This window comes from Streptosporangium sp. G12 (assembly GCF_052983175.1).
Window position 1 is genome coordinate 1 of record NZ_JBRIQO010000017.1, and the last position, 113,774, is coordinate 113,774.

The window sequence follows — 113,774 nt, forward strand, 5'->3', positions numbered from 1 at the left end:
AGGAGACAAGCGGCCACTGAAGACCACCGACCCACCACCGGCGACCTCCGTCACCGCACTCAACAACGGATGATCGACCGCACCCAGACCCGCGGCACTCATCTCCCCGACCCCACCACGCACCGGAATCCAGAACCGCTCCCGCTGGAACGCGTACGTCGGCAGGTCGATCTGCGCTCTCGGGGTGAGGATCGCTCGCCAGTCGACGGTCACGCCGTGGGTGTGCAGGCGGCCCAGTGCCTCGACCAGTGCCCGGACCTCGTCCCGGTCCTTGCGAGCGGCCGGAACGAAGGCTCCGTTCTCGACGCTCTGCTGGGCCAGCGCGGTCAGGGTGGCGTCCGGTCCTACCTCCACGAACACACTCGCCTGGCAGGCGGCCACCCCATCGGCGAAGCGCACCGCCTCCCGCACATGCCGCACCCAGTACGCCGGATCGGTCAACAGCCCCGGCTCGGCGGGCCGGCCCGTCACGTTGGAGACGACAGGAATGGCCGGCTCGCTGAAAGTCAAAGCGGAGACGATCTGCTCGAATTCGGCGAGCATCGGCTCCATCAACGGCGAGTGGAAGGCATGCGACACGCGCAGGCGTCGGGTGCGGGCACTCACCAGAGCGGCGATCTCCTCCACCGCGGCCTCACTACCGGAGATCACCACGGCCTCCGGGCCGTTCACCGCCGCGATGCTCACATCCTCGCGGCCCTCCAGCAGGGGAAGGACCTCCGCCTCAGGGGCGGCGACGGCCAGCATCGCCCCACCCTGCGGCAGCCCCTGCATCAACCGCGCCCGCGCGGAAACCAGAGCACACGCATCGGGCAGCGACAGCACCCCCGCCACATGAGCGGCGGCGATCTCCCCCACCGAGTGACCCACCAGCACGTCCGGGGTCACCCCCAGCGAGGTGAGCAGGCGATACAGGGCGACCTCGAAGGCGAACAGCGCCGGCTGGGTCATCCCCGTCTCGTTCAACACGCCGTCGGAGTCGGAGAACATCGCCTCACGCACCGACCCCGGCAACAACGCACAAACCTCGTCCAGGGCGTCGGCGAACACCGGGAACGCGGCGGCCAGCTCACGGCCCATGCCCACCCGCTGGCTGCCCTGACCGGCGAACAACATCGCCAACCCGCCACCGGCCACCTCCGGCGTCGCCGTGCCCTCGGCCAGGGCACGCAGCCCGGTCAGTAGCTCGACCCGGTCGGCGCCCACCACCACCGCACGCTGCTCCAGCACCGAACGACCGCTCGCCAACGTCCAAGCGGCATCGGCCACGTCCAGCTCCGGCCGCTCCTCCACCCAGGAGGCGAGCCGGGAAGCCTGCCCCCGCAGCGCCTCCGGAGTCTTGGCCGAGATCAGCCACGGCGTCACCGGCAGCTCGACAACACCGGCCTCGACCTCGGCCTCCACCGAACCCTGCTCGATGATCACATGCGCGTTCGTCCCGCTCACCCCGAAGGACGAGACACCGGCCCGGCGCGGACGGTCATCCACATCCCACGACCGAGGCTCGGTCAGCAGCTCCACCGCGCCCGCCGACCAGTCCACGTACGGCGACGGCGCGTCGACGTGCAGCGTCTGCGGCAGCGTCCCGTGCCGCATCGCCATCACCATCTTGATCACACCGCCGACACCGGCGGCGGCCTGGGTGTGACCGATGTTCGACTTCAGCGACCCCAGCCAGAGCGGCCGATCCTCAGGACGGTCCTGGCCGTACGTGGCCAGGATGGCCTGCGCCTCGATCGGGTCACCCAGCCTGGTACCCGTACCGTGCGCCTCCACGGCGTCGACATCCGCCGTCGACAGACCGGCGTTCGCCAGCGCCTGACGGATCACCCGCTGCTGCGAGGGACCGTTCGGCGCCGTCAGCCCGTTGCTCGCACCGTCCTGGTTGACTGCGCTGCCCCGCACCACGGCCAGCACCCGGTGGCCGTTGCGGCGAGCGTCCGACAGCCGCTCGACCAGCAGCATGCCCACGCCCTCGGCCCAGCCGGTGCCGTCGGCCTCCGCGGAGAACGCCTTGCACCGACCGTCCACCGACAGGCCACGCTGGCGGGAGAACTCCACAAAAGTCGCCGGAGTCGCCATCACGGTCGCCCCGCCGGCCAGCGCCAGGTCGCACTCGCCCGACCTCAACGCCTGGACGGCCAGGTGCAGCGCCACCAGCGACGACGAGCACGCGGTGTCGACCGTGACCGCAGGGCCCTCGAACCCGAACGTGTACGACACCCGGCCGGAGGCGATGCTGCCCGAGTTGCCGGTGCCCATCAGGCCTTCCAGCTCACTCGGCACGTCCGAGAGCTGGGGCGCGTAGTCGTGGTACATCACACCCGCGAAGACACCGGTCCGGCTGCCGCGCAGCCCCACCGGATCCAGGCCCGCCCGCTCGACCGCCTCCCACGAGGTCTCCAGCAGCAACCGCTGCTGCGGATCCATCGCGAGCGCCTCACGCGGGCTGATCCCGAAGAAGCCCGCGTCGAACTCGCCGGCGTCGTGCAGGAACCCGCCGGACCGCGAGTACGAGGTGCCCCGGTTGTCGGGGTCGGTGTCGTAGAGCCGCTCCAGATCCCAGCCGCGGTCGCCGGGGAACTCGCCGATCGCGTCGGCACCGGCGTCCACCAGATCCCACAGACCCTCGGGCGAGGACACCCCACCGGGGAACCGGCAGGCCATCCCGACGATCGCGATCGGCTCGCGCGCCGCGTCGGTGAGAGAACGATTCTGCGCGCGCAGCCGTTCTGTCTCCTTCAGCGAGGAACGCAGGGCCTCGATGAGCTTGGTGTCGTTCGCAGTCATGCTCGCCTCGTACTCTTCGCGCTATCGAAAGTGGGACTACGCGCTCGGGATGCTTTCGGTGATCGTCCGCATCACCGCTGGGGCGTGGGAGTTCAGGTAGAAGTGGCCGCCGCGGAAGACCTGCATGTCGAAGGCGCCGCTGGTGTGTTCCTTCCAGCGGATCGCCTCGTCCAGCGAGACATGGGGGTCGTTGTCACCGACCAACGCGATGACGGGCGCGTCGATCTTGATTCCGGGCTGGCATCGGTAGGTCATGATCGCCTTGTAGTCGCCGCGCAGCGAGGGCAGGATCATGCTCACGACCTCGGGGTCGTTCAGCATGCGCAGGTCGGTCCCGCCGAGTCGCCGCACCTCGGCCAGGAGCGCCTGGTCGCCCTCCTTGTGCACCGTCTCGTTGCGCGTGCAGGAGGGCGCGCGCCGGCCCGAGGCGAACAGCACCAGCGGTGAGATGCCATGTGTCAGCAGCCTCCTGGACACCTCGAACGCGACCACGGCGCCCATGCTGTGGCCGAAGAAGGCCATCGGCCGGTCGGCCAGTGGGATGATCTCCTCGACGAGCCGGTCCGCGAGCGTCGCGATGTCGTCGATGCACGGCTCGTGGCGGCGTTCCTGCCTGCCCGGGTACTGGACGGCCAGCACGTCCAGCGAGGAGAGCTGTTTGGCGACGGGGTGGAAATACGAGGCCGAGCCGCCCGCGTGCGGGAAACAGATCAGGCGGGTGGCGAACGGCGGCGCGGCCTGGAACGACCGCAGCCACGTTCCGGTTTCGGTGATCATTTGTACTCCTTCTCCTGGTTCACCGGGAGGACCATGAATTCGGCGCCTCGAAGACTTCCGGCTCATTCCAGGAAGGGAGATGAGCGGAGGCGTCGCCGTCCTGGGGCCGGCTCGCGAAGGTGCGCGACAGGGCCGCCATCACCGCGGCCACCTCTTCCTGGTCGGGCTCACCGCGTACGAACCGGAACATGACGTCGTCGCCGGCCATCACATCGGCAGGTTTCCGTGCTTGCGGTACGGGACCTTCGCGTTCTTCGCGCGGAGCATCGCGAGCGACCGGGCCAGGACCGCCCTGGTCTCGGCCGGGTCGATCACGTCGTCCACCAGGCCGCGCTCCGCGGCGTAGTAGGCGTGCATGAGCTCCTGCCGGTACTCCTTGATCATCTCGGCGCGCATCATCTCGGGGTCGTCGGCCGCGGCGATCTCCTTGCGGAACACGACGTTCGCCGCGCCCTCGGCGCCCATGACGGCGATCTCGTTCGTCGGCCAGGCGAAGGACAGGTCCGCACCGATGGAACGGGAGTCCATCACGATGTAGGCCCCGCCGTACGCCTTGCGCAGGATGACCTGGATACGGGGAACGGTGGCGTTGCAGTACGCGTACAGCAGCTTCGCCCCGTGCCTGATGATGCCGGCGTGCTCCTGGTCCTTGCCCGGCAGGAAGCCGGGCACGTCGACCAGGGTGACCAGCGGGATGCTGAACGCGTCGCAGAACTGGACGAATCTCGCCGCCTTCTCCGAGGCGTCGATGTCCAGCGCGCCGGCCAGCGAGGAGGGCTGGTTCGCCACGATTCCCACCACGTGGCCGTCGATCCTGGCCAGGGCGCAGATGACGTTGGTCGCCCACAGGGTGTGCACCTCGAAGAAGTCACCGAGATCGACGATCTCCCTGATGACCTCGCGGATGTCGTACGACCTGCTGAGCTCGACGGGCACGATGTCGAGGAGGGCGTCGCAGCGCCGGTCGGCCGGGTCGTCCGTCGGCAGGTCGGGCGGCGCCTCGCGGTTGTTGGCCGGCAGGAGGGACAGCAGGTAGCGGACCTCCTCGAGGCAGTCCACCTCGTTGTCGTAGACGAATCCGGCGGCCCCGGAGAGCGTTCCGTGCACCTGGGCGCCGCCGAGCCCGTCGTGGCTGATCTTCTCGCCGGTCACGGCCTCGACCACGCTCGGGCCGGTGATGTACATCTGCGAGATGCCGTCGACCATGAAGGTGAAGTCGGTGAGCGCCGGCGAGTAGGTGGCGCCACCGGCGCACGGGCCGAGCATCACGCTGATCTGCGGGATGACCCCGGAGGCCCGTACGTTGCGCTGGAAGATCCCGCCGTAGCCGGCCAGAGCGGTCACGCCCTCCTGGATCCTGGCGCCGGCCCCGTCGCTGAGGCTGACGAGCGGCGCGCCCGTCGCCGCCGCGAGGTCCATCAGCTTGTGGATCTTCTGGGCGTGCGCCTCACCGAGCGAGCCGCCGAAGATCCGGAAGTCGTGGGCGTAGGCGAAAACGGTGCGTCCGTGTACGGTGCCCCACCCGGTCACGACGCCATCGGTGTACGGTCGCCTGTTCTCCATGCCGAAGCCGCTCGCCCGGTGCCTGCGCAGCTGCTCGATCTCGGTGAAGCTACCGGGATCGAAGAGCAGTTCCAGCCGTTCGTCGACGGTGAGCTTGCCCTTGGCTCGCTGCTGCTCCGTGGCCGACTGAACATCACCGCCGCGTGCCTGATCCTTGAGCATCCCGAGTTCGGCGACCCTCTCCCGCAGCGAGAGAGGTGTTTCCAGGCCGCGTTCTGTGGTAAGAGTCACGTTGCGTATATCCTCTCGGCCAATAAGCAGGGATATTCGACAATGCGCCATTCATTTCGTGAACGGATGCCCCGCCTCATTCACGCCTCATTCCAGCCCATGAGACAGCGGCGTAGCTACCGGGGCTCGCCCCTAAAGATCGGGCCGGTATTCCCCTACGAAGTCCCCTACACCGGCCGGTGGGGTAAGGGGCCGGTGCCCGGCGGCGGGCGGCACGGGGTGCCGTGAGCGGGGTGAACCCCTGCCGCCGATCCGGTGCGACCGCGCGGCCGAACTCGTCGTCGGCCGCGACCCGGGTGCGGCGCCACAGCCGTGATGCGGTCACCTGGGTGTTTCGCGCGGCACCGTCCGCGACGACGCGTGCTCGGAAGAGGTCCGCGCCGGCTGCCCGCGCGGATGGGGGCGGATGGAAACCGGAGGCCACCGGGCTCGCGCCGCGCACGGCCCCGCCCGTTTAGTGGATCCTAGGGGTTACTCGGCTTCTCCGATCCGGCAAATAATGGTGCCGCTTGGCCGTATACGAGCGTGTGCTCCATGCGAGCCCTACAGCACGTTGGGAGAAACCGTTGGACTTTGGCCTTTTCTATTTCGCTGACGAGGCAAGGGCAGGAACCGATCAGTACCGGCTGTTGCTGGAAGGGGCCCGATTCGCCGACACCCACGGTTTCTCCGCGGTGTGGACGCCGGAACGGCACTTCCATGAGTTCGGTGGCCGCTACCCCAACCCCGCCGTCACCGGCGCGGCCATCGCGGCCGTGACGGAGCACGTCGCGATCCGCGCCGGAAGCGTCGTGGCCCCGCTGCACCATCCGGCACGCATCGCCGAGGAATGGGCGGTCGTGGACAACCTGTCCGGCGGCCGCGCCGGCATCGCCTTCGCGACCGGCTGGCACCTGGACGACTTCGCGCTCCGGCCGGAGAACTACGGCAACCGCAGGCAGGTGACGACCGAGACGGTCGACACCGTGCGGCGCCTGTGGCGCCAGGAGTCGGTGGAGGTGAACGACGGCGCCGGCGAGCCGGTCAAGCTCCGGACCCATCCGGCTCCGATCCAGCCGGAACTGCCGACATGGCTCACCAGCTCGGGCAACCCCCAGACGTTCCGCCAGGCGGGCGAGCTCGGCGTCGGCATCCTCACGCACCTGCTCGGCCAGAGCCTGGACGAGCTGGCGCACAAGGTCGCCGACTACCGCGAGCACTTCGCCAGGAACCACGGCGGCACCGGCCATGTCGTGCTGATGCTGCACACCTTCCTCGGCGAGGACCGGGCCCGCGTGCGCGAGGTGGTCCACCAGCCGTTCACCGACTACCTGCGCAGCTCGATCGGGCTGGTCATGAAGGCGGCCGAGGAGCTGATTCCCGGTCTGGACCCGGAATCGATGGACTCCGAGGACATCGAGTTCCTCCTCGAGATCTCCTTCGACCGCTACTTCGACACCGGTGGCCTCTTCGGCACCGTCGACGACGGCATGACCCTGCTGCACTCCCTCGAGAAGATCGGCGTCGACGAGATCGGCTGTCTCGTCGACTTCGTCCCCGACACGGACACCGTGCTCGACAGCCTCAACCATCTCGACCGGCTCAAGCGGACGTGGGAAGCGCGGTGAGTGATGATCGATAGCCTGAGAATGCGGCGCGTGCTCGGCCAGTACCCGACCGGGGTGGTGGTGATCGCCGCGATGTCGGACGGCGAGCCGTGCGGTTTCACGGTCAACTCCTTCACCTCGGTCTCCCTCGACCCGCCGATCGTGGCCTTCTGCGCCGCTCACACCTCGACCACGTGGCCGCGGATCAGGGCCGTGGGCGCCTTCACCATCAGCCTGTTGAGCGTCGAGCAGGCGGGGGTGTGCCGATCGTTCGCGACCAGGGGCGCCGACCGGTTCGCCGGCATCGGCTGGTCCACGAAGGAGAGCGGCCATCTGGCGATCGACGGCGCGCTGGCGTGGATCGACTGCGTCCTGGAGACGAGCCACCTGGTGGGAGACCACGAGTTGATCCTCGCCAGGGTGACCTCACTGGCCACGAACGACGGCGACGGGGAGCCGCTGGTCTTCCATCAGGGACAGCTGCACCGGGTGTGCGCCGACGCCCTGACCACGCCCTGCCGGACCCTCCAGACGGTCTCGTGACCCCTACCCCGCACAAAGCCCAGGCCCATATCCGGACCTGGGCTTTTGCCGTGCGGCCCGCCCCCTGCCCGCATCCTTGACACGATGAGCACCCCGCAGGCGCCGGGGGCTCAGGCAGGGCGGCGTCGGATACGACGCGCGCTTCCTCTGCGGCGCGAGCGGCGGCGCGACCGCCTTCCCCGCGCGATGCTCCGGTCCCTCCCGGACGTCGGCGCGATCGCCTCGGCCACATCGATCCTGTACGGTCGCGACCGGGGTCGGGCGACATTCTGAGAGGAACACGGAGGGCGGCCCATGGGCTGGGAACTACCCCTGGACGACATCGCGAACTACTTACCGAACCTGTACACACCAGAAGATCTCCACGAGTTCTGGCAGAAGACTCTGGACGAGGCCGCCGGCCACCCGTTGAACGTGACGGCGGAGCCGGTCGAGGACACCCCCCTGCGGTCCGTGGCCGTCTACGACGTCACCTTCGCGGGGTTCGGCGGCCAGCCGATCCGCGCGTGGTATCTCGTGCCGAAGGACGCCGACGGCACCCGGGCGACCGTCATCGAGTACATCGGCTACGGAGGCGGCCGCGGCCTCCCCCACGAGTGGCTCTACTGGTCCGCGGTCGGCCATCCGCACCTGGTCATGGACACCCGCGGTCAGGGCAGCGCCTGGCGTACGGGAGACACCCCCGACACGGGCACCTCGGGGAGTCCGCGCGTCCCGGGGTTCCTGACCGACGGGCTGCCGGACCGCGACTCCTACTACTACCGCCGTCTCTTCACCGACGCGGTCCGCGCGGTGGACGCGGCCGCGCTGCTTCCCTTCGCCGATCGGGAGCGGCTCGTGACGACCGGAACCAGCCAGGGTGGCGCGCTGGCACTCGCCGCCGCGGCCCTGCACCCGACGGTCGCGGGCACGATGCCCAACGTCCCCTTTCTCTGCGACATCCGACGTTCGGCTCATCTCGCCACGCAGGGCCCCTACGCCGAGCTGGTGAAGTGGTGCCGCACCCATCGCGCCGAGGCCGACGCGGCCCTGACCATGACCGCGTACTTCGACCTCGCGGTCCTCGCGCCCCGTGCGAGCTGCCCGGCACTGTTCAGCGTGGCGTTGCGTGACGAGACCTGTCCGCCTTCGGGGGGCTACGCGGCCTTCAACCGTTACGGCGGCCGGAAAAAGATGATCGCCTACGAGTGGAACGACCACGAGGGAGGCGAGGCCTTCCTGCAGCGCGAACAGGCCGAGTGGCTCTCACGGCTCTTCTGACCCCGAGCCCCGCCGGGGAAGGCGTGCGGGCGTTCCGTGGTCCGGACCCGTGCGGGAACGGGAAGATCGTCGGTCGACGAGGAGATCTTGAAGTACCGCGCCTGCCGGTACCGGCTTTCGACGGCCGGTTGCGGGGAGGGAACGCGTTTTCGAGCCGGCCGCGACGTACGATCGGTCAATGACCGAAATGACCGAAACCACGCCCGGCTGGCTCGCTCCCGAGGAACTGGAGTCGGCCCGCGCGCGGATGCCGATTCTCTACATCGACGCCGTACCGGTGCGGGTCGACGAGACGGGAGTGGTCACGCGTGTCGGCCTGCTGCTGCGCATCGGGGCGGACGGAGCGGTCAGCCGCGCCCTCGTCTCCGGCCGCGTGCTTCACCATGAGCGCGTCCGTGACGCGCTCATGCGCCACCTGGAGAAGGATCTCGGCTCGACGGCGTTGCCCCGCGTCCCGGCCTCCCCGCAGCCGTTCACCATCGCCGAGTACTTCCCGACCCAGGGCGTCACCCCCTACCACGATCCCCGGCAGCACGCGGTCTCCCTCGCCTACGTCGTCCCGGTCGCGGGTGACTGCCGCCCCCGGCAGGACGCCCTCGACCTTGTCTGGTTCACCCCAGAGGAGGCCTCGTCCCCGCTGGTGCAGCAGGAGATGCTCGGCGGGCAGGGCGTCCTGCTGAAGCAGGCCCTCGCCCACGTCGGCTGCCTTTCCTGACCGCTCGCTCCCGTCCCTGCGCGGCCGCCCTCCCGCGCGGGCGCCCCTCGAGTGGTCGGTGCCGTCCGACCCGACCTCGGGGCGGAACGCCCTCGGGACCGGTGAACGGCCTGACGATCACGACGGTTCGCCCAGCCGGTCGGTGACGATCAGCTCCACGACCCGGTGGGGCTGCTCCCGCCTGACGGCGTGGAGGTTGGGGCCGTCACGGACGGACACCAGGTAGCAGCCGGAGCGTGGACCTATGGTCACCGTGGCGGCGCGCCGCCCCTGAGCGATCACGGCCAGTTCGGGCGGACGCCGGTCCGTCCGCGAGCGCAGGCCGGCCCGTCCGGGCCAGGCGGGAGCCCCCGGGCGGGCGGCGAAGAACCCCAGGCTCATCGTGTGGTGGCGGTGGGCGCGGATTCCCCGCTCGATCAGCAGTCGCTGCACGACCGCCAGCGCCCTGTCGTGGCGTTCCGCCGTCGCCTCGTCGACCATCCCCCGGGACTCAGCCCGCACCACACGCCGTGTCACCCATCCTCCAAGGTCGGACTCACCGGATCCGGACGGCGAGGGTCGCGGTTCTCACCATCGCGACGACCTTATGAAGAATCGCCACCACCAGTGTTCACGATTTCCCGTGAACAAAACGCCGGATAAGACTAGAAGGCCATTCGACTTTCCAGGCCGCGCAGCTGTTCGGGAACGGTCCGGTAATAGGTTCCCAACTGCCTGACGGCCTCTCTGGCCGTGGGGTGGAATCGCGCCATCTGTGGGGCGATTCGCTCGGCGTTGAGCACTCGTCTGAGCGCTTTGTCGTGTTCTTTGAGTAACAGGTGCGTCCTGGACATGTCGATTTCGTGATGCGCCCTGCGTTCGGCGTAGAGCCTGGAGGACGGCGTGAACCCCGAGTCGAGGCGAATCGCCGTGTCGTGGTCACCGAGTTCGGTCGCCACCGCGCATCCGTGGATCACCGCGTTGACGGGATTCACCTGCAGCCCGTACGGGTCGCGTCTCGGCCGCGCGTCGAGCCGCGCCGCCGCCTCCGCCGCGAGGCCGTGGTGCTCCCAGGCGTCCGCTCCGTGCCCCATCCGCGCGGCGGAGACGGCGGCGCGCAGGTGGAGGGAGCCGTAGACCTGCAGCCCCGCCGTCTCCGACCGGTCCACCTCACCCGCCGCCCGCTTCACCATGGTCAACGCGATGTCACCGGACCCCAGTGTGAGCAGCAACAACGCGCGCGACAGGGAGACCAAATGCCGCAGGTGCGGGTCGTCGGCGCGCGGCGCGGCGATCGCGGCCCGCTCGATGGCGACCTGCGCCAGGTCGCTGTAGCCCAGACGCCGGGTCAGGGACACCGCTATGGCGTACGCGTGGTTCAGCAGGCGCCACGCCCTCGGAGCGTCCGACTCGACCGCGTGGACCGTCAGCTCCTCGATGCTCGCGGGCAGGCGGGCACCGAGGCGGACGTGCGCGGCGGCCCCCTGTAGTTTCTGGAGTTTGACCAGCTCCGCGGCGAGCTCGTCGAGCGACCTGGGAGGAACCTCCAGCTCGGGGGAGACGTCGGCGTAGGCCAGGGCCCGCCTGATGGGGGGCATCGCCGCGTGCATCGCCTCGGTGCGCCTGTCCACCCCCCTGTCCGGCCCTCCGGGGGGCCGGCCGACGATCTCGGCGGCGTCGACCGTGCAGGCTCTCGCCACGGCCGCGACAAGCGATGGGGTGGCCCGCTTGTGACCCGCCTCCACCTGCGCGATCAAGCTACGAGAAACATTCGCTTTCGCCGCGAGACCGATTTGGGTGAGCCCTCTGCGTTTACGCGCCCTGGCGATTCGACGACCGGTGGATTCGCTCTCACCATCCGGATCGGGATCCCATTCCTGCCCTGTCATCCCGGCACCTCCCCGCGCTCGCGCGACATCTCCACGATAACGGCCCACCGGTTCCGCCGAGATGAACATTCCCGCTGAGCGGTTCCCTTTCCGGTGTGAAATCACCCGCCGGTCTTTTTCACAGGAAAACGATCATCGGATTGTCCGGGTTCCGCCGGATCGATCTTCCGGGGGGGCGCCGAGCGCGCGGGACCCGGGCCGGTGGGGACGGCCGCTGCGGTGACGGCCCCGCTTCCACGGCCCTCCCGAGGTTTCGCGCCACAGCTCGTGAAATCCGGGGAGCGCGGCGGACCCGTGGTGCGCGGCGGGTCCGTGCGGTGCGGAGTGGGGAGACCGTCACCGATCTGAGCTGGTTCGGCTGCTCACTGAGCTCCATATATGGCCTGTGGCAGAATGTGATGAATGCGGTTTCATGCTGACCTGCACATTCACTCGAAATACGCCCGGGCCTGCAGCAGAGACAGTGATCTGGAACATCTGACATGGTGGGCGCGGCGCAAGGGCGTCGCGCTGATGGGCACCGGTGATTTCACACATCCGGTGTGGTTCGAGCAGCTGCGCGAGAACCTCGTACCGGCGGAGCCGGGGTTGTTCCGATTGCGCGAGGAACGCGCTCCGGACGTCCTCGGTCCGCCGCCCGCCGGGGTGGCCTCCGACCAGGTGCGGTTCATGCTGTCCACCGAGGTCTCCACGGTCTACCGGCGCGGCGAGCGCACCCGCAAGATCCACCACCTGGTCTACATGCCGGGCTTCGACGAGGCCGCGGCGTTCAACGCGAGGCTCGAACGGATCGGCAACCTGAGCGCGGACGGGCGGCCCGTCCTCGGCATGGACTCCCGCGCCCTGCTGGAGATCACCCTGAGCAGCGGCGACGGCGCCTACCTGGTGCCCGCCCACGTCTGGACGCCGTGGTTCGGCGTCTTCGGCTCGAAGTCCGGGTTCGACACGATCGAGGAGTGCTACGGCGAGCTCTCCGAACACATCTTCGCGCTGGAGACCGGGCTGTCCAGCGACCCGGCCATGAACTGGCGGGTCTCCGCCCTCGACCGCTACCGGCTGGTCAGCCACTCCGACGCCCACTCGCCGCCCATGCTCGGCCGCGAGACCACGGTGTTCGAGACCGACCTCGACTACTTCGCCGTCCTGCGAGCGCTCCAGACCGGGGCCGGGTACGCGGGAACGACCGAGTTCTTCCCCGAGGAGGGCAAGTACCACGTCGACGGGCACCGCAAGTGCGACATCCGGATGGAGCCCGAGGAGACGCGCGGGCGCGACGGGATCTGCCCCGTGTGCGGGAAGCCGCTCACGGTGGGCGTGCTGAACCGGGTCCAGGAACTGGCCGACCGGCCCGACGGTTTCCGGCCGGAGGGCGTCGCGGGCTTCCGCAACCTCGTACCGCTGCCGGAGATCGTGGGCGAGATCCTCGACGTGGGGTCGAAGAGCAAGAAGGTCCTCAAGGAGGTCGACAGGCTCACCGCCGCCCTGGGGCCCGAGCTGGGCATTCTGGAGGACGTACCGGTCGACGACATCGCGGCCCACTCACCGCCGCTCGCGGAGGCCGTCGGGCGGCTGCGCCGCGGCGAGGTGATCCGGGAACCCGGGTACGACGGCACGTACGGCGTGATCAGGCTCTTCGAGCCGGGCGAGCTGGAGCGGGCGGACGAGGCCGCCGCCCCAACGCTTTTCTAGGCTTCCGTACCGCCTCCCGGCGCCCCGCTCACCGGAGCGCGCTCATCCTGGCGAGAGTGGCGGCGAAAAAGGACCGCGGGGCCTGCGCGGCCACCACGAACGCGTCCGCCGCGGTGTCCACGTCGGTGAGACGGGGCATCAGGGCGACGCTCAACCCGGCCTCCCCCAGCCTCCGCAGCTGGATCTCGCCGGCGGTCGGTTCCGACATCGGGACGCCGAGCAGGAGAGCGGGGTCGAGGGCGCGCAGCCCGAGCAGCCAGAACCCGCCGTCCGTCGCCGGGCCGAACACCGCGTCGTAGGCACTGAGCAGGGACAGCGCATAGACCAGCATGTCCGGGGTGACCTGCGGGGTGTCCATGCCGATGAGCACGACCGGCCCGCACAGGAGCCGGTGGGCGTCGTCGAGGGCCGCGGCGAGCCGCTCGTCCGGCCCGTTCCCGCGCTGCGGCAGCACCGTGAACCCGTGCGGGAGCCAGGGTCCCGGGGCGCCGTCGAGCGCGAGCACGCGCCGGGCGACCGGGACGCGGGCGACCGCGCGCAGCGTGTCCTCGAGGGCGGCGGCGGCCAGTGCCGCGGCCTCATGCGCGGTGAAGGGCGGGATCAGCCCGATCTTGGCCTTCCCGGCCACCGGCTCTCCGGCGATCACCACGACCTGCCCTCTGGGCAGCCCGCCCTGGGACGGTACGCGCCGCGATGGCTCACCCCAGGCTCTCTGGTTCCGGGACGCCTCGCCACGGAGTGTTTCGTCCCGGGAACCATGGAGTATTTCGTCCCGGGAGAGTTCGGCCCGGGTGTACGGAAACGGGCCGGTGCCGTACCGCCCGTTCCCCGCGCCGCTCATGCGTCCGCTCGATCGGCCATGACCCGGCGCGTCAGAGCCGCCCGCTCGTCCGGGCGGGGCGACACCACGTCGATCTCCATTGTTCGACGCTAAGACCGCCGGACGAGCTCACCCTTGAGGGACGGCGGCGCGCTGCCAAGAAATGACCAGTTCAGACCCATGGTCAGAGAATGATCGGAAATTCGGGCGGCCGGGTGCCGACGGCCCCCCGGCCGGCCCTCCCTCACATGGCCTGCGTGAACTCCTACATGGTCTGCGTGAACGTCCGGGAACTGCTCTCACTGCTGAGGTAGCTCTGGTGGCCCGGCCCCCACGTCCAGGTCTCCGTACGATCGCCCTTCCTGACGGTCACCGCCCCGAAGAGCGAGCACTCGCCCGGCACGGCGGGCCGGGGCGGGATGAGGGCGGCGGACGCGATCGGCGCGGTGAGCGCCACCGTGAGGGCGGCGAGGGCGGCGGTGGTGATACAGCGGGCAACGGACATGGGTTCTCCCATGACGTGCGGATGTTTCCACGGAGATATCGCCTTATTTCCGGAAAGACGAACCACATCGACCATCAAAACTCACACCGAGCCACATTCGGCACGACTATCCCTTTTATTCACTTATGTCCTCGCCGACACTCGGCGGCGAGAAGCCCTCCGGCTCACCCGGCGTCACGTCTGATCCCCGCGAAGAGCCGCTCGGCGGCGGCCCCGTCCCACGCGAGACGGTTCGGATCCTCGGGGTGCGGACGGGTGGGAACCGTGGAGAACGTCACCGAGCCGGGCTCGAACTTCGCCATGCCCCGCGCGATGGCGTACATCGTCCCCAGGTCGAGCCCGGCGTCGGTCCTGATCGACTTCTTCACCTCGGCGAGGAGGGCGGAGAGCGTCGTGGGCTCGTCCAGCAGACCGCTCGCCTTCATGACCAGCGCGTTCATGAACCGGTGCTGGCGCTTGATCCGCTCCAGGTCGGTCCCGTCGCCGAAGTTGCGGAGCCGCACGTAACCCAGCGCCTGCTCGCCGTTGAGCATGTGCCTTCCCGCGGGCAGCCGCAGCTTCGCCTTGCGATCGTCCACCGGCCGCGGCAGCGTGACCTCCACCCCGCCGAGCGCGTCGACCATGCCCTTGAACCCGGAGAAATGGATCTCCACCGCGTGGTCGACGTGGATTCCCGTGGTCGACTCGACCGTCTTCCACGCGCAGGACAGCCCGCCCGCGTGGAACGCCGAGTTGATCATGTCGGTTCTGGCCGGAAGCGCCGACCCGCCCGGGGACTCGCAGGCGGGGATGCGGACGATCGAGTCCCTGGGGATGTTGACGACCCGGGTCTTCCGCCGGAGCCACGGCCGGGCGTCGGCGTAGGCCAGGTCGTAGTGGCTCCGGCGGGCGAAGGCGACCAGGAACGTCTCGCCGACGAGATCTTCGGCGATCTCCGGGCCCAGCCGCCGGGAGACGTACCGGTAGAGCATCCCGGAGTAGCGGTCGAACAGCGCCGCGAACGCCTCCGGGTGGGTCCGCGACTCGTCGATGAGGTCGCAGTCGCGAGTCTGGGCGGTGAGTGGCGCGGTCATCGCGGGCACCATGGCATGAAGGCCGGCCTTCCCGTCGGAAAAGTGATCAGCGATGTATCGCCACGACCCCCCGACCGGGTTCACGGTCCGCGAGACGACCTGCCCGCGGACCGCGCCGGCTTCACCGGACCCGGCCTCGCCGGGCCGACCGGTCTCCGTCAACCGGCCTGCCTCAACCGGTCCGCGTCAGCCGGACCCCGTCTCGCCGTCGCCGATCGAGCGCAGGACGGCGTCGGGGACGACGAGGTCGGCGCGGGAGCGGGTGGTGGCGATGAGGTCGGCGTTGCGCTGGTCGGTTCCCAGCGCCCAGGCCACCGCCGCGTCGGGGTCCTTGCCGAAGCGCTCGTGCCGGGAGACGAGACGGCGCACGCGCTCGTCCGGGTCGAGGTCGCAGTACCAGACCTCGTGCAGCCAGGACCGCACGCGCACCCAGTCGCCCTGGTCGAGCAGCAGGTAGTTTCCCTCGGTGACGACGAGCCGGGCGGCCCGCGGGACCGGGATGCTGCCGGCGATCGGCTGCTCCAGGTCGCGCTCGAAGGCCGGCGCGTAGACCGGATCGTCCTCGTCCTCGCGCAGGCGGCGCAGGAGGGCCGCGTATCCGGCGGCGTCGAAGGTGTCCGGGGCCCCCTTGCGGTCGCGGCGCCCGAGCCGGTCGAGCTCGACGTCGGCGAGATGGAAGCCGTCCATCGGCACGTACGCCACCCACTCCCGCTCCGGCAGCCCGTCGGGAGGCGCCGGCCGCAGCAGGCGGACCAGGTGTTCGGCGAGGGTGGTCTTGCCCGCCCCCGGACCTCCGGTGACGCCGAGCAGCGCGCGGTGCCCCTCCCGTACGAGGGAACGCGCCCGGACCACCAGGTCGTCGAGGGATGTCATCGGGGCAGACCGCCCCGAACCGGGACAGCCGAGGTGGTCGTCATCTGAAAGAACGTAGCCGAGCCACCCGCCGACATCCAGCGCGGCCTGTACGCATCGACGGCGTGGTGCAACATTTCCGGGTTCTTCGGCGTCTAGGCCATGACGAGGAAGAAGGGACGGCATGTGGACGAAGAACCCGGTTTCGACGACTTCGTGGCCGAGCGGGGTGAGGCGCTGCTCCGCTACGCGTACGTTCTGACCGGTAACCCCCACGACGCCGCCGATCTCGCGCAGGAGGCGCTGACCCGGTTGCGCGGCGCCTGGCCGAGGGTGCGGCGCAAGAGCGACGCGCACGGTTACGCCCGGACGACGATGGCGCGGCTGCACGTCAGCATCTGGCGGCGACGCAGGCGCGAGCATCTCACCGGGGAGCCGCCCGAGCGGGCCTGGGAGGCGGTCTTCCCCTCCGAGGAGGACCAGGGGCTATGGCAGGAGCTGGCCGCGCTGCCCCGCAGACAGCGCGCCGTGCTGGTGCTCCGCTACTACGAGCAGCTGACCGACGCCGAGATCGCCGAGGTGCTCCGCATCTCGCAGGGGACCGTGCGCAGCCAGGCCTCCCGCGGCCTGGACAAGCTGCGGTCCTCCCTCTCCACCTCACCTGTGGCCCACGGGAGCACGCGATGACCGACATCGAAGACAAGCTCACCCGCGTTCTGACCGGGGCGGCGGACCAGGTGCCCGAGCGGGCGCGGGTCACGTTGTCCGCGGCGGTCAGGGCACGCCGCCGCCCCCGGCGGGCGCCCGCCGCGCTGCTCGCGGCGGCGGCCGTGGTCGTGGTGGCCGGTGGGGCGGGTACGGCGGTGCGGACTCTGGGCCCGTCGGCCGTGAAGCAGCCCGCGGTGAACTCCACCGACGCGCAGGGGCCGACGCCACAGCCGACTCCGGCACCCGAGGAGAAGCTGCCGCCGCCCATCGAGCGGGTATGGCCACGGGCCCTGCACAAGATCCCCGCCAAGCTGCCCGACGGCCGCGTTCACCACCCGCAGTCGCTTCTCGACGACCGCACGATGCTCGTCATGACGGGGAGGAGCGACGGGACGAGGCAGTTCCTGTGGACCTACGGCCTGGAGGGCGGCGGCCCCCGGCGGATCGCCGAGATCCCGACCAGGAACTCGACGCTCTACGCCGAAGACGTCACCGCGGGCGGCGGGGACGTCGTCTGGTGGGCGTCGTACAAGGATCCGGGCAGGCAGCGGGTCGCCCGGATCTGGACGGTGCCCGTCGGCGGCGGCACCCCTCGGAAGGTGGCCGACGTCCCGCTGGAGAACATCATGAAGAAGGGCCACATCGGGAAGCTGGAGGTGGTGGGCCGGGACGTGGTCTTCTCCCGCGAGAGCGGCGGGGTGTACCGGGTGCCGCTGCGCGGCGGCGAGCCGCGGGCGGTGCCGGGGACCGAGGGGCGGTACCTCCTGCGGTGGCCCTGGGTGGGCCGCCACACCGATCGTGACAATCTGCTCAAGCAGGGCGATCTGGCCAAGCTGATCGTCTTCGCCGAGCTGTTCAACGTCGAGACGGGGGAGCGGCGTGACGCCGTGGTCAAGCCCGACGAGAAACTCGTCAGGTGCGGGGTCAACCGGTGTTACGGCCAGAGTCTGCCCACGGGGGCCGGCCCACGCAACTTCGTCCGCGACCGCGACGGCTCCCGGGAGCGGACGCTGCCTCCCGATGTCCAGCTGGACGACCAGCCCGGCCTGGAGCGGTTCTACAAGAGAATGCCCATGGACGGCGGCGTCTTCCTCTACGACCTGGTCACCGGCACGTCCGCCGATCTGGGCGTACGCCAGGACAAGAGGGGAGGCATGCTCATCCCCGACGGCGGCTTCGACCGGCTGATGACATACCGGGTCGGGAAGAGGATGTACGTCGTGGACCTGGCCGCCATCAGGTGAGGGAGGGAAGGGCCGGGGCTCGTGCCCGGCCCCGTCTCTCGGGGAGCATCCGGGGATCAGCCGGAGTCGGCGTTGAAGGACAGCTCGGAGGTCACCCGGTAGCGGTCGCCGCGGTAGATCGAGCGGGTGAACTCGACGATCCGGCCGCCGACGTCGCGGGTGGTGCGCTCGAAGAGCAGGGCCGGGGCGTGCTGGGGGACGTGGAGGAGCTCGGCCTCGGTCTCGTCGGTGACGGTGGGCTCTATCGTCTGCACGGCGCTGCGGACGTCGACGTTGAAACGTTCCCGTAGCAGCCGGTAGAACGAGCCCGACTCCATGTCGGCCGGGACCAGGCCGTCGACCAGGGCGTACGGCAGGTGGATGCGCTCGATCGCCATGGGCTCGTCGTCGACGACGCGCAGCCGCACGACTCTCAGGACGGGGTCGGCGGGAGAGAGCTGGAGGCGGGTGGCGAGCCTGGCGCCCGCGGGGGTGGAGCCGAACTCCAGGATCCGGCTGAGCCAGTTGCCCTCGGCGGGCGGCGCGTAGAACGAGTTGCCCGTGGTCGAGGCCAGCGCCTGGGTGACCCGGTGCGGTCCGGTGAACGTGCCGCGCCCGTGCTCGCGGACGAGCAGCCCCGACATGACCAGATCGTCGATCGCCGCGCGCACCGTGGGCCGGGAGACCCCGAGCTCCTTGCAGAGATCCCGCTCGGAGGGGATCGCCTCGCCCGGCTTCATGTCGGCGATGAAGTCGAGCAGGACGTCGCGCACCCGGTCGCGCTTGAGCCCGGACCTCATGTTTAGAGTCACCGCCCCAGCTTACCAAGACCTTACCTATTTGTTACCTGTCGTCCTCGAAAAAACAGGCCTTGACGGCAGAAGTGGTAAGAGCCACCCTATGCGAAGCAGGCCAATTACTTACCAATATCTGACCTCTGGGAGTACCGATGGGGTACCGCCTCCGCGCCACCGCGGCAGTGTTGACACTCGCCGCAGGCCTCACCGCATGCGGCTCCTCCGAGCCGTCCCCCTCCACGGACTCGCCCGGCTCGGCCGGCACCGGGCAGGGCACCACGAACCTGACCGTGTGGGTCATGCGCGACAGCTTCTCCGACGCCCTGCTCGACCGCTTCCGCGCCGACTACCGGGCGGCCCACCCCGGCGTCGCCCTCGACATCCAGATCCAGGAGTGGGACGGCATCGGCCAGCGGGTCACCAGCGCCCTGGCCAGCAACGACGCCCCGGACGTCATCGAGGTCGGAAACACCCAGGTCGCCGAGTACGCCGCCAGCGGCGGGGTGAAGGACCTCACCGGCAAGATCACCGACCTGGGCGGCGCCGACTGGCTGCCCGGCCTGGCGGAACCCGGCAAGATCGACGGACGCCAGTACGGCATCCCGTGGTACGCCGCGAACCGGGTGGTCATCTACAACAAGGACCTGTTCTCCAAGGCCTCGATCACCTCGCCGCCCAAGACCAGGGACGAGTGGCTGGAGGTCACGGCCAAGCTCAACAAGGGCGGTGACCAGGGCATCTATCTGCCCGGCCAGAACTGGTACACCCTCGCGGGATTCATCTGGGACGAGGGCGGCGACCTCGCCGTCAACGAGGGCGGCACCTGGAAGGGCGGCCTCGGCACCCCCCAGGCGCAGGCCGGGGTCGAGTTCTACCGGAAGCTCCAGGCGCTGGGCAAGGGCCCCAAGGACTCCGACGAGGCCAAGCCGCCGCAGGCCGACGTCTTCGCCAAGGGCGACGTCGCCCAGCTCATCTCCGCCCCGGGCGGCGCGGTGGCGATCGAGAAGGCCAACCCGGACCTCAAGGGCAAGCTCGGGTTCTTCCCCATCCCCGGCAAGACCGCCGACAAGCCGGGCGCGGTGTTCACCGGCGGCTCCGACCTGGTCATCCCCGAGGCGTCGAAAAACCCCGAGGCGGCGTACGAGGTGGTCAAGGCGCTCGCGGGCGAGAAGTTCCAGACCGACATGGCCAAGGAGATGAGCTATGTACCCAACCGCGTCTCCCTCGCCGGCGTGCTGAGCGACAACGAGGCGACGGCCGCGATGGCCGCGGGCGCCGCCAACGGGCACGCCACCCCCAACTCCCCCAACTGGGCGGCGGTCGAGGCCAAGAACCTGATCAAGGAGTATCTGACCAGGGTGCTCACCGGAGGCGACCCCGCCACCGAGGCCGCCGCGGTGGACCAGGGCATCGCCGAGATCCTCAACACCAAGTCCTGACACCCGTCCACCGCACACCGGCCCGCGGGAAACCGCACCGAACCCCCACCCGTCCGTACCGCTCGCCCGCTCCGAGGAGTGCCATGCCCGCTGCCCCCCAGGCCCCGGCGGGGCGCCCGACACGGCGGCGCGCCCGCGACAGGGACGCCTCCGCTCCCGAGCAGCCCGAACAGTCCGGGCAGTCCGGACGACCGGGACCGCCCGGGCGGCCGGGACCGTCCTCGGCGCGATCCGGGGCGCGGCCGTCCCGGATCGCCGGTCTCTGGCCCTACCTGCTGATCGCGCCCACCCTGGCGGGTACCGCCTACCTGCTGCTCTACCCGCTGATCCGCAGCGTCGTCATCTCCTTCCAGCACTTCAGGACCGGTGAACTCATCCGGGGCGGCGCGGAGTTCGTCGGCCTGGGCAACTACGCGGAGGTGCTCGGCGGGGCGGAGTTCTGGGCCGTGGTGCGCAGGACCCTGGTCTGGACGGCCGTCAACGTCGTCCTGATCATGGTCATCTCCACCGCGGTGGCCCTGATGATCGCCCGCCTGGGCCGGGGGATGCGCCTGGCCGTGCTGGGCGGCCTGGTGCTCACCTGGGCCACCCCCGTCCTCGCCGCCACCACGATCTTCCAGTGGCTGTTCCAGTCGCGGCTGGGGGTGGTCAACTGGCTGCTGGTCACGCTGGGGTTCGAGTCCTTCAGGGACTACACCTGGTTCGCCGACGGCACGTCCACCTTCGCCATCCTGGTCGCCCTGGTCGTCTGGCAGTCCGTGCCGTTCGCCGCCCTCACCCTCTACGCGGGGCTGACCACCATCCCCTCCGAGTTGTACGAGGCCGCGCGGATCGACGGCGCGAGCGGGCGGCAGGTCTTCACCGCCGTCACCTTCCCCATCCTGCGACCGCTCTTCGGGCTGATCGCCTCGCTGGAGGTGATCTGGGTGTTCAAGTGCTTCGCCCAGATCTGGGCGATCAGCAAGGGCGGCCCGGGAGAGGCCACCACCACGCTGCCCGTCTACGCGTTCCAGGTCGCGCAGTCGCTCCACAAGTACGACCTCGGCTCGGCGATCTCCACCCTCACCGTGCTGATCCTGATCGCCCTGCTGATCACCCACCTCCGGCGGATGCTCAAGCACGAAGGGGAGGAACCGTGACAGTCCTGACGCCCGGCCGCCTGACACCGGGCCGCACACCGCCCGGCCGCCTGACACCGGGCCGCCTGCTGCGCCGCGCGCCGCTGAACCTGACGGCCCTGGCCGTGCTGGCCGTCTCGGTCTTCCCCGTCTACTGGATGGTGCTGACCGCGTTCAAGCCCACCAGGGACATCCAGTCGCAGACCCCGACCTTCTGGCCCGCCAACCCCACCCTGGATCACTTCGCCACCGCGGTGAGCGCGGACGGTTTCTGGACGTTCTGGCGTAACAGCCTCACCGTCACCGCGAGCGCGGTGCTTCTCGCCCTGGTGGTCGCGCTGCTCGCCGCGTTCGCGGTGGCCCGGATGCGCTGGCGCGGGCGCAAGGCGTTCATCCTGATGGTCTTCATCGCCCAGATGGCCCCCTGGGAGGCGCTGCTGGTGTCGATGTTCATCATCGCCCGCGACACCAACATGCTCGACAAACTGTCGATGCTCACCCTGATCTACTTCATGACGACACTGCCGTTCACCATCGTGACCCTGCGCGGGTTCCTCGCCGCCATCCCCCCCGAACTGGAGGAGGCGGCGCTGATGGACGGGTGCGACCGGGCGGCCGCCTTCCGCCGGGTGGTCCTGCCGCTGCTCGCCCCCGGCCTGATGTCCACCTGCCTGTTCGGCTTCATCACCGCGTGGAACGAGTTCGCCTTCGCCAACGCACTGATCATCAAGAACCAGGACGATCGGACCCTGCCGGTCTGGCTCTCCTCCTTCAGCAACGTCTTCGGCACCGACTGGGGAGCCACCATGGCCGCCTCGACCCTCTTCATGCTTCCGGTGCTGCTGATCTTCCTCGTCCTGCAGCGCAGGGTCACCTCGGGAATGATCGCCGGCGCCGTCAAGGGGTGAGCGGCCCTCCCCCGGCCCTCTCCCCGCCACGCCCTGCTCCTCGCCCCGCTTTCCCACCGCCGCGCCTTCTTGCCGCCATGCCCTCTCACAGCCATGCCCTCCCTCCCACCGTCCACAGGCGTGCCCTCCCGGGACGCCGCGAAGGGAAGACCAACGTGATCATTCCGAGGCCACGGGAAGTGGCCGTCGACGGAGGCTCCGTCGCGTTCCGGCGGGACCTCCTGCGGCTGATGCCCGACGACCCGTCCCTCGACGAGGAGGGCTACCGCCTCGACGTCTCCCCCTCCGGCGTCGAGCTCACCGCCGGCGGCCCGGCCGGCCGCTTCTACGGCACGCGGACCCTCTCCCAGCTGGGGCCGCTGATCCCGTACGGGACGATCGAGGACCGGCCGAGGTTCGCCTGGCGCGGGGTGATGCTGGACGTCGCCCGGCACTTCATGCCCAAGGCGTTCATCCTGCGCCTCGTCGACCTGCTCGCCGAGCACAAGCTCAACGTGCTGCACCTGCACCTCACCGACGACCAGGGATGGCGCCTGGAGATCGAGCGCTACCCCCTGCTCACCGAGGTCGGCGCGCGGCGCGGCGGCTTCTACACGCGGGACGACGTACGGGAGATCGTCGCGTATGCGGCGGAGCGCTTCGTCACCGTGGTGCCCGAGATCGAGATGCCCGGCCACGCCCAGGCCGCCATCGCCGCCTACCCGCACCTGGGCAACGACCCGTCCCGCGCGGTGGAGGTCTGGTCGGAGTGGGGGATCAGCGAGCACGTCCTCAACCTCGAGGAGTCCACCGTCCGCTTCTGCCAGGACGTGCTCGACGAGGTCTGCGAGCTCTTCCCGAGCCCGTACGTGCACGTCGGAGGGGACGAGTGCCCCACCACCGAGTGGGAGCGCAGCCCCCGGGCGCGGCAGCGGCTGGCGGAGCTGGGGCTGGCGGGCCCCCGGGACGCGTGCGCCTGGTTCATCGGCCGGATGGCCGCGCACCTGGAGAAGCACTCGCGCAAGCTGGTCTGCTGGGACGAGCCCGAGCGCGAACCGACTCCCGGCACGACCGTCATGGTCTGGCGCGACGAGCAGGCCGAGCGCGGCGGCAACGACATCATCCTGGCGCCGCACACGCGGACCTACTTCGACTACCGCCCCTCGGCCGCGCCCTTCGACGACCAGCCGGCCGATCCGGACCGGCCGACCGTCCAGGAGAGCGTCCTCACCCTGGCCGACACCTACGCGTTCGCACCCGACCCGGCCGCGCGGGGCGTGCAGTGCCAGCTGTGGACCGAGTACATGCCCACACCGGAACGGGTCGAGTTCATGGCCCTGCCCAGGATGTGCGCCTTCGCCGAGGTCGCCTGGGGCTCGCCCGGCGACTATCCCGACTTCCTCCGGCGGCTCGGCCCGCACCTCGCCCGGCTCAGCGCCCAGGGCGTCCGCGGCGGCCCGCTCATCCCCTAGATCCGGCACCTCCCGGGAAGCACCCAGGAAAGGAAAGAAAGTGCGCAGAAAGCTGTTACTCGGCGGACTCGTGTCCGCCATGCTGCTCGCGATGGTGGGCGTCGCGGCCAACCCGGCCAGCGCCCAGCAGTCCCTCAGGCTCCAGTACAAGACGAGCGCCACCGGAGCGACCGCCGACCAGGTCGAGCCGTGGTTCAACCTGGTCAACGGCGGCACCTCGGCCGTGTCGCTGAGCGGCGTGAAGATCCGCTACTACTTCAAGGCGGACGCCGGATCGCCGCAGTACCGTTTCGCGTGCTCGTGGGCGGTGGTCTCCTGCTCCACGGTCACCGGGACCTTCGGCACGCTCTCCCCCGGTACGGCCACCGCCGACCGCTACCTGGAGGTGGGCTTCACCTCCGGGAACCTCGCGGTCGGGGCGCAGACCGGTGACCTGCAGCTGCGCTTCCACCGCTCCGACTGGCAGCGGCTGACCCAGAGCGACGACTACTCCTTCGGCCCGGCGCGCACGACATACGCCGACTGGACCAAGGTGACCGTCCACCAGAACGGCGCCCTGGTCTGGGGCACCTCCCCCTCGGGCGGTGGCGGCGACCCGACCCCGACGCCCACCCCGACGATCACGAACCCTCCCGGAGGGAGCGGGGTGGTGTTCGACGACTTCACGTACAACAACGCCGACGACCCCAACATCTCCGCGCACAACTGGACCGTGCGCACCAACACCGGCGGCCCCGGCGTGCCCGGCGCCGGCTGGCCCAAGCAGAACGTGACCTTCCCCACGGTCTCCGGGACGAACAAGGCGCTGCAGCTCAAGGCCGTCACCGACGGCACCGCCTCGGGCACCCAGCAGTCGGAGGTGCTGCACCAGCGCAAGTTCCTGGAGGGCACCTACGCGGCCCGGGTGAAGTTCTCCGACACCCCGGTCAGCGGCCCCGACGGGGACCACATCGTGCAGACCTTCTTCACGATCACTCCGCTCGCCGCCGACATGGATCCCGACTACAGCGAGCAGGACTTCGAGTATCTGCCCAACGGCGGCTGGGGCGAGCCCGCCAACATCATGTACGCCACGTCGTGGGAGACCTACCGCAACGAGCCCTGGCAGGCGGTGAACGTGCACACCGAGGTCAGGCAGAGCTACGCGGGCTGGCACGACCTGGTCCTCCAGGTCTCCGGCGGCCAGATCAGGTACTACATCGACGGCGCCCTCTTCGCCGAGCACGGCGGCGACTACTACCCGGAGACGGTCCAGTCGGTGAACTTCAACCTCTGGTTCATCAGCGGCGGCCTGGTCGGCAGCTCGACCTCGCGTGACTACATCCAGCAGGTCGACTGGTTCTACCACTCCAAGAACGAGGTCGTCGCCCCGGCCACCGTCCTGAGCCGCGTCAACAACTACCGCTCCGCCTCGACCACCTGGGTCGACACCGTCCCCAACCCCTAACCGCCCTCCCGAGTGCGAGTACGGCCCGCGGTCTCCCCAGACGCGGGCCGTACGGCTTCCTCGGTGACCGGCGCCCGGAGAGTCCGGACCTGGGGGGAGAGCAGCGCCGCGAACGTGGCGACCACGACGAGACCGGAGCAGCCGAGAAGGGCGGTGCCGGGACCGATCGCGGCGGCGACGGGACCGGCGACGAGGATGCCGAGGGGCGCCAGGGCCAGGGACCCGAACCAGTCGTAGGAGCTGACGCGGGAGAGCGCGTCGGGAGGCACCTCGCGCTGCATGGTGGTGGTCCACAGCACGCCGAACACGTCCCCGGCCACCCCGGCGGCGAACATCGCGACCACGATCGTCCACAGCGGCGCCCCGGCCCCGAGGAGCACCATCGGCAGCGCCGTGGGAAAGGTGGCCAGCACCGCGAGGAGCATGGGGCGCCGGGGCCGCAGGCGCGCGGCGAGGCCCGCGCCCGCGACGGTTCCCAGCGCCTGGGCCGTGACGATCAGCGCCCAGGAGCCCGCTCCTTCCAGGTCCCGCTCGGCGATCAGGGGACCGAGCACGCCGACGTTGGCCCCGACGGCGGCGACGACGAAGGCGTACTGGAGCACCACGACCCACAGCCACTGGCGTGAGACGAACTCCCGCCAGCCGTGCCGCAGGTCGGACCAGCCGGATCCCACGGACACCCGGAGGCGTCGGGGCAGGCGCATGGCGCGGATCAGCACGGCGCTGACGAGGAACGAGACGGCGTTGAGCGCCAGGGCCCACCCGGCGCCGACCAGGGCGACGGCGACACCGGACAGCGCCAGCCCCAGCACCATGGCGCCGTTCCTCGCGACCCCGAGCAGGGCGTTGGCCTCCTGCAGCCTCTCCCGGGGCACGACCTCCGGCACCACGCCCGTCATCGCCGGTACGAACAGGGCGGTGGCCACCCCCGCCAGGGTCGCCAGCAGCGCCACCGCCGGGATCGGCGCGTCGCCGGTCAGGAGCATCACCGCCAGCCCGCCGTACGCGGCGGTGCCCAGAACGTCGGCGATCACCATCAGGCCTGACCGGGAGAACCGGTCGGCCAGCACGCCGCCGACGAGGATGAGCAGCAGCTGCGGCACGGCCTGGCAGGCGAGCACCAGCGACAGCTGCGCGGGGGTGCTCCCGGGGATCGCGAGCACGCCGAACGCCAGGGCCACCCGGGCGAAACCGTCCCCCAGCACGGAGATCGTCCGAGCCGAGGCGAGCAGGACGAAGCGCCTCTCTCCCAGCAGGGCCGCGGTGGGAGAGAGCGTCGCCATGTCACGTCAGCGTAGACGCGAAAGCGTCACCGGCGGCATACCAGGGAGACCTGCCGGTCCGAGGTATGGAGCGGCGTGGCCGTACGCGACGCGGGGAGAAGGGCGAGGCCGAGACGGCGAAGGGGGACGGCGCGGAAGGCCTGCGGAGCGAGCTCGGGACACACCCGCGAGGCGGCGCGGAAGACCGACAGAGCGAGGTCAGGACACTCGCGAGGCGGCGCGAAGGGCCGACAGGGCGTACTCGATGGCCCGGCGACCGGACTCCAGCATCTCCTCCGGTGAGGCGCCGTTGCTCATGCTGACGAAGGCGGCGAGCTTGCCCCCGCCGACCACCGCGCCGACGAGCGCCGACGCCTCGACGAGGCTCAGCTCCTCCGGGAACGCCCGCTGCAGGGCCTCGGCCAGCTCCCGCTGGCTCTCGAACAGGAGCAGCAGGCCGCGCGCCCGCAGCGAGGGGACGGTCATGACGAGGTAGTTGGCCGGGCCTATCTCGCTCTGGAGCTGCTCGTCGAGGGCGAGCGTGGCGAAGCCGGAGGCGACGGCGCGGGTCAGCAGGTCGATCGCCCGGTCTCCCGGACGGGGCTCCGCGATCACCTTCAGCACGCGATCGAGGCCGTCGCGCGTGTTGGAGAAGATCACGTCTTCCTTGCTCGCGAAGTAGCTGAAGAAGGTGCGCGTCGAGACGTCGGCGGCCGCGGCGATCTCCGAGACGGTGGTCTGCTCGTAGCCCTTCTCCATGAAGAGCTCCAGCGCGGCGGCGACGAGCGCGTGCCGGGTGCGGAGCTTCTTGCGTTCGCGCAGTCCCGGGACCTCACTCATGCGGGCAGCTTAATACATCTGAGCATACTTTGCATGTATTGTAATTTTGCACTTGATGTAGTTTTCTGGACGGGACGAAGCGCATCACCGCAGAGGAGCGCGAGATGACACAGTCCCACCCCGCCCACCCGGAAGCGGTCACCTTCCCCTTCGGACGCCCCAGCCCCTTCGAACCGCCCGAGCGCCTGGCCTCGCTGCGCGAGGAGCGGCCCGTCGCCCCGATGGCCTACCCGGACGGCACGACGGGCTGGCTGGTGACCGGCTACTCCGCCGTACGGGCGATCCTCGCCGACCCCCGGTTCAGCTCCCGGCGCGAGCTGCTGAACGTCCCGGTGCCCTTTCCGCTGATGCAGGAGATGCGCCGCCCGGCCGACCCCGGCCTGTTCATCCGGATGGACCCGCCCGACCACACCCGCTACCGCAAACCGCTCACCGCGCAGTTCACGGTGCGGCGGATGAAGCAGCTGGAGCCCAGGATCCAGGAGATCACCGAGGAGCGGCTCGCCGCGATGGAGAAGGCCGGACCTCCCCAGGACCTGGTGCGGGAGTTCGCGCTGCCCATCCCCTCGCTGGTGATCTGCGAACTGCTCGGCGTCCCGTACGCCGACCGCGACGAGTTCCAGCGGTCCACCGCGGTGCTGCTGAACCTGGAGTCCTCCGTCGAGGACATCCGCGCGACGATCGTCCGTTTCGGCGCGTTCTTCCTCCGGCTCATCGAGGCCAAGCGGGCCGACCCGGCCGACGACCTGCTCAGCGGGCTGATCACGAGCGGCGAGCTGACCGACGAGGAGCTGAGCAACATCGGGTTCCTGCTGCTCGCCGCCGGGCACGAGACGACGGCGAACATGCTCGGCCTCGGCACGTTCGCCCTGCTCCAGCACCCCGACCAGCTCGCCGCGCTGCGCGCCGACCCCTCGCTGATCGACAACACGGTCGAGGAGCTGCTGCGCTACCTCGGGATCATCCACGTCGGCCCGCTCCGCGCGGCCCTGGAGGACGTCGAGGTGGAGGGGCAGCTCATCAGGGCCGGAGACCCGGTGACCCTCTCGCTCCTGGCCGCCAACCGCGATCCCGCGCGTTTCTCCGACCCCGACCACCTGGACATCACCAACCCCGCGACCGGGCACCTGACGTTCGGGCACGGGCTGCACCAGTGCCTCGGCCAGCAGCTCGCCCGCGTGGAGATGCGCACCGCGTTCCCGATGCTGTTCGACCGTTTCCCCGGCCTGCGCCTCGCCGTGCCGGCGGATGAGGTCCCGATGCGGGACACGATGTCCATCTACGGTGTACGGGAGCTGCCGGTCAGATGGTAGGAGGGGACATGAAGGTCACCACGGACGTGGCGCGGTGCATCGGAGCGGGCATGTGCGTGCTCACCGCGCCGGAGGTCTTCGACCAGAGCGAGGACGAGGGCACCGTCGTGCTCCTCGACGAGACGCCCCCGCCCGAGCTGCACGCCGCCGCCCGCCGGGCCCGGCAGCTGTGCCCCTCGGGCGCCATCTCGGTGAGCGATCCGGACGCCTCCCCGGCCCGGTAGTGCTTTGCCCGGTCAGCCCGTCGTGGCCGGCCGGGCCGGCTTCGGCACCCCGCATCCGGCCTTGATCGGTACCGCCAGGACGGCTAGCCTGATCGCCGTGCTGCCGGAGGGCGGGGCCGAGGCGATCGCGTCACGTGGGAAGGGTCCCGGCCACGACGAGCCGCTCGACCAGGCCGCCACGGAGTTGGGGACCGACTGACGATGAGCGCGGAAGAGGATTTCAGGCAGGTCGGCGCCGAGCTGGCCGACCTGGGTGTGGGGATCTCCAAGATGATGGGGAGTCCCGCGCTGAAAGATCAGGCGGGGAAGGTGTTCGCGAGCCTGCAGCGCGACGGCGCGATGGTGTTCCGGCTGGTCAGGGACACCCCCGAACACACAGCCGCGCTCCAGCTGGCCGGGGCGTCCCTGTTCGACCCCTCGGGGCGGGGCAGGGCGATGAAGGACTGGGTGGTCGTGCCCCACTCCTCGGCCGAGAAATGGACGGATCTGGCCGAGGCCGCCCTCAGCCGTCCACGCTGATCGGCAGGCCACGTCGGCTTCGGCAGACCTGCCATATCGACTTCGGCAGATCTGCCACTCAGGGCATCCATACGCTGATGACAGGTGATCGCCCAGGTTGACGCGTCGGAGAATACCCATGGAGGCAGTGGGCAGCTCCTGGACGTGACCCGACTGGCGCGACGCCCCACAGCGCCGCGCGACGCCGGTCAACGGCGGCTCCGCCGTTTCCCGACCCCGAGACAAAGCTATGCCGACCTGCGGCGGCCGGACGAGACCTGGCTGAGCTGAAGGACGCTCATGCCGAACATCAGCACGCCCAAGGGGACGTGCAGGGCCTTCATGTGCGCGATGCCCAGCGCCACCTGCGCCAGCGTGAGCCCCAGGAACCCGGCCGCGTACAGGATGGGCCTGGGCGAGCCGCCGCCCGGCCGCCACACCAGGATCGCGGCGACCAGGTGCAACACCGCCACGGTGAACACCCCGTACGCCGCGGCACTGTGCAACGCCTGTCCGCCGGGTGAGGACAGCAACAGTCCGGCGGTGACCGGCGCGGCGAAGAGGGCCAGGGTCTGCAGGGTGATCGCGACACGCAACAGCACGGGTGACTCCTTGACGGCTGCGGGACGGGGTGAGACGGCGACGATCCGCGTGCTGGAGGGCGTCCCGGCAGTCCGGCGACACGACCGCCGGGAACGTGAGGCGCCGCGCCGGCCTCACACGACACGGCCTCCCTCGTCGTGCTCGGGTCGACGACCCCGGCCGGGCGCGTCGCGGACCTGACGCCGATGCTGTGGCCCCGCTGTCCAGGGCCGGAGCTTGTCGGGATTGCGCACCGCCCAGATGTGCTTGATCCGGTCGCCCGCGATGTCGAACGCCATCACCATCACGACGACGCCGTCCTGCTGGGCCACCAGACCGGGCTGACCGTTGACCGTACGCTCCAGGAACGTCAGGTCGGGCGCCCTGCCGGCGAGGTCGACGGCGTAGCGCACGACCTGCTCACCGCCTTCGAGAGGGTGGAGCACGGCGCTGACCAGGCCGCCGCCGTCGGCGATCACCGTGACGTCGGGGTCGAGGAGACCGACGAGGGCGTCGATGTCCTTGGCCTCCCACGCCTGCTTGAAGGCCCTGACGATGTCGGCGCGCCGGGCCGCCGGGGTCGCGGGAGCGTGCGAGGCGCGAACGCGACGGCGGGCCGAGGAGGCCAGCCGGCGGCAGGCCGCCGGGGTACGGCCGACGATCTCGGCCACTTCGGCGAAGGGGTAGCGGAAGACGTCGTGCAGGATGAACGCGACGCGCTCGGCCGGGGTCATCGATTCGAGCACGACGAGGAAGGCCATGTTGATCGACTCGTCCAGGGTGACCCGGTCGGCCGGGTCGGCCGGGTCGGCCGTGGTGCCGCCCGGCCGCCCGCCGGTCCACTCCCCTCGGTCGGGCAGCGGCTCGGGGATCCACTCACCCACGTAGCTCTCGCGCCGGGCCCGTGCCGAGCCGAGCAGGTCGAGGCAGACGCGGCCGGCGACCCTCGTCAGCCAGCCGCCGGGCGATTCGATGGCCTCCCGCTGCTGCGGGGACATGGCGTACCAGCGGGCGTAGGTCTCCTGTACGACGTCCTCGGCGTCGGCCAGGGAGCCGAGGAGCCGGTAGGAGAGATTGATCAGCTGACGCCGCTCGCTCATGATCGCGCTCAGGTTCGGATCGAGCCGGTCGTCTTCCGGCTCGGATGGGGTGGTCACGGTGTCGCCGGCTCCCTCGGTCATGTCTGTTCTCACCGGAACGACGAGACAGCCCCCCGGAATGTGAGGCCGGCGGCCTCGCTCGACGGCATCCATCGGGCCGCCAAGCTCGCCGACATGATGTCCGTCACCCAGCTCGACCAGTGGGACGCGCACGTTGCCTCTATCGCTGACGTGGCGGTCTGCCCGATTCTCACGCTCGACGCCGCCAAGTGGGTGCAGCCGTCCAGCGCCCTGGACAACCCGCTGCACATCATCGAGATCGCCGCCCCTGACCGGTAAAAACGGTTACACCCGGTCGTACTCGCGGGCGTATCGGGCCGCTTCGTGCCGGGTGCGGGTCTGGGTCTTGGGCCGGGTGGCCACCCGCCCGCCCGCCTCAGGCGCGCGGGCCCGGAACGCGGCGGAAGGTGAAGGGCTCGCTCTCGCGGCCCGGGATCACGAACCAGCACTCGCCGGTGCCGTCGCTGTCGAGCAGCCGGACGAACGTGTCGACGACGGACGAGACGTCCAGGATCGGGAAGCCGAGTTGCTCCAGCACCGCCTTTCCCCCGCCGAGGATCGCGGTGTCGGCGAACGACGGGCAGAGGCCCTGTACCTTGATCCCCTGCGGCCGGAGGTCCTCGCCGAGCGAGCGGACGAGGCCGACGACGGCGTGCTTGTTGGCGGCGTAGACGGGGTCGGACGGGATGCCGACGATGCCCGCCATGCTCGCGGTCGCCACGATCGTGCCGCCGCCCGCCGCGCGCAGGGCCGGGATCGCGGCGTGCACCCCGAAGACGACGCCGTCGAGGTTGACGCCCATCGCCTGGCGGTAGCGCCGGACGTCGAAGTCCTCTCCCAGCCCGAAGCCCGTGGCGATGCCCGCGTTGAGGAAGGCGAGGTCGAGCCTGCCGTACCGCTCGACCGCGGTCGCCACCGCCGCCTCGTTGTCCTCCAGCCGCGACACGTCGCAGTGGACGTACGTCGCGCCCAGCTCGTCCGCGAGCTTCCCGCCCGCGACGTCGTCGATGTCGGCGAGCACGAGGCGGGCCCCGCCCTCGGCCAGCCGCCGGGCCACGCCCGCGCCGATGCCGTTGCCGCCGCCGGTGACGAGGGCGACCCTGCCCTCCAGATCGTCGCCGCGGACCACGTTGAACGCCTCCGCCGAGATCTCCGGCCCCTTCGCGCCCAGCCCGCTGAGCAGTCCGCCACCGCCGCCGCCCGCGGTGAACCCGCCCGTCTTCTCCGTACTCACAGCGGCAACCCTCCGGTGGCGGCGTTGGTCGAGCCCGTACTCCGGTACGCCGCGATCGTACGCTCGGCGATGCGCATCTGGTGGATCTCGTCGGCCCCGTCCGCGAAGCGGGCCCAGCGGGCGTGCTGGAGCATCTTGGCCAGCGGGGTGTCGGTCGAGTAGCCGAGCGCGCCGTGCACCTGGATCGCCCGGTCGACGATCCGGTTGAGGCTGTTGGCCACGAAGTGCTTCGACATCGAGACCTCGGTCCGGAAGTCCTCACCCTTGTCGATCTTCGAGGCGGCGTGCAGGACCATCAGCTTGCACTGGTACAGCTCCATGGCCGAGTCGGCGATCAGCCACTGGATGCCCTGTTTCTCGGCGAGCAGCGACCCGTGGCTGTAGCGGTTGAGCGCGCGGTCGACCATCATGTCGAGCGCCGTCTCGGCCTGGGAGATCCAGCGCATGCAGTGCGCCAACCGTGCCGGGCCCAGCCGGTACTGGCCGAGCCGGTGGCCGTTGCCGCGCCCGCCGAGGATCTGGCTGTCGTGCACCCGCAGGTCGGTGATGACGATCTCGCTGTGGCCGGTGGAGCCGTGCATCGTCTCGACCTCTCGGACGTCGTTCCACCCCTCCTGCGGGAGGTCGACGAGGAAGGCCGTGTTGCCGCCGCGCGAGCCCTCGGGCACGTCGAGTTCGGTCTTGGCGATGAGGATGGCGAAGCTCGACCGGCGGGCGTTGGAGATGAACCACTTGTGGCCGTTGATGACCCACTCCTCGCCGTCCTTGACGGCGTGGGTGCGGATGAGCGTGGGGTCGGAACCGGCCACCTCCGGCTCGGTCATCGCGAAGCACGACATCTTGTGGCCCTTGAGCAGCGGCTTGAGATACCTCTCCCGCTGCTCGTCGGTCCCCCAGTGCAGCAACGTGTGCATGTTGCCCTCGTCGGGCGCCGAGCAGTTGAGGACCCACGGCCCGAGCCGGGTCTTGGCCGCCTCGGACTGCACCATGGCCAGCTCGACGTGGCCGAGGCCCATGCCGCCCCACTCCTTGGGCATGTGCGGCAGCCACAGTCCCTCGGCCTGCGCCTTCGCCCGCAGGTCGAAGATGACGCGGATGTACTCGTCGCGCGCGGTGACCTTCCCTGTGTCGTCGAGGTCGTCGAAGCCGCTGACGGCCGGGATGATGGTCCCCTGCACGAAGGCCCGCACGCGGCGGCGGATCTCCTCGTGCTCGGGGGCGAGGGTGAAGTCGATGGCCATGGGGTCCTCCCCTTGCGGCGGCTGACAGGTCCGAAGGGCCGCCGGGCGGGGACTCCCCGCTGTGTGCCGCGACCTTGATGCGACTGCTTCATGATTTGATACACATGCATTATTACCCTAGCGACCGGTGCGTTCACCGGCAAGGCAGGAGCACGGCATGCCCCCTAACCCGGAAGCGACCGGCAGGCGCCTGGTCGCGGCGGCCGAGCGGCTGTTCGCCGAGCGCGGGATCGACGGCGTGTCACTCCGCGAGATCAACGGCGCCGCCGGGCAGCGCAACTCGACGGCGCTGCAGTACCACTTCGGGGACCGCGCGGGCCTGCTGGGCGCGGTGCTCACCAAGCACCACCCCGAGATCGAGGCGCGCCGCCACCAGCTGCTCGACGAGTACGAGTCCCGGGGCGACCTGCCGGAGGCCGAGGCCCGCCGCACCCTCGCCGCCGCACTGGTCCGGCCGATGGCCGCCAAGCTGGCCGACCCCGACGGCGGCCGGTACTACCTGCGGATCATGGAGCAGCTCGTCCAGCGCACGCCCCTCCCCGCCACGCGGAGCACGGACCCGGGGCAGAGCATCGACCGCTGGCGCGAGCTCGTGGCCCCGCTGCTGTCCGAGGTCGCCCTGCGCCGGCTGCACCAGCGCTTCATGGCGATCCGGGTCACGTACGTGGAGCTGGCCCGCCGCGCCGCCGGGCCCGAGGGAAAGGACGACCGGCTCTTCACCAGCCACCTGATCGACGTCGTGTCGGCCGTGCTGGCCACCGAGGTCTCCGAGGAGACCGCGCGGCTCCTGGGAGAGCGCGACAGGAGGCGCGGCGAGCGGGACAGGGAACGCGACGGCAGGGCCGGGGAGGTCTCGGAGAACCCCGAGAACACGGCCCACGGCACCGCCGGGCTCGGCGAGGAGAACGGGCTCGGCGGGGAGGGCGGAGGGCTCGGGCGTCAGGCGCCCGCGTGAGCCGCCTGGAAGGCACCTCCCGCCGAGTAGGTGACCAGCGTGGTCAGCACTTCCTTGACCGAATCGCGCCTGCGCACGTCGCAGAGGACGATCGGGGCCACGCCGTCCAGGCCCAGCGCCCGCCGTACCTTGATCGGGTCGTGCCGCCGCGCGCCGTCGAAGCAGTTGACCGCCACGACGAACGGGAGCCCGCGCTGCTCGAAGTAGTCCACGGCGGGGAAGCAGTCCTGCAGGCGGCGGGTGTCGGCGAGCACGACCGCGCCGAGGGCGCCGACGGACAGCTCGTCCCACATGAACCAGAACCTGTCCTGGCCCGGGGTGCCGAACAGGTAGAGCCAGAGCCCGTCGCGGATGGTGATCCGGCCGAAGTCCAGCGCGACGGTCGTGGTGATCTTGGACTCCACGCCCGCGGTGTCGTCCACGTAGATGCCGCGCTCGCTCAGCAGTTCCTCGGTGTGCAAGGGCCTGATCTCGCTGATCGTGCCGACCATGGTCGTCTTGCCGACCCCGAAACCGCCGGCGACGAGGATCTTGATGGCCATGGCCGGGCTGTCCACCGGGGCCATCTCCGGCTCAGAGGCCGCGTATTCCATGCAGCACTTCCCTGTAGATGCGTTCGTCGATCGTCTTCCCCATCGGCCGGGGCCTGTCGATGGTGACCAGGCCCTCACGGCGCAGTTCGCTGAGGAGTACGCGGGTGATGTTGAGCGGCAGTTTGAGGTGCGCGGCGACGTCCGCCACGGGGGTGGGCCGGCGGCACGTGGACAGCACGTCGAGATGCTCGGGCACCAGCCCGACCGGCTCGACGGGCATCTCGACGGTCGTGACGATGGCCACCAGATCGAAGCTCTCCCCGACCGGGCGCGCCCTGCCGCCGGTCACCCCGAAGAGCCTGATCAAAGGCCCGGGATCCTCTCCCGTCACGTCCTCGCACCGTTCCAGGCGGGCGCCGGGGCAGCTCCCCTCGGCTGCGCGGACAGGTGCTCGCCGACGCGCTTGACCAGCAGCGCCATCTCGTAGGTCACCATGCCCAGTTCGGCGTCGCCCGCGGCCAGCACGGCCAGCCTGGCCCCCTGCCCCGCCGCGGTGACGAACAGGAAACCGCCCTCCATCTCGATGATGGTCTGCCGCACGCCGCCGAGGCCGAAGTGCCGCCCCGCGCCCAGCGCGAGGCTGTGGCTTCCCGCCGAGATGGCGGACAGATGCTCGGCGTCCTCCCGGGTCAGCTCCCGGGAGCCGCCCATCGCCAGGCCGTCGGCGGACAGCACGATGGCGTGCCGGATACCGGTGACCCGCTGGGTCAGGTCGTCGAGCAGCCAGCTCAGTTCAGATCTGGGGTCGGGCATCGGAGTGGCCATCCTTTCGCTTCCACACGTCCAGTTCCTGCTCGGCCTGGCTGCGGCCCTGCTGCCAGCCTTGTTGCATGGACGACATGAGGTTTGAGAGCTCCTCGGGAGTGCGCGCGCTGACGTCGCGCTTCTCGGGGGAACGCGTCTGGCGGAGCTGGGGGGCCAGATTAGCCTGCCGTACCCGCATCGGCAGCCCGTCCAGGTCGTCGTCGGTGTCCGGTACGAACACGGCCCGCCGCACGGGCGTCGGGGGGGTGGGGTCGGGGGGCACCTCGCGCCGCTCCTGGGCGGGGAACCAGTTCTGCGTGGTCTCGGAGGCGTTGGCCGTCACCTCGTCCTGCGCGCCGGAGAGAACCTTGGGCCACTCCTCCGGTGTCGCGCTCAGCGCCCGGACGGACCCGCCCGCGTGCGCGCCTCCCTGCCGCGCCCGGTGCGGCGTGGCCTCCGCGGCCAGCGACGCGCAGGTGGCGAGCAGGTTCTGCGGCAGCAACACGATCGCGGTGGTGCCGTCGTACGGCGAGGGGCGCAACACGACCTTGATCCCGTGCCGGGCGGCGAGCCTGGCCACGACGAACAGGCCGAGCCGGTCGCTGTCGGCCAGGTCGAACTCCGGCGGATCGGCGAGCTTGGCGTTGAGCTCGTCGAGGTTGGCCTGGCTCAGTCCCAGTCCCCGGTCCTCGACCTCCAGCGCGAAGCCGTTGGCCGCGATCATGCTCCGTACGTGCACCACGGTGTTCGGCGGCGAGAAGATGGTGGCGTTCTCCACCAGCTCGGCGATCAGGTGGATCACGTCGGTGACCGCGGCGCCGACCAGCAGCGGCGCCTGCGGCATGGGGAGCACTGTGACGCGGGTGTAGTCCTCGACCTCCAGCACGGCGCTGCGCACCACGTCGAAGATCGGCACCGGGTCGCGCCACCTGCGGGCCGGGGCCGCGTCGGACAGGATGATCAGGTTCTCCGCGTGCCGCCGCATGCGGGTGGTCAGGTGGTCGATCTTGAAGAGACCCTCCAGGGTCTCCGGCTCCTCGACGCGGCGCTCCATCGTGTCGAGGAGCGTGAGCTGGCGGTGGAGCAGCGCCTGGTTGCGCCAGGCGAGGTTCAGGAAGACCTGGCCGACGCCCTTGCGGAGCGTCGCCTGGCCGACCGCGGCCTCCACCGCGGTACGCCGCACGGCGGAGAAGGCGTTCACGACGCGGTCGACCTCGGCGGTCTTCGCCGGGGCCAGTTCGGGGGCCTCGGTCGCCGGGTCCACGTCCTCGCCCCTGCGCAGCCGCTCGACCAGCCGGGGCAACCGCTCCTCGGCCAGTTCCACGGCCGACGCCTGGAGCCGCTTCAGCTCGGAGATCAGGGAGCGGCCGAACCGGTAGGAGGCCATGATCGAGATGATGATCGCGAGCAGGCCCAGTCCCAGGATCAGCGCGACCCGCAGGTAGGCGTCGTTCCTGAGCGTTTCGCCCTTGGCCGCGGCGCGGGCCAGCTCCTGCACGCTCTGCTTGGCGACGGCGCCGATGACGGCCTCGGCGTCGCGCTTCCACTCGCCGGCGTCCAGCGGAGGCTTGCCGATGAGGTTCCAGGAGAAGATCCTGTCCTCGTTGGCCTTGAATCGCAGGTAGGCCGGACTCTCGACGAACGTCTCGTACCCCGCCCGCAGCTCGGGCCCCATGTCCCGTTCCGCGTAGGCCAGGTGGTTTCTCCGGCTGGCCATCGCCGAGACGAAGGCCGCGTGCTCGGCGGGCGTCATCTCGCCACGCTTCATCGCGGCGGTGAGCACGGCGTGCTCCCTGCTCGCGTACTCGCCGGCGGTGCTGTAGGCGCCCATGCCGCGGACGACGCGGAAGGACGACACCTCGGCGATCGCGTCGGAGTCGCCGAACTGCCGGTTGGCGACGCTGACGAACTCGTTGTAGCCGTCGGTGACCTGGACGGGCTTGATCGCACCGCTGTCGGCGAAGGTGCGTATCTGGATGAGCCCGTCCATGGCCGCCAGCAGCGCCCGCACGTCCGTCGGGGCGTTGTCGGGCTCGTAGGCCTCGGCGGACGTGATCGCCTGGCGCACCAGGTCCAGCTTGGTGTTCGTGGCCCGCCGCTGCTCGGTGAGCGCCCTGCTGTGGGCGGTGGCGCCGGCCGCGTCGGCGGAGAACTGGCGCTCCCGCTGGATCTCGACGATCAGCTGCCGGATCGGCGCCCCGATCACCTGCCAGCGGTTCTGGGTCTGGGCGATGCCGGCGACCTGCGCGATGGTCGAGTAGGCGATGAACACCCACAGGACGATCAGCGAGAGCACGGGAAGCAGGAGGATCCGGAGGATCTTCCAGCGAATCGGAGGGGGGGAACTCATTCGACGTGTCCAATCCGCGGTTCCTGTGCGTGGCCGACAGCCGCGGGCGAGAAGTGCCCCGCGGTCGCACGCCGCGACTGGTGCGTGTGTGATTCGACACACTATGCCCATGGGACATATCGAGCTTCAAGCCACCAGAGCGAATATTGGGTATCAATGTTCGCGGTGAGCCGGGTGACCGCTTTATCGTGCAAACCAGGATTTTCGGCAATCACCCAGCTCACACCGGGTGCCGTCGAGAGCGGGCACCCCTCGCCCCTCGCCACGGATTGACATCATTCCGTCACCATTCGCCGCCGGCCGGCGGTCGCCCATCCGGCGATGGGCGACCGGGCCGGCGGGCCTGGATCAGCGGCGGGCGTCTTCGAGAACCCGCCGCGCGTCGCTCTCGAAGAAGCCGCGCGCGGACAGGGTGAGCAGGCCGCCGATCACCATGGGCACGATGAGGACGTACATGGCGGAGATGAGCGAGCCGGTGCCGTCGGAGGCGATGCCGACGACCAGCGGTCCGAACGCCGCGCCGGCGGTGATGAGGACCTGCAGGACGGCGAAGCCGAGGCCGCGGGAGGCCGCGCCGATCACGTCGGCGAGCGAGGCGGTCATGTTGGGGATGGCCATCGACGTCAGCACGCTGGAGGCCGTGACCACGACGCAGAAGGCCGCCAGGGAGTCCATCGTGAGCGCGACGGCCAGGACGAGCGACCCGGCCGTGATGCCCCCGCCGCCCGCCAGGAGCCTGCCGCCCTTGCGGGTGCCGTGCCAGCGCCGGCCGAGCCACGAGCCGATCAGGGTGCCCGAGACCACGCCGACGATGGTCATGAGACCGCCCAGCGAACCCGCGGCGGCGGGGCCGATGCCGAAGTTGCGCACCAGCAGCGAGGGCAGCCAGTAGAAGATTCCGGCCAGGCCCAGGCTGAGCAGCATCAGGCCGATGGAGACCGCGAGCAGGGTGCGGATGGTGAGGACCTCGCGCAACTGGCGGGCGAACGGCGGCTTGGGAGCGGGCGCCTCGGCGGTGGCGAGGCCGGAACCGGCGTCGAGGACGGTGCCGGGACCGGCGGGGGCCGCGTTGGCGACGAGCCGGTCGAGGTTGCCTCTGACGGGCTCGTGGAGCCGCCACGCGAGGAGTGCGGTGAGCACGCCCGGCACGACCATGATCAGAAACGCGCTGCGCCAGCCGAACGCCTCCGCGAGCACGCCGCCGAGCAGCGTGCCGACGCCCCCCAGGTAGGCGGTCACCCGGGTCCAGCCGTAGGCCTGGGCCCGGGTGACCGGGGGGTAGTAGTCGGCCAGGAGGCTGCCGGCGGCCGGATTGTCGATGCTCTCGGCGGCGGCGAGGAAGACGCGCATCGCGTAGAACATCGCGAACCCGGTGGCCAGCCCCGAGCCGAGCGTGGCCAGGGCCCAGCAGAAGACGACGACGGCGATGATCCGGGTGCGGCTGCGCCGGTCGGCGAAGTACCCGGCGGGCAGCGCGACGAGCGCGGCCGCCAGGGCGGAGGCGGTCGGTATGGAACCGGCGACGGTGTCGCTGAAGCCCCACTCGGCCTGGATGAGCGGCAGCACTCCGGACAGCAGGTTGAACTCGATGCGGTCGACCAGCCCGACGATGAAGAGCACGACCAGGGGGGCCCAGCCGTAGGGGGCACGAGACCCGGCGTCGACCTCTCCGTTGCGAGGCGCTCCGAGTTTCAGTCGTGGGGTGGTGGGCGTGTCGACCATGCGCCGGCCTTCCTGTAGCCAAAATCTAGAATCCGCTTCTAGAGCTTTGTTATGGAGGGTGGCACAGATCACAGCGCCGGTAAATGGCCGAAATACGAGATGTGAGATTCGGCGCGTCGCGGAGCCCGGTTCTCCTACGGACCGTCGCGAGGGGCGGACAGGGAGGACGGGGAAGGACCGCCCGCCGGACCCCGCGAGCCGTCCGGAACGGGACCCTCGGGCCTGTCCCGGGAACCCACACCGGCGGACCGGAAGCCGTCATTCGCGACCCGGTAGTCCTCCCGCGCGGCCTCGGGCTCGCGCACGGCCTCGGACTCGCGCACGGCATCGGACTCGCGGGCGGCCTCGGAACGGGCACGGCGGGCGGCCAGGTCGATCACGGTGCCCTCGCCGGTGGCGGTGAGCGCCGCCGCGAAGAGGATCAGCTGGTTGAGGATCTTGAGGAAGACGAGCATCCCCACGGCACCGGCGACGACGTGGTAGGCGGGATTGCCCACGGTCATCTCCAGGTAGACCTGGCCCAGGGACTTGAGCACCTCCAGCCCCGCGGTGATGAGCAGGGCGGGCCAGATGACCCGGCGCGACGACAGCCGCAGGCGCGGCGGAGCGCAGAGCAGGGCGATCGCCAGCATGGTGTTGACGGCCAGTCCGATCACGAACGCGGCGGCCGACAGCAGCCACCGCGACAACGCGTCGTCGACGCCCACCGTGTGCAGGAACAACCAGTTCAGCGCCGTCTCCGCGACGAAGGCCACCGCGAGCGAGGCGGACAGCAGCAGTCCCAGACCGGCCATCACCCCCAGGTCGACGACCTGGCGCATCACGAAGCGGCCCGGATACTCCTCGATCCGCCAGATGGCCCTGATCGCCGAGCGCAGGGCGTCCATCCAGAACAGGCCGGTGAGCGGCAGGCCGACGAAGGCGATCGCCCCCGCCGTGGCCCTGGCGCTCTGCAGCGCCCGTACGTCCAGGCGGGGGAAGTTCTCCGAGAGGTAGCCCTCGACGGCGCGCACCACCTGCGGGTCGTCGAGGACCTGCCCGATGACGGCGAAGCCGAGCAGCCCCAGCGCGAACACGGCGAAGAAGGAATAGTAGGTGAGCGCCGCCGAGAGCCGTCCGGCGTCCACCTCGTCGTAGCGCACTCCGGCGCGCACCAGGTGGTCCAGCCAGCCGTGACGATGACGAGCACGCGTCCACGCCCCGGCGATACGCGCGGTGAGACCCGTGACCGTCATACCAGGGTCTCTACCCCCGGCCCTCCCACCTACCACAACCGGCGCACCTCGCCCGCGCCCCGCCTCCTGCCGTCACGTGTCCCGCGTGACACCCGGCCGCCACACCGCCCGCGGAACGCCGGGCCGCCACAGGCTCACGCGACGTTCGGCAGCGACGGGACTCACGGGACGCCCGGCCGTCGCGCGTCCCGCGAGACACTCAGTCGTCGCCCGCCCTGCGGCCGAGGATCGAGTGGATCTCGAAGGAGGGGGCGCTGAAATCGGGAGCCGACATGATCTCCCGGACCTCCCGGAGCTGCCCGAGGGTCATCCCCGCCTCCACCAGACGGTCCTCCAGGTGGTGGCTGTTGCTGATCAGGAGGCCGAGTCCGGCGGAACCGCGCTCCCACACCTCGGTCCAGCTGGTCTGGTCGACGTCGACCAGACCCGCCGCCGCCATGTCCCGCGCGGCGGAGCCCCCCCAGGTCGGATCGCTGCCGGCCGCGCTCAGCACCCGGGCCATCGCCGTGACGTAGGCCCCGTACACCTCCCCCGCCCGCCCGCCGGAGGTGGGCGGCGCCACCCAGCGGGTGATGTCGATCTCGTCGAGCTGCAGCCAGCCACCGGGCCGCAGCGCGGCCCACAGGCGTCGCAGGACCTGGCGGCGCCGCGGCAGGTGGCTGAGCACGAGCCTGGCGTGGATCAGGTCGAACGCGGCCTCCGGCAGCGGGTCGGTGACGATGTCGTGGCGGGCCACGGTCAGCCCCGGCCTGGACGGGATCAGGCCCGGCTTGATGTCGGTCGCCAGCACGCGCCCGCCCGGCGCCACCCGATCGGCCAGCCAGAGGGCCACGCTGCCCCCGCCGGCCCCGACCTCCAGGCAGTTCCAGCCGGCGCCGACGCCGGTCAGGGCGAGGCGCTCGAAGGTCAGCGGATCCAGCAGCCGAGCGAGATAGTGGTGCTGGTCGGACGAGTGGTCCCCGTCGTTGTCGAACACGTAGTCGGACGCGGTCGCTGAGTTCTGCCCGGTCATCTGGACCCTTCCATGAGCGGTTACCTCGCCGCATGGTAGGTAGGGCGCCACGGGAAGTGACAGACCTCCGGCCGGACCTGGCCATCTTCTCTGGAGAACATATCCTCGCGGCTACAGTATGTCCGAATAAAGAACATATGTGCGATAGGTGAACAGTGCTGTATCACGAGATCGAAGGACCCGCCGACGGGCGGCCGGTCGTGCTGGCCGGCTCGCTGGGCACCACGCTGGAGATGTGGGATCCGCAGATGGAGGCGCTGACCGGGCACTTCAGGGTCGTCCGCTTCGACCACCGGGGCCACGGACGGTCCCCCGCGACCGGGAGGTGCTCGATCGCCGACCTGGCCGGTGACGTGCTGGACCTCCTCGACCTGCTGGAACTGCCGAAGGTGTCCCTCGCGGGGCTCTCGCTCGGCGGCATGGTCGGCATGTGGCTGGCCGCGCACGCGCCCGAGCGGATCGACCGGCTCGCGCTGCTGTGCACGTCGGCGAAGCTGGGCACCCCCGAGTCCTGGGCCGAGCGGGCGAGCGCGGTCCGCGAGGCGGGCACCGCGTCGATCGCCGAGACGGCCATGGCCCGGTGGTTCACCCCCGCCTTCACCGGGCGGGAACCCTACGCGACGATGCTCGGCGGCGTCTCCGCCGAGGGGTACGCCGCCTGCTGCGAGGCCGTCGGGGCCATGGACCTCCGCGCCGAACTGCCCCTGATCTCGGCGCCCACGCTCGTGCTCGCCGGGGCCGACGACCCCGCCACGCCGCCCGAGCACGCGGAACGGATCTCCGAGGGGATCGCCGGCTCCCGGCTGGTCGTCCTGCCCGGAGCGGCCCACCTGGCGAACGTCGAGCGCCCGGAAGCGGTCTCCGAGCACCTCGTCGGGCACTTCCTCCACGAGTGATCCGGAGTGATCCGGCGAAATACGGTGAGGTACCCCCGTGACGCCGGAAACAGGGGGGCACCATGGCGACCGTTGCCGAGCAGTTCATCGAGGTTCTCCGCCAGGCCGGGGTGGAACGGATCTACGGGGTGGTGGGTGACAGCCTGAACCCGGTGGTCGACGCCGTCAGGAAGGCCGGCGGCATCGAGTGGATCCACGTGCGCAACGAGGAGGCCGGGGCGTTCGCCGCCGCGGCCGAGGCACAGGTCACCGGGCGGCTGGCGGTCTGCGCGGGCAGCTGCGGGCCCGGCAACACCCACCTGCTCCAGGGTCTCTACGACGCCCACCGCAGCGGCGCACCGGTGCTCGCGCTGGCCTCGCACATCCCCTCCTCGGAGATCGGCACGGGCTTCTTCCAGGAGACCCACCCCGAGCGCCTGTTCGTGGAGTGCAGCCACTTCTGCGACATGATCGGCACTCCCGAGCAGATGCCCCGGGTGCTCCGTATCGCCGTCCAGCAGGCGATCGGCCTCGGCGGCGTCTCGGTCGTGGTGCTTCCCGGCGACGTGGCGCACCTGCCCGCCGCCCGCCCCACCGGCGAGCACGACGTCCTGACCAGGACCGGCACGGTCGTCCCCCACCCCGACCAGGTGGCCGAGCTGGCGGCGGCGCTGAACCGCGCCGAGAAGGTGATGCTGTTCTGCGGCGCCGGGACGCGCCACGCCCGCGACGAGGTCATGGCGCTGGCCGGACGCGTCCTGGCCCCGGTCGGGCACGCGCTGCGCGGCAAGGAGTGGATCCAGTACGACAACCCGTACGACGTGGGGATGAGCGGGCTGCTCGGGTACGGCGCCTGCTACGAGGCGATGCACGAGGCCGACCTGGTGGTGCTGGCCGGGACCGACTTCCCCTACGACGACTTCCTGCCGGGCGCGCGTACGGTCCAGATCGACCACGACGCGGCGCGGCTGGGCCGCAGGACCCCGCTGGAGCTGGCCGTGCACGGCGACGTCGGCGCGACGATCCGCGCGGTGCTGCCCCATGTCGCCCAAAAGACGGACCGCCGCCATCTCGACAGGATGCTGGGCAAACACCTCAAGGCGCTGGAGAACGTCGTGGAGGCGTACACCCACGACATCGAGCACCACCTCCCGATCCACCCCGAGTACGTCGCGAACCTGGTGGACGAGCTGGCCGCCGACGACGCGGTGTTCACCGTGGACACCGGGATGTGCAGCGTCTGGGCCGCCCGTTACATCAGTCCCGGCGAGCGCCGCCGCGTGATCGGCTCGTTCGTGCACGGGAGCATGGCCAACGCCCTCCCGCACGCCATCGGCGCCCAGTTCACGGACCGGCGCCGGCAGGTCGTCTCGCTCTCCGGGGACGGCGGGCTCGGCATGCTCCTCGGGGAGCTTCTCACCGTCCGGCTGCACGACCTGCCGGTGAAGACGGTGGTGTTCAACAACTCCTCGCTCGGCATGGTGAAGCTGGAGATGATGGTGGACGGGATGCCCGACTTCGGCACCGACCACGCTCCCGTCGACTACGCGGCGATCGCCGCCGCGGCCGGGATCGGGTCGCTGCGGGTGGAGGATCCCGCGGACGTACGGGAGGCCCTGGCCACGGCCTTCGCGACCCCCGGGCCCTTCCTCCTGGACGTGGTCACCGACCCGGACGTGCTGGCCATGCCGCCGAACATCAGCCGGGCGCAGGTGAAGGGGTTCGCCCTGGCCGCGGGCAAGATCGTGCTAAACGGCGGGGTCGGGCGCATGATCGAGATGGCGAAGGCGAACCTGCGGAGCATCCCGCGCCCCTGAACCGCACGGTCCCGGGCACCCGGGCCGACCCGTGCCGGATCCGGCCGGAATCGTCGGTGCCGAGGTTCACAATGGGCGCCATGGACAACTGGCGTGAGATCCGCGAGACGCTGCGCGAGTTCGCGCTGCGCCTGCCGGAAGCCTACGAGGACCACCCCTGGGGCGACACGGTCGTCAAGGTCAGCAAGAAGATCTTCCTCTTCCTCGGCGTCGACGAGCCGACCGAGAAGTGGAGCCCGAGCATCGGGGTGAAGTTACCCGAGTCGAACGGTCACGCGCTGGCGGTCGAGGGCGCCAGGCCGTCCGGCTACGGGCTGGGCAGAGCGGGGTGGGTGTCGATTCCCCTGACGGGTTCCGGCGCGCTCCCGGAGACCGAGATGCTCCTCGACTGGGTCGAGGAGAGCTACCGCGCCGTCGCTCCCAAGAGGCTCGTCGCCAGGCTCGACGCGCCCTCGCAGCCCGGCGACGAGTCGGCGCGCACCGGCGGGCAATCACTCTAGCCCCCTTCCCCCCACCTTTCCCTATTCAGTGGACGGGGTCTCGGCGTGTCACCACATGACCCTCAATCGCGACTGTAAGCATCATCACTGTCACGCTGAGTGGCTCGGTGTACCGACAAAAGCCGTATTTTCGGTCAGCGGATTGGTCGCGGCCGCGGACCACGCCTTGAAGGGAATGGTGTCTCCATGCTCACTCCCACCCCTGAAACAAGTGCCGCGACCAAGCGTGAACGGCACAAGGGGCGCCGGCCGACGAAAGGGCCGACGATGCTGGCCCTGGCCGGATCCCTCTCCGTGGCCCTCATCGCCCCCGTTTCCCCCGCGTCCCCCGCCCTCCCCTCACCCGCCACCGCGTCCGCGCTCAGCGACCCGCCACCCGACTCGGACTCGAACTCGGACTCGGACTCGTCCGTCAGGTCGACCAGCACCTCCACCAGCACCTCCACCAGCAATTCCGCCCCTGACGACACCGACTCCGAGACCGACACCGGTCCCAACAGCGAGACCACCACCGGCACCGGCACCGACTTCGGCACCGACGATGACGATGACGATGACGACGGCCCCCGCCACACGCTTCTGGAGCAGGCGCGCAAGAAATGCAAGCCGAGGTCCTTCTTCAGGTTCCACTCCTTCAGGCCGAGGAATTTCTTCGTTCCCCGTACGCGCTTCATCGACGGCCCCGGCGGCACGATGACGGTTTCGGTCACCCGGCAGCACCGCGTGTACGCCGAGATGGAAATCGAGCGGGAAAGAATCGGCGAGATCGACAGGGACGAGCTGATCCGCCAGTTGCGAAACATGGTGAACCCGTTGCTCGCCGAGGAGTACATCGTCGAGACCGGGCACGAATACGTGCAGGAGATCACCGACGGCAAGTACGGAAACATGTGGTACCGCGTTTTCGGTTACCGGGTGGGCTTCTCGGCGTGGCGGCAGATCTACAGCTGCCGGGTGCGCAAGATCGCCGCCGGAGTGGCCAACGTCCCCGCGCGGGTGGAGGGCTGGAGATACTGGGAGACCGACCACCCGATGTACAAGGGACGCCGCCTGAGCAGGCGCTGAGGCCCGCTTCCCTCAGCCGTCGCCCGCCTTCTCCCGGCCGGGACGCCTTTCCCTCAGCGGGATCCCCTTCTCCCGGGTGACGGTGATCTCAGGTGACGGTGATCTCAGGTGACGGTGAGGCGGTGGTTGTAGCGGTCGTCGCGCCAGTGCTCCTTCTCCAGCACCTCGGTCAGGATCACGGCAGCGTCGTGGACGTCCGCGAAACGGATGTAGAGCGGCGCGAACCCGAACCTGAGGACGTCGGGAGCCCGGAAGTCGCCGTGGACGCCCCGGTCGATCAGGGCGCGCATGACCGGGTAGCCGTCGGGGTGGCCGAAGCTGACCTGGCTGCCCCTGCGCTCCGGGTCGCGGGGCGAGACCAGCTCCAGCCCGTACGGCGCGCAGAGCTCCTCGACGAGCTCGATGAAGATCGATCCCAGCGCCACGCTCTTGGCCCGTACGGCGGCCAGGTCGACGCGCTCCCAGATGTCGAGCGAGGCGTTGAGCGAGGCGAAGGACATCACGTGCGGGGTGCTCACGGTGAAGCGCCGGATGCCGTCGGCGGGGCGGAAGCCGGGCTCGAACGCGAACGGCGCCGCGTGGCCGTGCCAGCCGGTCAGCATGGGCCGCGCCTCGGCCTGGTGGCGCGGGTGGACGTAGACGAAGGCCGGGGATCCCGGGCCGCCGTTCAGATACTTGTAGGTGCAGCCGACCGCGAAGTCGGCCGCCGAGACGTCCACCTGGTAGGCGCCGGCGCTGTGGCACAGGTCCCAGATCATCAGCGCGCCCGCCGCCTGGACCAGCGCGGTGACCGAGGCCGTGTCGTGGCGGGCCCCGGTCCGGTAGTCCACCTCCGACAGCAGCACGCACGCGACCTCGTCGGAGAGGGCGCCGGCGAGGTTGTCGACGCCGGTGACGTCGCGGATCTCGTAGCCGCCCAGCGCCTCGGCCAGTCCCTCGACCACGTAGCGGTCGGTGGGGAAGTTGGCCAGGTCCGAGATGACGACCCGGCGCCCGGGGCGCAGCCCCAGGGCGGCGGACACGGCCTTGACGATGGAGATCGAGGTGCTGTCGCCCACCGCCACCTGGCCGGGGCCCGCGCCGATCAGCGGGGCGAGCCGGTCGCCCGTGGTCAGCGGCAGGTCGAACCAGCCGGAGGTGTTCCAGGCGCCGACCAGGCGGCCTCCCCACTCCTGTTCCACGGTCCGCGTCACCGCCGCGGCCGCGGTCTTCGGCGGGGCGCCGAGGGAGTTGCCGACCAGGTAGATCGTCCCGTCGGGCAGGACGAACTCGTCCCTGATGTGCTTGAGGGGGTCGGCGGCGTCGAGCGCGACGCACTCCGCACGGCTGATGGCCACGAATCGTCTCCCGGTTAGGCGCCTGGCAACCCTCCCATAATGCCGTCAATGTCAGATTTCATAGCATTCCGCCCCGGCTGGCGGCCGAGGAAACGAGTGGCGTTGCCGCCGAGCAGCTTGGCGCGGGCGGTGTCGGAGAGGAACCCCGCCCGGCGGATCAGCGAGCCCACCGGCGACTCGCCCAGCGGGTAGGGGAAGTCGGAGCCGAGCATCACCCCGTCCTCTCCCATCGTGTCGACCAGCAGCCGCAGCGCCCGCTCGTCGAACACGACCGAGTCCACGCTGAACCGGTCGAGATAGTGCGACGGGGGGAACTCCGAGACCCCGACCAGGTCGTTGCGGCGGTGCCAGGCGTTCTCGAACCGGCCGAGCCAGAAGGCGAACGAGCCGCCGCCGTGCGCGAAGCACAGGCGCAGCGTCTCCGGCACCCGGTCGAGGACTCCGCCCAGGATCAGGGCCAGCACCGACAGGTGCGTCTCGGCCGGCATGCCGACCAGCCACCGCGCCATCCAGCGCTCCAGCCGGGGGCCGCCCGCCATGTCCCAGGGATGGACGAAGACGGGCGCGCCCACCGAGGCGCAGTGCTGGAGGAACTGGACGACCCCCTCGTCGTCGAGGTCGCGGTCGCCGACGTGGTTGCCGATCTCGACGCCCGCGTGGCCGGAGGCCAGGCACCGGTCCAGCTCGGCGCAGGCCAGGTCGGGGTCCTGGAGCGGCACCTGGCAGAACGGCACCAGCCGCTCGGAGGCGCAGATCTCCAGCGCCAGGTCGTTGAACACCCTCGCGACCCGTACGGCCTCGGCCGCCGGGCGCTCGTAGGAGAAGAAGACCGGCGTCGGCGAGACGACCTGGACGTCCACCCCGTCGGCGTCCATCCGCTCCAGGCGGACCGAGGGACTCCAGCAGTCGTCGGCGATCCGGCGGAACTCCCGGTCCCCGAGCAGGATCACGGCCTCCCGCTCGGAGTCGATCCTGAGCCGGGGCGCCCCCGGCCAGCCGAGCTCCGGCCAGCCCTTGGGGACGTGGTGCGTGTGGACGTCGATGATCAACGACTATCCCCTGCCGGGGTGGACGGTGCCGCAGTTCTCGCAGGTGCGCGCCTTCTCGTCGTCGTAGAACGCCTGGAAGATCGGCGGCAGGTCGGTCACGATGTCGCGGACCTGCAGCTCGACCTCGTGGACCACGCCACTGCACCGAGGGCAGTACCAGAGGAACCGCTCCAGCACGCCCTCCGGCCTGATCCGCTCCACCACCAGGCCGACCGACCCCTCCTCGGGGCGCTGCGGCGAGTGCGGCGTGTTCGCCGGGAGCAGCCACATCTGGCCCTCGCGCACGTGCACGGTCTCCGGCCCCTCGGGGGTCATCACGTTGACGTGCATGTTGCCGCGGATCTGGTAGAAGAGCTCCTCGTACGGGTCGATGTGGAAGTCGGTCCGCGCGTTCGGGCCGCCGACGACCATGACGATGAAGTCGCCGGCGTCCTCGAAGACCATCTTGTTGCCCACCGGTGGCTTGAGCAGGTGGGCGTGCTCGTCGATCCACGTGGTGAGGTCGATGGGCGGGATCACGGGCGCTCCTCCGGCCGGTGTGCCACGGCCTGAATCTCGATGAGCAGGTGCGGGTGGGGCAGTTGGTGGACGGCCACGGTGGTGCGCGCCGGGCCGGTCTCGTCGAAGTACTCCGCGTAGACCGCGTTGTACCCGCCGAAGTCGTTGATGTTCACCAGGTAGGTGGTGATCTGCACGAGATCGCTCAGGTCGGCCCCGGCCGCCCGGAGGATGTCGCCGATGTTCTCTATCACGGCCCTGGTCTGCTCGGCGATGTCGAGCGCCACCGTGCCGAACTCGTCGGCCTCGGCTCCGGCGATCGTGTTGTCGGGCCGGCGCGAGCTGGTCCCGGACACGTACAGGAAGTCTCCCGCCCGTTTGACGTGCGGGAACCTGCCCCGCGGCGCGGCCTTCCCCGCGACGACGAGCCCGTCGCTCATGATCCCTCCCCCGAAGTCCCTGGAGCCCTCGAATCCCTCGAAGCCCCTGGAACCTCCGGAGCGGGTTCCGGTGCGGAGGCGGTGAACGAGACCGAGCCCAGGTGCTGGATCTCGGCCCGTACCCGCGCGCCGGGCACGAGCGGCTCGGCGGGCGTGGCGGCACCGGCGAGGAGGACCCAGCCCGGCTCCAGGACCGTCCCCGCCTGGAGGGCCAGGCGCGCGGCCTCCGCGAGGGCCCGGCGCGGGTCGCCCAGGATCGCGCCGGTCGACCCGGCGTGGACCACGCGCCCGTCGATCTCCAGGACGACGCCCAGGTTCCAGCGCGACGGGTCGTACGGCTGCCAGGGGCCGACGGCGTACCCGGCGGCCGAGGTGTTGTCGGCGATCACGTCGGGCAGCGAGAACCTGAAGTCCTCGTAGCGCGAGTCGATGACCTCGACGCCGGTCGCGACGGCCGCGATGGCGCCCGGCGCGAGCGCGTCGCCCGGCGACGCGATGCGCCGCCCGACGAGGTAGACGACCTCCGGCTCCACTCTCGGATGGATATATATCGACATATCGGCATACGAACCGTCGAGGATGGCCGACGACTCCGGAATCCGGCCGAAGATGACGTCGCGCACGCCCATCTGGCGGCGCTTGCCCTCGCTGGTGAAGCCCAGCTTCACCCCGGCGAGCCGGTCCCCCCGCTCCAGGCGGAGCCGGATCAGCTCCTCCTGCACCCGATAGGCGTCGGCCACCCCGTAGTCCTGCTCGGGCCTCGGCACCGCGTGACCGGTGCGGGCGGCCTCGTCCAGGACGGCGGCGAGCTTGTGGAGGTCGGTCATGACCGCCTCCCCTCTCGCGCCGGGTCCGGCTGCTCCCCCGCCAGGTCCGGTCGCGCCTCCGCCCGCGCCGGGTCCGGCTGCTCTCCCGCCCCCGCCAGGTCCAGCGCGATGTCCACGATCATGTCCTCCTGGCCGCCCACCATCCGGCGGCGGCCCGCCTCGGTCAGGATGGTCCGGGTGTCGACCCCGTACCGCGCCGAGGCCGCCTCGGCGTGCCGCAGGAAGCTGGAGTAGACCCCCGCGTAGCCGAGCGTCAGCGTCTCCCTGTCCACCCGGACCGGCCGGTCCTGCAGCGGCCTGACCAGGTCGTCGGCCGCGTCCATCAGGGCGTGCAGGTCGCAGCCGTGCTCCCAGCCCATCAGGTCGGCCACCGCGGCGAACACCTCGATCGGGCAGTTGCCCGCGCCCGCGCCCATCCCGGCGAGGGAGGCGTCCACCCGGTAGGTGCCGTTCTCCACCGCGACGACCGAGTTGGCCACGCCCAGACCCAGGTTGTGGTGGGCGTGGATGCCGATCTCCGTGCCCTCGCCGAGCACCGAGCGGTAGGCCCTGACCCGCTCCCTGACCCCGTCCATGGTCAACCGGCCGCCGGAGTCGGTCACGTAGACGCAGTGGGCGCCGTACGACTCCATGAGCGCGGCCTGCCGGGCCAGCTCCTCGGCCGGAGCCATGTGGGACATCATCAGGAACCCGGCCACGTCCATCCCGAGCTCGCGCGCGGTGGAGATGTGCTGGGCGGAGATGTCGGCCTCGGTGCAGTGGGTGGCGACCCTGACCGAGGTGACGCCGAGGGCGTGGGCACGCCGGAGGTCGTGGATGGTGCCGATGCCGGGCAGCAGCAGGGTGGTCAGCTTCGCCCGCCGCACGACCCCGGCGACCGCCTCGATCCACTCGTCGTCGGTGTGCGCGCCCGCGCCGTAGTTGAAGCTGCCCCCGGCGAGACCGTCGCCGTGCGCGATCTCGATGGCCGCCACCCCGGCGGCGTCGAGGGCCGCGGCGATCTCGGCGGCCTGGGCGGCGGTGTAGCGGTGCCGGACGGCGTGCATGCCGTCCCGCAGTGTCACGTCCTGCATGTACAGCTTCACGCGCCCACCTCCGCGTCCGTACGGGCGGCCCGGCCCGAACGGCTCGCGTTCTCCGCACGGCCCTCGTCCACGGCCCGGTCCGGCGGCTCGGCCAGGCGCTCGGCCGTGCGCAGCGCGGCGGAGGTCATGATGTCGAGGTTGCCCGCGTAGGCGGGCAGGTAGTGGGCGGCGCCCTCCACCTCCAGGAAGACGGTCACCTTGACGCCGCCGTCGCGGGTGCCGTCGGGCAGCGGCTCCCCGGCCGGGATCGTCTCGAACTGCACCTCCTGCTTGAGCCGGTAGCCGGGCACGTAGTCGTTGACCCGCGCCACCATCTCCAGCACGGCGCCCGCCACCTCCGCCACGGTCGTCTCGTCGCACTCGTCCACCAGGCAGTAGACCGTGTCGCGCATGATCAGCGGCGGCTCGGCCGGGTTGAGGACGATGATCGCCTTGCCCCTCGCCGCCCCGCCGACCCGCTCGATCGCCCGGGAGGTGGTCTCGGTGAACTCGTCGATGTTGGCCCGGGTGCCGGGCCCCGCCGACCGGGAGGAGATCGAGGCGACGATCTCCGCGTACCGGACGGGCACCCGCGAGGCGACCGCCGCGACGATCGGGATGGTGGCCTGTCCGCCGCAGGTGACCATGTTGAGGTTCCGCTCGGCGAGGTGGGCGTCCAGGTTGACCGGGGGCACCACGTAGGGGCCGATTGCGGCGGGGGTGAGGTCGATGACGCGCTTGCCGTGCGCCCGGAGCACCCGGTCGTTGTGCCGGTGCGCGCCCGCGGAGGTCGCGTCGAGGACGACGTCCACCTCGGCGAACCCGGGCAGCGCGACCAGACCCTCCACGCCCTCGTGGGTGGTGGCGATCCCCCTGGAGCGGGCGCGGGCCAGGCCGTCGGAGTCGGGGTCGATGCCCGCCATCGCGACGACCTCGACCTTCTCCGACAGCAGTGCCTTGAACATCAGGTCGGTGCCGATGTTCCCCGAACCGATGATGGCGATTTTCACGAGAGGACCGCCTTCCCGAGGCACCCCGCGGTGCGAGCCGTCACGAGAACACCGCCTTCCCCCGAGGCGTGGGCCGTCACGAGAACACCGTCCTGACCGAGCCGAGGCCCTCGATGTGGGCCTCGAAGGCGTCGCCCGGCTCGACGTCGACCATCGGGCCGAGCGCGCCGGTGAGCACGACGTCCCCGGCGCGCAGCGGGAAGTCCGTGCCGCCCAGCGCGTCGGCCAGCCAGACCGCGGCGTTGAGCGGATGCCCGAGGCAGGCCGCGCCCGCGCCGGTGGAGACCTCCTGGCCGCGCCGGTTCATGGTCATCCCGGCCAGGCGCAGGTCCAGGCCGCGCAGGCTCACCGGGGTGTTGCCGAGGACGAACGCGCCGCTGGAGGCGTTGTCGGCGATCGTGTCGACGAGCGTGATGTCCCATCCCGCGATGCGGCTGTCGACGATCTCGATCGCCGGCAGCGCGAAGTCGACCGCCCGGATGACGTCGGCGACCGTGAACGGGCCGCCCTCCAGGTCGTCCTTGAGGACCAGCGCGACCTCCGCCTCGACCCTGGGCTGCAGGAAGCGGCCGGTCGGCACGGGCAGGCCGTCGAGATAGGCCATGTCGGCGAAGAGCATCCCGAAGTCCGGCCGGTCCACGCCGAGCTGGCGCTGGACCGCCGCGGAGGTCAGCCCGATCTTCCTGCCGACCAGCCTGCGGCCCTCGTCCAGCGCCCGCCTGGTGTTGATCTCCTGTACGGCGTACCCGGTCTCGGCGCTCCGGCTCGGCAGCGTCTCGCGCACCGGGGCGCACGGCTTACCGCTCCTGGCCGCCTCCAGCAGCCGGTCGGCCGCCTCCGCGTGCACGTCGGTGGCCTCGCTCCACTCAGTCATGTCCAGGCTCCAGCTTGATGGTGATCGTGGTGGGCTCGGAGTAGAAGTCCAGCGAGCGCGTACCGCCCTCGCGGCCGATGCCGGACAGCTTCACCCCGCCGAAGGGGGTGCGCAGGTCACGCAGGTACCAGGTGTTGACCCAGACCAGCCCGGCCTCCAGCGACCTGGCGACCCGGTGGGCCCTGCTCAGGTGGGAGGTCCAGACGGTCGCCGCCAGGCCGTACTCGCTGTCGTTGGCCAGCCCGACCGCCTCGGCCTCGGTGTCGAAGGGGGCGATGTGGCAGACCGGGCCGAAGATCTCCTCCCGGTTCACCCGCGAGCCGGGCGGCAGGCCGGTCAACACGGTCGGCTCGACGTAGTAACCGCCGTCGCGGTCGTCGCCGAAGCGCGGCACCCCGCCCCCGGCACGGATCTCGGCGCCCTCGTGCTTGGCCAGCTCGTAGTAGGAGAGCACCTTGTCCCGGTGCTCGGCGGAGATCATCGGCATCATCGTGGCGTCCTCGTCGGAGGGGCGGCCGAACCGCAGTTCCCCGGCGCGCGCGGCCAGCCGGGCGGTGAACTCCTCGAAGACGGGCCGCTGCACGTAGAGCCGCTCGGTGCACAGGCAGACCTGGCCGCCGTTGGTGAAGACCGACCGCACGCTCCCCTCGACGGCCGCGTCCAGGTCGGCGTCGGCGAAGACCAGCCCGGCGTTCTTGCCGCCCAGCTCGAACGAGACGGGTTTGACCCGGTCCGCGACCGCCTTCATGATCGTCGATCCGGTACGGCTCTCGCCGGTGAAGGTGACCGCGTCCACGCCGGGGTGCTCCACCAGGAACTGGCCGGTGGAGCCGCCGCCGAAGCCGTTCACGACGTTGAGGACGCCGGCGGGCAGGCCGATCGACGCGGCGATCTCCGCGAGCACCGCGAGCGAGCCCGGCGTGTGCTCCGAGGGTTTGACCACGACGGTGTTGCCCGCGACGAGTGCGGGACCGAGCTTCCAGGTCGCCAGCAGGAACGGCAGGTTCCACGGCACGATCACCGCGACCACGCCGAGGGGCTTGCGGACGGTGTAGCTCAGCACGTCCGTCAGGTGGAACGCGTCCTCCGGGTGCTGGGCCGCGATCTCGGCGAACGACCGGAAGTTCGCGGCCCCGCGCGGGATGTCCAGGGTGCGGGTCTGGGTGACCGACTTGCCGGTGTCGGCGATCTCCGCCGCCACCAGGTCCTCGAACCGCTCCTCGATCGCGTCGGCGAGGCGGCGCATCCAGGCGGCGCGCTCCGCCACCGGCAGCGCCGCCCACGCGGGCAGGGCCGCGCGGGCGGCGGCCACCGCCCTGCCGACGATCTCCCGGTCCGCCTCGCGGACCTCGCGCACCGGCAGGCCGGTCACCGGGTCATGGGTGCTGAACGTCGCGCCCTCGGCGACCGGCACCCCACCGATGAAGTGGTTCACCTGGTCAGACAAGACTGCTCCTCGGTGACGTACTCCTTAAGGTCACTATGTACGGGTATAGAGCCGTGAGTGGCCCGTAGGCAAGAATGCGTTCCGTGAAACGGAACCCCGACCGGCTGTCCGTGCTGGAGAAATCCTGGCTCGTACTCGACGCGTTCCGTCCCACGGGAGGACCGCTGCGCCTGGCCGACGTCGCCGAGCGCTGCCACCTGCCCAAGACCACCGCCTTCCGGCTGCTCACCGAACTGACCTCGATCGGCGCGGTCACCCGCCGGCCGGACGGCTACTATCTCGGCCGCCGCCTCTTCGAGCTCGGAAGCATCGTGCCCCTGGAGCGCGACCTGAGACACGCGGCGCTGCCCTTCATGCACGACCTTTACGAGGCGACCCACGAGACCGTCCACCTGGGCGTGCGCGACGGCCTCGACGTCGTCTACGTCGAGAAGATCCGCGGCCAGGAGACCTTCGCGCTGCCCTCACGTGTCGGCGGGCGCCTCCCGCTGACCTGCACCGGGATCGGCAAGGCCCTGCTGGCCTACTCCGGGCCCGACCTGATCGACGAGGTCCTCGGCCGCCCGCTGCGCCGGTTGACCCCGCACTCGATCGTCGACCCCCGCCGCCTGGAGGAGGCGATCGGCCAGATCCAGGCGGCGGGGCTGGCCTACGAGCGGGAGGAGGCGCAGCTGGGCGGCGCCTGCATCGCGGCCCCGGTGTTCGGCGACGGCGTGGCCGTGGCCGCGCTGTCCGTCTCGGTGCCGCTGGCCCGCTTCCAGCCCACCCGGCTGGCCCCGGCCGTCAAGGCCGCCGCGCTGGGCATCTCCCGCGCCCTGGCCAGAACCATCTGACGGGCAGGCCGTACGCCCGCCCGCACATCTGTCCGCGTTCGACGGGTATGCGATTCACTGCTCGCTCGTCTCACCACCCGTCCGTCGCCGCACATCAGCCGGTCGCCATACGTCAGCAGGAGGAACACGTGGAAGCTCGCACCGAGACGGTCACCGTCGCCGACGGCTCGTTCGACCTGCATCTGTGGTTGCCCCCGGCCGGCCGGGGTCCGGTCGTCCTGCTGGTCCAGGAGATCTACGGGGTGGGGCCGTACATCAGGAAGGTGGCCGAGGACCTGGCCGCGCTCGGGTACGTCGTCGGCGCCCCCGACCTGTTCTGGCGGATCCGGCCCAACTGGGTGTCCGACCACGACGACGCCGGAACGGCCCTGTCGATCGAGATGGCCTCCACGTTCGACGTTCCCCACGGGGTGGCCGACTCGGCAGTGGCACTGGCGCATCTGCGGGGGCTGCCCGAGGCGGAGGGCGGGGCCGGGGTGGTCGGATTCTGCCTGGGCGGCTCGATCGGCTACCTGCTCGCGGCCACGGTCGAGGTGGACGCGGTCCTGTCGTTCTACGGATCCGCCGTACCCGACGCGGCCGGCATGCTGGAGAAGATCACCTGCCCGCTGCTGCTCGTGTTCGGCGGTTCCGATCCCTACATCCCTCGAGAGCGGGTCTCCATGGTGGAGAAGGCCGCGGCCGGACGGTCGAACGTCGAGGTGTACGTCGCCGAGGAAGCCGGGCACGCCTTCCACAACCACGAGGCCCCGCAGTTCCACGACCCGGAGGCCGCGCGGGCCGCCTGGGACCGGGCCGTGCACTTCCTCGGACGCAACCTCGCCCCGGCCTCTCTGCCCTGAGACCGCCCCAGGCCGCTCCGATGCCGCTCTGAGACTGCCCTGACGCAGCCCTGAGTGCCCGGCCTTCCGGGAGGATGCGCCGCCTCGCCCGCGCCCGGATCTCCCGCTTCCGGACGCCTTCTCGCCGCTGCCGAGGGTGCGAACGACCCTTGCTCGAAGGTCACCTTCTCGTAACCTCGAAGGCCGTCCGGCGGGACTCCGCGCGCCGCGTCATTGATCATTGCCTCATGCACCAGGCGTGGCAGCAGTGGGGGAACATCGTTCTGGCGGCCTTCCTCGCGGTCCCCGCGGTCGTCGTGGCCGTCCGCCTGCTGACCCTCCACCGCGCCCGCGCCGGTCACCCCTTCCCCGCCCGCACCGCCCTGGCCGACGTGGTCGCGGTGGCCGGGACCGCACCCTGGATCTGGATGATCCTCACCCCCGGGGTGGGGGTCTCGGGCGTCAGTCTCGTCCCGTTCGCGGACCTGTGGGCGACCCTCCACGGACCGGGACAGGCGGCGTTCGTGCAGGTCGGAGGGAATCTCCTGGTCTTCGCCGCGCTCGGGGCCATGCTTCCGGTGCGTTCGGCGCGGTTCGCGTCACTCGCCGGGATCGCGGCCGTGGCGGCCGGGGCGTCGCTCACCGTGGAGATCCTCCAGTACGCCCTGCGCCTGGGACGGGTGAGCTCCGTCGACGACGTGATCGTCAACGCGACGGGGGCCGTGCTGGCCGCGATCGTCACGCGCCGGTGGTGGGCCGTCCGAATACCGGCTGGGACCGTTCCACGGTAACGGACCGAAGAAACTCTTTAAGATCGCCACACGGGCACGATCCTCCCAAAAGAAGCACGATACCAACCTCCGTATCTGTGCGATCGTGGACAAGGCGGGGCAAGTTCTCTGGAGACGCCAAACCCGGTTGGTGACAGAGGGTGATCGAACGTGCAGCAGTCCCCGGTACCTCCCGAGCCCCCGATCTATCGGCGCATCGCCGACGGGCTTCGCGAAGCGATCCTGTCCGGTGATCTCCGAGACGGGGATCGGCTTCCGGGCGAGAACGCCCTGATGGCGACGCACGGCATAGCCCGTGCCACCGCCAGGCAGGCCCTGTCCGTACTAATCAACGAAGGACTGGCCGTCCCCAAACGCGGCTCAGGGGTGTACGTCAGGCAGTTCCGCCCCATCAGGCGGCACGGCTCCCGGCGACTCTCCCGTGACCACTGGGGGCGCGGCGAGGCCATCTGGGACTCCGACACCAGGGGGCGCCCCTACACCGTGGACGAGGTGGACATCGACCGGGAGACCGCCGAGGACGCCGTGGCCCGGGTGCTGGGCAGTCCCGAGGTGTGGGTCCGCAGGCGGCGCTACTCGGTGGACGAGCGGCCGGTCCAGCTGTCGGTCTCCCATTTCCCCGCCGCCCTGGTGGAGGGAACCGCGATCACGAGAGAGGACACGGGCCCGGGAGGCGTCTACGCGCGCCTCGGCGAGCTCGGCCACGCCCCGGTGCACTTCACCGAGGAGATCAGGGCCCGCATGCCCCATCCCCATGAGACCGTCCAGCTTGACCTGCCCGCGGGCACCCCGGTCATCGTGATCGCCCGGGTCGCCCGCACCGCCGACGGCGTCGCCGTCGAGGTCAACGAGATGGTCCTCGACGCCGCATCTTACGTACTTCAGTACGACTTCGACTCATAGATCAAGGCCATCCGTCAACCGATAGGTTGACCTGTCCCCTGCGATCATTGATTTCTCTAGAGAAGTGCCTCACCGTCAGAGGTGGAACGTCGCAAAGACGGGCCTGGGCGCGGGGAAGGTGCACAGATGTCTTTCGACCGGCATCTCGCTGAAATCGCCCGGGAGTTCCCCGACTGGACGATCTGGCGGAGCGACGCGGGCAGGTGGTGGGCCACTCGCCACCACCCGCTGACCTCCGCCCAGCGCGATGTCGGCTGCGCGATGACCATCGATGCGGACGATCCGGAAGGGCTGCGCGAGCAGCTACTCGACCAGCGGGAACGTTCCCGCGGCACGGAGCCGGGAGCGGACACCTGAAGACCGCCCGGTGCCGGGATGAGCGGATCCGATGCGGTCCCGGCGCCGGGCCCCCAATCGCGGAAGCCCCCGACCCTATCGGGGGCGGGGGCTTCCGCTTGATCTTCGGACCACTCCCGCCACCCGTGACGCGTAGCGTCTCCCCTGCCGCACGAACCCGCTTCACGGTCTCCGGGGGCGGGATCCCCTACTTCCTGGGGGTGGCGTACTTCTCCTCGTCCTTCCCGGCCTTCCCCGCCGCCGGCCCGTCGTCGTCGGCGACGTCGTCGTCGCCGACCACCTCGACATGCATCTCGTCGAAACGGTCGTCGTCCCGGCCGTGCCGCTCGTCCGCGCCCCCGGCGGGGACCTCGTCGTCCACGATCACCCGTACGGACTCCAGATCGGGCGAGTCGTCGAACCCGGCGTCGTCCCGCACGCCCTCGGGCGCGTCCTCGGATCCGGCGTGCCGGGCGGGTCCGGTCTGTCCCGAGGGCGTCCTGGCGCCGTCGTGCGCGACGGTGTCCGCCGCGCCGGGCGCGCCCTGGGAGCCGTCCGGAGCCTCGGCGGGACCGGAACCGGGAGCGGGAGCGGGACTGGAATCGGCACCGGGACCGAGGGCGGGGGCGGCCGGCGCGGGCTGGACGCGAGCCGGGGGCAGCACGGAGCCCTCGTCGATCAGGGCTCCGGCCGCGGCCTCGCGGTGGAGCAGGTCTCCCAGGACGGAGCTCATCTCGTGCAGGCGGCGCATGACCTCGTGGTGGGTGTCGGTGAGATAGACGACCCGGCGACCGGTGGTCTCGTCCAGGGCGGCGGCGCGCTGCTGGGCCGTCGACAGGGTGGAGTGCGCGTCGGTGTTGGCGGCGCGGACGGTCGCCTCCGCCTCGGCGCCGGCGGCGCTCAGGGTGGCGTCCGCCTCGGCGCGGGCCTCCTGGACCGTCCGCTCGGCCTCGTTCCTCGCCGAGGTGACCATCCGGTCAGCCTCGGTTCGGGCGCCGCGCAGGGTCTCCTCGGACTCGGTACGGGCCGCGTTGAGCGTCTCCTCGGCGTCGTTACCGGCCTGGGCGAGCATCTGCTCGGCGGCGGCGGTGGCCTCGGCGACCCGGCGCTCGGCCTCCTGCTGCGCGGCGTTCAGAATGCCCTCGGCCCGGCCCCGCGCGGAGTTGATCAGCCGCTCGGCCTCCGCGGCCGCGTCGTCACGGAGCTTGATCGCCTCCGCCTCGGCGACCTGCTTCTTGGAGGTGGCCTCCTCCTCGCCGAGTTTCAGGATCTGGCTGAGCCTCTGGCCGAGTTCGTCGTAGTCCTGCGGGGCGTCGGAGAGCCTCCTGCGGGCCTCGGCCAGCTCGATCCGGCCCTGCTCGGCCTGGTCGATCGCCCGCGCGAGCCGCTCCTCCAAGTCGCGGATCTGGTGGCGGTGGCGGTCCATGTATTCGTGAACCTGACGACGGCTGTAGCCGCGCAGGGCGACCTCGAACGAGTCCTCGTGCATCAGGTCGGGAAAGCTGTCGTGCTGGTTTGTCATGGCACTGCCCGTGGAGGTTGTGTGGCGGGAAAGGAGACGTCAGGAGACGACTTTCCTGCTTACTGCCCAAGTCCGCAACCGGAACGCCCGACCTGCTTGCGGAAATACCGGACAGATCACCCCCTCGTACCATCGTCATCATGAACGCCACGCCCTACATCGCCGCCCTCGACGGCGACGCGATCCCGCGGATCCATCCGGACGCCTACATCGCCCCCGGAGCGGTGGTCGTCGGGAGGGTACGGCTGGGCCGTGCCGCGAACGTCTGGTACGGCTCGGTCCTGCGCGGCGAGGACGAGGACGTCGAGGTCGGGGAGGAGTGCAACATCCAGGACCTGTGCTGCCTGCACGCCGACCCGGGCGAGCCGGCCGTGCTGGAGCCCCGGGTGAGCCTCGGGCACAAGGCCATGGTGCACGGGGCACACGTGGAGACCGGCGCGCTCGTGGGCATCGGCGCGATCGTGCTCGGCGGCGCCAGGATCGGCGCGGGATCGCTGATCGCGGCGGGCGCCCTGGTGGGGCCGGGAAAGCGGATCCCGGCGGGGGTGCTCGTCGCGGGCGTCCCCGGGAAGATCGTCCGTGAGCTCACCGACGACGACCGCGACTCGTTCGCCCGTACACCGGCCGGCTACATCGCCAAGGCGGCCCGCCACCGGGCCGCGACCGTCCTCCCACCGGCCTGAGCGGCCTGGACGAACTGAACGACCTGAACGACCTCGGCACCCGGACGCCTGAGGATCCGAAGCCCCGGACGCCCAGGTGTCCGGGCGTTCCGGGATCTTCCGGCCCCGGACCGCGACCGCACGGCCCCGACGCGGCGGCGGGGAGGGCCTTACGATCGTGCCAGGCCCCATCGGGGGATCTCGGGGCCTGGCACGACCTTGACCGAAGGGAGGCAGGGGCATCCCGCCCGTGGCGCAGGCCAGGGGCCCTCGCCCCGGAATGCCGATGACCGGCATGTGGCAGTGGGACGGGTTCGACGCCATCGAGAACGACGTGCGGACCATGGTCGCCGACCACCGGTGGGTGGCGCTGCCGCCGCTCGCGCGCGCCCAGGCCATCGCGCAGCGCACGCTGGCCACCCCGGACGGCGGGCGCTGGCTGTTCGGCGCCCACGCCCGGTGGTACCGGCAGGATGCCGCCGACGGCCGCTGGTACCTGACCGCTCCCCCCGCCGACCGGGACTTCCGCGCCGCGGCGCACGTGGTCCACGCCACCTCGATGATCTTGCCGCACCTGGTGCCGACCGGCGCCGACCTCGTCGCCGACCGGGGATCGGTCCAGGGGTTCGTCGGCCCCGACGTGCCGTACGAGATCACCGAGCGGGTCCGCGAGCTGCTGGTCGCCCAGCGCGGCAGGCGCAGGGAGGACTTCCCGATCACCGGGCCGTTCGCCGAGCTCTTCGCCCGGGAGGTGGCCAGTCCCGTCGCCGCGATCTGGGGCACGCTCATGTGGTGCGCCTACGCCCCCGCCTTCGACGGCAACGAGGTGCTGCTGTCGATGTTCGGGGAGTTCCTGGCCCGCCCGCTGCCCGGCGACGAGTGGGTCCGCTGGCTGCCGCCCACCTCGCTGGGCGACCTGGTCGCGCTGTACGGCGAGCGGGTCAGGGCCGGGCACCCGGAGGCGGGCCTGCGGCTGGTCGCGTTGATGGCCGACACCGCCACCGTGGTGCGTGAGGACCCGAGGTTCAGGCCGAGGGCCGACGCCCTGCTGTCCATGGTCGAGCCGTTGCTGCGCCGGGCCTGCCGGGATCCCGCCGTGGCCCACCAGGGGGACGAGGCCGTACGGCACGCGTGGCTCTCGCGCTGCCCGCCCCACCTGACGCTGCCCGACACCTCGCCCGGCGAGTACTTCCAGCACGCGGTCTACGACCTGGTCCAGGCGCTGGGCTTCCTCGCCCCGATGGGCGCCGACCCCCGGGCGGTGGCCGCCTCGCTGCTCGCCGCCGATCTGTCGGACGTCGCGCCCAGGGCGGCCGACGGTGTCTACCCGTGGCTGGATCCCGAGCTGCGGCACATCCTCCACGTGGTGCTCACCGACGCCTCGCACCCGCTGCGGGGGTGCTGGCCGCGTTCCGGAGAGCTGCCCGCGGCGCTCCACCCGCCGGACCGTGCCGCGGCGGCGGCCCTGCTCGGCGCCGCCTACGCCACCGGGCTTGCGTGGTGCCGCCTCACGGGAACCGAGATACCGGAGCGGGGATTTCCGACGGCCTCCGCGGTCGTGCACCGGCTGACGCACGAGCGCGACGATCCCGTCCCCGGAGTATCGGGGACTTACCGTTGCTTGTGAGTGCGCTTTGGTAAGCGCGCTCTCAGGCAGCTTCCGGCTTGCGCCGGAGCGTTCCCCGTTTCCGGGGTTCCCGTTTCGCCGGTGCGCGCCCGGCACAGGTGCCGGGTCTTACCACTCCTCCACGGGCGTTTACCGTCTCCCCGCGACTCTGGGCGGCGTCGGCCGCGAGCGCGACCGCCGAGGTGGGGTCGGTGGAGACGGGCAGGTCGATGAAGACGCCTCCGCCGAAGAGACGCAGGCCTACCCCATGGTGGTTGCGTCGTGCGAGGCGACGGGATCGACGTCTGCGGCCAGGATCAGCCGTCCGACCTTACGGGTGGGCACGGGCCAGGCGCCTTCCCGATCCCACCGGTAAGCGGTGATCGGGTGGACACCCTGCGCCTTAACCCACTCTTTCAAGATCACTCACGCATACTGATACATGCTCCACCACCAACTGCTTCCAACCCCCGTCACTTCTGACACGCACCGGTATGCCTAAACCACAAATACAGTTATTTCATCCTTACTCTCCCTATATCCTTCTAGCCCCCTACGCATCAGACAATTAGCTGAATTGTGATCTCCTAAACGGGAAATGATCCTCCTTGAGGATGTGCCGGGCGGGGCGAGGAATGGTCCCGATGGGCCATGGGCACCGATGTCCGCCCGCCGTAACCTCGAAGTGGGTGTGGGCTGCGGAAGGAAGGACGACGCGGTGGGGCACGACGACCTGGACTCTAGGGTCCACGACCGTGTCGCGTTGGACGAGATCGCGCTCTATGCCGAGGTGCTGTCCGCCGTCGCGATCAGCGAACGGCCCCTCACCTTGGTGGAGCTCGACAACGCGCTCGGATTGAGCGCTTCGGCTGTTTGCTGAAGCCTCGGGAAGAACCGTTTCCAAGACCTGGTCCCGGACCCTCCAACGGGGTCCGGGACGTGGTCGGAAAAGATAGTCATGTGACTAGTCACGAACGGACGAGACGGGCGATCGCGGCCGACGCCTCCTTGACCTTCTCCTGAGCCTCCGGCCCTCCGGCGTTGACGGCGTCGGCGACGCAGTGCCCGATGTGGTCCTCCAGCAGGCCCAGCGCCACCGCCTGGAGCGCCCGCGTGGCGGCCGAGACCTGGGTCAGCACGTCGATGCAGTAGGCATCCTCTTCGACCATCCGCTGCAGACCCCTGATCTGTCCCTCGACGCGCCGCAACCGAGTCAGATAAGCCTGCTTGTCACCGCTGTACCCATGCATGTCCCAACGGTACCGGTGTCAGGCACGGCGGGACGTGGCCGCGATCAGTTTCTCCCAGCGGTCGGCCACCGAGGACGCGTCGTGGTCCGCCGCGACCTCCAGGGCGCCCGCGGCCAGCCCCCTGCGCCGTCCCTCGTCGTCGATGAGCGCGAGCAGCGCGGACGCGTACGCCTCGATCTCGTCCTCCCCCTCGGCGACCAGCACCCCGTTCCGCCCGTCGGCCACGAACTCGCCCGGTCCCCGGGGGCCGTCGAACGCGATCACCGGCACCCCGCTGGCCATCGCCTCGATCACGGTCATCCCGAGCACCTCCGTCCTGGAGGTCGTCGCCACGATCGACGCCTTGGCGAACTCGCCGGTCAGGTCGGAGGTCGTCCCCATGAAGTAGACGTGGTTGTGCAGATCGAGGTCGCCGACCAGGGCGCGCAGGCGCTTCTCCTCGGGGCCCCCGCCGTACAGGCGCAGCCGCCAGTCGGGGCGCTTGCCCGCGACGACGGCGAACGCGCGGATCAGCCGGTCGTGGGCCTTCACCGGCACCAGACGCCCTCCCGCGGCGACGATGCGGTTGTCCATCCGCGAGCGCGGCCACGGCCCGGCGGGCAGCGCGTCCGGGATCACGCCGACCGGGACGTTCCCGCCGAGCAGGTGGTCCCACTCCTGCCGGCTCGTCTCGGTGGCGGCGGCGACCGCGTCCAGGCGCGGGTAGAACTTCCTGATCGGCCCGGGCACCGGCGGCCGGCCCCACTCGCGGGCGATCCGCGTGACGTCGCGCGGCGCGTGCCTGGCCACCTGGACGCTCAGCCCCGGCCGGGTGCTGATGAGCACGTCGGTCCGCAGCCCGCGCAGCCGCCGCCAGAGGGCGACCTCGGTGCGCATCTGGCCCCGCGGGAGCAGGTATCTGACCCCCGGCTGGGCGTCGACCACCCAGGAGAGCCTCACACCGGACGCCACCGGGAAGAACGGTTTCTCCCGGTGGCGGCGGACGCTGATGATCTCGACCTCGTGACGTTCTGCCAGCTCCCCCGCGAGGTTGACGATCGAGCGGACGTCACCGCGCATGCCGTAGACGGAGGGGGTGAGAAGGCAGATCCTCACCCGCCGACCTCGATCCTGAGCTCGTCGTCCGCCGTGTAGCAGGGCCGGATCGGCACGCCGTCGATCTGCGTGGCGGGATAGTGCAGGCGGCGGCGCTTGCCGTCGACGTCGTCCAGCCGGGAACCCAGCCGCAGCGGCGTGGCCACGCCGCGTACCTCCAGCGAGGGTTCCCAGGTGCCTGTCTGGTCGGGGGCGGCGGCGAGTACGTCGCACAGCGAGAGCGCGGCGTGGAAACGCACCCCCTGGACCGTTGCAACGGAGGTCAGCTCCGCGTCGGGCCGGCTGCGGCGCAGGGCGAGCTTCGCCTCGTGCCGCGCCTCGTCGTCGTCGAGGCCGGTGAAGGCCAGCAGCCCGGTGACCTCGAAGCGCCCCTCCCTGAACCAGACGGAACGGACCTCCGCCGCCGGCTGGGCGTCGTCGACCTTCAGGGCGAGGAAGCCGTTGCGGGTCCGGTAGGCGCGGTAGGCCAGCGTTCTGCGGCTCAGCGCGTACGCGTCGAGGTGGTCGAGGGAGAATCCGGGATCGACACTGCGCAGCCGCGTGCGCGCCGCACCCTGTTGCAGGTAGGTGTCCCAGCGGCCGGGACCGAGTTCGAGGGGCGCGAGCGAGACCGCCAGCTCCGCCTCGCGCATCCGTACGCCCGGCGTGCCCAGCGGCACCCGGCTCTCGACCGAGGTGGCCCGGTTACGCAGGACCAGTTCGGTGCCGTCGGCCAGAGGTTCGTCGACGGCCAGCCGAAGTGAGAGAACATCGGCCAGGGTAACCTCGGCATCGCTGACGACGACGGGCATCGTCAAGCCCCCTCCCCGTTGAATGAGCTACGCGACGTTGAGGTTACCGTGATTTTCCCGTTATGTGGAGAAAGGTTTTCGGACCTGACATCCTTTTCCCGATGACTTGACCGCATGTCAGAGGGAACATCGGGAAGATGTCCCCTCTGACCGGTCACCGACCGGATGTCAGGACGCCTCGACGGGCCGGCCCTTGATCGACTTGATCAGCAGCTGGGAGACGTCGACGACCTCAAGCGTCTCCTTGGCCTCACCCGAGTTCTTCTTCTCGTTGATCGAGTCACCGAGCATGACCAGGCAGAACGGGCAGGCCGTGGAGATGGTGTCCGGCTCGGTGGTCAGCGCCTCGTCCACGCGCTCGGTGTTGATGCGCTTGCCGAGCCGCTCCTCCATCCACATCCGCGCGCCGCCCGCGCCGCAGCAGAAGCCGCGGTCCTTGTGGCGGTGCATCTCCTGGGTCTTCACCCCGGGCACCTTGGCCATGATGTCTCGGGGCTGGGAGTAAACCTTGTTGTGGCGTCCGAGGAAGCACGGGTCGTGGTAGGTGATCTTCTCCTCGATCGGCGTGACCGGGACCAGCCTGCCCTCGTCCACGAGCTTGGCCAGCAGCTGGGTGTGGTGCACCACCTCGTAGGTGCCGCCGAGCTGGGGATACTCGTTGGCGAGGGTGTTGAAGCAGTGCGGGCAGGTCGCGACGATCTTCTTGACCCCGGCCTCGTTCAGGGTCTCGATGTTCTGCTTGGCCAGCATGTCGAAGAGATACTCCATGCCCAGGCGGCGGGCCGGGTCACCGGTGCACGCCTCCATCGGGCCGAGCACCGCGAACGTGACGCCCGCGACGTGCAGCAGCTCCGCGACCGCCTTGGTGGTCTTCTTCGCCCGGTCCTCCAGGGCCCCGGCGCAGCCGACCCAGAAGAGGTACTCGGTGTCGTCGGGCATCTTCTCGTCCACGAGCGTGATCTCGATGGGGTCGACCTCGCGACCGGCCAGCTCCTCGATCCAGTCGGCCCGCTTCGTCTCGGGCATCCCCCACGGGTTGCCCTTGTTCTCCAGGTTCTTGACCATGACGCCGGCCTCGGACGGGAAGTTGGACTCCACCATCGCCTGGTAGCGGCGCATGTCGAGGATGTGGTCGATGTGCTCGATGTCGACCGGGCACTGCTCGACGCAGGCGCCGCAGTTGGTGCAGGACCACAGCACGTCGGGGTGGATGACGCCGTCCTCGCCGACCAGCGGCTTCTCCAGCAGGGCCAGCACGTCCTCGTGGAGGCCCGCGCGCTCCTCCTGGGTCGCCATCAGGTACGGCGCGACCTTGAACGCGTGGTCGCGCTGCTCCAGGATCAGCATCTTCGGCGACAGCGGCTTGTCGGTGTTCCAGGCCGGGCACTGGTCCTGGCAGCGTCCGCACTCGGTGCAGGTGTAGAAGTCGAGGAAGCCCTTCCAGGTGGTGTCCTCGATCTTGCCCCGGCCGAGCCTGTCGCCGTCGAGCTCCTCGTCCTCGAAGTCGACGACCTTGCCGTCGATCCGCATCGGCTGGGCCGGGCCGTTGCCGTCGGGACGCCTGGAGAACGCCACGTTCAGCGGCGCGGTGAAGATGTGCAGGTGCTTGGAGTTCACCACGATCACGAGGAACACCAGCATGACGCCGATGTGCAGGAGCAGACCGACGTGTTCGAGCGTCTCGTTGGCCGAGGCCCCCAGCGGGCGCAGCAGGGCGGCCGCCGCGTCGGAGGCGAACGCCCCCGAGGCGTACGGCAGGTTGCCGGTGTTGGCGGCGGCGCCGCGGAAGAGGAACATCGTCCAGATCACGTTGAAGATCATGAAGAGGACGAGCCAGGCACCGCCGAGGTGCGACCCGGAGAAGCGGGACCTGCGGCCCAGCTTCTTCGGCGAGTTCTTGATCCTGATGATCGCGAAGGCGAGAAGGCCGAGCAGGGCCGCGACCGCGATGAAGTCCTGCAGGAAGCCCAGGATCGCCCACGTCCCGACGAGCGGGATGTGGAAGTCGGGGGTGCCGGTGACGGCCCCCTGGATCAACGCGCCGTACGCCTCCAGATAGACGGTCACCAGGATGAAGAACGCCCACATGACGAAGAAGTGCGCGACGCCCGACGCCGTCCACTTCAGCAGCTTCCGCTGCCCGAAGACCTCGACCAGCTGGGCCTTGATCTCCTCACCCAGGTGAGTCCTGGCGTACGCGACGCGCTCGGGCGCGGCGGGCCCGACGGTGGCGAGCTTGTACAGGAACAACACGCGGCGCGCGGCAAGCGCGACCGCGACGGCTGTCATGACCAGCCCGATGATCGCTACCCAGAGCACGGGTCCTCCCACAGACGGCGTTGGCTGCCAGCGTACGACCGCCGGTCATCCACGATGACAAGGGGTCTCCACAAATCCTACCGACGAGTAACTTCGCTTCGTACCGGGACCCGCGGCGACCGTGGTCACCCTATGGTCAACACCGTTCCCAGAACAATGCTCTGTACGCCTCCGGACGGCATCGAAGTGACCGGGGAGAGCCGCGGGACGTGACGGGAAGGTCACACGGACGAGCGGGAAGGGCTATTCGGGCGGGCCGAGGTAGCCCTGGATCGTGGGTGTGAGCAGTTTCACCAGGTCCTCGATGTCCACCGAGGCCAGCGGCTCCAGCTTGAGGACGTAGCGCACCAGGACCACGCCGAACATCTGCGCGAACGCCGCCTCCATCCGGATCGGCGGGACGCCCAGAGCCTCCCCCACCCGGCCGAGGAGCGCCTGGCCGAGGAACTCGCGGATCGTGACGACCATCTGCTCGTTGGTCATCGCGGTGCGGACCAGCGCCAGTACCGGCTGGCGCGCCCCGGCGTCCGCGATGATCGTCAGGATGAGCCGGACCAGCCGCTCACCGGCCTGCTCGCGGGGCCCCGCCATGACCGCCGAGAGGACGACGTCGGGGGTGATCGGCAGATCCATCGCCTCGACGAACATCCCCTCCTTGCCGGAGAAGTAGTGGTGGACCAGCGCCGGGTCCACCCCCGCCTGCCGGGCGATGCCCCGGATGGTCGCCTTGTCGAACCCCTTCTCCGCGAAGGTCTCGCGCGCCGCCGCGAGGATCTGCCCCCGCGTGTCGGCCGACCCCGGCCTGCGCCCGGGACGCCTCCTGGCCTCCGCGGCGGATCCGCTCCCGGACCCGTTCCCGGTTCCGGACCCGTTCCCGTTCCCGGGCGGAGTGCTCGCGGCGGGCTCGCTCATGCGGGGGTGGAGGCCGTGAGGTGCAGCCGTGCGAAGGCCAGCGCCTCCGCGAGGTCGTCGATCCGCTCGGAGCGGCTGGTCGCCTTACGCGTGTTGATCTCCAGCACGACCAGCCCGGAGTATCCGTTGCCCGCCATCCGCTCCAGGATCGGCGCGCACGGCTGGCCGCCCCGCCCGGGAACCAGGTGCTCGTCCTTGTTCGGCACCCCCAGGCCGTCGGCCAGGTGCAGGTGGGCGAGCCGGTCACCGAGCTTGGTGAACATCTCCAGGGCGTCGGAGCCGGACACCGCCGTGTGCGACAGGTCCAGCGTGACCTGCGGGAAGTCGTAGTCGACCGGGTTCCAGTCGGGCGCGTAGGGGACGACCTCGTTGCCCCTGGCCTTCAGCGGGAACATGTTCTCCACCGCGAAGACCACGTCGGTCTCCTCACGCATCCTGGCCAGGCCGATCTCGAAGTCGCGCGCGTAGTCGCGCTGCCAGCGGAACGGGGGGTGCACCACGACCGTCCTGGCGCCGACCCGCTCGGCGGCGCGCTGCGCGCGCTGGAGCTTGGCCCACGGGTCCTTGCCCCACACGCGCTGCGTCACCAGCAGGCACGGCGCGTGGATGGCCAGGATCGGCAGCTGGTAGTGGTCCGACAACCGCTCCAGGACGTCGACGTCCTGGCTCACGGGGTCGGCGCCCACCATGATCTCCACACCGTCGTACCCCAGGCGCGCGGCCAGCTCGAAGGCGTCGGGAGTGCGTTCGGGATACACCGACGCTGTGGACAGCGCGATCTTCGCGCTGGATACACGGACGCTCATACCGCTTCCTCGTCTCCGGCTCGGAGCGCACACTCGCGAACACCGCCGGGCCGACCGGCCCCCTCGCTCAAGTCGCTCACCTTTGCCAGCCTAAGCGGGTCCGGAGAGCAGTGCTGTCCGCCACCACCGACGCGGCCGAGATCACACCATTACGGTGAAGGCATGCCGAGGTTCTTGAGGGGCGCCATCCCCAGCCCCAACATCTGGAACACCCCCCAAACCTACGAGCTGGAGAACCGGGCGGTGGACCCCGAAGGGCGCGCCGAGGCCGCGATGTCGGCCATCCGGTCGTGGACCGGCGCGACGGTCCTCGACATCGGCTGCGGCACCGGTTACCACCTGCCCGCCCTCGCCGCCACCGCCGCCCGCGTGATCGGCGCGGAACCGCACGAGGACCTCGTCCAGCTGGCCAGGCGCCGCTGCCGTACCCTGCGGAACGTCGAGATCCACGCCGCCACCGCCCAGGCCCTCCCGCTGCCCGACGCCTCCGTGGACGTGGCCATCGCCCGCTGGGCGTACTTCTTCGGCCCCGGGTGCGAGCCCGGCCTGGCCGAGCTCTCCCGGGTGATGCGGCGCGGCGGCGCGGCCTTCGTGATCGACATCGACACCACCCGCGGCGCCTTCGGCCGCTGGTTCGGCCAGTCCATCCCCGCGTACTCGGCCAGGTCCGTCGAGAACTTCTGGAACCGCCAGGGCTGGCAGACGAACAAGCTCGACCTGCGCATGTCCTTCGAGCGCCGCGCCGATCTGGAGGCGGTGCTCCGCATCGAGTTCACCCCCGCGGTCGCCGACCGGGCCATCGCCGAGACGCCCGGCCTGGAGATCGCCTACCCCAACCTGCTGCGCTGGAAGCTGTTCTGAACCTCCACGGCCCCGGCGACACGGTCGTACGGGCGGGGACCTCCGCGGGCCGGCCGGGAACAACGGGACGGGCACTTGACCTTGACGTTGATGTCAAGGTTTATCGTCGTGTCATGGGGAGGGCCGGATGCGGATCGGTGAGCTGGCGCGGCGGGCGGGTGTCAGCACCCGGGCGCTGCGCTACTACGAGCAACAGGGGCTGATCACTGCCCGGCGCTCGGCCAACGGCTACCGGGAGTACGGGGAGACGGATCTCAGACTCGTCTCCGAGATCCGTTCGCTGCTCGCCGTCGGATTCACCCTGGACGACGCCCGCCCGTTCGTGGACTGCCTGCGGGCCGGTCACGAGTCAGGGGGGTCGTGCCCGGAGTCCGTGGCCGTCTACCAGCGCAAGCTGGCGGAGATCGACGACGAGATCCGCGCGCTCCTCACCCGGAGGGCGGAGGTGGCGGCGCAGCTGACCACGGCCTGCCCAGGATGCGTACTGAGGAAAGTGGGAAAACCATGATCACATTGACCGCGGAGAACTTCGACGAGCAGGTGCTGCGGAGCGACAAGCCCGTCCTGGTCGACTTCTGGGCCGAGTGGTGCGGGCCGTGCAAGATGATCGCGCCGGTCCTGGCGGAGATCGAGGCCGAGTACGGCGACCGCGTCACGATCGCCAAGCTCAACGCCGACGACTACCCCGAGATCACGGCGAGGTACGGCGTCCTCGGCCTGCCGACGCTCAACCTCTACAAGGGCGGCGAGGTCGTGCAGCAGATCAAGGGCGCCAAGCCCAAGCGCCTGCTCCTGGCCGACCTCGAAGGCCACATCTGACCGAGCGCGTGCCGTCCCTCCCTGCGACTTTCACCCGGTACGGCATGCCGTACCGGGTGAAAGTTGTCGGGCCCTGCCGGTAACGTGCGGCCATGGCGAAGAAGGCTGGTGGCTACCGCTGTGCCGAGTGCGGGTGGCAGACGGCCAAGTGGGTGGGGCGCTGCGGCGAGTGCCAGGCCTGGGGCACGGTCGAGGAGGAGACGGCGGCCGCGGGGGCGCGCGTGGCCTCCGCAGGGGCGGTGTCGGCTCCGGCGGTGCCGATCGGCCAGGTCAAGGCCGAGGTGGCGCACGCGCGCGGCACCGGGGTGCCCGAGCTCGACCGGGTCCTCGGCGGCGGCCTGGTCCCCGGGGCCGTGGTGCTGCTCGCCGGCGAGCCCGGCATCGGCAAGTCGACCCTCCTGCTGGAGGCGGCGGCCAAGATCGCCCGGCAGCAGACGGTCCTCTACATCACGGGCGAGGAGTCGGCCGCCCAGGTGCGGATCAGGGCCGACCGGATCGGCGCGATCCAGGACCGCCTCTACCTGGCCGCCGAGACCGACCTGGGCGCGCTGGTCTCGCACGTCGAGAAGGTCCAGCCCGACCTGCTCATCGTCGACTCGGTGCAGACGATCGGCTCCACCCAGGCGACCGGCGTGCCGGGCGGGGTGACCCAGGTCAGGGAGGTCGCGGGAAACCTGGTGCGGCTGGCCAAGGAGCGCGGCATGGCCACCGTGCTGGTCGGCCACGTCACCAAGGAGGGCTCGATCGCCGGCCCCCGGACCCTGGAGCACCTGGTCGACGTCGTGCTCCACTTCGAGGGCGACCGGCACTCCCGGCTCCGCCTGGTCCGCGCGATCAAGAACCGGTACGGCCCGGTCGACGAGGTCGGCTGCTTCGATCTTCACGAGAGCGGCATCGAGGGCATCGCCGACGCCAGCGGCCTGTTCGTCTCCCACCGCACCGACCCGGTGCCCGGCACCTGCGTCACGGTCACCCTGGAGGGCACCCGGCCGCTGCCGGCCGAGGTCCAGGCGCTGGTCGCCAGGACCGAGGCACAGCAGCCGCGCCGCTCCTCCTCGGGGCTCGACACCTACCGGGTGACGATGGTCCTGGCCGTGCTGGAGCGGCGGCTCAACGCCAAGCTGGGCGGGTGCGACGTCTTCACCGCCACCGTCGGGGGGATCAAGCTCAGCGATCCCGCGGTCGACCTGTCGGTGATGCTGGCGGTCGCCAGCGCGGCCGGCGACAAGGCACTGCCCTCCGGCCTGGTGGTGCTCGGCGAGGTGGGCCTGGCCGGAGAGCTGCGCCCGGTGCGCGACGTGCGGCGCCGCCTGTCGGAGGCCGCCCGGCTGGGCTTCACCCGGGCGCTGGTCCCCGCGGGCTCCCTCGACACGGGCAAGAAGCGCAACGGCGACCACTCCCTGGTCCCCATGGCCGGGCGCGGCGCGCCCTTCGCGCCCGGATTCGACGTCGTCGAGGCGGAGAACGTCTGGGATGCCCTCACCCACGTCACCTGAGCACCCGTCACCTGAGCCGCGCCCCGCTCCCGCGACCGTCACAGGCGCCGTACGGCACATGGGCCGCCGGCCCGCGCGGTACGCCTCACGGGCACCGCGCGGGCCACGGGAGCCACGGCCGGCGACCCCGTGGCGGCGCGGCGCGTCACGGGAGCCGCACGGCGCGTGGCATCCACCGATTCCGGGCCGCGCGGAGCCTTCGCCGGTAAGCTGACTGTTATACGCAGACCACGGGGGTCATGTGGCAGCAACCTACAAAGGGCTCGACGAACGCCGCAGAGCCGTCCTGGCCGCGGTCGCACCGGGCACCGCTCTGCGCGACGGGCTGGAGCGCATTCTCCGCGGGCACACGGGTGGCCTGATCGTGCTGGGATACGACGGCACGGTCGAGGAGATATGCAGCGGCGGCTTCGAGCTGGACGTCGAGTTCTCCGCGACGCGGCTGCGGGAGCTGGCCAAGATGGACGGCGCCATCGTCCTCAACTCCGGCGACCTGCGGATCGTGCGGGCGGCCGTGCACCTGATGCCCGACCCGTCCATCCCCACCGACGAGTCCGGCACCCGGCACCGCACCGCCCAGCGCGTGGCCCTGCAGACGTCGCTGCCGGTCATCTCCCTCAGCAAGTCCATGCGGATCATCGCCCTCTACCTCGACGGCATCCGCTACGTGGTGGAGGAGTCGGCGGTCATCCTGTCCAAGTCCAACCAGGCCCTGGCCACGCTGGAGCGCTACAAGCTCCGCCTGGACGAGGTCTCCGGCACGCTCTCGGCGCTGGAGATCGAGGATCTGGTGACGGTCCGTGACATCGCGGTGGTCGCCCAGCGGCTGGAGATGGTCAGGCGCATCTCCGAGGAGATCGCCGGTTACGTGGTCGAGCTCGGCACTGACGGCCGGCTGCTCTCCCTGCAGCTGGACGAGCTCGTGGCCGGCACGGAGAGCGACCGCGAGCTGATCGTGCGCGACTACCTGCCCGTGGCGGGCCGCCGGCCGCGCAAGTTCGCCGAGGCGCTGCACGAGCTCGACCAGCTCTCCTCCGCCGAGCTGCTCGATCTCTCGGTCGTCGCCCAGATCCTCGGCCATTCGGGCAACGACGCCCTGGAGACCCCGGTGAGTCCCCGGGGTTACCGCCTGCTGGCCAAGGTCCCGCGCCTGCCGAACACGGTGGTCGACCGCCTCGTCGACCAGTTCGCCAGCCTGCAGAAGCTCCTGGCGGCCAGCATCGGCGAGCTCCAGGAGGTGGGCGGGGTGGGTGAGGCCAGGGCCCGCCACATCCGCGAGGGCCTGTCCCGGCTGGCGGAGTCGTCCATCCTGGAACGCTACGTCTGAGGTCCCCGCTCCGGCGGGGACCATCGGGCGGCCGCGGGGACCCTCGGGCCGCTAGCGGAGGTGGAAGACGGCCTTGCGGCTCCTCAGGCCCGGGGCGTGGACCACCGCGACGTAGGTGCCGGGCAGGGCGGCGGCGCGGTCGGCGGCGCAGTCGTCACCGGAGCGGCGGCGGTCCCACACCAGCTCCTTGACGTACGGGATGCCACGTTCGAGCTCGCGGACCCTGGTGGCCTCGCCGCTGACGCAGTCGGAGGACGACCACACGCGGTCGTCGCCGGAGGTGATGCGCACCTCCATGGCGCGCGGCCCGACGTCGGCGGTGCACATCACCTTGCCGACGTTGACGAGGGTGAGGACGAACCGGGGCCGGATGCCCGCCGGATAGACCGTCCCCTGGCCCTCCATGCTCAGCACGAGCTGCGGGGAGGCGCAGGCCTCGCCGGGCCGCCCGGGCCCGGCGGACGCCTTGGCCGCCCCCGGCGAGGGCGTCGGGCTCGCGGACGGCGTGGGGATGACCGTCACGGTCGGCAGGACGGCCAGCAGCGGGTCAGGTGTCTCCTGCCGGGCGGCCGGGTTCCTCTCCCTGACGTCGTCCGGCCCGCTCGTCGACGAGCAGGCCCACGCCACGACGGCGACCACCACGAGCACACCGACGAGCGCGGCCATCCGGCGCCGCCAGTAGATGTCAACTCCGATGTCGCTACGGAACGTGTCAGGATCCATACGCTCAGTATGGTTAGTCCTCGTGGGCCGCAGCAGGCGACCCGCCGCTTCCGGCCTGTTTCGGCCGCCGGACACGGGGCGGGGACGGGTGAAGGCAGGTGAAGACGGGCCAAGGGTGCCCGAGGCCGCACTATCGTCGAAAGGTGCCCGAGTCGAACCGCTTACTCGAACCCATCCTCGGCTGGTACGCCGGCAACGCCCGCGACCTTCCCTGGCGGACGCCCGGCGCCTCCCCCTGGTCGATCCTGGTCAGCGAGATCATGCTGCAGCAGACGCCGGTGGTCAGGGTGCTGCCCGTCTGGACCGAGTGGATGGAACGCTGGCCGACGCCCGCCTCGCTCGCCCGCGAGTCGCCCGGCGAGGCCGTACGCCACTGGGGCCGCCTCGGCTACCCCCGCCGGGCACTGAACCTGCACGCGTGCGCCCGCGCGATCACCGACCGGCACGGCGGCGAGGTCCCCACCGACCACGACGCGCTGCTGGCGCTTCCCGGCGTCGGCGAGTACACCGCCGCCGCGGTCGCCAGCTTCGCCTTCCAGGGCCGTCACGCGGTTCTCGACACCAACGTGCGGCGAGTCCTGGCGCGGGCCGTCAGCGGCCAGGAGTATCCGCCGAAGGCCACCACGCCCGCCGAGCGCCGGCTCGCCGCCTCGCTGCTCCCCGACGCCGACCGCGCCCCCGTCTGGGCGGTCGCCGTCATGGAGCTGGGCGCCCTGGTCTGCACCGCCCGCGCCGCCCGCTGCGCCGACTGCCCGATCAGCGACCTGTGCGCCTGGCGTCTGGCGGGCAAACCGGCCTACGACGGTCCGGCGCGCAAGGGCCAGACGTACGCGGGCACGGACCGCCAGTGCCGCGGCCGCCTCCTCGCGGTGCTGCGCCAGGCCCACGGCGCCGTACCCAAGGAGGCTCTCGACGTGGTCTGGGACGACGCCCCGCAGCGCGAGCGCGCCCTCGACGGCCTGGTGGCGGACGGCCTGGCAGAGGTCCTCGACGACGGCGCCTACCGCCTCCCGGGCTGAAGCGGCGCGGCCCCTCTCCCGACCGGGCCCGGCCCGGCGAGCGTGGGAGGTCAGGCGGCGAGGCGCAGGCCGAGGGCGGTGAGGCTGGTGCGAGCCCAGTCGAGCTCCTCGGCGATCATGTTGACCAGGGCGCCGGGGCCCCTGGTCCTCAGGGGGACGGCCAGATCGTGGGTCTCCACCTCGATGTGCGCGGTGCCGTTCACCGCGCCGGAGAGCATCGCGGTGAGGGTGTCCTCCAGCACCGGACGGGTGCTGGGCAGCTCCTGACAGGCGGCGGCCATGTGGTTGTGCACGTGGCCGAGCTTCACCACCGGGGCTCCGGTGTCGGCCAGGCCCCGCAGGGCCGCTCCGGGCTCCTCAGAGCCGCCCGCGAGGTAACAGGCGTCCAGGCAGATCCCGAGATGCTCGGAGTCGATGCCGCCCACCCGGTCGAGGGCCTGCTTGGTGGTCTCCAGCACGCATCCGGGCCACGGCTCGAAGCCGACCCTGATCGTCTTGCCGGTGACGCTGTGCAGCCCGCGCAGCTCGCGGGCGAGGCGCTCCAGCCGTCGCGAGGCGATCGAGTGCAGGTCGGCCGGCCAGTCGCGGCGCCAGCCGATGGGGATGGTGGAGATGCTCCCGAAACGGACGTCCTGCGGGAGCAGGAAGGCCAGGATCTTGGCCAGGGCCATCGTGTAGCGGTAGCGCTCGGGCTTGGCCCAGTCAGGACCGGGGACCTCCTGGTTCCTGCCGCCGGTGCCGTTGAGGCTGACGACCTCCAGGCCGCGCTCCTCGAGGGAGCGGCGCAGGCGCACCAGCTCGATCCTGTCGGCGGTGAGATGGTCGGCGACGCTCGGGGAGAGCCAGAGGCCGACCCCCATGCGCTCCACCCCGAGGCGCTTGCGCACCGGCACCGCGTACCGCGTCAGGTGCGCGATGAGGTTCTCCAGATCCTCGGCGGGGTGCACACCCGCGTTGTAGGCCAGGTGAACGAGCGTCCCGTCCTCGTGCCGTAAACGCATGCGTGCCTCCAAGGCGTGCTTTCCGTGTAAGCGTCCCGGCGGCCCCGCGCCGGTCGTCGACGCCTGCCGGGAGCTCGACCCGGTCGTCCGAAGCATCCCGCGCGGGCACCGACCTCCGCGTCACTCCCGGAGCTGATTCCTCGGTACGTCGCTGGGCTGACCTCGATACCGCTCTCAACGCAGTCCGTACAACGTTGAGATCATCTGGGTGGGATCGACCGAACTCGCTCTACAGAGTGTAGTACTACCTGTCGTGGCGAGATACCGTCTTTGGTAACAAATAAGCAGACCCCGCAGTGAGTCTCCTCACTGCGGGGTCTGCTCCCTGCTTGATCAGGCCGTGCCCGGCCGGTCCTAGTTCTGGATCGGCTCCGCGATGGCGGCGGCCGAGTCGGGAACCTGGTCGACCGGCGCGTTCTCACCGATGAAGGTGAACTTCGCGTTCTCGCCCTCGCCCTCGATGCCGATCTTCACGATCTGGCCGGGACGGAGCTCGCCGTACAGGATCTTCTCGGACAGGGTGTCCTCCAGCTCGCGCTGGATCGTACGGCGGAGCGGGCGGGCGCCCATCACCGGGTCGTAGCCACGGTCGGCCAGCAGCTGCTTGGCCTCCTGCGTGAGCTCCATCCCCATGTCGCGGTCCTTCAGACGCAGGCCCACCTGGGCCAGCATCAGGTCGACGATGCGGATGATCTCCTTCGGCGTGAGCTGGTGGAAGACCACGATGTCGTCGACACGGTTGAGGAACTCCGGCCGGAAGTGCTGCTTGAGCTCCTCCTGGACCTTGGACTTCATCCGGTCGTAGTTGGACTCGGCGTCGTTGTTCTTCGCGAAGCCGACGCCCTGACCCTTGGAGATGTCGCGGGTGCCGAGGTTCGTCGTCATGATGATGACGGTGTTCTTGAAGTCGACCACCCGGCCCTGGGCGTCGGTCAGGCGACCGTCTTCCAGGATCTGCAGCAGCGAGTTGAAGATGTCGGGGTGGGCCTTCTCGATCTCGTCGAACAGGACGACCGAGAACGGCTTGCGCCGCACCTTCTCCGTCAGCTGCCCGCCCTCCTCGTACCCGACGTAGCCGGGAGGCGAGCCGAACAGGCGGGAGACGGTGTGCTTCTCCATGAACTCCGACATGTCCAGCATGATCAGCGCGTCCTCGTCCCCGAACAGGAACTCGGCCAGCGCCTTGGACAGCTCGGTCTTACCGACACCGGACGGGCCGGCGAAGATGAACGAGCCACCCGGACGGCGCGGGTCCTTCAGACCGGCGCGCGTACGGCGGATCGAGCGGGACAGACCCTTGATGGCGTCGTCCTGACCGATGATCCGCTTGTGCAGCTCGTCCTCCATGCGGAGCAGTCGCTGGGACTCCTCCTCGGTGAGCTTGAAGACCGGGATGCCGGTGGCGGTCGCCAGGACCTCCGCGATGAGCTCCTCGGTGACCTCGGCGACGACGTCCATGTCGCCGGCCTTCCACTCCTTCTCGCGGCGCTCGCGCTTGAGCTGGAGCTGCTTCTCCTGGTCACGCAGCGCGGCGGCCTTCTCGAAGTCCTGCGCGTCTATCGCGGACTCCTTGTCGCGCCGCACGTTGGCGATCTTCTCGTCGTACTCGCGGAGGTCCGGCGGCGCGGTCATGCGGCGGATGCGCATGCGCGAGCCGGCCTCGTCGATGAGGTCGATCGCCTTGTCGGGCAGGAACCGGTCGCTGATGTAGCGGTCGGCCAGCTGGGCCGCGGCCACCAGGGCGCCGTCCGTGATGGAGACACGGTGGTGCGCCTCGTAACGGTCGCGCAGGCCCTTGAGGATCTCGATCGTGTGGCTGAGGCTGGGCTCGGCCACCTGGATCGGCTGGAAGCGCCGCTCGAGCGCCGCGTCCTTCTCCAGGTGCTTGCGGTACTCGTCGAGGGTGGTGGCTCCGATGGTCTGCAGCTCGCCTCGGGCCAGCATCGGCTTCAGGATGCTGGCGGCGTCGATCGCGCCCTCGGCGGCACCCGCGCCGACGAGCGTGTGGAGCTCGTCGATGAACAGGATGATGTCGCCTCGGGTGCGGATCTCCTTGAGGACCTTCTTCAGCCGCTCCTCGAAGTCACCGCGGTAGCGGGAACCCGCCACCAGGGCACCCAGGTCGAGGGTGTAGAGCTGCTTGTCCTTGAGCGTCTCCGGCACCTCGCCCTTGACGATCTTCTGGGACAGGCCCTCCACGACGGCGGTCTTGCCGACGCCGGGCTCGCCCACCAGGACCGGGTTGTTCTTGGTCCGGCGGGACAGGACCTGCATGACCCGCTCGATTTCCTTCTCCCGGCCGATGACCGGGTCGAGCTTGCCCTCGCGAGCGGCCTGGGTCAGGTTGCGACCGAACTGGTCCAGCACAAGGGAGGTCGACGGTGCGGCCTCGGTCGGACCGCCCGCGGCGGCCGGCTCCTTGCCCTGGTAGCCGTGGAGCAACTGGATGACCTGTTGCCGGACCCGGTTGAGGTCGGCTCCCAGCTTCACCAGCACCTGGGCGGCGACGCCCTCGCCCTCACGGATGAGGCCGAGCAGGATGTGCTCGGTGCCGATGTAGTTGTGTCCTAGTTGCAGGGCTTCGCGGAGCGACAGCTCAAGGACCTTCTTGGCACGCGGGGTGAACGGAATGTGCCCCGACGGCGCAGACTGACCCTGGCCGATGATCTCCTCGACCTGCTGACGCACACCTTCAAGACTGATGCCGAGGCTCTCCAGAGCCTTGGCGGCAACGCCTTCACCTTCATGGATCAAGCCAAGAAGAATGTGCTCCGTACCGATGTAGTTGTGGTTGAGCATCCGGGCCTCTTCTTGGGCCAGGACGACAACCCGCCGTGCGCGGTCGGTGAACCTCTCGAACATCTCGTCGCTCCTCACAGAGCGGTCAGGCAGGTCCGGGATATCCGAGCCCTGTCATCCCGCATGGTAGCCCCGACCCGGCGACCGCTCTATGCAGAAGACGTTCCCCGAGAGCAGGGCGTTCACCCTCCATCCAACTACTTACGAGGGGTGGGATGTTCCCGCTACGCCGCAAGCGAACGACGTTTGTCTGTCGGCGAAACGCATCATGCGGTCATGGCCGCCACCGGACCCCACCGTGACCGCCATAACCGCATGATTCACTCGATCCGCTGAACCGATCTAGTGAGCCGCTTCGTACTGCTCGACGATCTTGGAGGCGATTCGACCGCGCTCGCTGACATTGAGGCCGTGAGACTTCGCCCACGCCCGGATGTCGGCGCTCTTCTCTCGCGTGAGCGCCCGCGCTCCGCCTGCACGGCGGCGACGGGGAGCCAGGGCGCCGGACCGGCGGGCGCTCTGCACGAAAGGCGACAGGGAGTCACGGAGCTTCTTCGCGTTAACGTCACTCAGGTCAATCTCATAGCTGGTGCCGTCAATCGCGAAGGCGACAGTCTCATTGGCCTCGCCCCCATCGAGGTCGTCGATGAGAATCTCCTGGATCTGCTTGGCCATCTACACAATCCTTTCGCGGGTATTGTTTCATTCGCAAGCTAAACATATACCCGCGATCGAAGAGCGGCAATTCCAGGAGCCCGGCGATTCTCACAGGCCACCGGGACTCGCAGTCGAGCCTCCCGTGGATCAGCTCTTCTGCGACTCCGGGCCGGGTCGTTTTGCCGGACGCCGGCCGGCGGCTTCACTCCGAAGTAGCTTGACGACTCCGAAGATGAAGGCCCCGCCGACGATCGCCGGGGGTATCAACGCGGACAATACGTCGTACATTCGTCCTCGCTCCGCACCGTGGTGGCTTTCTGGGGACCATGGAAATGTGGCGACGACTCCCGGGCCGTGCAGGCACGCCCGATCGGTCTGGAACCGCCCACAGATGACCATAGCGCCACCGGCCGGCGACACGTGTCAGCAGGGGCGACCATGTCCGTCTCTCTCCAGCCTAATGCTTCTCTCCAGCCGCCTTACCGGTTGCGGTCGTAAAGCCGTGAGGAAAAATCGACAGAGCGATCGGGTGATCATCACCGTCTCCGTAATACCAATGCCCGCAGGGTTCCCGGCCGTCGCACCGTCGACCTCCTCGCGCCGAAACCCCTGCTGAGAGGGCCGGCCCGCCGGGACGAACGGCACCTTGTCATGGAGCCGGAGATCGCCGCGAGCGGGTTCATCACGGGAATGCCCGCCGTCGGCGGAACGCCCGGACGGAGAGCCGCTCGCTTCATCACCCCGGTGTGAGCCGATGTGACGCAAGCGTATGGAACAAGACGGATCTTCAACACTTTCTCGCCAAGAGTACGACCCGCTCCGGCACGGAGTACATAGTCGTAGACCGTATAACCACCAAACACGATGGGCCCCTCGGACAACCCCGCCAACACCACGCGTCCCTGATCCGGATCCGTAAGAAGGCCTTCACCGGCCGTCCCGAACGCGCCGCGGAAGGCGAAGAAGAGAATCCGGCGCGGGATCGCCGAGGATGCCGGAGGCACGACGGGCCGACCATTCGGTGAGTAGTGCGCGAACCCCCGACGGCGGCGGATCCGGCATTGACGCCTCATAGGAGACCCGCGGGCGCCGGTGAGCCCGTTGTGGGCACCGTACGCGAATATTCCGACGAGCGGGGCGAGACTCGGTCATAAGTTCCCCCGCGTTGCTCAGGGCGCGGCAAATGGTTTTGCTCTTCCGTGACCCGGACCCCGAGACCCATACAGGGTCCCTAAGACCCCTCGTTTTCTCGCCTGTACGTGAAAACGGGGCCGGCGGTTCAACCGCCGGCCCCGTTATTCGGAGAACTACTTGATCTTGACGACGACCGTCCCTGCAACCTTGTCGTGCAGTGCCTGCCGCAGGGGCTTGTCCCACAGCAGCCACAACACGTTCACAAGACTGAAGATGTAGATGACGTAGTTCAGGAGCGGCACCCAGCTCAGGAACTGCGGACCGTAGAGCACGCCGGCGCGCTTCAGCGCGACGTCGGAGCTGAGCCCGCCGGGCGGCAGTGCGCTGCCGACCGGCACCACCTTGATGCCCATGACCATCTTGCCGACGGTCTGCCCACCCCTGCTGATCATGAAGAACTCGTAGGCGAAGTAGATCCCCGCGGTGACCAGCGAGATGAGGAGGGTCGAGAGGAACAGGCCGCTCGCCTCCGTGACCTCGCCCGTCTCGCTGTTGAAACTGGGGAACGTCACGAGCAGGCCGGTCAGCACCGCGCTGATGATGAACGTCGGGATCGCCAGGATGACCCCGTCGACGATCCTCGCCACCAGGCGCTGCCACCACTCGGCGAGCGGGGCGGGGGCCCCGGGAGGACCGCCGTACGGCTGACCGTAGCCCTGCTGCCCGTACGCGGGCTGCTGGTGGCCGTAGCCCTGCTGGCCGTAGTCGGGCTGCTGCCCGTACGCGCCGGTCCCGCCCTGCTGGCCGTACTGCTGCTGCCCGTAGTCGGGCTGCTGGCCGTAACCGGGCTGGGGCTGCTGCTGCCCGTAGTCGGGCTGCTGCCCGTACGCGCCGGTCCCGCCCTGCTGGCCGTACTGCTGCTGCCCGTAGTCGGGCTGCTGGCCGTAACCGGGCTGGGGCTGCTGCTGCCCGTAGTCGGGCTGCTGCCCGTACGCGCCGGTCCCGCCCTGCTGGCCGTACTGCTGCTGCCCGTAGTCGGGCTGCTGGCCGTAACCGGGCTGGGGCTGCTGCTGCCCGTACGCGGGCTGCTGCCCGTACGCACCGGTCCCGCCCTGCTGGCCGTACCCCTGCTGCTGGCCGTAGCCCTGCTGCCCGTAGTCGGGCTGCTGGCCGTAGCCCTGCTGCTGGCCGTACCCCTGCTGCCCGTAGCCCTGCTGGCCGTATCCGGGCTGGCTCTGCCCTGGGCCGGTGTTCGGCTGTGAGGCCTCCGACCGATACCCCACGACTGTCACGTCGGGGTCGAGTTCGCCAGGAACCCGCCCCGCGTTGTGCTGTCCGTAATCCGGCTGTCCCGACGGTGTGCGATCGCGGTCGGGATCATCCTGTGGATACGGCGGCTGTCCGGTGCTCACCGCGTCACCTCACTTAGACTGCGCATGTGGCAAATGTCAGACGCACATGCATGCTGCTGCACAAGGTATCGACATAGGTATCAACAGTCACCTTTCCGATCAGTCAGCTCCAAAGTCACCAGAGTCGGGCTCACGTGTCAGGTGCAACAGCATCCGGGTGTTTCCCAAGGTGTTGGGCTTGACGTGTTCCAGATCGAGGAACTCCGCCACACCCTCGTCATAGGAGGCGAGAAGTTCGGCGTAGACCTCCGGGGCGACGGGCGTGCCCTGGATTTCCCGGAATCCGTGCCGGGCGAAGAAGTCGACCTCGAAGGTCAGGCAGAAGACCCTGCGCAGGCCCAGCTCGGCGGCCGTGCGAATGAGCGCGGAGACGATCCGGTGGCCGATTCCCATCCCCCTGCGGGTCGGATCGACGGCGACGGTGCGGATCTCGGCCAGATCCTCCCAGAGGACGTGGAGGGCCCCGCAGCCGATCACCTCCCCCTCCCCGTCGGTGGCGACCCAGAACTCCTGGACGTCCTCGTACAGGGTGACGGTGGCCTTCTCCAGCAGGCGCGGGCCGACACCGCCGTAGGTGTCGACGAGCCGCCTGATGGCCCGCACGTCCGGGGTGCGGGCGCGGCGGACCGCGACCTCGGGGACCTCGGGTACCTCGGGGCCCGTCCCCGGCCCGGGCGAACCCCGCTCCGCCCCCGCGGATTCGGCGCGCCGCTCCCCGTCGCCGGAGGCGCGAACGGCCGGCACGGGAGAATGCTCAGCAAGCTGCTCCATGACCGTTCAGCGTACGTCCTCACGTGTCTTCAATTACGGCTCATCCTTAACTCTCAGCTCGCAGGCCGCACATGACCCTTGGCGATCGCTTTACCACTCTCGGTGTTCGGCACCTCTCGTGTGCCACAGCTCACCTTTGGCACGGTCCCGGACCTGGGAAGACCTCCGCCACACCCGCCGCACGGGAGGCAAAGGCAGCGTAATGGCCATGTTGATCATTTCGAGGTGTGATCTTTTCGTGACACCTCAGTTGCGAAACCTCTACTGAATTCGCAGTTCTGGTTGAGCAGGAACCACAGGTGCACTAATCTCCGTGCTCGATGTCAGAGACGTAAAAAGCCTGACCCGCCGAATCCCTCACAGGGGAACCGGGGACCCACCACGTCCTCCGGGGTGAATCCGAGTGCCACCGGCGCACCCGGTAGGGCTGCCTCCGGCCCGAACCCGTCAGCTAACCCGGTAGGCGGCCGAGAGAGGAGCCCGTTGGTGAAGCGCACGCGCGACCGCGGAGGAAAGCACACGGGCCACGAGACCCGCTGCGGAGAACGCGCGCCGCGAGGGCTGCGCCGTCGCATGGCGGTCGTCGGCCTGGCATTCGCCACCCTGACCCTCGGCACCCCGCTGGTGGCGGCCACCGCGGACCCCGAGCCCAGCCTCCAGCAGCTGGCCAAGCAGGCCGAGAAGCTGCACCAGGAGATCGGCGTCCTCGCGGAGCGCTACAACGGCGAGCGGGTCAAGCTCAAGCAGGCCCAGCGGGCCGCCGAGAGCGCCAGGAAGACCCTCGCGTCGAGCGAGTCCGAGCTGGCGGCCCGTCGCACCAAGGCCACCCTGCTGGCACAGAGCACCTACATGTCGGGCGGCCTGAACTCCGGGCTCGCCTTCACGCAGGCCACCGACCCCGACACCTTCCTCGACCAGGCCACCACCAACTACGCGCTCCAGCAGCAGCAGAGCGAGGAGGTCGCCCAGGTGAGCCGGGCGATCGAGGCCGCCGAGCGGGCCCAGGCCAGCGCCAAGGCCAGGACGGCGGAGGTCAAGAAACTTCTGGCGGAGATCGACGGCAACCGGACCAAGATCGAACGGTTGGTCGACCGGGTCGAGAGCGACCTGTTCAGCGAGGTGCGCACCAGGGCCGTCAGCAACAGGGGCGCCCGGGTGAAGACGAACGTGCCCATCGTCGGCAGCGGCAAGGCCGCGGAGGCCACTCGCTGGGCGCTCACCCAGCAGCTGAAGCCGTACGTCTGGGGCGCCGAGGGACCCAACTCCTTCGACTGCTCCGGCCTGGTCATGTGGGCCTACCAGAAGGTCGGCATCAGCCTGCCGCACTACACCGGCGACCAGTGGACCGCGGGCACCCACGTCTCCAGGAAAGAGCTGCGCCCCGGCGACCTGGTCTTCTTCTACAGCGACCTGCACCACGTCGGGATCTACATCGGCGCGGGCCTGATGGTCCACGCCCCCCAGACGGGTGACGTCGTCCACATCACCACGATCGACAACCGGCCCTTCGTCGGAGGCGTCCGCATCGCCGCCTGAACGGGCGTCGACGACCGGGGCCGCGCACGGCCGAACCGGGTCCGGGGCCGCGCACAGGCCGAGCCGGTTCCGGGCCGCACGCGTGTCCGGCCCGACCTGCCGGACACGCGGCGGTGCGTCAGATCAGGCGGCGGCGGGCCGCCCAGGCCACGGCCTCGATCGCCGTGGCGACGCCGATGCGGTCGCAGATGCCCCTGAGCCTGCGCCTGACCGTCCGGCCGCTGATGTCGAGGCGACGCCCCACCCGATCGACCGTGACACCCTTGGCGAGCTCGGCCAGCAGCACGAGGTCGTCGTCGCTGAGACCGATATCGCTCATGCCCAGGGGGCTGTCGCCATGGCGTGAATCCACTTCTGGATATGCCATCAAGAGTCACTCCCCCCACTCTGGAAACCGGGTGCGAGACGCCGGAAATGAATACCGTCCGCCAGGAACGGTAAACGCCTTGTTCAAAGGTCGTCAAGTTCCACTCTTCATAGCGTGCGTCCAGTATTGACATAGCAGGCGCTACGTGAAGTACTCATGATATGTCAGTGCCTTTGCGGCTATGTCATGATCGAGCCCAGGCACGAGCCGGCAGGCATCCCTGGCTGCGGCGACCGAGGTCCTGGCAGAACAAGATTTCGCCGGAACCGCCGCCCCGCCGGGCACCCCGAAGCCGTCGCCCCGGGGATCCGGCCCGTCCGCATTTCTCGGAAAAAATTGATCTCTTCCCGACGGCCATGTCCTCATCACCTTGACGGCACACCACGGATAACGCGGAAATATGAGGGTCAAGAGCGGAGCCTTGCGGCATTCGCGAAGTGCCACGTGGCGACGACGGAACATCCGGGCGATATTGGACCTACTGGAAATGGATTTCTGCACCATACGGAAATGCGTCCGATATTGCGTGGGACCATGGGCCCGACGGCCGTTTCCCACCGGCCGGGTTCTCCCGGGGCCTCGGCCGCCCCCGCAGGGGAACATCCTGATCCGTGAAGCTCCGTGAGGGCGCTCGGCTCCGGCGCCTCGGGGCGCTCGCACGGAAAACGGCCCGGAGACGATCGGGGAACCGCTCCACCGCGACCCGGCCGCGCGGCTCATGCTCCGGCTCGCGTCCACCGGCGCGGGGCGGCCTGGGACGCCGGTCGGCGGAGGGGACGGTGACGGTGCCGCCCGGCGCGGCCGACCAGGCTCTCGGGCGCTCTCCGAGCCCGACGTCCCACGCGATCCCGGCCGGATCCCGCCCCTGTCCCGAGCGGTGACCGGGGCCGCCGTCCGGCCTCGTCCCCGGCGCGCGCACGGCCGGGAACCCGCCGCCCCCGCCCGGGAATCCTCCGTCGCCGCTCGCCGGCGTCAGGAGGCGACACCGCCCCTCGTGGCGGTGGCACCGGGCCGCGGTGCCCGGCCCGGTGCACCGTACGGGGAGAACGTCCTCACCCGCCGCCGCCGGGTTCAGCCGGTCGGCTTCACCAGCGGGAACAGGATGGTCTCGCGGATGTTCTTTCCGGTGAAGGCCATGACGAGGCGGTCGATGCCGAGCCCCATGCCGCCGGTGGGCGGCATCGCATATTCCAGGGCCGTGAGGAAGTCCTCGTCAAGCTGCATGGCCTCGACGTCGCCGCCCGCGGCGAGCAGGGACTGCTCCGTGAGGCGGCGGCGCTGCTCGACCGGGTCGACCAGTTCCGAGTAGCCGGTGCCCAGCTCGGTGCCGAAGCCGATCAGGTCCCACTTCTCGGTGAGGAGCGGGTTGTCCCGGTGGGTGCGGGCCAGCGGGGAGGTCTCCAGCGGGTAGTCCATGACGAACGTGGGCTGGACGAGCGTGTGCTCGACGAGGGCCTCGAAGATCTCCTGGACGAGCTTGCCCTGACCCCACTTGGCGTCCCAGTGGATCTCCCGCGCGTCCGCGAGCTTGCGGACGTGCTCCAGGGGCGTCTCGGTGGTGACCTCCTCGCCCAGCGCCTCGGAGACCGACCCGTACAGGGTGATCCGCGGCCACTTCGCCAGACCGAGGTCGATCTCCTGACCCTGGTGGACGACCACGGAGTGGCCGAGGGCGGCCAGCACGGCCCTCTGGATCATCCGCTGGGTCAGGTCGGCGATGTCGTTGTAGTCGAGATACGTGCCGTACGCCTCCAGCATCGTGAACTCGGGGTTGTGGGTGGAGTCCGCGCCCTCGTTGCGGAAGTTGCGGTTGATCTCGAAGACCTTCTCCAGGCCGCCGACCACCAGCCGCTTGAGGTAGAGCTCGATCGCGATGCGGAGGTAGAGCTCCATGTCGTACGCGTTGATGTGGGTCTTGAAGGGCCTGGCCGTGGCTCCGCCGTGGATCGGCTGGAGCATCGGCGTCTCGACCTCCAGGTAACCCTCCTCGTGCCAGAAGTCGCGGACGGCCCGGACCACGGCGCTGCGGGTGCGGGCCATCTTCCTGGCCTCGTCGTTGACGATGAGGTCGACGTAGCGCTGGCGGACCCGCGCCTCGGGGTCGGTGAGCCCGGCGTGCTTCTCCGGCAGCGGGCGCAGGCACTTCGACGTGATCGCCCAGCGGTCGGCGAGGATGGACAGCTCGCCCCTGCGGGAGGTGATGACCTCGCCCTCGATGCCCACGTGGTCGCCGAGGTCGACGTCGCGCTTCCACGCGGCCAGGGACTCCTCGCCCACCCTGTCCAGGGAGACCATGACCTGGAGGTCGCCGGAGCCGTCGCGGAGGGTGGCGAAGCAGAGCTTGCCGCCGGTCCTGGACAGCATCACCCGGCCGGTGACGCCCACTTTGTCGCCCGTCGCGGTGTCAGCGGAGAGATCAGCGTATTTCTGGCGGATCTCGGCGTTGGTCGCGGTGCGCGGAAAATTCACCGGGTAAGGGTCGACGTTCTCGGAACGGAGGCGGTCGAGCTTCTCCCGGCGCACGCGCATCTGCTCGGGCAGATCCTCGGCGGGATTCGTCACGTCATCGGTCACAGTTCCAAAGGGTACCGATGTGGCGAACCTCGTGAGTTCGCCGGTCGCGCGGCGCGGAAACCTGTCGTACGGCATGAAACCGGTCGCGCGGCACGGGGGAGGGACGCCTCCTCCGTGCCGCGGCGCCCTCAGGGGGCGTTGCGATGGTAGATCAGCCGCAGGCCGATCAGCGTGAGCCAGGGTTCGTGCATGTCGATCGAGCGCGCCTCGCTGACCACGAGCGGCGCCGCGCTGCCGGTGGCGACCACGGTGACGTCGTCGGGGTCGACGGCGAGCTCGGCCGCCATCCTCTCGACGATCCCGTCCACCTGACCGGCGAAGCCGTAGATGATGCCGGCCTGGAGCGCCTCGACGGTGTTCTTCGCGATCACCGAGCGGGGGCGGATCAGCTCCACCTTGTGCAGCTGCGCCCCGGCCGCGGCGAGCGCGTCCACCGAGATCTCGATCCCGGGGGCGGTCACCGCGCCGACGTACTCCCCCTTGGCGGAGACGGCGTCGAAGGAGGTGGCGGTCCCGAAGTCGACGATGACGCACGGCCCGCCGTACAGCTGGATGGCCGCCAGCGCGTTGACGATGCGGTCGCTGCCGACCTCCTTCGGGTTGTCCATCCGGACCGGCACCCCGGTGCGGACGCCGGGCTCGACGATCACCGCGTTCACGTCGCCGTAGTAGCGGCGGCACATCTCGCGCATCTCGTTGAGCACCGAGGGAACGGTGGAGCAGATCACGATGCCGTTGACGTCGGCGCCCTTGAGCAGCGGCGACTGCCCGAGCAGCCCCTGGAGCACGACGGCGATCTCGTCCGCCGTGCGCCGGGCGTCCGTGGCGATCCGCCAGTGCTCGATGACGTCCTCGCCCTCGAAGAGCCCGAGAACGGTGTGAGTGTTGCCGACGTCGATGGCAAGCAGCATCAATTCCCCCGAAGGTCCAAGGCGATGTCCAGCGCCGGCGCCGAGTGCGTGAGCGCGCCCACGGCAAGGTAGTCAACACCTGTTTCGGCCACGTCACGAGCAACCTGGAGAGTCAGTCCCCCGCTGGACTCCAGCCGTGCCCTGCCGGCGACCAGCCGTACGGCCCGCGCCAGCTCCTCGACGGTGAAATTGTCCAACAGGATCTCCTCCGCTCCCTCCGCCAGCACCGGCTCGATCTGGTCGATCCGGTCGACCTCGACCTCGATCGGCAGGCCGGGGTAGGCGTCGCGGACCGCACGGAACGCCTCGGCGACCCCGCCCGAGGCCACCACGTGATTGTCCTTGATCAGCGCGGCGTCCGAAAGCGACATCCGGTGATTGGTTCCGCCGCCGCACCGGACGGCGTACTTCTCCAGGGCGCGCAGTCCGGGCAGCGTCTTGCGGCTGTCCCTGATCCGGGCCCCGGTCCCCTCGACGGCCATGACCCAGCGGCCGGTGAGGGTCGCGATGCCGGACAGGTGGGTGAGCAGGTTGAGCGCGGTGCGCTCGGCGGTCAGCAGGTCCCGGGTGGGACCGGTGACGGTCATCAGCACGTCGCCCTTGACGACACGCTCACCGTCCTTGACCTTGCGCTCGGCCGCCAGCCGGCCCTGGCCGAGGTGGGCGAACGCGCCCTCGGCCACGGCCAGTCCCGCGACCACGCCGTCCTCGCGGGCCACCACGTCGGCGGTGGCGGTCTGGTCGGCGGGGATGGTGGCGAGGCTGGTGACGTCGCCCGCCTCCCGCAGGTCCTCGGCCACGGCGGCCTCCAGGATCGCGGCCACCACCGCCGGGTCCAGACCCGCCTCGACCAGGTCGTTCTCCACCTGGGACGGCAGGGCGGTCGCGCGCCGCCCGTGCGGTACGTAGGTCATGGCGGGTCCCTCCGCTGTCAGGGTGGTGTCGAGGTGGCCCAGCCACCAGTCGTCGTCGCGCTCGGGAAAGTCCTCACGCCAGTGCGAGCCCCGGGTCTCCCGGCGTTCGCGGGCGGCCGCCACGAGCGCGGAGGCGACCGTCAGCAGGTTGGTGGTCTCCCAGGACTCGGTGCACGGCTCCACCGCCACCGGGGTCCACCTGAGGTTCAGCAGGGCCCTGGCGACCTCGCCCAGGGACTCCTCCCCGCGCAGCACGCTCGCCCCCCGGCTCATGTGCCCCTGGATCCTGGTCCGGGCCCTGGGGTCGATCAGGCCGGTGGGCCGGCCGTCGGGGGCCGGCTCACCCGTGACCGGCCGCGTCGCGCTCCCGCCGCGGGCGGCCCGTACCGCGTGGATGTCGGCGGCGATGCGCCCGGCGAAGACCAGGCCTTCGAGCAGGGAGTTGGAGGCCAGCCGGTTGGCGCCGTGCACGCCGGTGCACGCGACCTCGCCGCACGCGTACAGGCCGGGCACGCTGGTACGGCCGCGCAGGTCGGCGCGGACGCCGCCGCTGGCGTAGTGGGCGGCGGGCGCGACGGGGACGAGCTGGGTGACCGGGTCGATGCCGTGCTCCAGGCAGACCGCGTGGATCGTCGGGAAGCGGGTGCGCCACTTCTCCTCGCCGAAGTGGCGGGCGTCGAGATAGACGTGGTCGGCGCCGGTGGCGCGCATCCGCCGCATGATCGCCTTGGCCACGACGTCGCGGGGGGCGAGGTCGGCGAGCTCGTGGACGCCCTCCATGAACCGGGTGCCGTCCGCGTCGACCAGCACGGCCCCCTCGCCCCTGACCGCCTCGGAGATCAGCGGCTGCTGGCCGGTGGAGTGCTCCCCGAGCCAGAGGACGGTCGGGTGGAACTGGACGAACTCCAGGTCCCTGATGACGGCGCCCGCGCGCAGCGCGAGCGCCACCCCGTCGCCGGTGGAGACGACGGGGTTGGTGGTGGCGGCGTAGACCTGTCCCATGCCGCCGGTGGCCAGCACCACGGCCCCCGCCGTGACCGCGCCCACCCCGTCGCGCTCGCCCTCGCCCATGACGTGCAGGGTCACTCCCGCGGTACGGCCCTCGGCGTCCTTGAGGAGGTCGAGGACGAGCGCGTGCTCGATCACCTCGATCCCCGACTCCGCGACGGCCTGGACGAGTGCCCGCTGCACCTCGGCACCGGTGGCGTCGCCGCCCGCGTGCACGATGCGGTCGCGGCGGTGGCCGCCCTCCCTGGTGAGCTGCAGCGCCCCCGAGGCGTCGGTGTCGAACCGGGCGCCCACCGCGATCAGGTCACGCAGCGCGTCGGGCCCCTCGGTCACCATGGTCCGGACGGCCTCCTCGTCGCAGAGTCCGACTCCGGCGACGAGCGTGTCCGACAGGTGTTCCTCGGGGGTGTCGCGCGGGTCGAGCACGGCGGCGATGCCGCCCTGGGCCCAGCGGGTCGAGCCGGACGACAGGACGTCCTTGGTGACGACCAGGACCTTCGCCCCGGGGTCGAGGGCGACGTACCGCAGCGCCAGGGTGAGGCCGGCGACGCCGGAGCCCACCACGACCACGTCCGCCCGGACCGTCCAGCCCGGAGGCGGAGCGGTCAACCTCTGGGGAATGGCCGGGATGCTCATAGCCGCCTCCTCGCGGGGTTCATTAGAGGCCGTTGATTTCGTCAGTGTGACGATAACGTGAGCTTCGCAGCCGCTGTTCCCCGGGGTAGGACATTTCGCCCGAACCTTGAAATCACCGCAGCTCGGGGACGCACACGGCGGCTCGCCACCGGCCGCTCACCGGTTACCGCTCGCCACCGGCCGCTCACCGGTCATCGGCCACCGCCGGCCGCTCACCGCTCGCCAGTCATCGGCCACCGGCCACCGGCCACCGCTCGCCGGCTCCTACCGGCGAGCGGCCGGGAGTCAGCGGATGTCGAGCGTGACGTTGTCGATCAGCCTGGTGGACCCCACCCTGGCGGCCACCGCGAGGATCGCCTCGCCCGCGTGGCCGTCGCCGACCTCCGCGAAGGTCGCGGGATCGACCAGGACCAGGTAGTCGAGCGCCAGCGAAGGCTCGGCCTCCAGGACGTCGAGCGCGGCCCGGCGGATCTCCGCGGGCGCGCGCCGCCCGGCCCCCGCCGTCAGGGCGCGAGACAGGGCCAGGGCCGTCACCCGGTCGTCCGGTGACAGGTAGCGGTTGCGGCTGGACAGCGCCAGGCCGTCCGGCTCGCGGACCGTGGGACCGCCGACGATCGAGACCGGCAGGTTCAGGTCGGCGACCATCCTGCGGATCACCGCGAGCTGCTGGGCGTCCTTCTGCCCGAACACCGCCACGTCCGGCTGGACCAGGTTGAACAGCTTCAGCACCACGGTCAGCACGCCGTCGAGGTGGCCGGGCCTGAACTCCCCCTCGACGACCGAACCCATCCCGCCCGCGGAGACCCCGACCTGCCTGTCCGGCAGGTACATGGCCTCGGCCGAGGGGGCGAACACCACGCTCACCCCCTCGGCCTCGCAGACCTCGAGGTCGGCGTCGAACGTACGGGGATAGCGGGAGAAGTCCTCGGTGGGCCCGAACTGGAGCGGGTTCACGAAGATGCTCACCGCCACGTGCGCGGCCCTCTCACGGGCCAGCCGGATGAGCGAGCGGTGCCCCTCGTGCAGCGCGCCCATGGTCGGCACGAGCGCCAGCGCGCTCCCCCCGCCGGAGCCGGAGGAGGCGCCCGCGCCGATCCCCAGTGCCTCGCGGGCCTTGAGCAGCCCTGCGCGGTCGTCCGCCACGATCACTGGAACCTCCCGGGGGTGCTCCGGCTCCCGGGCCGGAGAGGAATGACGGTCGTCGGAATCCGCCGGTTCCCTTCGCCGGACGGATTCGGCTCACCGGATCAGCTAACCGGATCGGGTCGCCGGGGCGGGCACCGGGTCGGCACGGGAGCCCTCGGGGCCGCGCGTCGCCTCCCCAGGCGATCCGTACGCCCCCGGGTCCCTCAGGGCCGTACGGCGCCTCCCATGGCGATCTCGTACGCCTTCGGGTCCCTCAGGTCCATATGTTGCCGCCCAGGGCGTCCAGGAGGCGCTCGGCGGCCTCGGGCTTGAGCAGCCCGGCCGCGAGTGCCCGGTCGGCGGTGAGCCTGGCGAGCGCCACGTAGGCGTCCGCCGCCTCGGGGGCGGCGAGGATCAGCGCGTCCACGTGCCTGCGGACGGTTCCGGCGTCGCCGCGCACCACCGGGCCGGTGAGCCCGGCGATGCCGAGCCTCAGCACGTTCTCCAGGGCCGCGCCGAGCAGCGGGCCGAGCATCCGGCCCGGCTGCTCCACACCGATCTTCTCCAGCAGCTCCGACGACTCCGCGATGAGCGTCACCATGTGGTTGGCGGCCTGGGCCAGGGCCGCGTGGTAGAGCGGCCGGTCCTCGTCGGCGATCCAGACCGGCTCGCCCTCCATCTCGATGACGAGGGCCTCGGCCACCGGGCGAAGCGGGTCGGGAGCGGTCACCCCGTACGAGATCCCGGTGAGGCGGCGCAGGTCGTCGTCGCGGCCGGTGAAGGTCATCACGGGATGCAGCGCCAGCGGCAGCGCCCCTGCCTTGATCGCCGGGTTCAGCACGGCCAGGCCGTACGCGCCGCTGGTGTGGGCCACCAGCTTGCCGCGCAGATCGGTGCCGGTCTCGACCAGGCCGGAGACCAGGCCGGGCAGCACGTCGTCGGGGACCGTCAGCAGGACGAGGTCCGCGCCGGCCACCACGTCCTCCGGCCGGGTGGGGACGAGCCCGAGCCGCTCGACCGCCCGCTCCCTGGAGGCGTCGGAGACACCGCTCGCCGCGACCACCCGATGCCCCGCCCTGACGAGCGCGGCGCCGAGCGCCGAACCGACCCTGCCCGCTCCAACCACTCCGACGGCCAGCCGTGCCGGGCGATCGACTGCGTCCATGACGTCCCGTCCTTCGACCATGTGGGGCTCCGTGCCCGATTGACCAGCGTAACGGGCCGTGCCGTCGCAACCGTGGCAAGACGCGGGTTCGTAGCGGTCGGTAGCGGAGGCGAGGCTCTTCCCGAGGGACCCCGGCCGGGCGGACCGGGAGCGTACCGGGCCCGCCGGAGAGCCCGCAGGCCCGGCGCACGCGGCGATCCAGCCGGCGGCGCGCCGACGCGGCGTCGACAACGATCGCGCGAACCGGTGACAGAATGTAGTCATGCATTCACTCGAAGCGTCAGCGCGAGTCGATCTCGTTCCCCCGCCCCGGCGGGTAGCGTCTGAGAGCGTGTGGCTCACCTGGCGTGCCGCGATGGAGCATGCGCTCTACGGCGAAAGCGGCTTCTATCTCCGGGAGCGCCCCTCCAGCCATTTCCGGACATCGGTCGGCGCCTCCCCCGTCTTCGCCGAGGCCGTGCTGCGCGAGCTGGCCGCGATCGACGAGGCGCTCGGCGGCCCCGGCGTGCTCGACCTGGTCGACATCGGCGCCGGTGAGGGCGAGCTGGCCGCGGGGGTGCTCGCCGCGGCGCCGCCCGCGCTCCGGTCGAGACTGCGGGTGACCGCGGTCGACCTGGCGCCCCGGCCGCCGGCGCTGCCCGAGGAGATCGTCTGGTCGAGGGCCGCGCCGGACGGGATCCACGGGCTGGTGATCGCCAACGAGTGGCTCGACAACGTGCCGGTCGACATCGCGGAGCAGACGGCCGACGGGCCCCGGCTGGTCATGGTCAACGTCACCGACGGTGAGGAACGGCTCGGCGGCAGGCCCTCCGCGGCGGATCTCGCCTGGCTGGACCGATGGTGGCCGATGCGGGCCATCGGGGAGCGGGCCGAGATCGGCAGGCCGCGCGACAGGGCCTGGGCGTCGGTGATCGTACGGCTGGCGCGCGGCAGGGCGGTCGCGATCGACTACTCCCACTCCCTGGACGACCGGCCGCCGTACGGCACGCTGGCCGGCTATCGGGACGGGGCGATGGTCGCGCCCGTGCCCGACGGCTCGTGCGACATCACCGCCCACGTGGCACTCGACGCCTGCGCGGCCTCCGGCGAGAGCGCCGGAGCCGTCACGACGGCGCTGACCACGCAGCGCGAGGCGTTGCGCGCCCTCGGGATCACCGGAGGCCGCCCGCCGGTCGAGCAGGCCAGGAACGACCCGCGCGGCTACCTGCAGGCCCTCGCGAGGGCCTCGGAGGAGGCGGAGCTCATCGCCGCGAGCGGCCTCGGCGGGTTCGGCTGGCTGTCGCAGAGCCGTCGCTGACCCGCCGAACCGACGTCGTTCCGGTGGGGCCGCGGTCCGGGCGGAGCCGGCGGGGCGCCGCCCGGCCGGCGTGCCCTCGTCGACGGACGGCACGGGCCGGTCACACCCGTGGCCCGTCCGCGTCGTCCGCTCCGGCTGCTTCGTCCGAGGCCGGTTCAGACCCGCACGTCGAGGGAGGTGAGACCCCGGATGACGTAGCCCGGTCCCCAACCGGGCTCGGCGGCGAGTTCCATCTTCGGGGCCCTGCGCAGCAGGGCGCCGAAGGACTCGATCAGCTCGACCCTGGCCAGCGGTGCCCCGAGGCAGAAGTGGATCCCGGCGCCGAAGGAGATGTGCGGGTTGTCGGCCCGGCCCACGTCCAGGCGGGCGGGGTCGGCGAAGACCTCGGGATCGCGGTTGGCCGAGCCGAACAGCAGCGCCACCTCGGTGCCGCGCGGGATGTCGACCCCGCCCACCGAGATGTCCTCCAGCACCCAGCGCTCGAACATCTGCAGCGGGGTGTCCCAGCGCATCAGCTCCTCGACCGCCGTGGGCAGCAGGGCGTGGTCGGCGCGGAGCCGGTCCAGCTCGGCCGGGTTGCGGAACAACGACCACCAGCCGTTGCCGGTGACGTTGACGGTGGCCTCGTGCCCGGCGTTGAGCAGCAGCACGCAGGTGCCGACCAGCTCCTCCTCGGTGAGTCTGTCACCCTCGTCGGCCACCAGGGCGAGCGCGCTGATCAGGTCGTCGCCGGGGTCGGCCCTGCGGGCGCGGGCCAGCTCGACGAGATAGGCGGAGAACTCCTCGGCCGCCCGTACGGCCGTGTGCTGGGCCTCGACCGACGGCTGGAGCTCGTACATGCCGCAGATGTCGGCCGACCAGGGCCGCAGCAGGTGCCGGTCGGCCTCGGGGACGCCGAGCATCTCGGCGATCACGGTGACCGGGAGCGGCTCGGCGACCTCGGCGATCAGGTCTCCGCCGCCGCGCTCGACGAAGTCGTCCACCAGTTGCCCGGCCATCCGGGCGACCTTGGGGCGGAGCGCCTCGACCATGCGGGGGGTGAACGCCTTCGACACCAGCCGCCGGAGCCTGGTGTGCACCGGCGGCTCGACATCGAGCATTCCCGCCCTGATCACCCGCCAGAACGGGTCCTGAAACTCGGGGTCGTCCGGCCTGCCGAACTCCTGGTGCGAGGCCACGTGCAGGTAGGAGCGGCCGAGCCTGCGGTCCCGCAGCAGCGCGTTGACGTCGGCGTGCCTGGCCACCAGCCACTGGCCGGTCGGTTCGAAGAAGCTGACCGGCCGCTCCCGCCTCAGCTCGTCGTAGACGTCATAGGGGTGGGCGACGAATTCCGGATTCCAGGGATCAAAGCGCACGTAAGCATCGTAATCCCCGGTTCAGGATCAGGTCTGCTCGTCCGGCTTCCCCCTCTCGACCGGCTCGTCCGTCCGGCCCGCCGGAACCCCCTGACCCACCGGGGTCCCCGGGGTGTTCGTGCCCTCCGGCGTCTCCGGACCGGCCTCGCCCTCGGTCTCGTAGCGGGAACGCAGCTCGACCGGCCTCCGCCCCGCCTTGCCGCGCATCCGGATGTTCAGCAGCTCCACCAGCAGCGAGAACGCCATCGCGAAGTAGATGTAGCCCTTGGAGATGTGCTGCTCGAACCCCTCGGCGATGAGCACGACGCCGATCAGCACCAGGAAGGACAGGGCGAGCATCTTGATGCTCGGGTGCCGGTCCACGAAGCGGCTGATCGGCCCGGAGGCGACCAGCATCACGATGACCGAGACGATGACGGCCGCGATCATGACGCCCAGCTCGTCGACCATGCCGACCGCGGTGATCACCGAGTCGAGCGAGAAGACGACGTCGAGGATCATGATCTGGATGATCACCGAGGTGAAGGACGAGGCGACCTTGCCCTCGGAGTGGTGGGACTCCCCCTCCAGGCTGCCGTGCATCTCGTGGACGCTCTTGCCCAGCAGGAACAGGCCGCCGAGTATCAGGATCAGGTCGCGCCCCGATATCCCCTGCCCGAAGACCTCGAACATCGGCTCGGTGAGCCTCACCACCCACGACAACGCCAGCAGCAGCAGGAGGCGGCTGAGCAGGGCGACGGCGAGACCGAGCTTGCGGGCCTTGTCGCGCTGCTCGGGCGGGAGCTTGCCCACCAGGATCGAGATGAAGATGATGTTGTCGATTCCCAGGACGATCTCCAGGGCGACAAGGGTGAAGAACCCTATCCATATCTCCGGGTTGGTCACCCAGTCCATTGCTTCCTCCTTCGTCGGCCGACGCCCGAACGCACCGCCGGCCCAGCTGCCTGAATGCTTCTTCGACTGACTGCCTGGACGACCGGGGGACGCCCGGAGTTCCTTTCCCCTCATCACGCTTCGCTGTCAAATCCGCCGGGCGTTCCCGAGGACGCCCGCCCCGGCTCCGATATCGGGTTGATCACGTTTCGGACTTGCGGGGCACCGCGAGGTGTCGGTTATAGTTCCCCCGTAGGTCATGAGTGCCAGTGACAAGCCCCGGCTCGCTGGCCGGCAACCCTCGCGTCCGCGGCGGGGTGCCCCGGGTGAGGACCTGGTCCGGCACGAGGTGTGCCGGGCAAGCGCGGGCTCCAGGCACCTGTGTCATGGGTTGGGGTCCGATGACCTCGAAGGAGCCCTGGCATGTCCACCCTGACGATCTTCACCCCCGCGAGCCCCGCGATCCCCGCGAGCCCCGCCCCCGTCGCCCCGGCCACCCCCGCCGCTCCGGTGACCGTCCCCGGGACCTACGCGTCCGGTGACCGCCCGATCCCGGCCGTGCTCGGCTCGGACCTGGAGGTCCCGGTCAGGGGCGGCAGGCTCGTCCGCTACGCAAACCTCGACTACGCCGCGAGCGCCCCCTGTCTGGAGCCGGTGAGCGTCGCCGTCGCCGCCGCGCTCCCGGCCTACTCCAGCGTCCACCGCGGCGCCGGGTACGCGTCCCAGCTGACCACGGCCCGCTACGAGCAGGCCAGGCACACGGTGCGCGCCTTCGTCGGCGCCCGTCCCGACGACTCGGTGATCTTCACCCGCAACACCACGGACGCGACCAACCTGCTGGCCCGCAGCCTGCCCGAGGGCACCACCGCCGTGGTCTTCGACACCGAGCACCACGCCTCGCTGCTGCCCTGGGAGCGGGTCGTGCGGCTGGCGGCCCCCGCCTTCCCCGGCGAGGCCGTCCGCGCCGCCGACGACGCCCTCGCCTCGATCGACGGCCCCAAGCTGCTGGTCGTGACCGCCGCCTCCAACGTCACCGGGGAGCTCTGGCCGATCGCCGCGCTGGCCCACATCGCCCACCGCCACGGGGCCCGCGTCCTCGTCGACGCCGCGCAGCTCGTCCCGCACCGCCACCTCAACCTGACGGCTCTCGACCTGGACTACGTGGTCTTCTCCGGCCACAAGCTCTACGCGCCGTTCGGCACCGGCGCGCTGATCGGCCGTTCCGACTGGCTGGCCGAGGCCGAGCCGTACCTGCGGGGCGGCGGCGCGGTGAAGGCCGTGAACGACGACGGCACCGAGTGGCACGACGACCCCGAGGCCCGGCACGAGGCGGGAACCCCGAACGTGCTGGGCGCCGTCGCGCTCGCCGCGGCCTGCGACGCCCTGACCGCCACCGGCTGGACCCCGCTGGTCCGCGAGGAGGAGCGCCTCCTCGAGCGCCTGCGCGCGGGCCTCGCCTCCGTCCCCGGCGTGCACGAGCTGTCCCTGTGGGGCCCGGACCACCCGCGCGTCGGCATCGTCTCCTTCGTGGTGGACAGCTTCACCGCCCGCGAGGTCGCCGAGGCCCTGTCCGGCGACTACGGCATCGGCGTCCGCGACGGCAAGTTCTGCGCCCACCCCTTCGTACGGCACCTGCTGGGCGCCAAGGACGGCGGCTGCGAGGACGTCACCGCCTCCGCCGTCCGCGCCTCCATCGGCATCGGTACCACCTCCGAGCACGTCGACCGGTTGATCGACGCCCTGCGGGATCTTGCCTCGCGCGGCTGACGTGACAGCATGGCCCTATGACTGAAGGCGCGCCCCGCGAGCTGAGCGTGGGAATGGGGGCGGGAGCCGAGGCCGTGCGGGGGGCGCACGGCAAGGAGCTCGCGACCGAGGACATGATCCTCAACATCGGTCCGCAGCACCCGTCCACGCACGGCGTGCTGCGGCTGCGGCTCACCCTGGACGGGGAACGGATCAGCTCGGCCGAGCCGATCGTGGGCTACATGCACCGGGGCGCGGAGAAGCTCTTCGAGGTGCGCGACTACCGGCAGATCATCGTGCTGGCCAACCGGCACGACTGGCTGTCGGCGTTCGCCAACGAGCTGGGCGTCGTGCTCGCGGTGGAGCGGATGCTCGGCATGGAGGTGCCGGTCAGGGCGGTTTGGACGCGCACGCTGATGGCCGAGCTCAACCGGGTGCTCAGCCACCTGATGTTCCTCGGCTCCTACCCGCTGGAGCTCGGCGCGATCACCCCGGTCTTCTACGCGTTCCGGGAGCGCGAGACCCTCCAGGCCGTGATGGAGGAGATCTCCGGCGGGCGCATGCACTACATGTTCAACCGGGTCGGCGGCCTGAAGGAGGAGATCCCCGAGGGGTGGACGGGCCGGGTCGCCCAGGCCGTGGCCGACGTGCGGCGACGGCTGCCCGACATCGAGAACCTGATCGTCGGGAACGAGATCTTCCTCGCCCGCACGCGCGGGGTGGGCGTCCTCGACCGCGAGACGATCATGCAGTACGGCGTGAGCGGCCCCATCGCCCGCGCCTCCGGCGTCGACGTCGACCTGCGCAGGGACGAGCCGTACCTCGCCTACGGCGAGCTGCCGGTGAAGGTCGTCACCCGGTCGGCGGGAGACTGCCACGCCCGCTTCGAAGTGCTGCTGGAACAGGCGAAGGTCTCCCTCGACCTGGCCGACGCCTGCGTGGAACGGCTGCTCGACCTGCCCCCGGGGCCGGTCAACCAGCGCCTGCCCAAGGTGCTGAAGGTTCCCGAGGGCCACACCTACGCCTGGACGGAGAGCCCGCTCGGCCTGAACGGCTACTACCTGGTCTCGCGCGGGGAGAAGACGCCGTGGCGGATGAAACTCCGCTCGGCCTCCTTCAACAACGTCCAGGTGCTGCGCGAGATGCTCCCCGGCCACCTGGTCGCGGACATGGTGGCCATCCTGGGCTCGATGTTCTTCGTCGTCGGCGACATCGACAAGTGACGAGTAAGGCACGGTTGGAACCGCATGACCGAACCCGGTGAGGATCAGGAGAGGGCGACTCCCCCCGTCTCCTCGGCGCTCCCCACACCTCCCGCACCTCCCGCCCCCTCGGTGTTCCCCGCACCCCCCGCCGCTCCCGTTCCGGGAGCCTCCGGGCCCGCCGCGACCGGAACCGCCGGAACTTCCGCCACCGCGACCACCGCGACCTCGGAGCCCGTGCCGCCCGAGGTCCCTCCGGTCGGGGACGGGCCACGGCGGGACCGGTACGTCGACTGGCTGCGCGCGTTCAGCCTGATCGTCGTGGTCGTCTGGCACTGGGCGTTCACGATCCTGCAGTGGGGCCCCGACGGCCCCTCTCCGACGAGCCCGCTGGGCTTCACCTCGGGGCTGTGGATCCTGACGTGGCTGCTGCAGGTGCTGCCGCTCTTCTTCTACGTGGGCGGATACGTCCACCTGCTGTCGTGGAACCGGGCCTGCGAGCGCGGGGTGGGCATCGGCACCTTCGTGTCGCGGCGCATCCGGAGCCTCGCGATCCCCGCGCTGGCGCTGGCCGGAACCTGGATCGTGTTCGGCGCGCTCGTGGCGTGGGCGTTCGGGATCGAGTGGATGGACCGCGTGGTCCTGCTCGTCATCAGCCCCCTCTGGTTCATCGGCGTCTACCTCGTGCTGATCGCCCTGCTCCCGATCTCGCTCTGGCTGCACCGGCACTACGACGTGCTTGCCCTGATCTGGCTGGCGGGCGCGGCGCTCGTCGTCGACGTGCTGCGGCTGCGCTACGGGTACGAGGCCGCGGGCTGGCTCAACATGATCATCGTCTGGGGACTGGCCCACCAGGCGGGTTTCTTCTACGACAGGGTGGTGGCGCTTCCCCGCCGCTTCGACGTCGCCATCCTGTGGACCGGGTTGTTCGCCCTCTTCGGCCTGGTCTACTCGGGCATCTACCCGGGTTCGATGGTGGGCGTTCCCGGCGACAAGCTCTCCAACATGGCGCCGCCCACCTTCGTCATCGTGGCGCTCCTGATCTTCCAGATCGGCCTGGTGGAGGTACTGAGGCCGTCCATGGAACGCCTGCTCGAACGTCCCAGGTGGCAGCGCGTGAACGAGACGGTCAACCGGTTCGCCCTCCCGCTGTTCCTGTTCCACACGACCGGCATGGCGATCTGGGTGGCGCTGACCTGGTGGCTGGCGGGCGGCGGGCCCGGCGCCGGGGTGCGGCCGGACCTGTTCTGGTGGCTGGAGCGCCCCCTGGCCGTCGCCGGGGCGCTGGTCTGCACGCTCCCGGTCATCATGCTCTTCGGACGCAAGTGGACGGCGAGACGACGCTAGCGCGACCCCGCGGGAACGAGGCCGGCGCCGCGCCCGGGCGGCGGACGGCCAGGTGGGGCCGGAGCCGGGGCCGGCGCCTCAGCGATCGTCGTCCGCGGAGTCCTTGGGCACCTTGCAGCAGTGCTCCAGGTACAGGGCCGAGCAGATCAGCAGCACGCACACCAGCATCGACCCGCCGGTGATGAAGAAGTCGCGGCGGGGGACCTCCTGCTCCAGCAGCTCCACCGTGTAGAGGGTGAACCCGGCGAAGATCCCGCCGAAGATCGCCCCGCCGTACGCGGAGGCCTTGGCCAGGGCGGCCAGGCGGGCCACGGCCAGGGGCTCGACGGGCTTGGTGTCGGGCTTGCGCTCGATCCTGGCCTTCGTCATCCACCCGCTGTAGAACTCGCCGATCGCCAGCAGCAGCACCGTCGGGATCGCCGTCCACGGCACGGTCGGCAGGTCCGAGTAGAGCGGTCTGAGGAGCGCCCAGGTGAGGATCGCGAACACGAGGAAGATCCCGATGAGGGCACCGGGGCGGGTGGGCTTCACACGGGCCTCTGGAGGGTCAGGTCGGGGCGCGGCCGTACGTAGCCCTGGTCGAGACCGGCCAGCAGGTCGGCCACCCGGCGGCCGGAGAGGGCGGCGCCGGGGTCGGCCCGCACCCAGGGGACCAGCACGAACGCGCGCTCGTGCGCCCTGGGGTGCGGCAGGGTGAGGTCGGGATCGTCCATGACGACGTCCCCCACGGTGATCAGGTCGATGTCCAGGGTGCGCGCTCCCCAGCGCTCCACCCGGACCCTGCCGAAGGCGTTCTCCACACCTTGAGCACGATCGAGGAGCGTCCGGGGTTCCAGCGCGCTCTCGGCGATCACCACCGCGTTGAGATAGGCGCCCTGTTCCGGACCGCCGACCGGGTCGGTCTCGTAGACCGGCGACACCGCGACGAACGTGAGCTCCGGCTTCTCGAACAGGGCGTCGAGCGCGCCCCGCAGGGTGCCGAACCGGTCGCCCAGATTGCTGCCGAGCGCCAGGACCACCCTCATGCCCGGCCCCGGGTGATCGTCACGATCACGTCGTCGAACGGCAGCGGGATCGGCGCGGCGGGCTTGTGCACGCTCACCTCCGCCGCCTGGACGAGCTCGCGGGCCAGGCAGACGTCGGCCAGGCGCTGGGCGAGGGTCTCGATCAGGTCGACCGGCTCGCCTCCCACGACCCGCGCCAGGTCCTCGGCGAGTTCGCCGTAGTGGACGGTCCTGGTGAGGTCGTCACCGGCCGCCGCCGGCGCCGTGTCGAGGAACAGGGTGACGTCGACGACGAACTCCTGGCCGAGCTCCCGCTCCGCCGCCAGCACGCCGTGCCGCCCGCGCACCCGCAGCCCTCTGAGGCTGATCCGGTCGGTGGCCGTCCTGCCGGACTCGCCGGAGGGCAGGCCGTACGCCACGGCCCCGGACGAGCCCAGGACCAGGTTCTCCAGCGGATCCGGCAGCCGGCCGCCGATCGGACCGCCGGCCGGCTCGTCGGCCGGATCTCCGATCAGGTCGTTGACGCCGTCGTCGATCCGCAGGGGCCGTCCCCCGGCCACCGGGTGACCGCCACCCCCGCCGGACCGTTCACCGGTGCGTTCGCTCACGCGGCTTCCTCTTCCTCGTCCTCGTCGTCCCCCTGCAGCACGGGTGAGCCGTGGTGCAGCCAGAGCCGCCACCCCGCCGACGTCCGCACGAAGGTGTTGCTCGCGACCACCTTGCCCGCCGCGAAGCTGGAATCACCTTCGTCGCCCGCGGTGAGGATGTTCTCCTCACAGGTGAGGATGGCGACGTCGCCCAGGACCATGACGCGGACGTCGGTCAGCACGAACTGGATGTAGGGCGTGTTGGCCATGATGAGCGCCCACGAGCGCAGCACCTCCTGCCGGCCGTTCACGATCGGCCAGCCGGGGTGGACGCAGCTCACCTGCTCGCCCTCGATGTCCTCGGCCCAGATCTCGGTCATCCGGTCGAGGTCGGCGTCCTCGATGGCGGTGTAGAACGCCTGGTTGACCGTCTCGACGGCGGTGGTGTCGACGCTCATGATCTCGCTCCCTGAACTGCGGCAGCCACACGGACGGCGTCCGCGTTCGGACGGACGTCGTGCACGCGCACACACCAGGCCCCCGCCTGCGCGGCGAGCGCGGTCACGGCGAGCGTGGCATCGTCACTACGACTGAAAGGGCGCGGCACGCCCTCCGGGTCGGCCAGGAGGCGACCCAGGAAGCGTTTCCGCGAGGCCCCGACGAGCAGCGGGTAACCCAGCTCTCCGAGCCTGTCGATGCCCGCGATCAGCGCCCAGTTGTGTTCGGGGTTCTTGGAGAAGCCCAGCCCCGGGTCGAGCACGATCTGCTCCTCCGACACCCCCTCGGCCAGCACCGAGGCGACCCGCTTGGCGAGCTCCTCGCGCACCTCGGTCACCACGTCGCCGTACACGGCCCTGCGGTCCATGGCGTGGCTGTGCCCCCGCCAGTGCATCACCACGTACGGCACGCCTGAGGCGGCCACGACCCTCGGCATCGCCGGGTCGGCCAGCCCTCCGCTGACGTCGTTGACCAGTTTCGCCCCGGCACGCACGGCCATCTGGGCGACCTCGGCCCGCATGGTGTCGACGCTGACGGTGACGCCCTCGCGGCTCAGCCCCCGGATGACCGGCTCGACCCTGGCCAGCTCCTCCTCCAGCGGCACCCGCGCGGCGCCGGGCCTGGTGGACTCGCCGCCGACGTCGACGATGTCGGCGCCCTGCTCGACCAGCTCCAGGCCGTGACGCACGGCCACCGCCGGGTCGAACCACCTGCCGCCGTCGGAGAAGGAGTCGGGAGTCACGTTGACCACGCCCATCACGAGGCACCGGCCCGCGTCCGGCAGCCCGGGCACACTCCACGTAGTCATGGCGACAAGCCTAGGCGTTGTGCCCTGTACGCCCGTCTCGTGGGTCCGGCTTGCGCCATAACGAATCCGCACACCCGTCACAGGGCGGACGGTCCTCGGTCGGTGTCCCGCCCGGGACGTCTGGCTGGCATGCGTTCTCCTCCACTCGGAGTCGGCGGCTCCGCGAGACCCTCGGGCGTGGCCATCTCGATCCGAGAGTCGGAGAGAACCCGATCGGGGCGCCCGGCCCTGCCGGGTGTGGCGATATTAGCCCGACCAAGGTCGGCGTGGGGGCGAAAACCCCGCCAGGGCCGCCGATCGGCGGTCCGGGCGGGGTCACGTCCGTACGGGCTCTCGAAAGCACGCGGGACGGCGATCAGCGGATGATGAGGGCCATCGCCTCGGCGCGGGTCTTGTCACTGTTGCGGAAGTCCCCGCGCACGGCCGAGGTGATCGTCTTGGCCCCTGGCTTGCGGACCCCCCGCATGGTCATGCAGAGGTGCTCGCACTCGATCACGACGATGACCCCCCGCGGCTCCAGCACGTTCATGAGCGCGTCGGCGATCTGGGAGGTCATCCTCTCCTGCACCTGGGGGCGCCTGGCGTACACGTCGACGAGGCGGGCGAGCTTGGACAGGCCGGTGACCTGCCCTTTCGCGTTCGGGATGTAGCCGACGTGGGCCACGCCGTGGAACGGCACGAGGTGGTGCTCGCAGGTCGAGTAGACCTCGATGTCGCGGACGAGCACCATCTCGTCGTGATCGACGTCGAAGACCGTGGTCAGGACGTCCTCCGGGGTCTGCCCCAGCCCGGCGAACTGCTCCGCGTAGGCGCGGGCGACGCGGGCGGGGGTGTCCTGGAGCCCGTCGCGGTCGGGATCCTCACCGATGGCGATGAGGATCTCCCGGACCGCGCTTTCCAGCCGGGCCGCGTCGACCTGGAGCGGCTTGGCACCCCCCACGTTCAGTTCACGTCCTTGGGCGAGGCGTCGGGGTGACCCGTCCCCGCCGGAAGGGCGCCGTTGCCACCGGCCGCCTGCTCGCCCGTGGGGAGCGCGCCGTTGCCGGACTGCTCCTTGCGGGACAGGATCGGCGGACGGTTGGAGGGCAGCCGCTTGCCGTAGCCGGAGTAGGAGGGCCTCTTCTCCTTGACGACGACCGGGGCGAAGATCTGCAGCACCTGGTCGCGGGAGAGGGTCTCCTTCTCCATCAGCTCCAGCACCAGGTTGTCGAGCACGTCGCGGTATTCGACGAGGATCTCCCAGGCCTGGTCGTGGCCGGACTCGATGAGGCGGCGGACCTCCTCGTCGATCGTGGAGGCGATCTTCTCGGAGTAGTCGCGCTCGTGGCCCATCTCGCGGCCGAGGAAGACCTCACCGTTGCCGCTGCCGAACTTGCGGGCGCCGAGCTGCTCGCTCATGCCGTACTCGGTGACCATGCGGCGGGCGATGGAGGTGGCCTTCTCGATGTCGTTGGAGGCGCCGGTGGTGGGCTCGTGGAAGACGAGCTCCTCCGCCGTACGGCCGCCGAGGAGCATCGCGAGCTGGTCCAGCATCTCCGAGCGGGTCGCGAGGAACTTGTCCTCCATCGGCAGCGTCATCGTGTAACCGAGGGCGCGTCCGCGGGACAGGATCGTGATCTTGTGGACCGGGTCGGAGTTGGGCAGCGCGTGCGCGACCAGGGCGTGCCCGCCCTCGTGGTACGCGATGATCTTCTTTTCCTGGTCCGACATGACGCGGGACTTGCGCTCGGGGCCGGCCATCACGCGGTCGATGGACTCCTCGAGCAGCTCCATCGTGATCAGCTTCTGGTCGGCCCGCGCGGTGAGCAGCGCGGCCTCGTTGATCACGTTGGCCAGGTCGGCACCGGTGAAACCGGGCGTCCGGCGGGCGATGATGTCGAGGTCGACGCCCTCGGCGAAGGGCTTGCCCCGGCCGTGCACCTTGAGGATGCCCTTGCGGCCCTCCAGGTCGGGACGGTCGACGGTGACCTGGCGGTCGAAACGACCGGGACGCAGCAGCGCCGGGTCGAGGATGTCGGGCCGGTTGGTCGCGGCGATCAGGATCACGCCGCCCTTGACGTCGAAGCCGTCCATCTCGACGAGGAGCTGGTTCAGCGTCTGCTCGCGCTCGTCGTGGCCGCCGCCGAGACCGGCGCCGCGGTGGCGGCCCACCGCGTCGATCTCGTCGATGAAGATGATCGCCGGAGCGTTCGCCTTGGCCTGCTCGAACAGGTCGCGGACCCGGGAGGCGCCGACACCGACGAACATCTCCACGAAGTCGGAACCGGAGATGGAGTAGAACGGCACCCCGGCCTCGCCGGCGACGGCCCTGGCGAGCAGGGTCTTTCCGGTTCCGGGCGGGCCGTAGAGCAGGACGCCCTTGGGGATCTTGGCGCCGATCGCCTGGAACTTCGCCGGGGCCTGCAGGAACTCCTTGATCTCCTGGAGCTCCTCGATGGCCTCGTCGGCACCCGCGACGTCGGCGAAGGTGGTCTTCGGGGTGTCCTTGGTGATGAGTTTCGCCTTCGACTTGCCGAAGTTCATCACCCGGGAGCCGCCGCCCTGCATCTGGTTCATGATGAACAGGAAGAACAGCACGATGAGAACGATCGGCAGGAAGCTCACCAGGAGCCCGAGAAGGAAGTTCTCCTTGGGCACGTCGACGTTGTATCCGCCGGGCAGCTTGTTGGCGGCCTCGGCCGTCTGGAGCCTGTCGGCGAGCTGCACGCCCTGGCCCGTCACCCACGAGGAGTAGTAGCGCTTCTTGTCGGTCAGAGTGACCTCGATGCGCTGGTCCTTGTCGATGATCTTGGCGTTGGAGACCTTGCCCTCGTCGATCCAGCTGATGATCTGGGAGGTGTCGCGTCTCTCGAAGTTGCCCTCACCGCCCCACATGGTGGTGACGAGAAGAAGCAGAACGACGATGCCCAGGATCCACAGCAGTGGCCCACGTGTAAATCGCTTGAGATCCATCCGATGCGGAACCCCGGCGGGCCCGTCCCTTCCTGACCAGAGCCTGGCAACCCCGGGCGAACCCGGGGTTCGCGGTATCCCTAACCGCTCCAACTGACTACCCAGAGACGGCGGGAGGCCACCTCTTCGGTTGTCCGAAGGTACACCGGCGTGGCGCGCGGGGTCACCGCGCGGACAGACCGGCTTTGCCCTACCAACGTACGTCAGGTAGGTCCGTGTTCCCCGCCGCTATGGGCAATGTCGCGTTTGTGGACGGCGCACTTCGCGCAGGGCGTACTTTTCAGCCCGCTCCGTATACGTGAGGGGCGAGAGTTCCGATGAAGGGAAGGTTGCGGTAGCGCTCGGCGTAGTCGAGGCCGTAACCGATCACGAACTCGTTGGGGATGTCGAAACCGACGTACTTCACGTCGATCGGCACCTTGACCGCGTCCGGCTTGCGCAGCGCGGCGCAGATCTCCACCGAGGCGGGGTTGCGCGACTTCAGGTTGTGGACCAGCCACGACAGGGTGAGGCCGGAGTCGATGATGTCCTCGACGACCAGCACGTGGCGTCCGGCGATGTCGGTGTCGAGGTCCTTGAGCACGCGCACGACGCCCGACGACCTGGTGCCCGCCCCGTAGGAGGAGACGGCCATCCAGTCCATCTGAACGGGCAGGTGCAGGGCCCTCGCCAGGTCCGCCATCACCATGACCGCGCCCTTGAGCACGCCCACGATCAGCAGGTCCTTGCCCGCGTAGTCCTCGTCGATCCGGCTCGCGAGCTCCTTGATCTTGGCTTGGAGCTCTTCCTCGGGAATGAGGACCTTCGAGAGGTCCCGGCCCATATCGGCTGCGTCCACCTGGGATTTTCCTTACGAAACGGGGCTGGCTGGCTGTCTGGCGAGTATCAGGGTGTCATACCGCCGAACCACGCCCACCCCCCCGGGCACCTCTACGCGCCGCTGCCCACGCCACGCCGTGACCAGACGGTCGACCTGCAGGACGTGCGAGGCCGCCAGCGTGCCCGGCGGCGATCCCGCGTCGATCGCCGCCCTCCGCAACACCCTCCGCCGCACGGCGGCCGGGAGCTCCTCCAGGTCCCGTACGGCCACCGTCACCGTGCTGATATCGCTAAGAGCGCAATCCCGTACGGCGACGCGGGCGTAGACCTCCTCGGCCCAGGCGTCCAGCGCGTCGGCGTCGTCGCGGCACAGGGACGCGGTCCTGGCGAGCGCCTCGGCGACGCCGGGGCCGAGCTCGTCCTCCAGGGCGGGCAGCAGCCGCTCGCGGACCCGGACCCGGGTGTATCGGGGGTCGAGGTTGTGCGGGTCGTCCCACGGGGTCAGGCCGAGCGCCGCGCAGGCCGCCACGGTCGTCGCCCGGCCGAGTTCCAGCAGCGGCCGCCGGTAGATTCCGGCCCGCGCGGGCATCCCGGCCAGCGACCGGGTGCCGCTCCCCCTGGCCAGCCCGAGCAGCACGGTCTCCGCCTGGTCGTCCCTGGTGTGCCCGAGCAGCACGGCCGCCGCCCCGAGGCGCTCCGCCGCCTCGGACAGGGCGGCGTACCTGGCCTGCCTGGCCGCCGCCTCCGGCCCTCCCGAGGTGCCGACGGAGACGGGCAGCGCCTCGGCGAGGTCGAGCCCCAGGCCGGGCGCGAGCCGCACGACGCCGCCCGCGCGCTCGCCCGAACCCTCCTGCAGGCCGTGGTCGACGCTGAGCAGGCCGGCGCGGAACCCGGCGCGGGGCGCCGTGAAACCCAGCGCGGCGGCCAGGGCCAGGGAGTCGGCGCCGCCGCTGCACGCGGCCAGCACCAGAGCGCCCGGCTCCAGGTCGCCCAGTGCGAGCCGTACGGCGCGCCGGATGTCGGCGACGGCGGGATGCGGACCCATGCCCGCCATTGTCCCGGCCTCGGACGGGACGGCGACACGACCACCCCGCTCACGGCCGGCGTGACCGGCGGGGTGAGCGCGGTCGACGGGGTGAGCACGGTCGACGGGCGGCCCGATTCGATCGGGCCGCCCGGCCGGACCGGTCAGCCGACGGTGCCGCTGGCCTCGGGAATGGCCGGGGTGCCGATCACCCTGGCGATCCAGCGCTCCGGCTTGGCGATCTCCGCCTGGGTGGGGAGCGTCTCCGGCGAGGTCCAGATCTTGTTGAAGCCGCCGATGCCCACCTGTCCCACGACCGTGCGGACGAAGGCCGATCCCTCGGCGTACTGCTTCATCTTGAGGTCGAGGCCGAGCAGCCTGCGGATCGTGCGGTCGAGCCGGGAACCGCCCTCGCGGCGGTGGTGGAACTTGGCGCGGATGTCGGCGACCGAGGGGACCACCGAGGGACCCACCGCGTCCATGACGTAGTCGCCGTGCCCCTCGACCAGGGTCATCACCGCGGTGAGCCGGTCGAGGATCACCTTCTGCTCGGGCGTCTGGATCGCGTCGATCAGGTTGCCCTCCCCGCCCCTGACGACGTCCGTGAACGTGCCGGCGGCCGAGCGGAGCCGCTCCAGCAGCGCGGGCAGGTCGATGTCGGAGGCGAGCAGGAAGTCGGTCGTCTGCGTGCTGACGTACTCGCGCAGCCAGGGGACGCCGGTGAACTGCACCCGGTGGGTCTCCTCGTGCAGGCAGACCCAGAGGCGGAAGTCACGCGGGTTGACGTTGAGCTCCTGCTCGGCGTGAACGATGTTGGGCGCGACCAGGGTGAGACGTCCCGTGGGCGCCTGGCCGGTCGGGTCGGGCGGCAGGAACAGCTCGTACTGCCCCAGGACGCGGGAGGCGAGGAAGGCCAGCACCGCGCCCACCTCGACCCCGGTGACGCGCGAGCCCACCGCGCTCACGATCGCCGGTGTCTGGCTCCCCCGGGCGGCCATCCGCTCGGTGAGCGGCTCCAGCACCACCCGGAAGCCGTCGACGTTGGCCTTGATCCAGCCGGGCCTGTCGACGATGGTCGCGGGTTGCGGCGCGGTCTCGGTGTCGATTCGGGTGAACTCGCGGACGTGCCCCTCGGCCTCACGCGAGAGCCGCCGTAAATCGGCGACGGCCTGCCGGGCCTCCTCTCGGCTGACTTGCGGCCCGGGGCGCACCAGGCGCGTTCCGGTCGCGACGGCAAGATCCCAGTCGATCACCTGCATACCGTCCACCGTACGTGCTCTCCCGTCGACTCGCGCACCCGGAACCCGTGATCAGCCGGCGGCGACCGCGGCGGCGAGCCTGTCGAGGGCCGCCTCGGCCTTGCCCCAGCCCGGCGGGACCCGGTCCGCCATGAAGGCGAAGGTCACCATGCGTCCGCCCCGCGTGGTGGTGATGCCCGCCAGGGTGTTGACCCCGTCGAGGGTGCCCGTCTTGGCGCGGATCAGCCCGTAGGCGGAGTGGAGCTTGTCGAACCGGTGCCCGAGGGTGCCGCTGAAGCCGGCGACCGGCATGCCGCTGATGATCGGGTGCAGGCCGGGATTGGCCGGTGAGGCCGCCGCCGCGACCAGGCGGGCGAGCGCCTCGGGGGCGATGCGGTTCTTCGGCGACAGCCCGCTGCCGTCGAACACCCGCACGCCCTTCGCCGCGCCGAGCCGGGTCAGCACCTTGCCGACGGCCGCGGCGCCGCCGTCGAAGGAGGCCGGCTCCCCCTCCTTGATCGCCACGTGCCTGGCCAGCGCCTCCGACAGGTCGTTGTCGCTGAGCGTGAGGGCCCGCTCGACCAGGGCGTAGACCGGCGCGGAGTCGACCCGGGCGAGCTCCTGCGCACCGGCCGGGGCCTTGGACCGCCTGGCGGACTTGGAGACCGTGACCCCGTACTTCGACAGCAGCGACACGAACGCGGCGTGCGCCGTGCGGGAGGGGTCGGAGACCCGCTGGTCGCTTCCCCGCGAGACCCTGCCCTCGTCGATCATGAGCGCCGTGACGGGGGCGACGCTGCCCTCGGGGACGTAACCGGGCTTCCAGGTCGCGGCGGTACGCGACCCGGTGTAGAGGGAGTCGTCGTAGGCCACCGTCACCTTGGACACGCCGGCCTCCTTGAGCGCCCTGGCGGTACGCGAGGCGAGGGTGGCGAGCGAGGCGGGCCGGGGATAGACCGGGCTCCCCGCCGTCCTGGGACTCGCCAGGGTGGGGTCGCCGCCGCCGACGAGGATGATCGAGCCGGGCGAGGAGCCCCGCACCACGCGGGTGCTCAGCCTGGTGTCGGGTCCAAGCGAGGCCATCGAGGCGACCGCGGTGACGACCTTGGTGGTGGAGGCGGGGGTGATGCCCGTGGCCGCGCCGCTGCCGAACAGCAGGGCGCCCGTCTCCGCGTCGAGGACCGCGGCGCCGACACTTCTCCCCAGGGCGGGGTCACCCAACGCCTCGGTCAGCCGCTCCGCCAAAGTACCCTTGGCGGGGAGAGGGCCGTTCCCCCCCGCGGCCAGCACCGGACCCGCGGTGATGACCGGGACGGGGGGCGGCTCGGCCGACGCGACGATCGTCTCGGGCTCACCCTCGACCAGCACATCGCTGGTGAGCAGGTGTGCCCCGGCCGCGACGACGAAGATCTGCAGCAGGACGAGAGTGACCAAGGCCACCCACCGCTCACGCCGCATTATCGTCGCCGTCCTCTCATCATCGGTATCCAAAAGGCATAAATCGCCTACGAGACATTAACGCCCAACCGGGGGTGCCCGGGGGTTTGAGTGGAGGAACCGCGGTGGAGTTCGACGTTCTCGTTGAGATTCCCAAGGGGCAACGGAACAAGTACGAGGTGGACCACGAGTCAGGCCGCATCAGGCTCGACCGCATGCTCTTCACCTCCACGCAGTACCCCGCCGACTACGGCTTCATCGAAGACACGCTCGGCGAGGACGGTGATCCACTCGACGCCCTCGTGCTGCTCCAGGAGCCGACCTTCCCCGGCTGTCTGATCAAGTGCCGGGCGGTCGGCATGTTCCGCATGACCGACGAGAAGGGCGGCGACGACAAGGTCCTGTGCGTCCCCGCCACCGATCCCCGGATGGAACACATCCGCGACATCCACCACGTGCCGGAGTTCGACCGCCTGGAGATCCAGCACTTCTTCGAGGTCTACAAGGATCTCGAGCCCGGCAAGTCGGTCGAGGGCGCCAACTGGGTCGGCAGGGTGGAGGCCGAAGAGGAGATCGTCCGCTCCATCAAGCGCGCCAAGGACGAGGTCCACGGAAAGCACTGATTCGTGACCGGATTATTACCCGGTCTTTGGCCGGTCGCCCCTTGGCCGGTCGTCTTCCGGACGGTCGTCCTTTGACCGGTCGTCCATCGGAGAATCGGTTTTCAGCCGGTCGTTCGTCGAGCGGCCGGCCTTTGACCGGTCGTCCATCGGACGGTCGTCCCTGGCCGGTCGTTCATCGGACGCCCGGTCCTTGGCCGGTCGTCACGCGGGACGGGTCGCGCCGACGAGGTCGCTGCGCCACATCGGCGCGACCCTGACCACGTCCCCCGTCTGCGGGGCGTGCACCATCAGCCCCCGGCCGATGTAGATCCCCACATGGTGGATGTCGCCGGGGTTCTGGGTGATCTGCCCGTAGAAGAGCAGGTCGCCCCGCTGGAGCTCGCTGAGCCGCACGTGCGGGCCCGCGGTCCACTGGGTGCCGGTCCAGTGGTCCATGACGACCCCGACCCGCTCCCAGGCCCGCATGGTCAGCCCCGAGCAGTCGTAGGAGGCCGGCCCGTCGGCCGCCCACACGTACGGCTTGTCGAGCTGGGTGAGCGCCCAGTCGGCGGCGATGTCGCCCCTGGCGGAACCGGCCGTCACGTTGAGCGCCCAGCGTGACGCGGGCTCTCCCGAGGCCACCGCCATCCGCGCCGCCTCGCGGCGCACGGCGGCCGCCTGATACCGAGCGCGCTCGGCGTTCTCCCTCGCGATCCTGGCCTGCTCCAGGGCCGCCTCACGCTTTTTGGCGAGCAGGTCGGCGGCGCCGCGCGCCTCTTCGGCCAGCTTCTCCAGCCGCGCCTGCTCCTCCTTGATCCGCCGGGTCTCGTCGACCTGTCTGGCGACGGCCTCCTCGGCCGCGATCTTCGCCTCCTCGGCTCTCGCCTGTGCCTCCCGTTGCACGGCGTAGGCGTCGTCCGCCTGCGCCTGGAGGATGGCGAAGACCTCCTGG

General features: G+C 70.5%; 107 protein-coding genes and 2 riboswitches (1 of these 109 running past the window's edge). Of the genes, 41 read left to right on the forward strand and 66 right to left on the reverse strand.

The annotated features are described in order from the left end of the window. The 4 genes from ACVCAG_RS25005 to ACVCAG_RS25020 all read right to left on the reverse strand — a co-directional run. Positions 1-2,790: type I polyketide synthase (locus ACVCAG_RS25005; RefSeq protein ID WP_447190365.1), on the reverse strand; the 2,790-nt coding region annotated here is incomplete at its 3' end. 36 nt (positions 2,791-2,826) lie between these two features. Further along, entirely contained in the window at positions 2,827-3,567 is a 741-nt protein-coding gene (locus tag ACVCAG_RS25010) for an alpha/beta fold hydrolase (RefSeq protein ID WP_440086648.1), read from the reverse strand. Positions 3,568-3,586: 19 nt separating this feature from the next. After that, on the reverse strand, positions 3,587-3,775 hold the full coding sequence (locus tag ACVCAG_RS25015; protein WP_440086649.1) for an acyl-CoA carboxylase subunit epsilon: 189 nt from the start codon (positions 3,773-3,775) through the stop codon (positions 3,587-3,589). Further along, positions 3,775-5,292 carry a carboxyl transferase domain-containing protein gene (locus tag ACVCAG_RS25020; protein ID WP_440086830.1) on the reverse strand — a complete coding sequence of 506 codons (1,518 nt, stop codon included), beginning with the start codon at positions 5,290-5,292 and terminating at the stop codon, positions 3,775-3,777. Before ACVCAG_RS25020 ends, ACVCAG_RS25015 begins: the two co-directional genes overlap by 1 nt. A gap of 635 nt (positions 5,293-5,927) precedes the next feature. Here ACVCAG_RS25020 and ACVCAG_RS25025 point away from each other — a divergent pair. From ACVCAG_RS25025 to ACVCAG_RS25040, 4 genes are all read left to right on the forward strand, one after another. Then, complete coding sequence (locus ACVCAG_RS25025) at positions 5,928-6,968, forward strand: MupA/Atu3671 family FMN-dependent luciferase-like monooxygenase (protein ID WP_440086651.1); 1,041 nt, start codon at positions 5,928-5,930, stop codon at positions 6,966-6,968. A 3-nt stretch (positions 6,969-6,971) separates the two neighbouring features. Further along, positions 6,972-7,490, forward strand: coding sequence for a flavin reductase (locus tag ACVCAG_RS25030; RefSeq protein WP_440086652.1), 519 nt, complete (start codon positions 6,972-6,974; stop codon positions 7,488-7,490). Between the two features lie 294 nt (positions 7,491-7,784). Further along, positions 7,785-8,750, forward strand: coding sequence for an acetylxylan esterase (locus ACVCAG_RS25035; protein ID WP_447190366.1), 966 nt, complete (start codon positions 7,785-7,787; stop codon positions 8,748-8,750). Between the two features lie 178 nt (positions 8,751-8,928). Then, complete coding sequence (locus ACVCAG_RS25040; protein WP_440086655.1) at positions 8,929-9,465, forward strand: NUDIX hydrolase family protein; 537 nt, start codon at positions 8,929-8,931, stop codon at positions 9,463-9,465. A 117-nt stretch (positions 9,466-9,582) separates the two neighbouring features. On the opposite strand, the gene ACVCAG_RS25045 is transcribed toward ACVCAG_RS25040, so the two are convergent. Together ACVCAG_RS25045 and ACVCAG_RS25050 are read right to left on the reverse strand one after the other, a co-directional pair. Beyond that, positions 9,583-9,981, reverse strand: a complete 399-nt coding sequence (locus tag ACVCAG_RS25045; RefSeq protein ID WP_440086656.1) for a hypothetical protein — start codon at positions 9,979-9,981, stop codon at positions 9,583-9,585. Positions 9,982-10,109: 128 nt separating this feature from the next. Beyond that, the gene (locus ACVCAG_RS25050; protein WP_447190367.1) at positions 10,110-11,333 is read right to left on the reverse strand and encodes a helix-turn-helix domain-containing protein; all 1,224 of its coding nucleotides are present in this window, start codon (positions 11,331-11,333) and stop codon (positions 10,110-10,112) included. A gap of 402 nt (positions 11,334-11,735) precedes the next feature. On the opposite strand from ACVCAG_RS25050, the gene ACVCAG_RS25055 reads away from it, so the two are divergent. Next, positions 11,736-13,022 (forward strand): endonuclease Q family protein, encoded by a 1,287-nt coding sequence (locus ACVCAG_RS25055; RefSeq protein WP_440086660.1) that lies wholly within the window; start codon positions 11,736-11,738, stop codon positions 13,020-13,022. A 28-nt stretch (positions 13,023-13,050) separates the two neighbouring features. Here ACVCAG_RS25055 and ACVCAG_RS25060 read toward each other — a convergent pair whose 3' ends face one another. The 4 genes from ACVCAG_RS25060 to ACVCAG_RS25075 form a co-directional block, all read right to left on the reverse strand. After that, positions 13,051-13,671, reverse strand: coding sequence for a TIGR04282 family arsenosugar biosynthesis glycosyltransferase (locus ACVCAG_RS25060; RefSeq protein WP_447190368.1), 621 nt, complete (start codon positions 13,669-13,671; stop codon positions 13,051-13,053). A gap of 436 nt (positions 13,672-14,107) precedes the next feature. Further along, positions 14,108-14,347 (reverse strand): hypothetical protein, encoded by a 240-nt coding sequence (locus tag ACVCAG_RS25065; RefSeq protein ID WP_447190369.1) that lies wholly within the window; start codon positions 14,345-14,347, stop codon positions 14,108-14,110. A gap of 164 nt (positions 14,348-14,511) precedes the next feature. Then, complete coding sequence (locus tag ACVCAG_RS25070; protein ID WP_447190370.1) at positions 14,512-15,420, reverse strand: LCP family glycopolymer transferase; 909 nt, start codon at positions 15,418-15,420, stop codon at positions 14,512-14,514. A gap of 186 nt (positions 15,421-15,606) precedes the next feature. Further along, positions 15,607-16,293: a nucleoside/nucleotide kinase family protein gene (locus ACVCAG_RS25075; protein ID WP_447190371.1), complete on the reverse strand. Its 687-nt coding sequence runs from the start codon at positions 16,291-16,293 to the stop codon at positions 15,607-15,609. 165 nt (positions 16,294-16,458) lie between these two features. On the opposite strand from ACVCAG_RS25075, the gene ACVCAG_RS25080 reads away from it, so the two are divergent. Together ACVCAG_RS25080 and ACVCAG_RS25085 are read left to right on the forward strand one after the other, a co-directional pair. Continuing rightward, on the forward strand, positions 16,459-16,959 hold the full coding sequence (locus ACVCAG_RS25080) for a SigE family RNA polymerase sigma factor (RefSeq protein ID WP_447190372.1): 501 nt from the start codon (positions 16,459-16,461) through the stop codon (positions 16,957-16,959). Next, positions 16,956-18,224 (forward strand): TolB family protein, encoded by a 1,269-nt coding sequence (locus ACVCAG_RS25085; RefSeq protein ID WP_447190373.1) that lies wholly within the window; start codon positions 16,956-16,958, stop codon positions 18,222-18,224. Before ACVCAG_RS25080 ends, ACVCAG_RS25085 begins: the two co-directional genes overlap by 4 nt. Positions 18,225-18,280: 56 nt before the next feature. Here ACVCAG_RS25085 and ACVCAG_RS25090 read toward each other — a convergent pair whose 3' ends face one another. Continuing rightward, the gene (locus tag ACVCAG_RS25090) at positions 18,281-19,015 is read right to left on the reverse strand and encodes a UTRA domain-containing protein (protein ID WP_440086670.1); all 735 of its coding nucleotides are present in this window, start codon (positions 19,013-19,015) and stop codon (positions 18,281-18,283) included. A 137-nt stretch (positions 19,016-19,152) separates the two neighbouring features. Between ACVCAG_RS25090 and ACVCAG_RS25095 the strand changes: the two genes are divergently transcribed. The 5 genes from ACVCAG_RS25095 (at position 19,153) to ACVCAG_RS25115 (ending at position 25,363) form a co-directional block, all read left to right on the forward strand. Then, positions 19,153-20,439, forward strand: a complete 1,287-nt coding sequence (locus ACVCAG_RS25095) for an extracellular solute-binding protein (protein WP_447190374.1) — start codon at positions 19,153-19,155, stop codon at positions 20,437-20,439. 83 nt (positions 20,440-20,522) lie between these two features. After that, positions 20,523-21,578 carry an ABC transporter permease subunit gene (locus ACVCAG_RS25100; RefSeq protein WP_440086674.1) on the forward strand — a complete coding sequence of 352 codons (1,056 nt, stop codon included), beginning with the start codon at positions 20,523-20,525 and terminating at the stop codon, positions 21,576-21,578. Beyond that, entirely contained in the window at positions 21,575-22,465 is an 891-nt protein-coding gene (locus ACVCAG_RS25105; protein WP_447190375.1) for a carbohydrate ABC transporter permease, read from the forward strand. The genes ACVCAG_RS25100 and ACVCAG_RS25105 overlap by 4 nt, the downstream gene beginning before the upstream one ends. A 155-nt stretch (positions 22,466-22,620) precedes the next feature. Then, positions 22,621-23,916, forward strand: a complete 1,296-nt coding sequence (locus tag ACVCAG_RS25110) for a beta-N-acetylhexosaminidase (RefSeq protein WP_447190376.1) — start codon at positions 22,621-22,623, stop codon at positions 23,914-23,916. 40 nt (positions 23,917-23,956) lie between these two features. Next, on the forward strand, positions 23,957-25,363 hold the full coding sequence (locus tag ACVCAG_RS25115; protein WP_447190377.1) for a cellulose binding domain-containing protein: 1,407 nt from the start codon (positions 23,957-23,959) through the stop codon (positions 25,361-25,363). On the opposite strand, the gene ACVCAG_RS25120 is transcribed toward ACVCAG_RS25115, so the two are convergent. Both ACVCAG_RS25120 and ACVCAG_RS25125 read right to left on the reverse strand, forming a co-directional pair. After that, positions 25,360-26,646: an MFS transporter gene (locus ACVCAG_RS25120; RefSeq protein ID WP_440086679.1), complete on the reverse strand. Its 1,287-nt coding sequence runs from the start codon at positions 26,644-26,646 to the stop codon at positions 25,360-25,362. The genes ACVCAG_RS25115 and ACVCAG_RS25120 overlap by 4 nt on opposite strands. 198 nt (positions 26,647-26,844) lie before the next feature. Continuing rightward, on the reverse strand, positions 26,845-27,465 hold the full coding sequence (locus ACVCAG_RS25125; protein ID WP_440086680.1) for a TetR family transcriptional regulator: 621 nt from the start codon (positions 27,463-27,465) through the stop codon (positions 26,845-26,847). A 104-nt stretch (positions 27,466-27,569) separates the two neighbouring features. Here ACVCAG_RS25125 and ACVCAG_RS25130 point away from each other — a divergent pair, with 104 nt between their 5' ends. Genes ACVCAG_RS25130 through ACVCAG_RS25145 form a run of 4 tightly spaced genes read left to right on the forward strand, consistent with a single transcriptional unit; the run spans position 27,570 to position 29,521 of the window. Next, complete coding sequence (locus ACVCAG_RS25130; protein ID WP_440086681.1) at positions 27,570-28,778, forward strand: cytochrome P450; 1,209 nt, start codon at positions 27,570-27,572, stop codon at positions 28,776-28,778. Positions 28,779-28,786: 8 nt separating this feature from the next. Next, a complete protein-coding gene (locus ACVCAG_RS25135) occupies positions 28,787-29,002 on the forward strand; it encodes a 4Fe-4S domain-containing protein (protein WP_440086682.1) in 216 nt (71 codons plus the stop codon). Positions 29,003-29,006: 4 nt separating this feature from the next. Beyond that, entirely contained in the window at positions 29,007-29,201 is a 195-nt protein-coding gene (locus ACVCAG_RS25140) for a hypothetical protein (protein ID WP_440086683.1), read from the forward strand. Positions 29,202-29,203: 2 nt separating this feature from the next. Then, positions 29,204-29,521 (forward strand): hypothetical protein, encoded by a 318-nt coding sequence (locus ACVCAG_RS25145; protein WP_440103895.1) that lies wholly within the window; start codon positions 29,204-29,206, stop codon positions 29,519-29,521. A 227-nt stretch (positions 29,522-29,748) separates the two neighbouring features. Here ACVCAG_RS25145 and ACVCAG_RS25150 read toward each other — a convergent pair whose 3' ends face one another. Beyond that, entirely contained in the window at positions 29,749-30,102 is a 354-nt protein-coding gene (locus ACVCAG_RS25150; RefSeq protein WP_440086685.1) for a hypothetical protein, read from the reverse strand. Positions 30,103-30,216: 114 nt separating this feature from the next. Continuing rightward, positions 30,217-31,263 carry an RNA polymerase sigma factor SigJ gene (gene sigJ / locus ACVCAG_RS25155; RefSeq protein ID WP_447190378.1) on the reverse strand — a complete coding sequence of 349 codons (1,047 nt, stop codon included), beginning with the start codon at positions 31,261-31,263 and terminating at the stop codon, positions 30,217-30,219. Positions 31,264-31,302: 39 nt separating this feature from the next. On the opposite strand from sigJ, the gene ACVCAG_RS25160 reads away from it, so the two are divergent. After that, positions 31,303-31,521, forward strand: coding sequence for a hypothetical protein (locus ACVCAG_RS25160; protein ID WP_447190379.1), 219 nt, complete (start codon positions 31,303-31,305; stop codon positions 31,519-31,521). A gap of 97 nt (positions 31,522-31,618) precedes the next feature. Here the strand turns inward: ACVCAG_RS25160 and ACVCAG_RS25165 are convergent, their stop codons facing one another. Further along, the gene (locus ACVCAG_RS25165; protein ID WP_440086688.1) at positions 31,619-32,476 is read right to left on the reverse strand and encodes an SDR family NAD(P)-dependent oxidoreductase; all 858 of its coding nucleotides are present in this window, start codon (positions 32,474-32,476) and stop codon (positions 31,619-31,621) included. Then, positions 32,473-33,717 carry an acyl-CoA dehydrogenase family protein gene (locus tag ACVCAG_RS25170; RefSeq protein ID WP_440086689.1) on the reverse strand — a complete coding sequence of 415 codons (1,245 nt, stop codon included), beginning with the start codon at positions 33,715-33,717 and terminating at the stop codon, positions 32,473-32,475. Before ACVCAG_RS25170 ends, ACVCAG_RS25165 begins: the two co-directional genes overlap by 4 nt. Before the next feature lie 157 nt (positions 33,718-33,874). On the opposite strand from ACVCAG_RS25170, the gene ACVCAG_RS25175 reads away from it, so the two are divergent. Next, a complete protein-coding gene (locus tag ACVCAG_RS25175) occupies positions 33,875-34,672 on the forward strand; it encodes a TetR family transcriptional regulator (RefSeq protein ID WP_440086690.1) in 798 nt (265 codons plus the stop codon). On the opposite strand, the gene ACVCAG_RS25180 is transcribed toward ACVCAG_RS25175, so the two are convergent. From ACVCAG_RS25180 to ACVCAG_RS25210, 7 genes are all read right to left on the reverse strand, one after another. Beyond that, positions 34,657-35,265, reverse strand: a complete 609-nt coding sequence (locus ACVCAG_RS25180) for an ATP/GTP-binding protein (RefSeq protein ID WP_440086691.1) — start codon at positions 35,263-35,265, stop codon at positions 34,657-34,659. The genes ACVCAG_RS25175 and ACVCAG_RS25180 overlap by 16 nt on opposite strands. Continuing rightward, positions 35,246-35,572 carry a DUF742 domain-containing protein gene (locus ACVCAG_RS25185; protein WP_440071312.1) on the reverse strand — a complete coding sequence of 109 codons (327 nt, stop codon included), beginning with the start codon at positions 35,570-35,572 and terminating at the stop codon, positions 35,246-35,248. Before ACVCAG_RS25185 ends, ACVCAG_RS25180 begins: the two co-directional genes overlap by 20 nt. Positions 35,573-35,592: 20 nt before the next feature. Continuing rightward, positions 35,593-36,018, reverse strand: a complete 426-nt coding sequence (locus ACVCAG_RS25190; protein WP_362695154.1) for a roadblock/LC7 domain-containing protein — start codon at positions 36,016-36,018, stop codon at positions 35,593-35,595. After that, positions 35,999-38,359, reverse strand: coding sequence for a nitrate- and nitrite sensing domain-containing protein (locus ACVCAG_RS25195; RefSeq protein ID WP_440086692.1), 2,361 nt, complete (start codon positions 38,357-38,359; stop codon positions 35,999-36,001). The genes ACVCAG_RS25190 and ACVCAG_RS25195 overlap by 20 nt, the downstream gene beginning before the upstream one ends. Positions 38,360-38,707: 348 nt before the next feature. Then, entirely contained in the window at positions 38,708-40,081 is a 1,374-nt protein-coding gene (locus ACVCAG_RS25200) for an MFS transporter (protein ID WP_440086693.1), read from the reverse strand. 134 nt (positions 40,082-40,215) lie between these two features. Further along, positions 40,216-41,316, reverse strand: a complete 1,101-nt coding sequence (locus ACVCAG_RS25205; protein WP_440086694.1) for a YhjD/YihY/BrkB family envelope integrity protein — start codon at positions 41,314-41,316, stop codon at positions 40,216-40,218. A 199-nt stretch (positions 41,317-41,515) separates the two neighbouring features. Beyond that, positions 41,516-42,328 carry a methyltransferase gene (locus ACVCAG_RS25210; RefSeq protein WP_440086695.1) on the reverse strand — a complete coding sequence of 271 codons (813 nt, stop codon included), beginning with the start codon at positions 42,326-42,328 and terminating at the stop codon, positions 41,516-41,518. A 155-nt stretch (positions 42,329-42,483) separates the two neighbouring features. On the opposite strand from ACVCAG_RS25210, the gene pcaD reads away from it, so the two are divergent. The 4 genes from pcaD to ACVCAG_RS25230 all read left to right on the forward strand — a co-directional run bounded on the left by pcaD (position 42,484) and on the right by ACVCAG_RS25230 (position 46,585). Continuing rightward, complete coding sequence (pcaD, locus tag ACVCAG_RS25215) at positions 42,484-43,224, forward strand: 3-oxoadipate enol-lactonase (protein WP_440086696.1); 741 nt, start codon at positions 42,484-42,486, stop codon at positions 43,222-43,224. A 62-nt stretch (positions 43,225-43,286) separates the two neighbouring features. After that, positions 43,287-45,020 carry a pyruvate dehydrogenase gene (locus ACVCAG_RS25220; protein WP_440086697.1) on the forward strand — a complete coding sequence of 578 codons (1,734 nt, stop codon included), beginning with the start codon at positions 43,287-43,289 and terminating at the stop codon, positions 45,018-45,020. Positions 45,021-45,100: 80 nt separating this feature from the next. Continuing rightward, positions 45,101-45,520, forward strand: a complete 420-nt coding sequence (locus ACVCAG_RS25225) for an MmcQ/YjbR family DNA-binding protein (RefSeq protein WP_447190380.1) — start codon at positions 45,101-45,103, stop codon at positions 45,518-45,520. Positions 45,521-45,706: 186 nt separating this feature from the next. Continuing rightward, positions 45,707-46,585 carry a hypothetical protein gene (locus tag ACVCAG_RS25230; protein WP_440086699.1) on the forward strand — a complete coding sequence of 293 codons (879 nt, stop codon included), beginning with the start codon at positions 45,707-45,709 and terminating at the stop codon, positions 46,583-46,585. 104 nt (positions 46,586-46,689) lie between these two features. Here ACVCAG_RS25230 and kynU read toward each other — a convergent pair whose 3' ends face one another. The 9 genes from kynU to ACVCAG_RS25275 all read right to left on the reverse strand — a co-directional run bounded on the left by kynU (position 46,690) and on the right by ACVCAG_RS25275 (position 55,131). Beyond that, entirely contained in the window at positions 46,690-47,922 is a 1,233-nt protein-coding gene (gene kynU / locus ACVCAG_RS25235; protein WP_447190381.1) for a kynureninase, read from the reverse strand. Positions 47,923-47,936: 14 nt separating this feature from the next. Further along, positions 47,937-48,971, reverse strand: a complete 1,035-nt coding sequence (locus tag ACVCAG_RS25240) for an amidohydrolase family protein (RefSeq protein ID WP_440086701.1) — start codon at positions 48,969-48,971, stop codon at positions 47,937-47,939. Between the two features lie 3 nt (positions 48,972-48,974). Beyond that, entirely contained in the window at positions 48,975-49,490 is a 516-nt protein-coding gene (locus ACVCAG_RS25245) for a 3-hydroxyanthranilate 3,4-dioxygenase (RefSeq protein WP_440086702.1), read from the reverse strand. Next, positions 49,487-49,909 carry a RidA family protein gene (locus tag ACVCAG_RS25250; RefSeq protein WP_440086703.1) on the reverse strand — a complete coding sequence of 141 codons (423 nt, stop codon included), beginning with the start codon at positions 49,907-49,909 and terminating at the stop codon, positions 49,487-49,489. The genes ACVCAG_RS25245 and ACVCAG_RS25250 overlap by 4 nt, the downstream gene beginning before the upstream one ends. Then, positions 49,906-50,736, reverse strand: coding sequence for a 2-keto-4-pentenoate hydratase (locus tag ACVCAG_RS25255; RefSeq protein ID WP_447190382.1), 831 nt, complete (start codon positions 50,734-50,736; stop codon positions 49,906-49,908). Before ACVCAG_RS25255 ends, ACVCAG_RS25250 begins: the two co-directional genes overlap by 4 nt. Next, entirely contained in the window at positions 50,733-51,821 is a 1,089-nt protein-coding gene (dmpG, locus tag ACVCAG_RS25260) for a 4-hydroxy-2-oxovalerate aldolase (RefSeq protein ID WP_440086705.1), read from the reverse strand. Before dmpG ends, ACVCAG_RS25255 begins: the two co-directional genes overlap by 4 nt. Continuing rightward, positions 51,818-52,810 carry an acetaldehyde dehydrogenase (acetylating) gene (locus tag ACVCAG_RS25265; protein ID WP_447190383.1) on the reverse strand — a complete coding sequence of 331 codons (993 nt, stop codon included), beginning with the start codon at positions 52,808-52,810 and terminating at the stop codon, positions 51,818-51,820. Before ACVCAG_RS25265 ends, dmpG begins: the two co-directional genes overlap by 4 nt. Positions 52,811-52,886: 76 nt before the next feature. Continuing rightward, entirely contained in the window at positions 52,887-53,684 is a 798-nt protein-coding gene (locus ACVCAG_RS25270) for a fumarylacetoacetate hydrolase family protein (RefSeq protein WP_440086707.1), read from the reverse strand. Beyond that, positions 53,677-55,131, reverse strand: a complete 1,455-nt coding sequence (locus ACVCAG_RS25275) for a 2-hydroxymuconic semialdehyde dehydrogenase (RefSeq protein ID WP_440086708.1) — start codon at positions 55,129-55,131, stop codon at positions 53,677-53,679. The genes ACVCAG_RS25270 and ACVCAG_RS25275 overlap by 8 nt, the downstream gene beginning before the upstream one ends. Positions 55,132-55,205: 74 nt before the next feature. On the opposite strand from ACVCAG_RS25275, the gene ACVCAG_RS25280 reads away from it, so the two are divergent. The 5 genes from ACVCAG_RS25280 to ACVCAG_RS25300 all read left to right on the forward strand — a co-directional run bounded on the left by ACVCAG_RS25280 (position 55,206) and on the right by ACVCAG_RS25300 (position 58,836). Further along, positions 55,206-55,964: an IclR family transcriptional regulator gene (locus tag ACVCAG_RS25280; protein WP_362695205.1), complete on the forward strand. Its 759-nt coding sequence runs from the start codon at positions 55,206-55,208 to the stop codon at positions 55,962-55,964. Positions 55,965-56,092: 128 nt separating this feature from the next. Beyond that, positions 56,093-56,806: a dienelactone hydrolase family protein gene (locus tag ACVCAG_RS25285; RefSeq protein WP_447190384.1), complete on the forward strand. Its 714-nt coding sequence runs from the start codon at positions 56,093-56,095 to the stop codon at positions 56,804-56,806. A gap of 227 nt (positions 56,807-57,033) precedes the next feature. Then, positions 57,034-57,576 (forward strand): VanZ family protein, encoded by a 543-nt coding sequence (locus tag ACVCAG_RS25290; RefSeq protein ID WP_447190385.1) that lies wholly within the window; start codon positions 57,034-57,036, stop codon positions 57,574-57,576. A gap of 150 nt (positions 57,577-57,726) precedes the next feature. Continuing rightward, a complete protein-coding gene (locus ACVCAG_RS25295; protein WP_440086713.1) occupies positions 57,727-58,479 on the forward strand; it encodes a UTRA domain-containing protein in 753 nt (250 codons plus the stop codon). Positions 58,480-58,605: 126 nt separating this feature from the next. Further along, a complete protein-coding gene (locus tag ACVCAG_RS25300) occupies positions 58,606-58,836 on the forward strand; it encodes a hypothetical protein (protein ID WP_440086714.1) in 231 nt (76 codons plus the stop codon). 187 nt (positions 58,837-59,023) lie between these two features. On the opposite strand, the gene ACVCAG_RS25305 is transcribed toward ACVCAG_RS25300, so the two are convergent. After that, entirely contained in the window at positions 59,024-60,337 is a 1,314-nt protein-coding gene (locus tag ACVCAG_RS25305; protein WP_440086715.1) for a hypothetical protein, read from the reverse strand. A gap of 140 nt (positions 60,338-60,477) precedes the next feature. Here ACVCAG_RS25305 and ACVCAG_RS25310 point away from each other — a divergent pair, with 140 nt between their 5' ends. Next, complete coding sequence (locus tag ACVCAG_RS25310) at positions 60,478-61,020, forward strand: gamma carbonic anhydrase family protein (protein WP_440071334.1); 543 nt, start codon at positions 60,478-60,480, stop codon at positions 61,018-61,020. A gap of 265 nt (positions 61,021-61,285) precedes the next feature. Beyond that, positions 61,286-62,626, forward strand: coding sequence for a hypothetical protein (locus tag ACVCAG_RS25315; RefSeq protein WP_440086716.1), 1,341 nt, complete (start codon positions 61,286-61,288; stop codon positions 62,624-62,626). Positions 62,627-63,573: 947 nt separating this feature from the next. On the opposite strand, the gene ACVCAG_RS25320 is transcribed toward ACVCAG_RS25315, so the two are convergent. From ACVCAG_RS25320 to ACVCAG_RS25345, 6 genes are all read right to left on the reverse strand, one after another. After that, a complete protein-coding gene (locus tag ACVCAG_RS25320; RefSeq protein ID WP_440086718.1) occupies positions 63,574-63,855 on the reverse strand; it encodes a metal-sensitive transcriptional regulator in 282 nt (93 codons plus the stop codon). Between the two features lie 18 nt (positions 63,856-63,873). After that, positions 63,874-64,950 (reverse strand): glycosyltransferase, encoded by a 1,077-nt coding sequence (locus ACVCAG_RS25325; protein ID WP_440086719.1) that lies wholly within the window; start codon positions 64,948-64,950, stop codon positions 63,874-63,876. Continuing rightward, positions 64,947-65,741 carry a hypothetical protein gene (locus tag ACVCAG_RS25330; RefSeq protein ID WP_440086831.1) on the reverse strand — a complete coding sequence of 265 codons (795 nt, stop codon included), beginning with the start codon at positions 65,739-65,741 and terminating at the stop codon, positions 64,947-64,949. Before ACVCAG_RS25330 ends, ACVCAG_RS25325 begins: the two co-directional genes overlap by 4 nt. 168 nt (positions 65,742-65,909) lie before the next feature. After that, a complete protein-coding gene (locus ACVCAG_RS25335) occupies positions 65,910-68,060 on the reverse strand; it encodes a heterodisulfide reductase-related iron-sulfur binding cluster (RefSeq protein ID WP_440086720.1) in 2,151 nt (716 codons plus the stop codon). Positions 68,061-68,303: 243 nt separating this feature from the next. Further along, positions 68,304-68,972, reverse strand: coding sequence for a TetR/AcrR family transcriptional regulator (locus ACVCAG_RS25340; protein ID WP_440086721.1), 669 nt, complete (start codon positions 68,970-68,972; stop codon positions 68,304-68,306). Then, positions 68,969-69,778, reverse strand: a complete 810-nt coding sequence (locus tag ACVCAG_RS25345) for a TIM barrel protein (protein ID WP_440086723.1) — start codon at positions 69,776-69,778, stop codon at positions 68,969-68,971. Before ACVCAG_RS25345 ends, ACVCAG_RS25340 begins: the two co-directional genes overlap by 4 nt. Before the next feature lie 162 nt (positions 69,779-69,940). Between ACVCAG_RS25345 and ACVCAG_RS25350 the strand changes: the two genes are divergently transcribed. The 5 genes from ACVCAG_RS25350 to disA all read left to right on the forward strand — a co-directional run bounded on the left by ACVCAG_RS25350 (position 69,941) and on the right by disA (position 74,281). Continuing rightward, positions 69,941-70,639 carry a methyltransferase domain-containing protein gene (locus ACVCAG_RS25350; RefSeq protein ID WP_440086724.1) on the forward strand — a complete coding sequence of 233 codons (699 nt, stop codon included), beginning with the start codon at positions 69,941-69,943 and terminating at the stop codon, positions 70,637-70,639. Positions 70,640-70,766: 127 nt separating this feature from the next. Then, positions 70,767-71,147 carry a MerR family transcriptional regulator gene (locus ACVCAG_RS25355; RefSeq protein WP_440086725.1) on the forward strand — a complete coding sequence of 127 codons (381 nt, stop codon included), beginning with the start codon at positions 70,767-70,769 and terminating at the stop codon, positions 71,145-71,147. Then, positions 71,144-71,458 carry a thioredoxin gene (trxA, locus tag ACVCAG_RS25360; RefSeq protein WP_440086726.1) on the forward strand — a complete coding sequence of 105 codons (315 nt, stop codon included), beginning with the start codon at positions 71,144-71,146 and terminating at the stop codon, positions 71,456-71,458. Before ACVCAG_RS25355 ends, trxA begins: the two co-directional genes overlap by 4 nt. A 92-nt stretch (positions 71,459-71,550) precedes the next feature. Next, the gene (gene radA / locus ACVCAG_RS25365) at positions 71,551-72,954 is read left to right on the forward strand and encodes a DNA repair protein RadA (protein WP_440086727.1); all 1,404 of its coding nucleotides are present in this window, start codon (positions 71,551-71,553) and stop codon (positions 72,952-72,954) included. 241 nt (positions 72,955-73,195) lie between these two features. Next, positions 73,196-74,281, forward strand: coding sequence for a DNA integrity scanning diadenylate cyclase DisA (gene disA / locus ACVCAG_RS25370; RefSeq protein ID WP_389917837.1), 1,086 nt, complete (start codon positions 73,196-73,198; stop codon positions 74,279-74,281). A 51-nt stretch (positions 74,282-74,332) separates the two neighbouring features. Here disA and ACVCAG_RS25375 read toward each other — a convergent pair whose 3' ends face one another. Continuing rightward, positions 74,333-75,004: a hypothetical protein gene (locus ACVCAG_RS25375; protein WP_440086729.1), complete on the reverse strand. Its 672-nt coding sequence runs from the start codon at positions 75,002-75,004 to the stop codon at positions 74,333-74,335. Positions 75,005-75,147: 143 nt separating this feature from the next. Between ACVCAG_RS25375 and ACVCAG_RS25380 the strand changes: the two genes are divergently transcribed. Continuing rightward, positions 75,148-76,023, forward strand: a complete 876-nt coding sequence (locus ACVCAG_RS25380) for an A/G-specific adenine glycosylase (RefSeq protein WP_440086730.1) — start codon at positions 75,148-75,150, stop codon at positions 76,021-76,023. A 50-nt stretch (positions 76,024-76,073) separates the two neighbouring features. On the opposite strand, the gene ACVCAG_RS25385 is transcribed toward ACVCAG_RS25380, so the two are convergent. The 5 genes from ACVCAG_RS25385 to ACVCAG_RS25405 form a co-directional block, all read right to left on the reverse strand. Then, positions 76,074-77,024, reverse strand: coding sequence for a TIM barrel protein (locus tag ACVCAG_RS25385; RefSeq protein WP_362695265.1), 951 nt, complete (start codon positions 77,022-77,024; stop codon positions 76,074-76,076). A gap of 354 nt (positions 77,025-77,378) precedes the next feature. Beyond that, complete coding sequence (locus ACVCAG_RS25390; RefSeq protein WP_344744009.1) at positions 77,379-79,886, reverse strand: ATP-dependent Clp protease ATP-binding subunit; 2,508 nt, start codon at positions 79,884-79,886, stop codon at positions 77,379-77,381. Between the two features lie 279 nt (positions 79,887-80,165). Beyond that, on the reverse strand, positions 80,166-80,498 hold the full coding sequence (locus tag ACVCAG_RS25395) for a histone-like nucleoid-structuring protein Lsr2 (RefSeq protein ID WP_012895497.1): 333 nt from the start codon (positions 80,496-80,498) through the stop codon (positions 80,166-80,168). Positions 80,499-81,787: 1,289 nt separating this feature from the next. Next, positions 81,788-82,897 (reverse strand): RDD family protein, encoded by a 1,110-nt coding sequence (locus ACVCAG_RS25400; protein ID WP_440086731.1) that lies wholly within the window; start codon positions 82,895-82,897, stop codon positions 81,788-81,790. 228 nt (positions 82,898-83,125) lie between these two features. Beyond that, positions 83,126-83,770 (reverse strand): amino-acid N-acetyltransferase, encoded by a 645-nt coding sequence (locus ACVCAG_RS25405; protein ID WP_440086732.1) that lies wholly within the window; start codon positions 83,768-83,770, stop codon positions 83,126-83,128. A gap of 363 nt (positions 83,771-84,133) precedes the next feature. Then, positions 84,134-84,278, forward strand: a riboswitch (cyclic di-AMP (ydaO/yuaA leader). A 5-nt stretch (positions 84,279-84,283) separates the two neighbouring features. Here ACVCAG_RS25405 and ACVCAG_RS25410 point away from each other — a divergent pair. Then, positions 84,284-85,333 carry an NlpC/P60 family protein gene (locus tag ACVCAG_RS25410; RefSeq protein WP_440086733.1) on the forward strand — a complete coding sequence of 350 codons (1,050 nt, stop codon included), beginning with the start codon at positions 84,284-84,286 and terminating at the stop codon, positions 85,331-85,333. Between the two features lie 118 nt (positions 85,334-85,451). Here ACVCAG_RS25410 and ACVCAG_RS25415 read toward each other — a convergent pair whose 3' ends face one another. The 6 genes from ACVCAG_RS25415 to ACVCAG_RS25440 form a co-directional block, all read right to left on the reverse strand. Next, a complete protein-coding gene (locus tag ACVCAG_RS25415) occupies positions 85,452-85,652 on the reverse strand; it encodes a LuxR C-terminal-related transcriptional regulator (RefSeq protein WP_030905642.1) in 201 nt (66 codons plus the stop codon). Positions 85,653-86,771: 1,119 nt separating this feature from the next. After that, positions 86,772-88,274, reverse strand: a complete 1,503-nt coding sequence (gene lysX / locus ACVCAG_RS25420) for a bifunctional lysylphosphatidylglycerol synthetase/lysine--tRNA ligase LysX (RefSeq protein WP_440086734.1) — start codon at positions 88,272-88,274, stop codon at positions 86,772-86,774. Between the two features lie 128 nt (positions 88,275-88,402). Beyond that, positions 88,403-89,185 carry a type III pantothenate kinase gene (locus tag ACVCAG_RS25425; protein WP_350972521.1) on the reverse strand — a complete coding sequence of 261 codons (783 nt, stop codon included), beginning with the start codon at positions 89,183-89,185 and terminating at the stop codon, positions 88,403-88,405. Next, the gene (locus tag ACVCAG_RS25430) at positions 89,185-91,743 is read right to left on the reverse strand and encodes an L-aspartate oxidase (protein ID WP_440086735.1); all 2,559 of its coding nucleotides are present in this window, start codon (positions 91,741-91,743) and stop codon (positions 89,185-89,187) included. Before ACVCAG_RS25430 ends, ACVCAG_RS25425 begins: the two co-directional genes overlap by 1 nt. A 285-nt stretch (positions 91,744-92,028) precedes the next feature. Next, the gene (gene panC, locus ACVCAG_RS25435; protein ID WP_440086832.1) at positions 92,029-92,844 is read right to left on the reverse strand and encodes a pantoate--beta-alanine ligase; all 816 of its coding nucleotides are present in this window, start codon (positions 92,842-92,844) and stop codon (positions 92,029-92,031) included. Positions 92,845-93,142: 298 nt separating this feature from the next. Then, positions 93,143-94,033 carry a Rossmann-like and DUF2520 domain-containing protein gene (locus ACVCAG_RS25440; protein WP_362695283.1) on the reverse strand — a complete coding sequence of 297 codons (891 nt, stop codon included), beginning with the start codon at positions 94,031-94,033 and terminating at the stop codon, positions 93,143-93,145. Positions 94,034-94,364: 331 nt separating this feature from the next. On the opposite strand from ACVCAG_RS25440, the gene ACVCAG_RS25445 reads away from it, so the two are divergent. Then, positions 94,365-95,330 (forward strand): SAM-dependent methyltransferase, encoded by a 966-nt coding sequence (locus ACVCAG_RS25445; RefSeq protein WP_447190386.1) that lies wholly within the window; start codon positions 94,365-94,367, stop codon positions 95,328-95,330. Positions 95,331-95,485: 155 nt separating this feature from the next. Here the strand turns inward: ACVCAG_RS25445 and ACVCAG_RS25450 are convergent, their stop codons facing one another. Further along, positions 95,486-96,685, reverse strand: coding sequence for a cytochrome P450 (locus ACVCAG_RS25450; RefSeq protein WP_447190387.1), 1,200 nt, complete (start codon positions 96,683-96,685; stop codon positions 95,486-95,488). A 27-nt stretch (positions 96,686-96,712) separates the two neighbouring features. Next, a complete protein-coding gene (locus ACVCAG_RS25455) occupies positions 96,713-97,579 on the reverse strand; it encodes a TerC family protein (protein WP_440086738.1) in 867 nt (288 codons plus the stop codon). A gap of 234 nt (positions 97,580-97,813) precedes the next feature. Further along, positions 97,814-97,929, forward strand: a riboswitch (SAM riboswitch). A gap of 52 nt (positions 97,930-97,981) precedes the next feature. On the opposite strand from ACVCAG_RS25455, the gene ACVCAG_RS25460 reads away from it, so the two are divergent. The 3 genes from ACVCAG_RS25460 to ACVCAG_RS25470 are packed head-to-tail and all read left to right on the forward strand — an operon-like array spanning position 97,982 to position 101,853. Then, on the forward strand, positions 97,982-99,325 hold the full coding sequence (locus ACVCAG_RS25460) for an aminotransferase class V-fold PLP-dependent enzyme (protein ID WP_447190388.1): 1,344 nt from the start codon (positions 97,982-97,984) through the stop codon (positions 99,323-99,325). A gap of 17 nt (positions 99,326-99,342) precedes the next feature. Then, positions 99,343-100,527, forward strand: a complete 1,185-nt coding sequence (locus ACVCAG_RS25465; protein WP_447190389.1) for an NADH-quinone oxidoreductase subunit D — start codon at positions 99,343-99,345, stop codon at positions 100,525-100,527. A 24-nt stretch (positions 100,528-100,551) separates the two neighbouring features. Beyond that, positions 100,552-101,853 carry an acyltransferase family protein gene (locus ACVCAG_RS25470; protein ID WP_447190390.1) on the forward strand — a complete coding sequence of 434 codons (1,302 nt, stop codon included), beginning with the start codon at positions 100,552-100,554 and terminating at the stop codon, positions 101,851-101,853. A 78-nt stretch (positions 101,854-101,931) separates the two neighbouring features. Here ACVCAG_RS25470 and ACVCAG_RS25475 read toward each other — a convergent pair whose 3' ends face one another. The 11 genes from ACVCAG_RS25475 to dacB all read right to left on the reverse strand — a co-directional run bounded on the left by ACVCAG_RS25475 (position 101,932) and on the right by dacB (position 112,223). Then, positions 101,932-102,384, reverse strand: coding sequence for a DUF3180 domain-containing protein (locus ACVCAG_RS25475; protein ID WP_440086741.1), 453 nt, complete (start codon positions 102,382-102,384; stop codon positions 101,932-101,934). After that, the gene (gene folK, locus ACVCAG_RS25480) at positions 102,381-102,878 is read right to left on the reverse strand and encodes a 2-amino-4-hydroxy-6-hydroxymethyldihydropteridine diphosphokinase (protein WP_447190391.1); all 498 of its coding nucleotides are present in this window, start codon (positions 102,876-102,878) and stop codon (positions 102,381-102,383) included. Before folK ends, ACVCAG_RS25475 begins: the two co-directional genes overlap by 4 nt. Next, complete coding sequence (gene folB / locus ACVCAG_RS25485; protein WP_440086833.1) at positions 102,875-103,264, reverse strand: dihydroneopterin aldolase; 390 nt, start codon at positions 103,262-103,264, stop codon at positions 102,875-102,877. Before folB ends, folK begins: the two co-directional genes overlap by 4 nt. A gap of 197 nt (positions 103,265-103,461) precedes the next feature. Then, complete coding sequence (locus ACVCAG_RS25490; protein WP_350972537.1) at positions 103,462-103,902, reverse strand: nuclear transport factor 2 family protein; 441 nt, start codon at positions 103,900-103,902, stop codon at positions 103,462-103,464. Beyond that, the gene (gene folP / locus ACVCAG_RS25495; protein WP_440086743.1) at positions 103,899-104,750 is read right to left on the reverse strand and encodes a dihydropteroate synthase; all 852 of its coding nucleotides are present in this window, start codon (positions 104,748-104,750) and stop codon (positions 103,899-103,901) included. Before folP ends, ACVCAG_RS25490 begins: the two co-directional genes overlap by 4 nt. A gap of 355 nt (positions 104,751-105,105) precedes the next feature. Continuing rightward, positions 105,106-105,696: a GTP cyclohydrolase I FolE gene (gene folE, locus ACVCAG_RS25500; protein WP_440071410.1), complete on the reverse strand. Its 591-nt coding sequence runs from the start codon at positions 105,694-105,696 to the stop codon at positions 105,106-105,108. Then, complete coding sequence (gene ftsH / locus ACVCAG_RS25505; protein WP_440086744.1) at positions 105,693-107,702, reverse strand: ATP-dependent zinc metalloprotease FtsH; 2,010 nt, start codon at positions 107,700-107,702, stop codon at positions 105,693-105,695. The genes folE and ftsH overlap by 4 nt, the downstream gene beginning before the upstream one ends. A gap of 280 nt (positions 107,703-107,982) precedes the next feature. Next, positions 107,983-108,540 carry a hypoxanthine phosphoribosyltransferase gene (gene hpt, locus ACVCAG_RS25510; protein WP_440086745.1) on the reverse strand — a complete coding sequence of 186 codons (558 nt, stop codon included), beginning with the start codon at positions 108,538-108,540 and terminating at the stop codon, positions 107,983-107,985. Between the two features lie 12 nt (positions 108,541-108,552). Further along, entirely contained in the window at positions 108,553-109,566 is a 1,014-nt protein-coding gene (tilS, locus tag ACVCAG_RS25515) for a tRNA lysidine(34) synthetase TilS (protein ID WP_440086746.1), read from the reverse strand. A 143-nt stretch (positions 109,567-109,709) separates the two neighbouring features. Then, positions 109,710-110,804, reverse strand: coding sequence for a zinc-dependent metalloprotease (locus ACVCAG_RS25520; RefSeq protein WP_440086747.1), 1,095 nt, complete (start codon positions 110,802-110,804; stop codon positions 109,710-109,712). A gap of 51 nt (positions 110,805-110,855) precedes the next feature. After that, positions 110,856-112,223 (reverse strand): D-alanyl-D-alanine carboxypeptidase/D-alanyl-D-alanine endopeptidase, encoded by a 1,368-nt coding sequence (gene dacB, locus ACVCAG_RS25525; protein ID WP_440086748.1) that lies wholly within the window; start codon positions 112,221-112,223, stop codon positions 110,856-110,858. 122 nt (positions 112,224-112,345) lie between these two features. On the opposite strand from dacB, the gene ACVCAG_RS25530 reads away from it, so the two are divergent. Further along, positions 112,346-112,843, forward strand: coding sequence for an inorganic diphosphatase (locus ACVCAG_RS25530; protein ID WP_329087576.1), 498 nt, complete (start codon positions 112,346-112,348; stop codon positions 112,841-112,843). 201 nt (positions 112,844-113,044) lie between these two features. Here the strand turns inward: ACVCAG_RS25530 and ACVCAG_RS25535 are convergent, their stop codons facing one another. Continuing rightward, positions 113,045-113,774: the 3' portion of an NlpC/P60 family protein gene (locus tag ACVCAG_RS25535; protein ID WP_447190392.1), read on the reverse strand. Its footprint extends 557 nt past the window's final position; only the last 730 of its 1,287 coding nucleotides appear in the window; its start codon lies beyond the right edge, outside the window — the gene reads right to left on this strand; it ends in the stop codon at positions 113,045-113,047.

Excerpts from the sequence above, each read along its gene's own strand:
- ACVCAG_RS25010 (WP_440086648.1), bottom strand. The coding sequence starts at position 3,567 with ATGATCACCGAAACCGGAACGTGGCTGCGGTCGTTCCAGGCCGCGCCG.
- ACVCAG_RS25015 (WP_440086649.1), bottom strand. The coding sequence starts at position 3,775 with ATGGCCGGCGACGACGTCATGTTCCGGTTCGTACGCGGTGAGCCCGAC.
- ACVCAG_RS25020 (WP_440086830.1), bottom strand. The coding sequence starts at position 5,292 with ATGCTCAAGGATCAGGCACGCGGCGGTGATGTTCAGTCGGCCACGGAG.
- ACVCAG_RS25030 (WP_440086652.1), top strand. The coding sequence starts at position 6,972 with ATGATCGATAGCCTGAGAATGCGGCGCGTGCTCGGCCAGTACCCGACC.
- ACVCAG_RS25035 (WP_447190366.1), top strand. The coding sequence starts at position 7,785 with ATGGGCTGGGAACTACCCCTGGACGACATCGCGAACTACTTACCGAAC.
- ACVCAG_RS25040 (WP_440086655.1), top strand. The coding sequence starts at position 8,929 with ATGACCGAAATGACCGAAACCACGCCCGGCTGGCTCGCTCCCGAGGAA.
- ACVCAG_RS25050 (WP_447190367.1), bottom strand. The coding sequence starts at position 11,333 with ATGACAGGGCAGGAATGGGATCCCGATCCGGATGGTGAGAGCGAATCC.
- ACVCAG_RS25055 (WP_440086660.1), top strand. The coding sequence starts at position 11,736 with ATGCGGTTTCATGCTGACCTGCACATTCACTCGAAATACGCCCGGGCC.
- ACVCAG_RS25065 (WP_447190369.1), bottom strand. The coding sequence starts at position 14,347 with ATGTCCGTTGCCCGCTGTATCACCACCGCCGCCCTCGCCGCCCTCACG.
- ACVCAG_RS25070 (WP_447190370.1), bottom strand. The coding sequence starts at position 15,420 with ATGACCGCGCCACTCACCGCCCAGACTCGCGACTGCGACCTCATCGAC.
- ACVCAG_RS25075 (WP_447190371.1), bottom strand. The coding sequence starts at position 16,293 with ATGACATCCCTCGACGACCTGGTGGTCCGGGCGCGTTCCCTCGTACGG.
- ACVCAG_RS25085 (WP_447190373.1), top strand. The coding sequence starts at position 16,956 with ATGACCGACATCGAAGACAAGCTCACCCGCGTTCTGACCGGGGCGGCG.
- ACVCAG_RS25095 (WP_447190374.1), top strand. The coding sequence starts at position 19,153 with ATGGGGTACCGCCTCCGCGCCACCGCGGCAGTGTTGACACTCGCCGCA.
- ACVCAG_RS25100 (WP_440086674.1), top strand. The coding sequence starts at position 20,523 with ATGCCCGCTGCCCCCCAGGCCCCGGCGGGGCGCCCGACACGGCGGCGC.
- ACVCAG_RS25120 (WP_440086679.1), bottom strand. The coding sequence starts at position 26,646 with ATGGCGACGCTCTCTCCCACCGCGGCCCTGCTGGGAGAGAGGCGCTTC.
- ACVCAG_RS25125 (WP_440086680.1), bottom strand. The coding sequence starts at position 27,465 with ATGAGTGAGGTCCCGGGACTGCGCGAACGCAAGAAGCTCCGCACCCGG.
- ACVCAG_RS25130 (WP_440086681.1), top strand. The coding sequence starts at position 27,570 with ATGACACAGTCCCACCCCGCCCACCCGGAAGCGGTCACCTTCCCCTTC.
- ACVCAG_RS25135 (WP_440086682.1), top strand. The coding sequence starts at position 28,787 with ATGAAGGTCACCACGGACGTGGCGCGGTGCATCGGAGCGGGCATGTGC.
- ACVCAG_RS25145 (WP_440103895.1), top strand. The coding sequence starts at position 29,204 with ATGAGCGCGGAAGAGGATTTCAGGCAGGTCGGCGCCGAGCTGGCCGAC.
- sigJ (WP_447190378.1), bottom strand. The coding sequence starts at position 31,263 with ATGACCGAGGGAGCCGGCGACACCGTGACCACCCCATCCGAGCCGGAA.
- ACVCAG_RS25170 (WP_440086689.1), bottom strand. The coding sequence starts at position 33,717 with ATGGCCATCGACTTCACCCTCGCCCCCGAGCACGAGGAGATCCGCCGC.
- ACVCAG_RS25175 (WP_440086690.1), top strand. The coding sequence starts at position 33,875 with ATGCCCCCTAACCCGGAAGCGACCGGCAGGCGCCTGGTCGCGGCGGCC.
- ACVCAG_RS25180 (WP_440086691.1), bottom strand. The coding sequence starts at position 35,265 with ATGGAATACGCGGCCTCTGAGCCGGAGATGGCCCCGGTGGACAGCCCG.
- ACVCAG_RS25190 (WP_362695154.1), bottom strand. The coding sequence starts at position 36,018 with ATGCCCGACCCCAGATCTGAACTGAGCTGGCTGCTCGACGACCTGACC.
- ACVCAG_RS25195 (WP_440086692.1), bottom strand. The coding sequence starts at position 38,359 with ATGAGTTCCCCCCCTCCGATTCGCTGGAAGATCCTCCGGATCCTCCTG.
- ACVCAG_RS25200 (WP_440086693.1), bottom strand. The coding sequence starts at position 40,081 with ATGGTCGACACGCCCACCACCCCACGACTGAAACTCGGAGCGCCTCGC.
- ACVCAG_RS25205 (WP_440086694.1), bottom strand. The coding sequence starts at position 41,316 with ATGACGGTCACGGGTCTCACCGCGCGTATCGCCGGGGCGTGGACGCGT.
- ACVCAG_RS25210 (WP_440086695.1), bottom strand. The coding sequence starts at position 42,328 with ATGACCGGGCAGAACTCAGCGACCGCGTCCGACTACGTGTTCGACAAC.
- ACVCAG_RS25220 (WP_440086697.1), top strand. The coding sequence starts at position 43,287 with ATGGCGACCGTTGCCGAGCAGTTCATCGAGGTTCTCCGCCAGGCCGGG.
- ACVCAG_RS25225 (WP_447190380.1), top strand. The coding sequence starts at position 45,101 with ATGGACAACTGGCGTGAGATCCGCGAGACGCTGCGCGAGTTCGCGCTG.
- ACVCAG_RS25230 (WP_440086699.1), top strand. The coding sequence starts at position 45,707 with ATGCTCACTCCCACCCCTGAAACAAGTGCCGCGACCAAGCGTGAACGG.
- ACVCAG_RS25250 (WP_440086703.1), bottom strand. The coding sequence starts at position 49,909 with ATGAGCGACGGGCTCGTCGTCGCGGGGAAGGCCGCGCCGCGGGGCAGG.
- ACVCAG_RS25255 (WP_447190382.1), bottom strand. The coding sequence starts at position 50,736 with ATGACCGACCTCCACAAGCTCGCCGCCGTCCTGGACGAGGCCGCCCGC.
- ACVCAG_RS25270 (WP_440086707.1), bottom strand. The coding sequence starts at position 53,684 with ATGACTGAGTGGAGCGAGGCCACCGACGTGCACGCGGAGGCGGCCGAC.
- ACVCAG_RS25280 (WP_362695205.1), top strand. The coding sequence starts at position 55,206 with ATGCGTTCCGTGAAACGGAACCCCGACCGGCTGTCCGTGCTGGAGAAA.
- ACVCAG_RS25290 (WP_447190385.1), top strand. The coding sequence starts at position 57,034 with ATGCACCAGGCGTGGCAGCAGTGGGGGAACATCGTTCTGGCGGCCTTC.
- ACVCAG_RS25300 (WP_440086714.1), top strand. The coding sequence starts at position 58,606 with ATGTCTTTCGACCGGCATCTCGCTGAAATCGCCCGGGAGTTCCCCGAC.
- ACVCAG_RS25305 (WP_440086715.1), bottom strand. The coding sequence starts at position 60,337 with ATGACAAACCAGCACGACAGCTTTCCCGACCTGATGCACGAGGACTCG.
- ACVCAG_RS25310 (WP_440071334.1), top strand. The coding sequence starts at position 60,478 with ATGAACGCCACGCCCTACATCGCCGCCCTCGACGGCGACGCGATCCCG.
- ACVCAG_RS25315 (WP_440086716.1), top strand. The coding sequence starts at position 61,286 with ATGACCGGCATGTGGCAGTGGGACGGGTTCGACGCCATCGAGAACGAC.
- ACVCAG_RS25320 (WP_440086718.1), bottom strand. The coding sequence starts at position 63,855 with ATGCATGGGTACAGCGGTGACAAGCAGGCTTATCTGACTCGGTTGCGG.
- ACVCAG_RS25330 (WP_440086831.1), bottom strand. The coding sequence starts at position 65,741 with ATGCCCGTCGTCGTCAGCGATGCCGAGGTTACCCTGGCCGATGTTCTC.
- ACVCAG_RS25340 (WP_440086721.1), bottom strand. The coding sequence starts at position 68,972 with ATGAGCGAGCCCGCCGCGAGCACTCCGCCCGGGAACGGGAACGGGTCC.
- ACVCAG_RS25345 (WP_440086723.1), bottom strand. The coding sequence starts at position 69,778 with ATGAGCGTCCGTGTATCCAGCGCGAAGATCGCGCTGTCCACAGCGTCG.
- ACVCAG_RS25350 (WP_440086724.1), top strand. The coding sequence starts at position 69,941 with ATGCCGAGGTTCTTGAGGGGCGCCATCCCCAGCCCCAACATCTGGAAC.
- ACVCAG_RS25355 (WP_440086725.1), top strand. The coding sequence starts at position 70,767 with ATGCGGATCGGTGAGCTGGCGCGGCGGGCGGGTGTCAGCACCCGGGCG.
- trxA (WP_440086726.1), top strand. The coding sequence starts at position 71,144 with ATGATCACATTGACCGCGGAGAACTTCGACGAGCAGGTGCTGCGGAGC.
- radA (WP_440086727.1), top strand. The coding sequence starts at position 71,551 with ATGGCGAAGAAGGCTGGTGGCTACCGCTGTGCCGAGTGCGGGTGGCAG.
- ACVCAG_RS25375 (WP_440086729.1), bottom strand. The coding sequence starts at position 75,004 with ATGGATCCTGACACGTTCCGTAGCGACATCGGAGTTGACATCTACTGG.
- ACVCAG_RS25385 (WP_362695265.1), bottom strand. The coding sequence starts at position 77,024 with ATGCGTTTACGGCACGAGGACGGGACGCTCGTTCACCTGGCCTACAAC.
- ACVCAG_RS25390 (WP_344744009.1), bottom strand. The coding sequence starts at position 79,886 with ATGTTCGAGAGGTTCACCGACCGCGCACGGCGGGTTGTCGTCCTGGCC.
- ACVCAG_RS25395 (WP_012895497.1), bottom strand. The coding sequence starts at position 80,498 with ATGGCCAAGCAGATCCAGGAGATTCTCATCGACGACCTCGATGGGGGC.
- ACVCAG_RS25415 (WP_030905642.1), bottom strand. The coding sequence starts at position 85,652 with ATGAGCGATATCGGTCTCAGCGACGACGACCTCGTGCTGCTGGCCGAG.
- ACVCAG_RS25425 (WP_350972521.1), bottom strand. The coding sequence starts at position 89,185 with ATGCTGCTTGCCATCGACGTCGGCAACACTCACACCGTTCTCGGGCTC.
- ACVCAG_RS25430 (WP_440086735.1), bottom strand. The coding sequence starts at position 91,743 with ATGAGCATCCCGGCCATTCCCCAGAGGTTGACCGCTCCGCCTCCGGGC.
- ACVCAG_RS25440 (WP_362695283.1), bottom strand. The coding sequence starts at position 94,033 with ATGGACGCAGTCGATCGCCCGGCACGGCTGGCCGTCGGAGTGGTTGGA.
- ACVCAG_RS25455 (WP_440086738.1), bottom strand. The coding sequence starts at position 97,579 with ATGGACTGGGTGACCAACCCGGAGATATGGATAGGGTTCTTCACCCTT.
- ACVCAG_RS25460 (WP_447190388.1), top strand. The coding sequence starts at position 97,982 with ATGTCCACCCTGACGATCTTCACCCCCGCGAGCCCCGCGATCCCCGCG.
- ACVCAG_RS25465 (WP_447190389.1), top strand. The coding sequence starts at position 99,343 with ATGACTGAAGGCGCGCCCCGCGAGCTGAGCGTGGGAATGGGGGCGGGA.
- ACVCAG_RS25470 (WP_447190390.1), top strand. The coding sequence starts at position 100,552 with ATGACCGAACCCGGTGAGGATCAGGAGAGGGCGACTCCCCCCGTCTCC.
- folK (WP_447190391.1), bottom strand. The coding sequence starts at position 102,878 with ATGAGGGTGGTCCTGGCGCTCGGCAGCAATCTGGGCGACCGGTTCGGC.
- ACVCAG_RS25490 (WP_350972537.1), bottom strand. The coding sequence starts at position 103,902 with ATGAGCGTCGACACCACCGCCGTCGAGACGGTCAACCAGGCGTTCTAC.
- folP (WP_440086743.1), bottom strand. The coding sequence starts at position 104,750 with ATGACTACGTGGAGTGTGCCCGGGCTGCCGGACGCGGGCCGGTGCCTC.
- ftsH (WP_440086744.1), bottom strand. The coding sequence starts at position 107,702 with ATGGATCTCAAGCGATTTACACGTGGGCCACTGCTGTGGATCCTGGGC.
- tilS (WP_440086746.1), bottom strand. The coding sequence starts at position 109,566 with ATGGGTCCGCATCCCGCCGTCGCCGACATCCGGCGCGCCGTACGGCTC.
- ACVCAG_RS25520 (WP_440086747.1), bottom strand. The coding sequence starts at position 110,804 with ATGCAGGTGATCGACTGGGATCTTGCCGTCGCGACCGGAACGCGCCTG.